Here is a 115,343-nt window from a genome sequence, read left to right on the forward strand (position 1 = left end):
CAAATACTCCTCCATATATAAGAAACGTTTAAGTATTTCCTGTAAACATATAAGCCGTTGCTACAAACGCTTAATGCTTTGCAACAAATACTCCTTCATATATAAGAAACGTTTAAGTGATTGCAACAATTGTTGTAACGAACTTATAATCTGATTTGCTACCGGAAATTTTCAAATAATCTAAGTAAAATTAACTAAACTTTTGTGAATGCGATGTCTACGATGGTCACTGATACCATTTCAGACAAACCCTGATACATATTTCTCGTAGGGGCACAGCATTGCTGTGCCCCTACCAACGTATTTGTATCATTACGGTATGACTTGTGCCGAGCGCAGCCGAGGTAGCCCACACTTCGACCCTTGTTTTTTTAAACGCAGAGGAGCGCTGAGTTTTGCCAATTTTAATTCGCTATGAACTTATGAAATTCTGTACTAAGGAATAAGAGTTAAATAACATACAATTTATGTCCCTGGCTTACCTCACCCTCAATCCCTCTCCTTTATAAGGAGAGGGAGGCTAGAGACAAGATGAAGTTTTGCATTTTATTTAATCCACGTTCCTAAGTTACCAGACTGAAGAACAAACAGGCCAATAATAAACCCAAAAGTAACAGCAAAGCCTGATTCTGTTTTACCCAAATTTTCACAGTTACCGCAAAAGTGTTAGTGTAACGCTGCTGTTGCAACTCTAACTTTGTCTCTTCAATATTTTGGTAGAGGGTACAGTCTTTAGCATAGGGACGCTGGGGAAAATTGCAAGTATTATCAGCCTGATATGTGCAGGTGTCGCACAGATACCCGTCCCCAGTGGCGCGGTGCAGTGGAATACCGGGATGGCCGTAAGCTTTGAGTGTCGTCCGGCAATAGGGACAATTAATAGCTTGACTATTAACAAGTTGATGGCAGTGAGGACAAGATACAGTAGCCAAAACCTTTAGCGCAAATAGCTTAAGTAAACACTTTGATTCTAGCTATTTACAGGGGTAATGGAGAAATACATACATAGCCTGTTAATTTTGAATATGGCTAGCTATAAGAAGCGATTATTATATCAGCAAAAATACTAATTTAATGATGATTATTTATCTATTTCCAAGTGATTTATATCACTCCAAATAATTAAGGCTATGCCATAATCGAGCAAATATCAGGTTTTGTCCCAACTCCCAGAGTTATTTAGAGGTATAAAAATATTGCCTTTTAATCCTGAGCTATGCCGAATGAAAACGATTGTAATTTACCACAATAAAGGCGGCGTTGTTAAGACAACCACTGTAGTTAATCTAGCCTCTGCTAGTGGGAAAATTTTTACAAGGGATAAATTAGCGGATAGAATTGTAAAGTTAGATGCCTCTCGGTGCTAGTATGATTGCTGACTATGGCTCGACACTGCAAAATATTTTTCAAGCGATCGCTCCAAATAGTAACGAATCCGATGTAGAGCAAAAGGTAGTAGTTCCCCTCTTGCATATCCTTGGTTACAGCAATACTGATTGGCAGTCTCAAGTAGTAATTCTCCAATCTAAGCTTGACTTCCTAGTGGGTCAACCAGACTCCGCTTTAATAAAACCTGCCTATTTAATTATTGAAGTTAAAGCACCCAGTAAAAAAATTGCCCACAGCGTTTGGCAAATTAATAATTACATGCGCCACACTGGATCTGTTATCGGACTGTTAACCAACGGCTATGATTTTCGTATACTTTATAACTATAACGAAAAAATTACAACGATTGTAGAGTATTCCCAAGCCACACTTATTCATAAATATAGGTCATTTTACAAAATTTTATCCAAAAAAACTTATTTAAACTTTACTTCTACTCTGTATAAAAATCAACAAAATATTAGGTTACAGTTTTTAAATTTAATCTCAAAAGAGGTGCAACAAGAAGATATGTTTGGCTTATTCAACAAAGCTAAAACTTCTCCCATTCCAACACAGCAAACGAGTGAAGAAAAAAAAATAGTTTCAGAAACTAAGGAGGAACGCAAATCGATGATTATTACTGTATTTAATAACAAAGGTGGCGTAGGTAAAACTACAACGACTATCAACCTTGCTGCTGCTCTCAACAAGCTAGGTAAGCGAGTGTTGCTGATTGATATTGACGCTCAAGCTAATCTAACAATGGGATTAGGAATAGATCCTTTAGATGATCTTGAAAAACAAGGTAAAAAAGATATTACCCATCTACTGACTGAACCAAGAACTAAATTAGAGGACACAATCATTACAACTAATTGGGGAGATGTTCAATTAGACTTGGTTCCATCACATATACGCCTAAGTCGAATGGAAACTACGCTTAACCAAACAGTAGATAGTGATCGCCTACTTGCAAAAAAGCTGAAAAAGCATGATTACGATTTCGTATTTATTGATCCGCCTCCCTCTTTCGGCAAAGTTAACAGCATATCATTAATGGCATCATCAGCTATTCTTATTCCCACCCAGTTATCAGCCTACGCAATTCGAGCTTTAGAATATGTGCTAGATCGAACAAACGAAATAGAGCAATTAAAAGATGAACCTCTACCAATTTTGGGAATAGCCGTTAGTATGTACGACCAAAAATCGTCCAACTACAATAAGTCTATGGTTGTCAGACTTTTCGAGATTCTTGAGAAGAGTGGCGGGAGTAACAAAGTGGAACTTTTTCCTGAAAGCACTTGGATTCCACGTTTAAATATAGTTTCTATTTGTCAAGATAAAGGATATCCACTGTACCAAGGCGAATTTGACAACACGCTTGCTTCTCAAGAAAAAGAGGCTGCACAAAAAGTTCTAGAACGCTACACCAATCTAGCTCAACATTTGATTAAAATTACTACTGGAGATTCAAAAAATAATGGATAGTTCAGAACGTCGCGCCCGTATTCGCGCAAACTTGGGCATTGAACCAATTAGTCATGGTCAAGTTTATACTTTCCAGATTGCTATATCAGCGTCTGAACAGCAGAATATTTCCCTAGAAAGACGCCAGCTAATAGAAGAGACTCTGACTCAACACAAAAGTAATTTAATTCCTCTAATTGTGCGTCGTACTGAGGCGTATAGTGAAGAAGAGGAATACGAAGTTGTCTATGGCGTTGATTGGTGTCTTATTGCTAAAGAAATTGAGATTGAAAAGCTATGGGTTTGGGTATTTGATATGAATGATGAGCAAGCTGCTGCGGCTAAAGAAGAAATGCAGCAGTTACTTGGCTATTCAATTGATGGTGAAAATAGTGTAAAAGGAGAAACTGATATTAGTAGTTTAATTGATCAAAAGCTCAAACCAATTTATACCAAAATAAATCAATTAGTTTCAAATAGTTTAGGTAATACAGAAAAATCAGATTCTGAAGAAAAATTCAGAGGAATTGAAAGCCGACTTGAAAATATATCATCTGCATTGGAAACACTTACAGTAGTTATTAAAGAAGTGCTTCCTCCACCAAAGTTGAATTTGGTGATAGCAAATGAGGAAGAAATCAAGAGTGCCTTAGAGGAAGGTGGCGCAACTAAAAATCAAAGAAATGCTGCATGGGAAGCTATTAAATATTGGAAACAATCAGGCAAAGTTTTAACATGGCAAAATCTTAAGAAATCGTCTGAATCAGGCAGTGAACATAAGATTAAAAATTTTGCGAAAGCTACTTATGATAAGGTAAAAAATTTTACAGATATACGCAATAGCTAGTAGCTCTATTAAACCTCAGTTAATGCACCTTCGCCTTAGCAATACATGACAGTATAGGTAATCGTATACAGTCATGGAATAGTAAATTTACTAACTCCTGACTCTTGAATTCTGCTGTATTTTCTAACCCCGCACCTGTCGCAGTGCATTAAACGCCTTACCTCGCAACCCAACTGGTAACAGCGATAATCCTAAACCAATCCAAGCCTTAGCAGTTGAAAAAGACTTTCCTGCCAAAACTAGCTCTCTGCCTTTTTGCGTTTCACCCTTTTCAATTAAACGCAAACCTAATAATAATTGCGTTTCAGTTAGACGATTTTTCCTGATTGTCTCTATTTTTTCAGATTCAAACTTATAACTTTCTAAATAACGGAGTTTATCAAATAAATAAGGAATGGCTCGATTGATACCTTGCTGCTCTGCATGGTAGCGATATTCCATCAATAATTCTGGTAAATAATAGCCCTTTTTACCAGCCCAAGCTAGACGCACAAATAAATCATTATCCTCACAATTTTGCAGATTTGGCTGCATAAATCCCAATTCTTGCAATGTTTTACGGCGAAATAATGTCGCCCCAATTTGAAAGCTTTGGTGAATAAATACAACTTCCAATAAATTATCTACAACACCTGCTGGTAAATTATTCCTACCCCAGCGATGAGAATTTTCTTGAGTTTTTATCTCATCCCGCACATTATCAATATCAATTATCCAATGGTCTGTACCAACAAAATCAATGCTAGAATCTTGAGCAAGAATAGCTGCGGTACTTGCGAGAAAATCGGGTGTTAGCCGATCATCATCATCAAATTTAATAAAATATTCACCACTGGCAGCATCAAAGCCCGATCGCATATTATTACTTTTACCAATATTTTGCGGATGACGGACATATTTAATCCGGTGGTCTGTGTACTGTGATATTAACTCAGGTGTGCGATCGCTAGAACCGTCATCACAAACAATTAGCTCAAAGTCTTGCTCAGACTGATTTAGTACACTGGCGATCGCATAAGGCAGGAGACAGACACGATTAAAAGTAGGAATACAAACACTAATTTTTGGCATAATCTATACTAGAATTATTTTAGCGTATACTTCTTTGAAGTTTCTGCACTATTTTGTTGAAAACAATACTAGTTTTTGTAATCATACTAGCTGGTCTTAGTTGTTTTGGTCTTTGTTCTGGGTGTTTGAGAAAGCGATAGTATAAGAACTCATCTCTATAACAGATATTGATATCTTCTCCTTGACATAAACGGGCAAAGTCACGAGAATAATAGCTCATATAATGAATACGGTGAATTGGTTTTAAGCCATCTTGATTGTAAAGAACATTATTAATATTGACGAAGGGATCTGCATTAGCGCAGTTGCCTGTTCTATCTTGACCATTGGAGCTAAGTGTAAAGTTAAACAGGGGGCGATCGCAGCGCAAAGTCATATAATTAAACAAAAAAGCATCATCCCACCATCCATGTCTATTAATCCATTCAACTTCCCTATGAGTAATTAATCGCTCTTTGATTATTTCAATTTCTTCAACAGGAAATAACCCTCGTTTAGAGCCAAAAAAGCTGGAGCAATGCAGCTTACTACGTATATCTGCTTCTGTATATAGTCCAGTTTCTTCTATAACTGAAATATCTAACGCTGCAACAGACCTATCCTTAAGATGTTCCCAATCATCAAAAATAAAATCGGATGTTTCTAGCTTGTCAATTAGATTATTGAGTGGCTTCATTGCCAAGCTATCAGCGTCATAAAATACAAATTTATCAAAAATACCCTCAAAGGCAACAAATTTTCTTTGTAAATGACTTTTGTACCAACTAGGACGTGATACTTTTGTCTCTTTCTCTCTGGGATGAGCCGCCCAAACTTGGTGAGCAAATTTTTCCCAGCGTTGAATTACGTCCCAATTATCAAACAGGATTACATTCTTTCGAGAATTAATTTCTTGCCTAACTAGGTCTAGTCGCTCATCATAAGGAATAATACAAATCGGAATATCTGCGCTAACATTTGCCTCAATACTATTTAGCAAAGCTACTAGTTGGTCAAATACTACGTCATTAGCAAGGGTGTAAATACCGAAAGAATCCATTTTGAGAAATCCTTTTTATCTTGAAGTTACTAAGTAACGCAAATAATACAGTATATTTCAGGTAATTTTGGTTAGTTTGGATGATACTAACATTATGCGTTGTTTGTCTGCATTGGCAAAACCCGTACTGTGGTAAATTATCAATTACTAAGGAATTAGATAATCCGATGACAGGGAAATTAGAGGGAAAAGTAGCAATTATCACTGGCGCTTCCGCCGGAATTGGAGAAGCAACTGCGATCGCCTTGGCTTCAGTTGGAGCAACAGTAGTACTCGCTGCTAGACGTGGCGATCGCCTGAAGGCTTTAGCAGAACGCATAGAAGCTAGTGGTGGCAAGGCATTACCTATTATCACCGATGTGGCTGACGAAACCCAGGTAAATAACTTGGTGGCAAAGGCAAATGCAGAATTGGGAAGGGTCGATATCCTTGTGAATAATGCAGGGATTGCCTTACTCGGCACCATTGAAGCTGGGAATAGCTCAGACTGGCGGCGATCGTTTGACCTGAATGTACTAGGACTGCTATATGCTACTCATGCTGTTTTGCCTCTGTTGAAGGCGCAAAAATCTGGGCATATAGTCAATATTTCCTCGGTGGCTGGCCGGACAGCGCGGGCGGGTTTAGGTGTTTATAATGCTACCAAATGGGGTGTCAATGCCCTCTCTGAAGCATTGCGCCAAGAAGTCCACAAGGATAACATCCGCGTCACCATTATCGAACCAGGTTTGGTGGATACGGAAATTGACGACCAAATTACCGATCCCGTTGCCAAACAACGGATCGAAGAACGACGCAAGTCAATTCAACCTCTGCAAAGCGAAGACATTGCTGCTGCGATCGTTTACGCTCTCACTCAACCACCGCACGTTAATGTCAACGAAATCCTCATTCGACCAACGGGACAAGAACACTAATTAACAATTCAAAATTGTTCGCGTGGTCACTGACTTGTGCCGAGCGCAGTCGAGGTAGCCTTGCCGTTGGCGCAGCCTCTCGTAGAGAAGTCCAGCCTCTGCGTGTTTCGCGGATGAACACCTTTTCAAGAGAGAGAAGTGCCTGGCGCGGGTTCCCTACTTACAAAAAAGTGGCAGTGGACTTTGATGTTTTGAATTCTTTTTATCATGAACTTTAGGGATATTTGAATCGATTCTTATAAGCATTTTAGTGCTTACTAAAAACCCGCAAAACTAGCTAAAGAAAGTACTACTTTACGCTTAAGAAAGAAAATTTGCCATTGACGCCGTTTGGTTCCATCTTCAGTTGGGCAACGTAAAACTCTTTCTGAATGACATCACCTACTGGTGTAAAAGCAATTTCACCAAGAGGAGTTTGATACTTTCCTTTGAGTAACTCCTGATTTAATTGTGTACGCAATTGGGGCAGTGTCAATTTGTTAATTTTGCTTTTTTTATCCAAAGATTCTAGAGCTTCTACATATACTTGCAAGGCGGTAAAAGCTTGAGCGCTGACTTGGGGTGGTTCTCGACGATATTGTTCAATGTAGGCTTGACGAAATGCAGTGTTAATTTTACTGGGATATACAGGACTGTAGGCTTGAGCAATAATCACGCCATCACAAAGCTCTCTGCACACAGAAAATATATGAGATGTGTTAAAACCATTGCCACCAATAATTATTCCTTTATAACCAAGTTCCCGTAGTTGTTTAACTAAATTACCTCCATCTACCGCTAACCCGGATATAATCACTAAGTCTGGTTTTAAATTAATCGCATCGCTGGCTTGACTTTGAAAATCGGTATCTGTGGTTTGAAATTTTTGTACTGTTACTAAATTCAATCCTAAATCTTTAACTGTCTTCTGAAAAATTTCTGTTTCCGACTTATTAAAAGCATCATTTTGAGCGTAGAATACAGCTACTCTTTTGATTTGAGAATTTTGCTTGAGTGCAGCTTTCACCGAATAAGGAGCGACGACAGCAACAGATGAAGAAACACGAGCAACATAATCACCGATTTCGGGAATCCCTTTAGCGGTATTTGATGCTCCCATAACTGGAACTTGATTACGTTCTGCTATGGGGTCAGCGCTAAAAGCTTGTTGTGATAGGGTAGGGCCAACAATGGCAACAACTTTATCTTTATTAATTAAAGTTTGAAAGGCATTAATCGCTCCAACTTCATCGCCACCAGTATCTTGATATACTAATTTAATTGGTTTACCATTGATACCACCTTGATCATTAAAATACTTTTCGGCAATTTTGACTCCATCAGTTCCTTCTTGACCAAGTAATGCTATATTGCTTGTTTGGGCAAAAGCAATCCCGATAGGAATAGCATCAACTATACCTGTTGTTGCTGTTGGACTATTTGCAGAATTTGCACCAGTATTGCCACTTTTGCTACAGGCTATTAGTAGTATCGAGCATATAAATAATAATGCCGTTTGATGAGCGATACTAACGGAGAGCTTAAGAGCGATCGCATTTTTCATAGATGCAAGAGTATTATGTTTATTATGATCATACTAGCTATGTATGCAAAGAGCACTGTAGGCCGCTCGTACACAATTCATACTGAATTCTGACTCCTGAGTTCTGAATTCTTCTTATAAAACCCTTATTATTTCGTTACAATCGGCATGGGCATTAGGCATTCAAGAGTTATCAGCCATGAAATTGATTTCCGAGCCACCGATTCCTGTAAAAATTCAAAAGATGAAGGAACGGGTGCGGTGGATGCATCCAAGTTTTGTGCAACGGGGAATTGACCAAACCAGCATGGTGATTGACGATCGCAGGCAGGATAGTCCAGAATTTTCGTTTATGGTTATCGGTGATTCCGGCACCAAATCCCATTCTCGACACCACCCCCAACGAAAGGTTGCCGAACTTATGCTGCCTCACCGCGATGATTGCAGTTTTGTGTTACACACAGGGGATGTAATTTATGTGGTGGGTTCCCAAGAATATTACTCGACAAACTTTATTGAGCCTTACCGGGAATTTCTTGTCGGTGGCAACAATCCCAAAGGCATTTCCTACGATCGCATGGTGTTTAATCTGCCATTTTTGCCAGTACTTGGTAATCATGATTACTACGATGTGCCATTGATGTACCGTTGGCTGACTGGAACTACCTTACCACTGCGTCGCTTGTTGCGCTACAAAGATATTGAGATTGGCTGGCATGGATCGTATCAAGGCAATGCTTATGCACGGGCGTTTTTGGACTATACAGGGGCGATGTCTACCCCAGAATTAGAACGTCATTTAGATCAACACTATACTGCTAAGACTGACACAGGGCGCTGTTTGCGTTACGAACCTGGAGATTTTACCCGCTTACCGAATCGTTATTACACTTTCCGTTACGGCGGGATTGATTTTTTCGCACTGGATTCTAATACCTTTAATACACCATCACCTTTACCTGCAACTGAAGAAGGGGAAATTTACCGCCGGGAATTGCAAAAGCGTCGCCAGGAAATAGATCGAGAAGAATTGCAGATTTTGGGAATATGCGATCGCCTCAACCCAGATAAACCCACCGACGCGGAACAACTTGATGAGCTTAGTGCCAAATTAGACCAAATAAACGAGATCAAAATCGATATTGAAAAACAACTAGCATCTCATAAAATGCCTGCGATCGACTTTGAACAACTTGAATGGTTGCGAAGCAGACTAATCGAATCTTGGAACACCTCGGAGGTGCGAGGACGTGTAATCTTTTTCCACCATCCACCCTACGTCACAGAAGCTACCAAGTGGAATCAGGCACAAACTTTGGCGGTTCGCCACCGCTTGCGCTGGGTGTTTGAACAAGTGGCACAAAATCTTGGTTCTCTAATTAAAGAACGTCCTATAGTTGATTTGATTTTAAATGGCCACGCTCACTGTTTCGAGCATCTTTGCACAACTGATACCGGATTTGCTGACTCCCACATTAACTGCATTATCTCTGGTGGTAGTGGTCATCGTCCCCGCTATCAACGGCGAGGGGGGACTGAATTGATGGAGACTTTTACAGAAATTGCAGGTAAACCTATTCGGAAAGTTGCAGATTCAATGCTTTTTGTGGGTCGTCATGACTACAATTTTCAGAACCGACTGCCTTACTCATGTGTGCGGATTGATGTTTTGGATGGTCGCCCACCCAAGTTTATTATCAGACCACTGATTACTGAACGGGTTGAAGATGAGTGGTATAACCGCGAACTTGAACCATTTGTGATTTAAACAGGATGCGATCGCTGAGTGTCTACTTATAGGACTAGGGCGTGTTTTCAAACTATAACCACAAGAGAATGGAGGCGATCGTAATCATGGCTGTATAATTTGCAGCAAGTTTCTCATATCGGGTAGCGATGCGGCGAAATTGCTTGAGTTATGTTGATAGCGCGTTCAACAATATTGCGTTGACGGTAAATTTCACGGCTAAAAGAACCTCGGCGTGGTTCATTTGAGAGCCGTGGGATAGTAAGACGAATACCACGACGGCGTAAGTAATTACGTATTCGACGACCTGTATAGCCTTTGTCTCCAACCAATCTTACAGGGCGTAAACGTGGACGACCCCGACCAGAACGCTTAACAGCACCTTGTTCCATTAATTGTTCAAGAAAAATTGACTCGTTGCGTTGACCTGGACTCAGAAGAAAAGTTATCGGTTTACCTTTACCCTCACAACGTATGTGTATTTTCGTACTAAAACCACCGCGAGAACGACCTAGTTTCTCGTCTTCTGCGCCCCTTTTTTTCCACCACCTGCGTGTTGGTGGGCGCGGATCACAGGCTCTGTTTCATCATAGGAACTCCCTGTTAGCGCCAGTGTCAACCCGCAACGGTCGTCTGATTGCGCCCAGTTAAGAGCTTCACTCTACAAGAACCGAGCTTGTTCGGTGTGGGCAGATAAGGAGTCAATTCTGAGTCTGAATGGCAAGGCTTACACTTGCATCTGACCGAGAGTTCAGCCTTTAGTGACAGTAATCTGCTGTCGGGCTGGCTTAGTTATGTACGGACTGTTTGCCGTGATTCACTAAACAACGAATCGCACTGGTTTTCTCTATCCTTGTGATTTTTATTTTTTTGTGCAAACTATCAAACTGGACGACAACCAGACAAAATGCTGTGCATATTTACTACTTGTCCAATGACTGCGATCGCCGGCGCACCAAATCCAGTTTGCTCTACCTGCTTTACAATTGTTTCTAAAGTCCCAATCAATTCTTCTTGTTCTGGCCGCGTACCCCAGCGCACCAAAGCAATGGGCGTTTCTAAATTCAACCCAGCTGCACTTAATTGTTCCACAATATAAGGCAGATTGTGAATTCCCATATAAATTACAATAGTTTCGGAACCGTGAGCGATCGCACTCCAATTCACTATCGGTCTATACTTACCCACCGCTTCATGACCAGTAACAAATGTTACTGAAGAACTATATAGCCGATGAGTCAAAGGGATACCTGCATAGGCGGCGGCGGCAATCCCCGATGTGATACCGGGCACAACTTCCGTTGATATTCCAGCATTGACTAATTCTGCCATCTCTTCGCCACCGCGACCAAAAATAAACGGATCGCCACCCTTTAACCGCACCACAATTGCATGATCCTGCGCTTTATCAATCAGCAATTGAGTCGTTTCTGACTGGAACAGCGAATGTTTCCCCCTCCGCTTACCAGCATTAATTTGCTCTGCTTGGGGATTAATCATTGCCAGAATTGCTGGACTGACTAAGGCATCATAGATAACTACATCTGCACATTCCAATAAACCTTTCGCCTTCAGGGTAATTAGTCCTGGATCTCCTGGCCCCGCACCTACTAAATAAACCTTTCCCAAATACTTATTCTCCTGTTTTTCTGTGCGGTTCATCTATCTGTTAAATCCCAAATTAGCTCGGCTAATTCTGCACTTGCTCCCAAGGGCTGCGCCAATTGGAAATTTACCGCAGAAAATTGTAATTTTAGCTCCTCTATTGAGGCAGCGATCGCATCGGTTATTCCACCAGCGAATAAAAAGTATGGCAAAATTGCAATTTCTTTATAACCAGCAGCTACCAACTCTTTCACCCGTGATTCTAAACTAGGAGGTACAGACCAATAAGCATCCATTGCTCCCAAACTCGCCGCCATTGCTGACACAGTTTCTTGAGAACCTGGGCGACGGCTACCATGAGCTAATAGAATCCATACTTCTGCTTTTATAGCAGCTATTTGCTTTGACAGCAATTTCTCTAAATTGGGGTGAGAGCCTAAATATGGTTGCAACTCAATGATCATATCTTGACCAACAGCCTGTTGTGCTAGTGCTACTTCGGCGGGAATATCTGTCATGACATGCACTCCCGGCAGCAGAAATAGCGGTACAATTTTGAGACGATTCTCGTTTTGAGACAATCCGCGTAGGCATAGCCCGCCGCAGGTATCGCCAAAAGCGCTCTTGGCAAATTGTTGAATCTGCTCATGTAAAGGCTGAGGGCTCATTTCTAAAGCAGCTATGCCAACCAGATGTTCGCCATTTGATGAATTGGAGTTTTTTGGCAATTTGTGACATACCAGCCTTGCTAGTTGCTGCATAGCAATTTCTGGGCGGCGATCGCGACTTCCGTGAGATACTAACAGGTAGGCAGATGACATTGGTAAAGCTTGAACTCTTAGTTACTACTCTTATTTAAGATAAAGCTGGGAATAATTAACTACTCTGATAATTATTGAAATTATGATCAATTACTAACAATACCTTCACTAAAAAAAGAGGATAAAGAGAAGGCTGATGTAGTAGGGTTGTTGTCTTTTACAACGACAAATTAAAACTTACTTTCAACTTTTATGCATTATCCGTTGTTTCTTCATCAACAGCTTTAACTATTACATTTGCATACCTTTGAAGAATATAAGCCGCTTGGAATACATCTAAAACTGCACCTTGAAGCTGATTTATATTAATTTGTAAACCCTCTATATTAGAACCTCGAAAATCTGTGTTTTTAAATTTAGCATCAGTAAGGATAACATTATTCATTTGGCAATTTATAAATTTTACATTTATCAGAGAAGATTCTATAAATGTAGAATCTTCAAGGATACAATTGTCAAAAATAGCATGATCAAATTTACTTGAATTAAATTGTGATAATTGTCCTTGACAGCCTTTAAAAATAACATTTTTGAATCTGGACTTTATTGCTTGAAATCCCAGCAATCTACAGTTAATAAATTCAACTCTATTAAGTGAACCTTCTTCCCATTCAGTATTGGCAAAATCACTTTTAGCAATTCTAACATCTTGTAGAGTAAGTTTTTTAAAGTAAGTATTTATAGATTTAACATTATCAAAGTATGCATACTGAAAATCTACTCCTTTCGTTCCCTCAATCTGGCAATTTGATAAATGTACATTTTGATAGCTTTCTAATTCATATAATTGGTTATCTGGTATACCTTTATTCATTGTTTCATATAAAGGTAAATTAGGAGGATTAATAGCTCTATGCTTGCTAGACATATTTTTTACTTGAAATCATCTCATCTAAAAAATACGTTATGAATGCTCTAATAGTCAAGTAAAAAATACATTTCCTTATTTTTATTAAAATTAATACAAGTTTAGCAGAAATGCAACTCCTTCTAAAAAGCAGCTTACAACAAAGCATCAAGAATAAAATTAAAAGAAGTTACAATACCTTTATATTCTCCGCCTACTGCTTGTCTTATTGTTGTTCAGCAGTGTAAGTATAAAATTGATCAAAGGCTGCCACTGTTTCAAATTTGTATGAAGGCATCCAAGAATTTATTTTTAAATCTGTACGGTAAATGCTAAAAATAATGTAATTTTGTCTTTCTGTAGTCCTCGTAACAATTTCTTGGATTTGCGGGTTAGCCGAGTCAACCAACTTATCACAATTAAAACGGATTAAATTTTCTATAATATTCGTAGTTTTTTTACATACATCGGTTTTTAAGTATTTTGTCAGCCGTTGCACTGCATATTCTTCATATTCAACCTGACTAGGATTGGTCTTCGCCATTGCCACACCCAAAACGGCGAGTCCTGCTGCTGCTCCAGTATATGCAATGATGGTTAAGGGTTTCATGTTTGCCAAGTAAAATTCCTTGTAATCGTTAGATTCCAGAGACTCTAAATCAACTGAGTGCGTTCCTTAAACAAAAACACTTGATCGCTTGCCAAATTATTGCTATAATCGAAATTGTTGAATGGCGAGCGTAGCCAAGTGGTTAAGGCAGTGGTTTGTGGTACCACCATTCGTGGGTTCAATTCCCATCGTTCGCCCTACATAATTTCATACTGATCCATATATTCCTATAAAAGATGGGTTGTGGTTCTGAACATTCATAACCATTACTTTAGCAAGGATCTGCCATCTACGAGTTCATGGACTTGAAAGGATCGCAAACCCACGATGATTAATTAGCTTATCTTATCAAGAAGTTGATGTATATAAGCAAATCTACTTTCTAAATGAAAATTAGGTATGCGATGTCTTACGATAACCCACAACTGTTGGAGACGCTCCGCGTAGTTTGTTTCTTTGCAGGAGTAAGTGTCTACGCCATGTCATAGGGTAAAAATATTTACAAGTAATTCGGCAAAAATCAATCAAACTATGTTACGCAATGTAAATTTAATTAAATTAGCTCGTAGTAAGCGGCTCTAGCCGTGAAAATTGGGCTAAAGCCGCTGACTATAAACCTTAAATTATTTATGCCCTTTTTATATTAAGATTCCCGACTTCTCCAAGAAGTCGGGAATTTGAGCATCAGAACTTTTTGAACACACATTCAATTGTTAGAAAATGCCTAGAAGAATGAAAAAAGTCAGTCCACAGAAGGCAAGTAAAGATATAATCAGGATGTTGCCTATACTGTGGTCATAAGCTGTTAACTTATGTGTATTGGTAGCCATATAAATTGACCTAGTTTAAACAACCTTTGCTGAAATTATAACTAGGGCAAATAAGGATTAGTCTATACTAGAATAAAAATTGATTTTAATTCATTTAACTTCAAGTGAATAGTTTAGCTTAAAGCTTAATTATTAACTTTTGTTTCCCCCTTGGTAAATAGATAATAGCAAGTTTTTTCCTAACGTCTATCAAAAGAAATAAAAATTGTATTCCTTTAGTTAGATCCAAAAATAGTGAGTCATAGATACTTTAAAGAAAGTAGAACATGATTTAAGTGCCATCTGAAAAGTTGATACTTGTAGTACACAGATAAATATGATTTATCTGTGTTATTTCGTGTTTATATGTGGTTCAAGAAAAGGTGGAGGCTTATTTGTCTCGCCTTAAAAGTTAACAATGCAAACATCATCATCTAGTGGAGTTGCTATGTCTGAATTGCTTCAAGCAGTCTTAGATAGTGAAGAAAGAAGTGATTTGCGTTCCTTTATTAGTGAATTACGCCAACAAGAAAAGAAGTACTTGCTGCGGAACGACATACTGAATGTATATAGTGAGTATTGCTCAAAGTCCCAGAAACCAGAGGCTTTTTACACTTCCTCTGAGTTAGGTAAACTTATTTACTATACTCAGGAAATTATTCAGGAAGACTCAAACTTTTGTTTCATTATCCGTTCTAAGATTGCTAGCCAAGAAGTTTATTGGTTGACATCAGACTTGAGCATTGAGCCGATGACGGTGCAGGATCTGTTGGATTTGCGCGATCGCTTGGTGAATAAATCTCATCCTAACGACGGTGGCCTGCTAGAATTGGATTTCGGCCCGTTTTATGACTACACCCCAGTCATCCGCGACCCCAAAAATATTGGTAAGGGGGTACAGTTTCTCAACCGCTATCTATCCAGCCAACTATTTCAAGACTCCAAACAATTGCTGGACAGCTTATTTAATTTCTTGCGCCTGCACCACTACAACGGTGTTCAACTGCTGATCAACGATCGCATTCAATCACAGCAGCAACTTTCCGAGCAAGTTAAGAAAGCTATCGCTTTTGTTAATAATCGCCCTGATGATCAACCCTACGAACAATTGCGGCTCCAATTGCAAACAATGGGTTTTGAACCGGGTTGGGGTAACACCGCAGGGCGAGTGCGGGAAACCCTAAATATTCTTGATGAATTGATTGATTCTCCCGACCCTCAAACCTTAGAAGCCTTCATTTCTCGTGTTCCGATGATTTTTAAAATCGTCTTAGTGTCAGCTCACGGTTGGTTTGGGCAAGAGGGCGTTTTGGGGCGTCCCGATACTGGCGGTCAGGTAGTTTACGTCCTGGATCAAGCAAAGAGCCTAGAGAAGCAGCTACAAGAAGATGTCCTGCTTGCGGGTTTAGAGGGATTGAATGTCCAGCCAAAGGTAATTATTCTCACCCGCTTGATTCCCAATAGTGATGGCACCCTTTGTAATCAACGGCTAGAAAAAGTCCTCGGTAGCGAAAATGCCTGGATTTTGCGAGTGCCTTTACGGGAATTTAATCCCAACATGACTCAAAACTGGATTTCTCGGTTTGAGTTTTGGCCTTATCTAGAAACTTTCGCCATTGACTCAGAAAGAGAACTACGGGCAGAATTTCATGGCACACCTGACTTAATAGTTGGTAACTATTCTGATGGTAATTTAGTAGCGTTTTTGTTGGCGCGACGGTTGAAAGTTACCCAATGCAATGTTGCCCATGCTTTGGAAAAATCTAAATACTTATTCAGTAACCTCTACTGGCAAGATTTGGAAGATAAATATCATTTTTCCTTGCAATTCACTGCTGATTTAATTGCGATGAATGCTGCTAATTTTGTTATCAGCAGCACCTACCAAGAAATTGTCGGGACACCGGATAGTGTGGGACAGTACGAGTCTTACAAATGTTTCACCATGCCGGAGTTGTACCATGTAACGAATGGGATTGAATTATTTAGTCCCAAATTTAATGTCGTACCGCCGGGAGTGAACGAAAATTACTATTTCCCTTACTCGCAGACTCAAGACCGAGTGGAGAGCGATCGCCAACGCCTTGCAGAAACACTATTTACTCTGGAAGACCCCGCGCAAATCTTTGGCAAACTCGACGATCCTAACAAGCGTCCTCTCTTCTCAATGGCGCGTCTCGACCACATTAAAAACCTTACAGGTTTAGCTGAATGCTTTGGTCAAAGTCAAGAATTACAAGAGCATTGCAACTTAATTTTGGTTGCGGGTAAGTTACGTGTCGAAGAATCAGGCGACAACGAAGAACGCGACCAAATTATCAAACTCTACCAAGTAATTGACCAGTACAATCTCCACGGGAAGATTCGTTGGCTGGGTGTGCGCCTGTCTAAAACTGATTCTGGTGAAATTTACCGAGTGATTGCCGATCATCAGGGAATTTTTGTACAACCAGCTTTATTTGAAGCTTTTGGTTTGACAATTTTAGAGGCGATGGTTTCAGGATTACCCACTTTTGCCACACAGTTTGGTGGACCACTGGAGATTATTCAAGATAAGGTTAATGGCTTTTACATTAACCCAACAAATTTAGACGAAACAGCCGCAAAAATTGTGGACTTTATCACTAAATGCGAACATAATCCTAACTCTTGGAATGAAATCTCGCAGCGAGGAATTGAGCGAGTTTACACTTCCTATACTTGGAAAATTCACACTACCAAGCTGTTATCATTAGCACGGATTTATGGCTTCTGGAACTTTACCTCGAAGGAAAATCGGGAAGATTTGTTGCGTTATATTGAGGCTTTGTTCTATTTAATTTACAAGCCAAGAGCGCAACAGCTATTAGAGCAGCACAAGTATCGATAATAAGTTAGGAGTAGTGAAATAAGTTAGGAGTGAGGAGTGAAGAGTTAGGAGTTAGGAGTTATGAAAATAACAAATTTTCCTAACTCCTAATATTATGTCCGCTTGATTACTTATTAAACCCGAAGAACCCCACCCCCAACCCCTCCCTGCCAGCGGGGAGGGGAGCTAAAGCGCAGCTTTGGCGGGGTGGGGTTCCGGGTATTATGCTTAATAATTGCCCGGACATGATATAACTCCAAACTTCCTGTACAGACGCGATTAATCGCGTCTCTCCTAACTCCTGTACAGACGCGATTAATCGCGTCTCTCCTAACTCCTAACTAAATTGTCAACGCCTGCCAGGTTCGTTGACCAACTATTCCATCCACTCTTAAATTCCGCTGATTTTGAAAAGCTTTGACAGCAGTCTCTGTCAGTGCGCCAAAAACCCCATCCACTTTAACGGCATAACCGTTGGACACTAACAGCCGTTGTAAGGCACTGACAGCAACACCAGAGCCACCGAAATAAAGAGTCGGCATAGGTTGGCTACTAAACTTTTGGAAGCGCCCTGTAGCCTTTGCACGGACTTTACCTCCAGACTGAGAGTACTCTTTAGACTCACCTAAGTTAGACAAAGCTAGTCGCGGGTTCTTTTTGCTGATTTTCTGAAGTATATGTTCTTTTTCTACTGCGATCGCAGAGGGAGAAGCCTGGGAAATCCCATCTGTCTGCATGAATTCAGGTGGTGTGACTTTAGCAGTTATCTCTAACTGACTCTGTTTTGACTGGTTTACCTCATTTTCCATCTGAAATAATTGCTGCTGTGCCAAATTGGCCTCAGATGCTTGTCTTATTGTTAACACGCCCGTCATCATCAGGTCAATTTCAGTCATTGTGCTTCATTTTACTTCAACCAATATTTCTTTTAACCAACAACATTGCTGCTGTCTGAGATAGTGCATACTGAAAAATTTTTTACCTTTTCTCATCTCGCCACAAAGCAATACCGCCTAATAAACCAGTGATATTGGGGATAAGTTTGACATTTAACGGTAGCTGTAAATTCACTCTCACAGCTTCACCACCGCCAATATAAAGGTAATCATAATTGAATAGATGTTCCAAGGATGCGATCGCTTTTTCTAAACGCCTATTCCATCTTTTCTCACCAATTTTTTCTAACTCTGCACGCCCCAACTGCTGCTCGAAAGTCTGTCCTTTGCGAAACGGATGATGTCCCATTTCCATATTCGGCACTAGCTTACCATCCACAAATAAAGCTGAACCAAACCCTGTACCCAGAGTAATCACCAATTCTACACCTTTAAGAGCGATCGCACCAAACCCCTGCATATCTGCATCATTAATCACCCGTACAGGCTTGTTTAAGTGTTTTAATAATGCTGTTTCCAAATCGAATCCGATCCAATCTGGATGTAAGTTTACTGCTGTTTCGGTGATTCCAGACCGCACCACACCGGGAAAACCGACCGAAACGCGATGAAATTCACCTTGAGCAGTTGCTAACACAACAATTGCATTAATTACAACATCTGGTGTAGCAGGTTGGGGTGTATCTAAACGCGCCCTTTCGGTTACAGGATTCCCCGTAATATCCAAAACCATAGCCTTAACGCCACTACCGCCAATATCAACCGATAAGGTACGAATCGATCCATTTTCTTCAACCATTGAATTACATCCTTAGATTAGAAGATTAGAGTTACCGTTTGACAACTAAGATTATGAATGAGTCCATAGTATTAATTTATAAATTATTTTTTAGTTATTTTAAGTTTACGAGTAACCAAGACCTACAATCATTGTCTATCAACCATTCTGGGGATTTGAGTATCTTTAAATAGAGGTTTTCAGTCTTGAAATCTCTACCTCCTGCGCTGTCTAGATTTGCTAGTGTAGATTTAGCGCGAATTGTGTTGATGATGGCGTAGCTGTGTTACAGCTATCGGGCAAGGAATTATTAAAAATAACACTAAGAGATATTAGTTATGACGGAATTTGAACCTAAGAGCATCCGCTATTATAGCCAAGAAGATGTACAACAAATTCTACACTTAGCGATCGCACGTCAAGCTGATGACAAAGATACAGAATTTTCTTATGAGCAGATATTAGAGATTGCTGCTGAGTTAGAAATTTCACCTGAGTCTTTAAAATTAGCAGAAGGTGATTGGTTAGTACAACAAGGCCAAGTCCAACAGCGAAAAGCTTTTGACGCCTACCGCATCAGAAGATTTCAGAAGCGACTAGGCAATTATGCAATTTTCAATGGCTTTTTGATACTGGTCGATTTAATCGCTGGTGGCGGAATTTCTTGGTCACTGTACATTTTGCTATTCTGCGGATTACCTGTAGGGCTTGATGTCTGGAATACCTTTCAAACCAAAGGCGAAGAGTATGAAATGGCATTCCAGAAATGGAGCCGTAACCATCAGATTAAGAAAACCATCAGCACAGTTTTAAATAAGTGGTTTAAGGCATTACAGGCTTAGTCAATTGCTGGCGTAAGCAAAGCTGGTCGTAGACATCGCTAATTCAAAGAAAAACCCCGCAGGAGAAACGGGGTAATACTTGTGAGAACTAAGACCACTGAAAGAAAAATCTGAATAAACACATCAATTATAAGGATTAATATTGATGTTACCTGATTCGCTGAAGCATTCTTTCTATCTTTCTACGGATATCAGGGTCTATCAATAGTCTGAAAAATGATTTTATCTAAGGGACTGACAACAAATAAATTATCCAATCTTGTGGGGTGGGCATCTTGCCCGCCTTGGGCTACCGGTTCTCGTGTCGCCCACCCCACAGTCATATTGAAAAAAATATTAGTGCAAATTAAAGGCGCAACAGCTTATGATACCTGTGCGCCTCTACTTCTTGGTTTTATTTAAGTTTTTCGTGAGCAGCCAAAATAATTTTTTCAGTTTCTTCCCAGCCAATACATTTATCAGTTACAGAAACACCATATTTTAATTCTTCTTGTTTACCAGTAATTGGTTGACTACCTTCATACAAATGCGATTCCAGCATCATGCCAACTATTGATGTATTACCATCCACTATTTGCTGAACAATATGTTCTAAGACAGCACCTTGCAATTTGTAATCTTTATTGCTATTGCCGTGGCTACAGTCAATCACAATTCTCGGTGGTAAATTTGCCTGTTTTAATTTCTCTTCTACCAGTTTGACATTTGCTGGATCAAAGTTGGGCTGAGTCCCACCTCTTAAAATTACATGACCGTAGGCATTACCTTTAGTTTGAAAGACGCTAACCTGTCCGTTTTGATTAATTCCCAGAAAATTATGCGGGTTTCCTGCTGATTGTAGGGCATTCAAAGCTACTTGAATATTGCCGTCAGTACCATTTTTAAAACCTACAGGCATCGAAAGTCCACTTGCCATTTCGCGGTGAGTTTGTGATTCGGTTGTGCGCGCTCCAATCGCAGACCATGTAATGAGTTCACTAATGTATTGAGGTATGATTGGATCTAGTGCTTCTGTACCAGCAGGTAATCCCAACTCTGTAATTTTTAATAATAGCTCCCGTGCAATTAATAACCCATTCTCTACATGGAAAGAATCATCCATATCTGGATCGTTAATTAACCCTTTCCAACCGACGGTTGTTCTTGGTTTTTCAAAGTATACTCGCATAATTAGTAGCAGGTTATCCTGGACTCGCTCGGCCAATATTTTCAACCTCTCAGAATATTCGAGCGCTGCTTTTGGGTCGTGGATTGAGCATGGGCCAACTACTATAAATTTTCGGCGATCTTGAAAATCTAGGATATCTTCTATTTTCTGCCTATATGCTAAAACTCTTTGTTCGGCTAATTGTGTTAAAGGTAATTTTGATTTGACTTCATTAGGAGTTAACAAAACGCGATCATTCTCAATGTTAGCGTTGTCGATATTACTATTAAATAATTTGTTGTGCATGGGGATGCTCTGGCAATTTTATATCCGCACTTCAACTCAAAAGTGTAACACAAACCCATGAAATTTTAAAATAGCTTCTTTTTTACTTGACAAATTTCTAATTAAGCTGTATATGAGTAAGATATTAACTGAAAAAGGGGGAATATTTTCCCCTTTTTCTTTACTAACTATTAGACTACTGACTCATACCGTTTCACTTTAATAATGATACAAATACGTTGGTAGGGGCACAGCAATGCTCATTTGTGTCAACTTAAGCCTTGGCGAATAGAATAGAGCCTCCGGCACACTGACGCGAACGCGGCTACACAAACGAAGTCCACCTCCGTGGACTAATACAAAATCAAGGATTCTTAACCCACGTTCGCGTAGCGTTCCGCAAGGAAAGGTGGGTTTTGCCTCGTGTAGACGCGGTTTCTAACCGCCCTTTTAACTTTAAGTTGACACCAATGAGCTTTTGCTGTGCCCCGACGAGAAATCTATATGTATCAGGGTTTGTCTGAAATGGTATCAGTGGTAGTATATATCATTACTGCCATACAAAAACCTTAGCTTCGTATGGCCCCAAGTCAGTTATGATGCCATCATCACCAGCTTCGACATCATAATTGCCTATCCACTCGTGCCATGTACCAGGGCTAGGAAAGTTAGGAACATGATAGCCAGCTAGGAAGTTTTCTGAGAAATTTGCTATTACGACTACACGAGAACCTTCATCATTCCAACGAGTATAAGCTAATACTTTTGCCTCTGCATTTTCGTGGATAAAATCAATATTTTCAGTGTAGAGAGCATGATTATTCTTACGCAGGTTGGTTAAGCCTTTGTATGAATCAAATAAACTACGATTTAGATCATTACCTAACAGCGTCCAATCGATTTTGGCTGATTCAGGTTGTTTCGGTTTATACTCGCCAAATTCCTCTCCCATCCAAATCAAAGGTACGCCAACAGCAGTCATGAGGATGGCTACTCCTAATTTAGCCCGCCTAAAGGCTTCTTCGTCAAAAATCTCACGGTTTCCCAATTCAACCATGACATGGTTATGGTCATGGTTCGTGAGGTAATTTACTACATTGGTGGCACCCAAGAAGCCTTGGCGCTTGCAGTCAATGACATCTTTTAGACGCTCTAAATCAAATGTATCACCGCAGATATGTTCTAAAATGCAATGATAGAAACTATCATGCCAGCAACCATCCATTGGTCCATCTACATTGGTAATGCTGGTAGTTTCAGGAATGTGTTCGGCAACGTTGTAAAAAGGCTTCGTGCCAGCAGTTTTTTTCGCTTCTTGAACAATCCGGTGCATGAAGTCGTAGTTAGCAATTTGCCGCGCCGCATCATAGCGAATACCATCAAGATGATATTCTGATATCCAAAAACGGATTGTATCACCAATAAATTTCCACGCTGGATTAATATCTAATTTTTCGTCATAATGTTCATAATTAAATTCAGGCCCCCAGTTATTATCAGGGTCACGAGGTTCGTGATGATACCAATAATCGTGGTCAATTTGTGTTAAAGGAGCAGATGCTTCTGAATGGTTATAAATACCGTCAATAATTACGCGAATACCTCTGGCATGACACTCATCAATCAAATTTTTCAACTCAGCAGTTGAACCATAACTAGATTCTGTTGCAAAAAAGTGGCGGGGATTATAACCCCAACTATAATCACCCGGATATTCTTTAAGTGGCATCAACTCAATAGCGTTGATTCCTAGTTCGCACAAATAATCTAACTTTTCAACGACGTGTTTGTACTTGCCTCGTGCATAAGGGTCATCCTCGCCACCAGAAAAGTCACCGACGTGCAATTCATAAATTACTAATTCGCGGTCAGCAGGTAAAGGTTTATCATCATGTTGCCAAATATAAGTATCGGTAATCCTTTTGCCATCTTTGACTCGGATAACACCATCATCTTTTCCACTTTGTTCATCTATATCAGTTGCATAGGGGTCTGTAACATCAACCCATTGTTCTGGTTCAAAAAACCATGAATTTGACTGGACGCGGAATTTATATTTATAAACGCCGTCTTCTAGTTCAACACTTGTACGGAAATAACCATCATCACCTTTTTCCATTGGAATTTCTTGCCAATCAGAAAAAGAACCAATTAATGCGGCTCCTTTGTTGTAAGGTGCAAATAAATTAAATTCAATTGGCTTTGCCATAGAAGTATTTCTAATATCAAGGGTTGATAGAATTATTCTCTGATGTTCAATTGAATTTGCAAATCGCTCTAGAGAAATAATTAGATAATGAGTGCTTCTATCTTCAGGAAGAATTTATAAAGAATTTATAAAACTTAACCATATTTTTTTATTTTTGACTGTTTATAGCATTTATTAATTGACTAAAATACAGATTTACTGTATTACAGATTTTACCTATAAAACTACTAATTTTAAAATCTTATTACATCTAACTGCAAAAATTCAGTAAATAAATTAATAGTTTTTAATTAAATTCTAATACAGCAGATATTCGGGAAAAATAGGATATTATTTGCCAAATATATGCTGATCAGATTACTTAATTGAAAGCGGCGGGAAACTCAATTCCCTTGAGTGGGTGGTCGAGGTTGCTCAAAGCGCCGCTTGGGGCATAGGGCATAGGCCAAACAGGTAACTTCTTCCCCATGCCCAAAAACTCCATCCCCTTGTGGGTGGAGTTTTTTATTTTGTCGTTAGTTTGTTGCAGATAACTTAACAACCAATTGGCCGCCGTCGCTCTGCGAGTTTGCCGAGGCCCAAATTCACCAATTTTGTAACCTTTGAAACCGAGTTTTTCTTTTAGCATTTGTTTATTTTCCGCAGGAATGGAACGAGTCAACTTGACTGTTGCGGGGCGAGATTCAATGAAATCTGGTGGTTGTGGGTACTCATTCTGCCATTCTGGTGTAACTTGGCTAGTGTCCCATTGTGCAGTTGAGGAATCATAGCGATAGCCTAAATAATGCCATAGCAACTGGTTAACTGTGGCATCATCAAGTTTCTCGTCAAGAATTGCCCAAATTGTTTCTATATTGAGTGGTGGCAGGTTAGACATAAACAATTCAAAATTCCAAGTTGAAAAACTGACTACTGATTAAATTACAGCAGTTTTCAGGTATTTAGACTACGACTGATATGGAGAATGGCAAGTAACGATGTTTAGAAATATAATCGGTGGCAAGGAGAAACGACGCGATCAAGAGTGGGATAATAGCGATCGCTAGTACCGCTACAACAAACCGAGAGTATTCGGCATGATCTGGTGTGGTTCCTCCTGGTTGTATTAAGTACTCAAATAAACCTAAATGACCATGAGTATCAGCACCAACTGCTTTAAAGATTGCCTGTGTATTACCCATCGTCAAGTGATTACCTTCTCCCGGTGCCAATATAATTTCTTTAATAGGTAAAGTCATAATAATTAGCGTTTCTCTCTAGATGCCGCAGGTAAGCGAAGAGATTGATGGTATTTTTTTTTCATGACACCATCAGTCTCAAAAATCATAGTACAAGATATTGACCACTGTGGCATAGTGGCTGGGATAATCGACTCTATGTAGTTTGGTAGAGCAAATCAGCCAAATACTAAGGACGCATTTCTAGGATTATGCCTACTCCCCATTCCCCATAAATTGCTAGAGTGAATCGTAAAGATTAGACCAGTCTATGCAGAATTCCACAGCACTACCAAAGATTATCCGCGCCCATGTATTCATTTCTGGCCGAGTCCAAGGAGTGGGCTATCGCTACGCCACTGTGAATACAGCTAGCCAGTTGGGATTAACCGGTTGGGTGCGAAATCTCCCCGATAGTCGAGTAGAGGTAGTCTTTGAAGGGGCGCAAGAGGTTGTAAATGAAATGGTTCGCTGGTGTCACTCCGGGCCACCTGCTGCTGTGGTTAAAGATGTTGTGGTTGAGTATGAAGTACCGGAAGGGTTGCGGAGATTTGAAGTTAAGCGGGGTAAATAGTTTAGGAGTTAGGCATCGCAACACTGAATGGTGAATTAAAATGGAATGCCACTGAACCACAGCCAGGAAAATTTACCTTTGAATCAGCAGATGCGATCGCTGATTTCTGCCAAAAGCATAATATGGAATTGCACGGGCATACCCTTTTCTGGCACATGGGAAAACCAGACTGGGTTCCTTACCCCCCGACTCTTGAGATGATTGAACGCCATGTTACGGGAGTCATGGGGCATTATCGCAATAGCCCCGTTTTAAAGTCGGTGCAATCACTAGTTGAGAAATTGGGCACAGAAGTAGTTGCTAACCCTGTCAAAACTCATCCAGGCTCGTATGACCGAGAATCTCAGCTAAAAGCCTTGCATACGGTGAGTGCATGGGCTAGTCAACATCGATTGGTTTTAGGACAAACGAAGGTCAGTTGTAAATCAAATGAAATCACAGCAATTCCAGTACGTGCCATGTATGAATTGTTTGTAAAGTTATTCAATTAAGTCTTTTTACATAATATGATGTTGATAGATTACTAATCAATGATTTGCATCAGTAATAACACCAAAGTAAGTTAACCAAAAAATGGAAAGCCTCTAAACAAGGGATAAAATTGTGAGTAAGCGTGTTTTTGCTGTCAGGATAATATCAAGCAATCTCAGTTAATTTTGCGACTGATAAAACTATTAGTTTGCTTCAGATATTGAACAATCTCAACAAAAAGGCATTAGCTGCTGACAATTAACGCAAATATTACGATCCAAAAGTAGACTACAGCGCTACTGGCGGGAAAATACTGAGAAAAATCTGCTGTAAGTAAATAGTCTTTATTTATAAAATTTGTATATATTATGACGATGGAATCTTTACCCAACTTTGAAGAAGCAAATATTCAGAAATACTTAGAAGTTATTCAACGGCGTTGGCTACCTCTAGTCGGAATTTTTAGCATAGCTGTTACCCTTGGATGCTTGTATGCATTTTCACTAAAACCCTCATCCAAGGCAGAAGGAAGTTTGATGATTAAAACAAATCGCTCTTCCTCACTTACAGGCTTACCGCAAGACATAGGACGGCTAGAAGCTTTGAGTGTAAACGATAATCCCCTGGAAACTCAGGTCAGAATTGTTGGTTCAAATCCAGTGATTAAGAAAACAATTAATTCCCTCAACCTCAAAGATAGGAAAGGCAAACCGTTGTCGATTCCCGACTTGGCAAAACAACTAAAAATAGAAGGAATCAAAGGCACTGATATCGTACAACTTTCTTATAAAAGCAGTGATCGGGATCTGGCTGCCAAAATCGTCAATGAAGTTATCGACAGTTAAGTGGGTGCAAAAAAGTAAACAGATTGTGGGTGGCGATGGCGCGTAGCATCATCGTAATTTCTTCCTTAACCTTTGTTTACATAATCTCACTTATTTATTTCCACCCACTTAATACTGTTAAATAGCCCATTCCAAGTTCTGTGGAGTAAAATCTAATGCAGCAAAGATGTGATCTCAACCGGAAACGTTCAAAACGACGCAAAATCCACTGCTCAATCGATGGTTCCTATTTAGATAGCGTTAGCCAAAAATATCTCTTATTTGCCGATCTCTCGGTTCAGCTCCAACAACGTGGAGTTAGTCGCAAGACTGCTTTATTGTTGCTATCGAACAAGTCCACTGTCCCTCTGAAGGACGAGTGGTTAGAAGCTTTTTGGTGCAAAATATGTAATAAAACTCAATGGTATCATGTTCGCAAAACAGGAAAGGACACGTATGATCTTTCGATCGCACAGCAAGAACTGTGGCAACAGGTACAGGGTGTAGTGAATCCAGATGGTAATCAGTCAGTTAGTGAGTTTACCCGACGGCAGTCGCGGACATTGGGAAGTTCAGCAATAAAAGACTTTAATTTCATTAAATAGTAAACCACAACTGCTCAAAAACTGCTTAGGCCAATCAGAAAAATACAAATGGCATATTCAAGGTATTGGGTTGGATTAATTGGCATATTGATGGGAATTGTGGCCGGCCTTCTCATTGGAGTTAACCCTCTCTATGTCGGTCTAATTCTATTTGTTCCTGCATTTATTATCTTCTTTTTCAAAAACTTTGAGCTGACTGTTATTGGGCTTTTAATTCTACGAAGTACGCTTGATCCTTTTTCAGACCAAGGACTGACTGGTGCATTTGCGATTGGAATTTCAGCCTTGACGCTAATCTATGTGATTGTTCGCCTTTTATCCAAACAGACTGTACATATCGACAGTTTCTGGTGCTTTTTTGCAGGATGGTTAGTCGTTCAAGGAATATGGGTTGTTCTGCTTCCTTTAGGTGGCTTAGGATTGGGTAGCGAACATTTGTCAGATGCGGTTCGTGAGTGGGTGCGAGTTTTGTCTTGGTTGATGTCTTACCTATTGACACTTCAGTTGAAAGAAAGGTTGCATCCGGAGCAAATCGTTAACTGTCTCTTTCTCGCGCTGGTTATCCCACTCTCAACAGCCTTTCTGCAACTTGTCGTTCCTGGTCAGTTTCTGCCATCGTTTCTTGCGGTTAATCCTAATCAGCATGATTTTCGCATTAATGGAACATTAGGTTTAGCAAACACATTTGTAACCTTTTTAATTTTTTTCATCGGCTTAGTTTACTGGAAACTTAGCATTGCCCAAAAACGCCTTCCTTGGTTTCTTTTGCTTGGTATACTCGTGTTTTATTTGGTGACTACTAAGGTATTAGTAGGAATTGGGATGCTGGTAGTTTTGATTGCTACACTGGTCATTCCTCGCCTAAATTTTGCCAAAACCTTTGGAGGAATTTTATTGCTTGTTGTCATGGTTGGGTTATTTGCGAGTACCGATTACGGCAGAGAACGCCTAACTTCTATTACACAAACTCCATTGCTCAATCCAGATATTGATGTATCGCGTGCCGTTTTGCTCGCTGCGTCCGATGACAATAGCTTTAATTGGAGAATTGCTCAATGGACTTCACTCGTCGGGCACTGGCAACATTTTCCCCTGCTTGGCTATGGACTCCAAACAACAAATGCTTTTGGACCTATGTTTGCTTGGGCACATAATGATTATGTTCGGGCACTAGTTGAGGAAGGAATTGTAGGTCTGGTTTTATTTCTTTTGTTTTTGGGTGTACAACTACTGCGACTGCTGCAAATTATTCGCTCTCCCTTGAGCGATCCTTCACAAAAACAGTTTTGTTCAGTTTTATTCGCTTTTCTTTTAGCAGCAATGGTTGGAATGCTGACCGAAAACGTCTGGAGTCATACAGCACTTTTCTTCTACTGGTTTTCAATGTTAGCGATCGCTTCTTGGAATTGGAGCAAGTTTCCACTTAGATCAGATTCAAGCACAGCATTACGTTCAGCGCAGTTTCAGTAGAACTTTTACATAAATAGACATCTCCAGAATAGAAACGTTCTGTGGTAAAAGAGTATAAAATTAGCATTTTTACCAGAAGAACATCAGTGAAGTATTAAGTTACATTAAAAACCACCCTGAGCAAAGGCAGCAATCGCCTGTTTTCATGTAAGCAGGTAGCTTCTGGCATGATATATTCCTGCATTTGAGCGCGTACTACTGCTTCTATTTTTGCCAAATTTGTAATTTGCTCACCATTGGTGTTTTTGTGCAGTATTTTTGCTATTGCACGAGAATATTCTCTTACTTGTTGTTCTTCTTCGGGAGTCATGGATGCACCTGGTCTTGATAAGTTTATTATCTCTTTCTTGCTTCTCATTACTTCCATATCTCAGACTTCTGTCATAGTCCTTTGCTCTTATTTATTCTTAATGGGAGAATAAAAACTGGGATGTACCCAGAGCAAATAACTGGACAGATTGTTCGCGTGCGATCGCGGCAGTATCTAGTAAAAGAAGTTGTGTTTAAACTGTCTCCAGAGCAAGACACAAAAGTGAGTCTTTCTTGTTTAGAAGATGATGCATTAGGAGAATCGCTAGAGGTTCAATGTATGCAAATGGCGAATATCGATCCAAGATTTTGATTGACCTAGTAGTTTAAGCAGTTCATTATAAATGTGGGAGGTTTTTGCCATTGTCTGAATCATAACTGTGTGTGGTTAACAGTTAGAGTACGACACGGGATGCCCTTTGATAAAGGGTTACACCTCCCTTCTCTCTACTTTTGTCAGTCAACCAGTTCTGATCACAATACTGCACCCACCAAACCCACGAATTCAATCTACTATGCTCTGTCACCAATTTTGCACTTTATTTAATCTTCATTCCTCAGTAACTGACAAAGACTACTAAGCCGATGAAATATAAATATCTTTAACAACTTAAGTAAAGATACTGTGAAATATATGTATCGCCTAACCAGAGATGTTACATTATGGGAAAGCAAGGCTCATAAGTTAAATCGGGGTAAACACGAAATTATGTAAAGCTAGATAAACAGTATAGATTATATCTACCGAGGAATACTTAGATTCTAATTACCGAAGCTGCGTACAATATAGATGCTCGTTTAAGGTTGTTTCGCACTCGTGAGTAAGAAAAAACCCTAATCAAAGGTTATATCTGTTGATGTGTCGCAGAAATAATCAGATTAAACGTAGATGGCTGAATATTTGAAAAATAGCAGATCATTTCAATTGGATTGCACAAATAGTAAAAGAAAAAAGTTAGTTTAGCAGAGATATTAGGAACTAGCAAGGTGAGAGAAAAAACCAAGCTTTGTTGAAATTGGATTCACAAAGCCTCATTGTTGAAAAATTTATGAAAAATTAAGCATATCTTGATGCTTAGGAGTGAGCTTTGATGGTCATTTTGATCTCAGTTTCTCCAACGTAACCTTCAATTTTTGCGTTTTTGCTGAAAAAAGGAGGTCGAATGACAGAATTCGTGTAACAAAAATCATTGGTTATTTAAACTTATCTAAACAAGTATTTTGGTGTTTCCGGCACTAGGCAATTGAAAAACTTGAAATAAATTTGGACATGAGAAATACATATGAAAAACGAGAAGAAGTAGTTGCAAAGCAATTGCACATTTACTCGGATCGATGTTATTTGCCTGAGGGGATACAACATATTGCTATGTTGTATCCCTTTTGGGGTAAAAGCGATGAAGTCTTATTGAATCCCATGAGCCGTCGCTACAACACCTACATTGATGTTGCTTCTGATTTATTCAAGCTGACTCAGCTAGAAAACGCTCAAATAGCACTGCTGCCTTTTGATTGGTCAAAATTTACCACTCATCCTGAGTCTCTAAAGATTTTTCAACAAATGTCTCAAGAAACAATGAGCCGAGGTATTCCGCTCGTTGTTTTTTACTTGGACGATGCGACCACATCTGTTGAACTCGACAATGCTTTAGTCTTTCGCACATCTATCAATCGTTCAACTCGTCTGCACAACGAGTCCGTCATTCCCGCTTGGAGTGAAGATTTTGTAGAAAACTACTGTCAGGGAAAAATACCATTGCGGAGCAAGTCTAGTCAACCAATTGTGGGCTATTGCGGTTATGGCTCACTTGTGCAGCCGAGAAATCAGCTCACAAATCAGCTACGTTTGCAACTTGGCGCAACTCCTAAAGCAGCTGACATTGTATCGAAATTTGGAATTGAACTTGTAAAACACGACTTACCCTGGCTATATGGTTCGAGGATTAGGGAGCAAGCATTGTTCATTCTTTCTAAGAGTCGAGGCTTGCAATGCAACTTTAGAATTCACGATGTGCTTCATCACACCGAAAAACTGACTCTGCCTCAACGTGAGCAATTCGTGGATAACATGCTCAACAGTGACTATATTCTCTGTACTAGAGGCGGCGGCAATTTTTCCTATCGTTTCTACGAGACCCTTAGTTGTGGTCGAATTCCGGTGTTCATCAATACTGACTGCGAACTACCATTTGAGCAGTATATTGATTGGAAGCGTTATTGCATATGGGTTGAAGAAGCAGATTTGCCTTATCTAGGCGATCGCATCCGCGAGTTTCATGCTCAACTAACACCACAACAATTTCAAGACCTTCAAATTGAATGTCGGAAACTCTGGTTAGAGTGGCTTTCCCCCGAAGGCTTTTTCGCTAATTTCCATCGTTACTTTTAGAACATAATCGAACGGCTGTTACAGAACATTTATTATGACACGCATCCATGCTATCTGTTTAGCTAAAAACGAAGGCGACGTGATCGCTGAGACTTTGCAGTTTGCTAGCAACTTCTGCCATAAAATCTACGTTTTTGATACGGGCAGTATAGACAATACTTGGCAGCAAGTTCAAAAAGCTGCTAATAACGTAGTTGTTCCATTCCGACAAGAAAGTGTCCCGTTTTCTGATGGTCTACGCGCTCAAGTTTTTAATGCAGTGCGCGATAACTTTACGATCGGCGACTGGTTATATATTCTTGATGCTGATGAGTTTCTGGCAAAAGACCCACGTCAAGTAATTCGGATTGCAGAACAAGAAGGTGCCCAGCAAATTAATACGATTCAATACAACTTCCACTTTACTGAAGTAGATTGGCAAAGATATCAAAAAGGATTAGAGTCGCGGGAAACACCAATTACCCAGCGACGCCGATACTACCGCTTTACCAATATTGAGCAACGCTTGTTTAAGATCGACGCAGATTTAACGTGGCCTGAACAGAGCAATGCAGGCAATCCCCACGGCTATATGGCTCCGAAAGGACAGAAGAAACTTAAAAAGTGTTCTTATAAAATTCCTAATTGCCACTATCAATATCGCGATCCGGAGCAAATACAATTGCGGTTGAAGACACGCCGATCTGCCAGGGATGTTAACCCTCATAATTTCATCCACTATTTATCACTTGATATGGATATGAAGTGGGAGCGCTACATCGCTCCTAGTAAGGAGTTGAACTACTACAACAACGATCGTATCTTCCAGATTCGCCTTGATGAGCGAATTGCCATTTTCAAAGAAAGATTTGGCACCCGCGACTTTTTTCGCTTTGATTTTCTAGCAGGTTGAGGCAACAACAAGATTCTATGTTTACTTGGCTTCGTCAGCAAAAAAATACGCTTGTAACTCGATGGGCATTACGAGGTTGTAGTTCGGTTGGTACTGCGCCAAAATCTTGGGGGATTCCCCTAATCCAAAATGCTGGACAGCTAATCATTGGTGATGACTTCAGTCTCTGGTCACATTTGAGTCGTAGTCAACTGGAGGTTGGTGCTGATGGTGTGTTGCAAATTGGCAATCACGTTTTTATCAACACCGGCACCACGATTTCAGCCAAAGTTGAGGTCATAATTGGCGATCGCGTCCAAATTGCCAATGGCGTATCGATTCTAGACAGCGACTTTCATGGATTAGAAGATCGGCATAGTCCTTCCCCGGCGGAACCGATTCGGATTGAAGACGATGTGTGGATTGCGACAAGAGCGATCGTGCTTAAAGGTGTCACAATTGGACGCGGAGCCGTAGTTGCAGCAGGTGCAGTGGTAACTTGCAATGTCGCGCCCTACACCTTGGTAGGTGGAGTGCCTGCTCGTTTGATTCGCCCTTTACAAAAGCCAGCCTATCAGCCTTTGTCTTTGTAGTCATGCCTAATTTTAGTATTATCATCCCGGTTTACAATGCCAGCGCTTATATTGAGCAGTCTTTGGCTTCAGTTTTTGCTCAAAGCTATGGTGATTTTGAAGTAATTGTTGTTGATGATGGTTCAACCGACGATACAGTTGATCGAGTCCACAAGTTCTCCGATCATCAGTCGCTGCGTTATGTCTATCAAACCAATGCAGGACCGGCTGCGGCTCGCAATACAGGCTTACAACTAGCAAAAGGAGAGTTGATTGCCTTTTTAGATGCAGATGATCTATGGCATCCTCGCAAACTTGAAGCTCATTTTGAGCGAATGCAGACGAATGGCAAAATTGGCCTGAGTTTCAACTGGTTTGAAGTTTTGTATGATCGTCCCGAAGGCGATCGCTTGACGCCTTGGTTTGCACCACCTACTAAATCTACCCTGCAATGGCAAGATTTTCTCATCCGTAACTGGACAGGAACTAGCAGCACAGTTGTAATTCGTGCCGATTGTCTCAAAGGTAGACGGGGTTTTGATGCTCGGTTTCGCACAGGTGAAGATTATCAACTCTGGTTAGAAATTGCTCAAGATGGATGGGAAGTCAGTTTTATTCCTGATGCTCTCACCACTTACCGCAAGCGTCCGAGTAGTCTCACCGTCGATTATCTCCAGATTGCCCTCGATGAACTCTTGGTCATGAAACAAGGCGTTCAAAGTGACAATCCCAGCGCTAAGGCGGCTATCAATCTAGCGATCGCTCGTCGCCAAGTAGATGTGGCTTGGGCTTACTTCCGCTCAGGTAAAAAGCAACTGGCTTGGGAATCGCTCAAACAAGGCTACCGAGCAATTCCGCAATTTATTGTTGAACGTCTGACGCGCAAATGGTTACATCGTCCCCGCAATCCTGTGATTTCTGCCAAAGCGCTATGAATACTGACCTGCCTTTAATTTCTGTTGTTGTCCCGATTTATAACGAGGAACAAGAACTTACTAACCTGCTGGATTCGCTGATGGCGCTCAACTGGCCGGCCGATCGCTTAGAGATTTTGGGCGTTGATAACAATTCAAGCGATCAAAGTTTGAGTATTCTACACACTTATCCAATTACAGTGCTGCAAGAGCCAGTACCTGGTCCCTATGCAGCCCGCAACACAGCTATCCGCCAAGCTAAAGGCGAGTTTATCGCCCTTACCGATGCCGATTGCATTGTCAGTCCTAATTGGTTACTAGAACTTTGGCAAGCATTTGATCAGCCCCAGGTTGGTGCTGTCGGGGGTAGTTTAGTACCACGCACGATTACCAACTACATCAATTACTTTGAAGGATGCGTTTTCAAAAGCCCAAATCATAGCCGAGGAACGGCTCGGATTCAGCCCTATGTTGTGACGGCTAATGTTATGTACCGCAAAGCGGTTTTCGATGAACTCGGACTCTTTGATCAAGAAAATTTTTCTGGGCCAGATGTTGAGATGAGTTGGCGGGTAGTGCAATCAGGACACTATACGCTAAAGATTTGCGAAGAAGGTCAGGCAGTCGTGGAGCACTCCTACCGCACACAACTGAAAGATTTTACTTACGTTTTAGAACGAGATGCCTATGGCTGGTTTTTTCTAACTGCAAATCATCCCCAAATGGCTCCAGTTCCACAACCACTAAAGTACTTCATCAAGTTTTTAATTGGTTTAGCCGTTTATCCTTGGACAACGATCGCTCGCGTGATTGTCGCTCCGATTAAGCGATCGCCCAGATGGGAATTACCCCAAGATTTGCTCCGCCTGGCTGTGTTGTGGCATCACTTTGTGGGCACCTGGACAGCAAAACTAGCTTATCAAGGACGACAAGCTCCACGCCTACTTCGTTAATTAATCATGTTGAGATTACCACCAGATATAGAAAACGCCGAACATTAGATAGTTATAGAAATCAGGGAAATAAGTATCTTATGAATCCTGTCATTAGTATCGTGATTTGCAGTCACAATCCCCAGCCTGCCTATCTCGACCGAGTTATGGAAGCGCTCAAAGTTCAGACACTTCCTCGAACACAATGGGAGCTGCTCTTAGTTGATAACGCAAGTCTTTTGCCCTTGGCAGACTCCATCGACCTCAGTTGGCATCCCCATGCTAGACACATTCTTGAACCCCAGTTAGGGACAGTATTTGCTCGTTTCCGGGGTTTACAAGAAAGTCAAGGAGCCATTTCAATATTTGTGGATGATGACAATGTTTTAGACCCAAATTACTTGCACCATGCGCTCAAAATTTCCGAGAATCATCCATATTTAGGTGTTTGGGGCGGACAATCAACTGCCGATTTTCAAGGTGGAACACCAGAAGACTGGACTCGTCCAATGTGGCCCTTACTGGCAATCATTCAGTTTGACAAAGACGCTTGGTCAAACCTAGATTTATCCCAAACTATGCCTGTAGGGGCGGGTATGTGCATTCGTAAGCCGGTGGCGCAAAAGTACATTGATTTAGTACAGTCAGATCCGCGTCGCTTGAGTTTAGGGCAACGCGGTGAATTATTACTGCGCTGCGAAGATTTTGATATTGCTTTAGCCGCGCTAGATGTGGAGCTAGGATTAGGTCGGTTTTCACGCTTAAAACTCGTCCACATCATGCCGATCGAGCGTCTGAGTGAGGGCTATTTGCTCAAGTTGGTCAAAGGAATCGTTTATTCTAGAGCGATCATGGATTTTTTAAGAAACAGACCGCAAGATCAACTTTCTTGGCGCACAAAAGTCCGCTATTTTCTCTCGTCTTGGCTGATGAGTCCACGCGATCGCAGGTTTTTGAAAGCAACCAAACAAGCTCAACACCTGGCGGCGAAGCAAATTCAAAAAATGCAGGTCGATCCAGATGATTCCACTGTGGCTCTACCCGTTTATCAACACGTAAAAATTTAGCGATCGCTAAATTTTTAGGATTCAATCATCGATAAAATACCAGTTTTGATTTGATCTCACCTTTTCGCATTACTCCGATCGCGATCGCAAAATCGCCTTCATTAGAATGGAACCTACGCCCAAAGTTTCAGTTATCATTCCTGCTTACAATGCGATGAGTTTTCTGCCCCAGGCGTTAGATACTCTCTTCAATCAAACTTTTCAAGATTTTGAAGTTCTAATTATTGATGATGGAAGTTCAGACCATATTGCAACTTGGGCTGCTGAAATCACACATCCAAACGTTAAGCTCATATCTCAAGCTAATCAAGGACAGTCAGCAGCACGCAATAATGGAATTCGATTGAGTCAGAGCGAGTACATCGCCTTTCTAGATGCCGATGATTTATGGGAACCCACTAAACTCGAAAAACAAGTATCTGCTTTTATTAATAATCCTGAACTCGGATTAGTTGATACTTGGGTATTTGTAGTTGATGAGCAAGATAACATTCTCTCCAAACCCGAAATTTATTATGACGAAGGTAATGTTTGGCTACAAATGCTGGAATTGAATTTGGTAATGTGTGGTAGTTCTCCGATGGTTCGCCGTGAATGCTTTGAAACTGTTGGATACTTTGATCAAACCATTAAAGGGCCTGAAGACTGGCATATGTGGACGCGGATTGCGGCTGACTATCCATTTAAGATAATTTGCGAACCCTTAGTTCACTATAGACAGCATCCTCACAGTACCAGCCGCAATCTGGAGTTAATGGTTTCAAACATAATTAAAGCGATCGAAGATCTGTTTGAATCTGTGCCACTACAATTCCAGTGGAAAAAACGCCGAGCCTATGGTCGGGGATATCTTTACATTGCTTCCCTAGCTCAAAAAAGTAATAACTATCGTCAAGCGAGTTACTTTTTCTGGCGCGCGCTTTTGACCTATCCTCAGTTTTGTTTTTCCAAAGATAAACTTTATTTCATCATTAACAATCTGATTCATTGGGGGCTAGAGCATCAGAGCAATCACAAGGTCAATAGATTGATTCAACGGATTCGAGATTATCGTTCTAAAAACAGTTTGAAAAACTTAGTTAACTATTAGGACTTCACGCTTAATTGGGTTGTTATAGCTATGGGAAAGCAAAAAGTTTATGATGCTATCGTCATTGGTGCAGGAGCCAGTGGTGGTTGGGCTGCGAAACAACTTACTGAAGGCGGAATGCAGGTTTGCTTGCTCGATGCAGGTGAAACACCCCGCCAAAAAGAATGGTTGATTTTCAAGCAAGATATTTTACGTAAATTGAAGTATCGAGGCAAAGTCGATCAGCGATCGCTCTCGCTCCAACGCCAACCAATTCAATCCAAAACGTTTGCTTGGGAATGGAATTATGAAAATTTTGTAGATGATATCGAAAATCCCTACACTACCCCAGACAATCAACCGTTTATCTGGCTCCGCAGCCGACAAGTTGGTGGACGCATGATTGTTAAAGCTCATGGGCGACAACTTTATCGGCTCTCAGACTACGACTTTAAAGCAGCCAATCACGATGGATATGGAGAAAATTGGCCAATCAGTCATCAAGACCTCGCTCCTTACTATGCTCGCGTCGAACGCTGGGTGGGTGTGCGAGGAACTGTCGAAGGAATTCCCCACCTTCCTGATTCAGTCGTTCTTCCCCATAGAGTATTGAGCGATGGCGAAGAACTTTTCAAAGTTGCTGTCGAAAGTCGATGGAGCGATCGCCGAGTTATTCCTGGGCGCTTTGCACCGCCACCATCTACTGTCCCAATCGCTCAAAAAACCGGGCGACTGAAGCTGCGCTCAAACAGTATTGCCAGCCATATCATAGTCGATTCTGATACAGGTAAAGCCAAGGGAGTGGCAGTCATTGATCGTTATACTCACAAGAGTTACGAAATCTATGCCAAAGTCGTGATTCTATGTGCCTCATCGATTGAATCGACCCGTCTGCTGCTCAATTCTACAACTCGTCAGCATCCAAACGGCTTAGGCAATTCTTCAGGTGTGCTGGGTCATTATCTGATGGATCATCTCAATTCCATAGTAGTCAAAGGCATCATTCCCAACCCAGAATCCTTTGCACGCAACCAGCCGACAGGTGGGTTTTACATTCCCCAGTTTCGCAACATTTGCGATCGACATCCTAACTTTATTCGCGGTTACGGAATACAAGGTTCGGCTGCGCGCGAAGTTCCTGAAGACTCTGATCGAGTCCCCTTCACTATGACTGCTTTTGGCGAAATGCTACCCCGATTTGAAAACTATGTCACACTAGACCCTGATCACAAAGATGCTTGGGGAATTCCTGTTGCTCATATTTCTTGTGCCTTTTCAGACAACGAAGTTGCAATGGCTCAAGACCAGCTACAAACCCTCAAAGAAATGGCAGAGGCGACTGGGTTTTTAGTGGAATCAGAAAGCCGTACATTAGCTCCTCCTGGCACCGCTTTTCATGAAGTTGGAACGGCACGCATGGGAAATGACCCAAAGACCTCTGTGCTGAATCGCTTTAATCAAAGCTGGGATGTACCAAATTTATTTATCACCGATGGTTCTTGCTTTCCATCTCAAGGCTGTCAGAATCCAACGTTAACGATTATGGCTTTGACAGTTCGTGCCTGCGATTACATTTTAGACCAATCCCATAAAGGGAATCTGTAAGTTCAAACTACGTTCTGAAGGTAGACGTGGTTTAGTCAAATTCTCAGAGTCCAGACTTGTACTTTACTTAAGAGATATCAGTTATGCTTTCTTTGCTTAACACAAATCAGCATTCCTTACCTTCTTCGTTATCTTTCCAATTCAAAAAGTCTCAAGAGTTTGAGCAATTTGTGGCAGAGATTCTCCATCATTCAAAAAACAGACTATTCCGAGAGCCTTCTCCCAATCCCTATGCATTATTACCGGAAGCATTAGCTTTCTTAGATGAACTCTTAGAAAAGACTTTACCTTCCTGTATCGTGGAATTTGGGAGTGGTGAGTCTACTATATTGTTCTGCACATGGGCATCGATTCACCAAAAATCTGTTACCACCGTCGAAAATGAAAGAAATTGGCTAAACCAAATAAAACTTAAAATCAGTCCTAAAATAGCTTCTATATGGGATGTCATACATGCTCCTCTTCGGTTGCAACTGTCAAACCTAAGATTATTTTTTACGTATAGTCTTGCAAACGATTACATCACAAAAATTAAGCAAGCAGATATCATCTTTATTGATGGTCCGCATATTCCTGGGCGTGAAATAGTTCTATTCACAGCTCTAAATAACTGTAAACCAGGAGCAATTATTATTATGGATGACTTCGATATTGCTCCAATTAGAAAAATGTTAGCTATAGTTCCTGCAAATTTGGCTATTTACTTTGCAGGAGTTCCTGTTGAAACATGTGGTCGCGGCTTTTATATATTGCGATGCTCTGAAAGTGTACCGCAACATATAATGCCTTCCTCAATTAGTTTTCTTGAGATCGCTCTTTCTTACTGGCGTACTATCCGAGATTATCTAAGATTTGGAACAGGCGACTCATGATTAATCATTCGTGACAGTTTAAAATAGAATTATTTTGTCAATAGTAGTTACACATAAAATTAGCAAAAAAGCTGGATATCGGATTAAATTTTGTACGTACTTTTTGGGGCAAGAATAAGTGATGCTTTTTAAGATGACGCAATCGCTATCCAAAAAATTGTGTTTCTTACCTCGATTTCCGCAAAATGTCACTGATCAATTCTGAAGTTCTCTTATAAAGACAGGAAATTGCTAGCTCCCTTATCCTAGTTTGCAACCATTTTTCGTATGAAATCTCAAACCTACAATCTACTTGCAGTATCGCCTAGCGAAAAAGTTCCCTGTATTTCGGTTGCGATTTGCACTTATAACCGCGCCGATCGGCTGCAACTCGCCCTAGAAGCCTTATGCCATCAGACCTTAGAAGCATCCCGATTTGAGATTTTGGTAATAGATAATGCCTCAACGGATAGCACCCACAGCGTGTGTCAAGCCTTTGAGACGGCTCTGCCCCAGTTACGCTATGTCTTTGAGCCGGTTCAAGGGTTATCAAAAGCGCGGAACACTGCACTACAGGAAGTGAAGAGTTCATACATTGCTTTTCTTGATGATGATGCCATTCCTTGTCCTAGTTGGCTGGCTTCGTTACTACACACATTCCAAACTGTGCGGCCTGAGCCTGTTTGTGTGGGTGGATTGATCCGCCCGCTTTGGGAGCTACCTAAACCGGATTGGGTTCATCCCACGATGGAGAGTCTGTTTACGATCCTTGATGGCGGCGATCAGCCTCGCTGGTTCCGTCCCAATGAGTTTCCTTGGGGCGCAAACGTAGCTTACCAGCGTGATGCGCTCTTGAAAATCGGCGGCTTTCACGAGAAGCTAGGGCGCAGAGGGAATAGTCTACTTTCCGGCGAAGAATATTTACTCAATGCTACTCTCCAAAGTCAGGGAGGGGGTTTTTATTACCATCCTGAAGCTGCGATCGAGCATTGGATTCCTAAAGAACGCATTGATCCCGAATGGTTAGTGCGGCGCAACTTTTGGCAAGGGCGTTCAGTTGCATTGATTGAACATATGTTGGGTAAATCGAGAATTCGACAGCAAATCAGTAGTTTGTGGAGACTCCTGCTAGCGTTGCTTGATTCTTGGAAACTTATCAACCCGTTTGAGTCAGCTTTGCAAATCCGTATTCCGTTGCAGATGGAGTTATCCCTGCGTTGGGGATATTTTGTAGAAACTTGGTTGCCTCCTTCTATTTGAGCGATCGCTGATTAAATTGTTTAGCGTTCATTGTCAGGGATGATTTTGACTGCTTACTGACTAAGCAACTATTGTCAGTTTAACCATTCATACAGTTTAAGAATTTATTGTGAAAATTAGAAGCCTTCGATTGGGTCGCCGCCAAAACCGCAAAAAACTCGACTGGAATTTCCCATTGAATTCCCACTGGCAAAGTATGGAACGCCTGGTGCGTATGGGCATGAAAGTTCCTCGCCAACGTCTTTATCTGGGAATGATCGCAATGATCTTAGCGGCGCTGCTAGACGGCGTAGGCATCGGTCTGACCATTCCCTTTTTGCGGCTGCTGCTCAATGAGGGAAATGGCATTCACCTGCCTGCGGGGATTTTGCCAGGTGTTGATCTCTGGGTAAGTCAACAGCCTAAAGCAACGCTGATCGGACTTTTGGTGTTGACGATGCTAGTATCGCTTGCCCTAAAAAGCTACTTTAGCTACATGGCTGAGGTTTTAACTAGCTTTTATCGCGAGAAACTCATCGCTTTATTTAGAACGCGCCTTTACGAGAAATATATCAACGCGCCGATCGCATTCTTTGATAACCAAAAGTTAGGCACGTTGTCAAGCACCCTAGGAGAAGTGATTAGCATTAACATTATGCTGTCATTTCTGATTTCATTGATCACTGCTGGTTTTATTTTAATGGCCTATCTCGGAACCATGCTCTTGGTTTCGTGGCAACTAACGCTGCTGATTGTCCTGCTAATTGGCAGTGTGGGCTTAGGGTTAAACCAACTCTTGCGTCGAATTAGAAAGTTTGGCAAAGCTGTAGTCGATGCTCGATACGATCTCAACATTCGCATTCTCGATACCTTGGCGGGCATCCGCGTTGTAAAATCTTATGCAGCAGAACGCTACGAGTTAGATCGCTTTGAACGCATCTCCAATGAAGTCACAGACACTAGCATACTAGTTGCTAAAAAAGTTGGACTAGTCGAGCCGTTGACTGAATTTTCCACTATGGCAGTAGCTATGGTGATTTTAATGGTCAGCTATGTGCTACTGATTTCACGCGGGTTGCTGTCAACCTCAGAACTAATGGCATTTATGCTGACGCTGATCAAAGTTGTGCCAGTTACAAAACGGATTAATACCGCGCGTGGCGCAATTCATCAATATCTGCCTTCGGTGAGTGTTGTGTGTGACGCACTGTTTTCTACGCAATCTGAGCCACCTCAGTCTGGCTCACGCAATTTTTCTCATTTACGTGAGGGAGTTCACTTTCGCAAAGTCAGCTTTGGTTACAACGATCGCACAACAATTCTCAAAGATATTGATTTAAACATTCCCTGCGGTCAGACTATCGCGTTGGTTGGCTCGTCTGGAGCCGGTAAGTCAACGGTGGCAGCACTTTTACCACGTTTTTATGACGTGACAAGAGGTACGATTTATATTGATGGCGAAGATATTCGGAATTATGATGTCGCGTCGTTACGGCGTCAATTCGGAATCGTCAGCCAAGACACATACATTTTCAATGCTTCGATTCGCGATAACATTGCCTATGGTCTCGAAACGGTAAGCGATGATGCGATCCTCAAGGCTGCTTCTTTAGCCAATGCGGATGAATTCATTCAGCAATTACCGCGTGGTTATGATACGCTAATAGGCGATCGCGGTGTGCAGCTTTCGGGTGGTCAGCGTCAACGTCTCTCAATCGCACGCGCAATTCTGCGAGACCCAGAAATTCTCATTCTTGATGAAGCAACCAGCGCACTAGATTCTCATTCTGAACGGCTTGTGCAAGAAGCCATTGAGCGCTTACGCCAAAATCGAACCGTCATTGTCATTGCCCACCGCTTGTCTACAATCCGCAATGCAGATTGGATCATCGTCATGCATAACGGTGAAATCGTTGAGGCAGGGACTCACGATCAACTGCTCAACAATCGCGGCATTTACTGGTCTTATCACAACGTGCAATCTATAACTCTTTCTTCATGAAGGAATACGATTAGCGACCTGTTATGACTTAGCTTGGAGCAAATTATGCACTCACTTATGAATAAAAGAATACAATCTACGATTTCCTACATTGCGTTGTTTGCTTTAGTCATTCTAATGAGCAGTTGTTTCACTCACAACTCGCCCTCGCTCACGGCTAATGCAGCAGATGTCTCCAACCTTGCCTTTAGTAACGAACTCAGTCAGTATCAGCCGCATCTCACAGCCCGCTCACGTACAGTTGAGCAAATCTATGACCAAACTGCAACACCAGGGATTGCCCTAGAATCGGGTTACGCCGAGAAGCGCAAAGAAATCATTCGTATGTATCAATCAGTCGGGATTGATATTTCGTTGGATAAAAACGAACTTCGTAAACTTAAGCCTCAGAACTGGTCTAAGCAAACACCCCAACCTTTAGATGGAAGTTATCCTCAGCCTTACTCAATTGATGCTCCTTTTTATCAAAAAATTCCGACTAATTTTCCCCGTGTGCTACTTCCGACTGGTTATGTTCAAAGTGGTCACATCTCAACTTTAGGACTATCTGGTGATGGCTCTGATGAATTTGGCATCGGAGTTGTCATTGGCAGTGCTAGCGATCCAATCCGCACGATTCATTTGGAGCAAGCAAATCAATATGCGAAAATTGGCACTTGTCCCCAGCTCAATCCTTGGACTGGATTAAACGTCAAATGGCATATTCCTGACAGCGCTAATACCAAACTCGGCAGTACTGCCAATGGAGTACCTCGCAATCAATCGGATCGGACAGTGGTTTGGCTTGATCGCGCCACAAACAAAACTATAGCTACTTGGGGAACCATCGAAAACTGTCAACCGTTGCTTGGTGACTGGTCGGCAATGCATATTCAACAGCCCGATCAACTGCCAAGTCTAGGAGATGCAGGCGGAATTAACGCTGCAAATAAATCAGATATCGTAACGCTGATTCGTCCTGGAGAAGCGATTAATCCTCAACAACCAATTCCTCACGCCCTATCGGGTCCGGTTCGCAATGCCTGGAAAGCGATTGTCTATCCAGCTAGTAACTATGACCAATCTATCGACCAAAACAATCGGGGCTTGCTTGGATATGGGTTCTTGGTGCAGCTAGATCCCAATCTCAATTTAGCCAGTTTAAATCTTTCACTCCCCGCCCGGCGCATTTTAGAAGCGATTCAAACCTACGGTTGGTACATGGATGATACTGGCGTTAGGGACTTTGACATCAAAGGTAACTTCAGTGCAGCAGAGTTCGCTCCCTACGGAGGGGTGAATGCGGTTGATGCTCAAGTGTTATCTGTTCTCAAAAATCAGAAACTCTATGTAGTTCCTCCTCTTGTTAAAAGGTAGGCAGGACTTTGCTCAATTATTTTACATTGCTAAACATACTTGGGAGCATCTCAGTTTTGCAAATATACCAGATGAGAAACAAGATTCTTACTCCCTCTCCTTACCAAGGAGAGGGTTGGGGTGAGGTTTAACAAGGCTTTTTACGAAAGTAAGATGCTCCCAACATACTTTGATTTATTCTTGTCTACCAACTTAGGCTTAATTTTTTCATGCAGTTAACCCGGAAAAAAATGGAAAAAAAAATTGTTTTTGCTGGAACAGTTCGTAACTGTGAAAAAGGTTTACATAAAACATTTAAAACATTAGAAAAAATTTCTGTATTATTCGATGAATCCCAGTTTATTTTTATTGAAAGTGATTCTAATGATAAAACTCTAGATATATTAGAACATTATCAAAGAAAAATTCCAAATGTCATGATAGTTTCTCTAGGCTCTTTGTTGCCTAATTTACCATTAAGAACACATAGAATTGCCTACTGTAGAAATAAGTTTTTGGAAATAATCGAGAGTTGCCATAAATTAAGAGCTTTTGATTACCTGGGCGTTTTTGATATGGACGGTATTAATAACCTTCTTAGCCCTGAAAGTGTTTTCAGTTGCTTTGAATATGATAATTGGGATGTTATGACTGCAAACCAGCTCATAAAGTATTATGATATTTGGGCTTTGAGACATCCACAATGGTGCCCAGGAGATTGCTGGAGTGAAATTAACACTTGCAAAGATATCTTTGAACATATTCCTTCTGAAAAATTATTTATTAAAAACCGACAAATATTTATATCTAAAAAGACACCGCCTATCGAAGTAGAATCTGCATTTGGTGGATTTGCACTTTATAAGATGAATTCAATTTTAGGTTGTAGATATAGTGGTGTAAATGACAATCATGAAGTTTGCGAACACATTGAATTTCATAGACAAATTAGAGCAAATGGAGGAAGAATTTATATCAATCCCAAACTAATTAATTCTTATGGGAACACACCATATGATTCCTGGACAGATTTAATTCGCTTGAGAACTTTAACCTATTTAATAAAGTCTGAGTTCATTAATTTTTTAAAGAAAGCAGGAGGTAAAAAACAGGGATTAAAAATATCAAGAATAGTAGTTAATTGATATATGGCTAAATATCATTGTTTAACCATAAACAAAGCTAGCTTTTTCGCATATTAAAATAATTCATCGAAAACTCATGCGTAGACCTGTTTTAACTATTTTTTACCAATTCGATCCGTGGAGCAAGAGTTTAGGCGGTATTCAGACTGTGATTCGCTCTTTGTTCAAGTATGCACCTGACACTTTTGAGTTGCGCCTAGTCGGAACCCAGGTAGAGAAGCGGGTTGAACCAGGAATCTGGCAGGAAATGAATTTGGCGGGTCGAAAAATTCATTTTCTACCTCTATTTACACAGCCAAAAGAGAATGGCAAAAGTTTGATTCCAGACTCGGTTCGCTACACTGCTGCATTATTTCGTCGTTCCCTCGCGTCGGATTTTATGCACTTTCATCGGCTAGAACCGACGTTAGCAACGCGGCACTGGGTAGGAGACAAAACCCTGTTTATTCACACCGACATTCAACAACAGATCCAACCCTCTGCCCAGAAAGGCAGTATCCTTTGGCAGTATTTTCCATCTGCTTATTTTGCGATTGAACGTCAAGTTGTGCCTCAGTTTACCGAAATTTTTTCTTGCAATACTGCTTCGGCAGCCTTTTACAAAGAGCGCTATCCGATGTATGCCGATCGCGTGCAATATCTGCGAAATACGGTTGATGATGATGTGTTCTTTGCATTGTCTGCGACCGAGCGTGTACAAGCTCAACGAGCGCTTGCGCGATCGCTTGGTCTTAAAGAGCAGACTCGATTCATTCTGTTTGCGGGTAGACTGCACGCCCAGAAAGATCCTTTGTTACTAATCCAAGCAATAGCAATACTTGCCGATGCCAACGCTCACTTACTGATTGCTGGAGAAGGCGATCTGGAAAACCCGATTCGCGCCGAAATTGCCCGCCTCAACTTGAGCGATCGCATCACGATGCTAGGAGCACTACCACACAGCGAATTAGCAAAACTACAACGTGTTGCCAGTGTCTTTGTACTGTCAAGCGTCTATGAAGGTTTACCAGTCGTAGTATTAGAAGCGCTCTCCAGTGGTACACCCATCGTCACAACTCATTGCGGTGAAACGCCCAACTTGCTCACGCCTCAATCTGGCGTAGTTTGCAAAGAGCGAACATCTGAAGCGCTGGCTGCTGCTATCGAGCAAGTGCTTGCCTGCCCGCAAAATTTTCCAGTAGAAGCCTGTACTGATGCGGCTAAACCTTTTCACGCCAGCGCAATCGTCAAAGACGTTTGTGCCAGAATGATGCAGCGTTGGCAGGCACGCCAAGTACACGAACGATTGTCTGCCTAAAACTGCTGATTTAACTCAGGCTTGAGTAGCATTGCCTGGCGTTGCTAAATCATCGGATGATTTCGCCAAGTTTGTCACGAATTTTCAATGGTTTCAACCGCAAATTCATCCCGCATTTATGCAAAGCCGCATTGCCTCTATTCAATAGATTTTCTTTTTACTATTCTCTAAGAGTCTTTCATCGCCATGCAAGTTCAGCTCACAGCCAAGCTAGAAAAGTTAGCTCATGCTATTCAAAAGCGTAAGGTTTTAGGATTGTCTGCCAGCGACAAGCAAAAACGAGGAATTGAAGTCACAGTTCGCTTGATTTCTAACTTTCCAACACTTTGGGAAAGAATCACCGATCAAACTCCCAAAGGATCTTGTCAGTGGGGAAACACATTGTTTTTGGCAGAAGGAGAGGCAGATCTATACGTAATCTTAAATACGAGTACGCACGATTATGCCGGAAACCCTTTACCTGCGATCGACTTACCTACGCCAGATAAAGTGTGGGGCTTACACATGGAACCACCGGACTATGTCAAACTGTTTCGCTTGGATCAACCGAATGAACATCACAAAATTTCCCGTTTTTATACCAACTGCCCAGATCTATACGAACGATACCCAAATAAATATGTGCCTTCCCCACCCTACGTTTTGATGCATGTTGATCGTAGTTGGGACTTTCTTGCGAAAGCTTCCTTACCTCAAAAGACGGAAACGCTGTGTATGATTTCTTCGGGTCTCAAAACTCTAGAAGGGCATAAAGCGCGGTTGGACTTTATTGAGCGCTTAGTTTCTAGCAATTTAGAGTTTTCCCTTTGGGGAAGAAGCAATCAATTCAATAAATATTCAAATTATCGGGGAATTGCACCAACAAAATGGGAAGTCCTTTCTCCTTGTAAATACTCGATTGTTGTCGAAAACAGTATTGTTCCTTTTTACTGGACTGAAAAAATTGCAGACTGTCTGCTTTCTTTCTCTCTACCGCTATATTATGGCAGCCCAAATGTAAACAAGTATTTACCCGAAGAGTGCTATATTCCAATTGATATTCACGATCCAAACTGCTCGGAAAAAATTAAAGAGATTATTGAATCTGGTGAATATGAAAAACGCCTTCCTGCTATCTTAGAAGCTCGCAATAAGATTCTTTATGAGCAAAATTTATTTGCTTTTTTAGATCGAGAAATAAAAGCATATTTCTAAGATATATAGAATCAATAATTTATCCCATAATACTTTTTTGAGTCCAATTTATTTTTTGAATTGGTCTAATTGAAGTGCGGATTAGTATTATTTTCCAAAAGTTTCATTTACCTGAATAGAACATGAAGATTGCAGTTATCGGTGCAAAAGGGTTGCCCCCAGAAGAAGGCGGTATCGAACATCATTGTGCAGAAATTTATCCACGCATGGTTGCTCAGGGTCACTCGGTAGACCTCTTTGCTCGCTCTTTTTACACAAGAATGCCTGCATTTAGACAATATGATTTCAAAGGAGTTCGAGTGATTTCTCTACCGTGTCCCAAAGTGGGCGGTTCAGATGTAATCATTAGCTCAGCATTAGGCGCTATGCTAACAGCTGGAGATTATGACATTGTTCACTTTCATGCTTTAGGACCATCGTTATTCAGTTGGTTAACGCGCATGATCTCACCAGCTAAGGTTGTGGTCACTTGCCACGGTTTAGACTGGCAACGTGCAAAATGGGGAAAACTGGCGCGGTTGTCTATCTTGCTGGGTGAAAAAATTGCTGTTTCCAGTGCCCATGAAATGGTTGTAGTGTCTGGTGCATTGCAATCATACTTTATTAACAACTACAGTCGAGACTCTGCCTATATTCCTAACGCCCCAGCCAGCTATCCTGCTTCTGATACTAAATTTACTTGGACTTCCTCGTTGGGTTTGGAGCGAGGACGGTACATGGTGTTCTTAGGGCGGCTGGTTCCTGAAAAGTGTCCTGATCTGTTGATAAAAGCATTTCAATCACTTCAAAAATCAGGTTGGAAACTGGTTTTAGTCGGAGGAGATGATTCTCCCACCTTTAAAGCAAAGTTACTCAGTTTAGCTAACAACAATCCAAATATTCTTTTTACTGGTCAACTCTTGGGTGCTCGCCTGGCGGAAATTGTCAGAGGATCGGGGTTGTTTGTGCTACCTTCAGATATTGAAGGATTACCGATGGCAATGCTAGAAGCTATGGCAGAGGGTGTTCCAATTCTTGCCAGCGATATTTTGCCTCATAGGCAACTTCTCGGACAAAATCGAGGCGTACTTTTCCGGAAAGGAGATGTTAATTCATGTATTGAGAAGCTAGATTGGGCAATCCATAACACTCAAGAAATTCAAAAATTCGCTGAACAAGCAAAAATTTATGTAAGCGCGAACTATAACTGGGAGCAAATTACAAACAAGTTTATTGATCTGTACAATAGAATCTCAACAAAACCACTTACTGTTCCTACTTCGACACTAACCTCACTATATGCAGATCAGGTCAAATCTGCTACACTAAGGGAGTCAGCACTCGGTACTAAGTATTTGGAAGCAGACAGCTAATCTAAATTAGTGAAGATATCCACATTCGGTTAAGTCAACACAGCATCAAAAATAGACACTCTTCTACAATTTATAGCCTTGACTATTTTTCTCAAAAGCTATGAATATTGGAGAATAAAAGCTGGAAGCGACAACAATGGAATCCTCAATCCAGCCTATTAATAGCTTCGATAGCACAAAAAATATTTCTCATAACAGGAAAGATTTCATGAAAAGTATGCCAGCGTTAGCGTTCTCACTAAAACGCAATTTTTGGGGTGCGCTTGCTTCCTTTGCCTCGGTGCTCGTCGTATCATATTTGTACTTAAAAACGACCCCACCAGTTTACGAAGGTTCAGCTCGGTTGACTCTTGATGATCGAAGAGTTAGCGTTTCTGATCTGGGCCAAGCGTTAGCGGCAAATACAACCTCAGGAAATGCAAACCCGATTGCAACTCAAGCGGAATTAGTTTCCTCGGAGCGCGTTTTAAAACGAGCATTGGAGATCCTATCTCATAAAAAATTATCTCATAAAATCACCTCAATTGATAAAATTGGTTCTAGACTCAGAGTCAAAATTGTGCCGGCTACCAATATTCTGGAATTGCGATACAAGGATTCAGATCCAGAGTTAGTTGCAGCTATGCTAAACGCGATATCTAACGCAATGGTGCAAGAAAATGGAGAGTCCATTCGTCAACAAGCTTCATCAGTTCGGAAGTTTATTGAGGGGCGAATCCCGGAGCAGCAAGAAAAGCTAGCGCGTGCGGAAACGGCTGAAAGTCGGTTCAAACAAGCTAACAGCATTGTTTCTCTGGAAACTCAAGATACCAGTTTGACTAACAGCTTAACCGCTTTGGAAGATCAAGAACGCACATTGATGGCACAACTTCAAGAAGCACAACGAAAAAGTGAACAACTTCAAAAAGTTATTGGCAGCAAAAATATTCAAAGTGCTTATACAGCATCACGTGCTGGTCAAGATGACGAACTTAAAGGTTTGCGAGCTAGGCTTATTGAACTAGACTCGCAAATTATTGAGGCTCGGGGTCGTTTCTCCGATCAACATCCATCAGTGATTAACTTGCTTCAAAAGCGAGATGAGACACGCGCTCTATATAATCAAAGTCTGAGGCGGATTGTTCCTGTTGAATCATCGATTCCTGCAAACGAAGTTGCATCTGATGACTTGAGCCGTAGCTTGATATCTACGTACATTACGGGTCAAATTGAGTACAACGCATTAATAGATAAGCTAAAAGTTATCAGAAGCCAAAAAGCTGCTTTGCAATCGCGCGTGACTGAGTTACCTACTAAACAACGAATTCTCTCTGCTTTAGTCCGTAGGCACGAACAGGAAGCCACAACTCTTAAGTTACTACAAAATAAGTTAGAAGAAGCACGGATCGCGGAAGCGCAACTCGTCAGTAATGTTCATATTGTCGGGCTGGCTTCCGTTCCGACTTTGCCTGCAAACCCGAAGCCAATGGTTATTTTGCTGTTAGGAACAACAGCAGGTTTAGTGTTAGCGATCGGTGTAATTCTTTTGGGTGAAATGCTAAATACAAAGATTGGCAGCGCAGAGGAAGTAGAAGATCAGATTAAGCTACCAGTGTTGGGAAATCTTACCGAGCGATTACGAATACAACCGGGTCAGTTAAACCGCTTTTTGAACAATCCAAAAGCAGTTGAACCTTATCGTCGGTTGCTCAAAAAGTTACAACTCAATAACAAAAACCAGCTGAAGTCTATTCTCATCAGTAGTAGTATCAGTGGCGAGGGAAAATCGAGTGTCTGTGTCTATTTAGCAAGTGTAGCAACAATGTTGTCTAAAAGAACACTGCTGATTGATGCTGATTTGACTAATCCATTACAGCACTACTTTTTTAACTTGTCGGCTCAGCCTGGTTTGACTGATGCTGTATGTGAAGAAGCATCGCTGCTGTCTGTGGTACAACACACTGAGATCGAAGGTCTTGATGTATTGACATATGGCGGATTCCCCAATCGTCATGCCCAAGTTATAGAAGCGACGGCGATGAAAAAATTGATTGCAACTGCAATGACCCTTTATGATTTGGTAATTATTTGCACTTCTCCTTTGCTTGAATACACTGATGCGATGACCTTAAGTGGTGAGACGGATGGAGTTGTGTTAGTTGTGCGCCCTGACTTTACGCCGAAAGCGATCGCACAGCAAATGATTGATGATTTACAACGCAGTGGTGCTTCGATTTTAGGAACAGTAGTGAATGTGAATCCTGACCCCATAAACCTCTTGCGTGCATCAAACAAAGAGGGTAAGCTCATGATGGAAGAAACGCCAAAACATGAGATTAAAGCAAACAAAGGCGATCGCTTCCAACATACTGAAGGATAAAGGTTTTTCTAAACATATACAATATAGTATAAATACTATATTGTATAGACAATAAAATCTGGACAAATCAGTGATTTGATTATTAATCGGAAGAATCTTCAATCATTCATACTTGATAAATCGTAATTCGTAATTAAAGCCAGTTACTAATACCTCTGCCAATTTACAGGCTGAAGCAAAAACCACGTACAGACGAGGGTAATTAAACCCAAAAATTAAGCAAATGTAAGAATTTTAAATTGTTAACATTCTTACGCAGATTTATTTCTCTAATTAAATCTATTAGCAACATAGACTCACTTTAGTTTGTCAAGAATGATGTACCCCAAACAATTACGCAGCATTATTCAAAGTGCTACAACTAGAGAATTACAATTTACTCCACATATCTCAGTAAAGTGTAAATTTAAGCGTTGTTTAGACATTATAGGTAGCTTACTAGGATTACTAGTTCTAGCCATTGTATTTGTACCTGTAGCGATCGCGATTAAAATTGATAGTCCCGGCCCTATTTTCTTCACTCAAGAACGCTATGGACTTCAAGGTTGCTCGTTTGTGATTCGCAAATTCCGTTCGATGGTGAGCAATGCAGAGCAATTAAAGTCTTTAGTTAACAATGAAGCTAACGGATTGATATTCAAAAACAAAAATGATTTCCGAGTAACCAAGGTGGGTCAGTTTTTGAGGCGTTCTAGTCTTGATGAACTACCTCAGTTTTGGAATGTTCTAGTAGGTGAAATGAGTTTGGTAGGAACACGTCCGCCCACACCTGATGAAGTTATCCATTATACTAAACGCCACTGGCAACGTTTAAATGTCAAGCCTGGTTTAACTGGCGAATGGCAAATAAATGGTCGGTCTCAAGTCACAGATTTTGAACAAATAGTTGACTTAGACTTGCAATACCAAAGAAATTGGCACCGCTTATATGACTTATGGTTAATTAGCAAAACTTTTTACGTAATTTTTCACCGAATTGGCGCTTTCTAGAGTCACAACTAACAATTATGAGTTTGTAATTACTAATTCATATGGGCGTGGCTCTTTTAAAAGTAGGACTTACGCAAAAACCCTCTCAAACTCTCATTCCTCCGTGACCTCTGCGTCCTCTGTGGTTCGTTTTCCGTTCCCTTTGCGTAAGTCCTAAAAAGGACAAAGCTTTGGTTAGACAACTATTGGTAGTGAGGGTGGAGTTATAGAACAACCAGGGTTAGCGCGTCTCAAACCCTATTGACAAGCGGACTTGCCTGATCGGCAATCAGGTTGGAAACAAAGTGGCACTATCCGAGCTAGGGTAAGATTTAATCCATCTAGGTGCAAGATAAAAGTAATGCCAATAGGATTTGAGAACAGGAATTGCAAAACCAACGCATCTTTAGTACCCAGCATAGATAGCTTTGACATTACCAGTAAATTTCAGGAATACTTCACAGAAATAAAAGACCCCAGAGTAGAAAGGACGAGATGGCATTTGCTCACTGATATCATCACTATAGCTATTTTGGCAGTAATAGCAGCTGCACAAGGTTGGGAAGAGATTGAGGAATATGGAGTAAATAAACAAGAGTGTTTGGAGACATTTTTAGAATTGCCAGAAGGAATACCCAGCCCAGATACGTTTAGAAGAGTATTCGAGAGAATAAACCAGAAAGAATTTGAGCAATGTTTTCGTTCGTGGGTGCAATCACTAGTTGAGAAATTAATTGGGCGTAGAAGTAGTTGCTAACCAGGGCAAAACTCATCGAGGCTCGTATGACCGAGAATCTCAGCTAAAAGCCTTGCATATGGTGAGTGCATAGGCTAGTCAACATCGATTGGTTTTAAGACAAACGAAGGTCAGTTGTAAATCAAATGAAATCACAGCAATTCCAGCACTGTTAGAAACTCTGGATTTATCCGGCTGCATTATCACTATTGATGCTTTTGCGTTCACAAAAATCAATTGCCGAGGGTTTAAGACGCGCTAACTCTGTGCCTTGTATGAAGGCTTTAGTGAAAATGCATACAAGCATCCAAGGGTAACAGCTATGCTAAAAATTCCGACTAGAGGTAGCCAACGCCGTTAACTCATCCCCCGGCTTGAAGCCGGGGGGAAATCGAAGTCATTAGTCATTGGTCATTGGTCATTAGTACCAATGACCAATGACTTTTGACTAATGACTAAATCGGCGGGCGGCTATCCCTCCCACCCCACAAGAGGGGTGGGAGGGATAGCCGATTTTTGTTGAATAACCAATACCTTCGCCAATTTACGAGGGAGGCTGAGTTGATGGCGCTTTCACTAAGTAGTCGGACAAAATTAATTACACAAAAATTTGGTCTTAAATCCTTGGCTGGCAAAGGATTGGCAAATAACTAATATGTAATTAATTCTGTCCAGGTACTTATTAACTCGCTGTTCTCGCTCGGTTTGGCAAAAACAATAAGTCCTAAAAATTCCTTTCAGGTTGACCACAAGGTTTTTTTTAACGTATTGCCCGCAGTATAAAGGTTCTGGCAGTCTAAGCCACCTTGTACGCTAAATGCTTATGTATGGGGAATTTTGCCAGTTTTTGCCAAAATTGTTGTAGGCTCTTATTTTGGCAAAGGTATTGATAACTTCAAAGTATTTCTGAATATTTAGTTCTTTAAAGTTGGGTAAAGATTCCATCGTCATAATATATACAAGTTTTATAAAGAAAGATGATTTACTTACAGCAGATTTTTCTCAGTATTTTCTCGGCAGTAGCGCTGTAGTCTACTTTTGGATCGTAATATTTGCGTTAATTGTCAGCAGCTAATGCCTTTTTGTTGAGGTTGTTCAATATCTGAAGCAAACTAATAGTTTTATCAGTCGCAATCTCAACTGATATTGCTTGATATTATCCTGATAGGAAAAACAGGATTACTTACAAATTTCTCCCTTATTTAGAGGCTTTCCATTTTTTTTGGTTAACTTACTTTGCTCTTATTACTGATGCAACTACTGATTATTAATCTAATACTGAACATCATATTATGTAAAAAGACTTAATTGAATAGCTTTACAAACAATTCATACATGACAGTATATTCGCTGATTGTGAAAACACAAGAAAAATTAATGGTTCAAGGGTAAGTAATAGAGCGATTGTGCCAGACTACAAGCGCTGTAACCATTTCAGAGGTAGGGTTTGGCTAGTTAAAAGAAATACTTGGAAAGACTGGATGGATATTTATGTAAGCTGTTTAAAAAGCTTTCAGCAACAATTAATTATTGCTCTGAAATAATAGTCAATTTTGAGAACGATCCGGGACTGGCAATACTAAGATTGTGTGATTTTAATATGAAATTTGTAAAGACTTGCGATCGGTATATATATATTGTCTGATCTGTCTAACCGGATGGGAACACGCATGAGAGATAAACAGCTACTAAGGGGGCATCTCACTTTCGTAGAAAGCCTAAACTTCACCCCAGCCCTCTCCTTACTAAGGAGAGGGAGCAGGAATCTTGTTTCTCTATGGTCTGCAAAACTGAGATGCTCCCGCTAGTAAGTAAGTTGGCACAATAAAACGAAACTGCCCCAAGAAAGATAAACTAGGCTACAACCCTCTTCCCTCCTGCCTCCTCCCAGACAAAAGCTTACATCTGGCTAGACTTCACTATATTTTTAATGAAGTTTACCTATACTTATTACTAGCTGTGTTAATCTGAGGTACTCAAACTAGGCTGCTATTTTTTGGTTTTTGTATCTAGCTAGTTGTAATTATTAAACTGACATTAGATGTTAAGAGATTGAATTATGAAATCCTCTTCTATCACCTTAGTCGTTGTGATTAGCGCACTCGCTCTCCCCCAGAGTGCCTATGCCAACCCAGAGAATGTTCCCATGACAACAGCCGATCGCAATCAGCAGGCTGGAGTTTTATTGACGGAACCAGCCACAATTAACACGACATGGAGTAACTTTATCGGACAGACTAATAATTCAAAACACACTGCTGAATCAATTTCGCTAGTGCGGGAGCGAGGTTGCCAAAATATTAACCCGCTTGAGTTCATCAAGAACCCAGACGCTTTTTTTAAGCAATGTCAAAAGCCAACAAATACCCAAAGTTCTGAGCCAATTGAGTATCTCAAGGTTCCTAAACTGGATTCTGGTATTAGTGTGACAGTTACTAAGTTTTGATATAGGAACTTTTTTAACAAAAGATAATTAATTCTAGGTAGTGTAATTTATCTAGATAATTTACGTTAAAATATGGATGAAATATTTATGCTGGCTGCTTTAGCTCAAAGCAGAAAAGCTTTGCCGGAATGTTTGCCGAACCCACCAGTAGGCTGTGTAATCATAGATGCCCAAGAGATAGTAGCTCAAGGATACACACGGGTACCAGGAAAACACCATGCTGAAGCTGACGCACTCAACCAAATTCAAGGCAAAGCTTTCGACTCCTTGAAAATGTATGTAACTCTTGAACCTTGTTCTTTTCATGGACGCACACCTGCATGTGCTTTAGCGATCGCTGAAGATCCTCGTATACATGAAATATATGTATCTATAGTTGATCCAGACCCCCGTAATAATGGTCAAGGATTGGACATTCTTAGAAAATTAGGAAAGACAGTTAATGTTGGGTTATGTGCCAATGAGGTAAATGCTTTTCTTAACCAATATCTAATAAAGTGATGGTTGAATAGTTAGGCTAAAATTGCAACGTTGTACTATTTTCCCAAAAATCTTTGCAACAAGTCAATCATCTATATAGATTCACAACTGTGTAATTGTGTCAACTTACGGCAGAAATCATGTATTTGAACCACATCTGTCGTAGGGGCACAGCATTGCTCATTGGTGTCAACTTAAGAAGATTTTGCCCAAATTTGTTGGGTGTAAGCGTCAATCTCTCGATGGCGCTTACGCCTGGTTTTGACTAATCCAAACAGCTTTTGATGTTCCACAAGATTTCTTGTGATAATACTCTTTATACTTCTCTTAACCCAGGAATCTGCCGATATACTAAACTCACAACGATCGCCATCATCACTCTTTAGCTCAATATTCTATCTCGGAATTTCTTCTTGTCTTCGTTTTTATACAACTTTAACGGTTTAAAGTTGCGCGGAGATAGTAATGAAAATATTTCTTGCTCGATTTCCCCAATTGGTGGCGCTGGTATATGCTTTTGCTGCCGCAAATCTGGGTTTCCTGTTCGCGCTGGAGGTTTTCTACCCATGATGTATAACTAAGAAGATCAATTCCGATGTTTTTAGATTACATCTTATGCTGACTTTTTGCTTAAGTTGACACCAATGAGCATTGCTGTACCCCTACTGCGTGGTCTATTTACCTGAAAATAGCTGGAAGGTGAAAACTAGTAAGCAAGAAAGCTGTTAGATGTTGCTTAGTTAAGGGTCTGAGATCATTTCCGACTTATTGGAGAAGTGGGGAGTCTGGTCGTATCAACTACCCACCTCTAAATGTCAATCTTTTGGCTTCAATTAGGATATTAGTGGGGATGCCCAACTCTTGGAGACGCTACGCGTAGCAAGATCCCGTTCGCCCCTGGCGTCCCGTAGGGAAGGGTACGGCGCAGGCTCAGGGTAAGACCTACGGCGGCAAGCTACGGGGGTGTTGCTGTCTTGCCAAGTATTATCGTTGGTGCTAATGTTACCACTGTTACTACTTTTAGTCTCGGAAATGTCTCTAGAAATAATTATATTGATAATACCGCATTCAATGCAGATATCTGCGTGCATTATGACACAAGTGCAATTGTCACAGATACCCGCGTCTTTGTCATCCTAAATCCCTAATTACAAGTATTTGACCGGACTCCTAAAGAAAGCTATTCTTGAGCAGGGGGAGCAGGAAAAGTGCTTGATTTCATGGTTAGCGATCGCCCGCTACGTACCCAGCTTGATATAATTGGATTATTCCGCAATAAATTAGAGGTAAAAAATTGACATTTTATATTTAATTAATTCCATTTAATCAGAATTATATGGAAGGATAATCAGACCATTAACACTTAAAAAATCTGTGATTTAATAATTCGGAATTATGTTGGTATTTGCTGTTAGGAATTTGTCTCTTAGGTAATGAAATCGTTACTCGGTCAATTATTCATTTTTTCCAGGAACTATATTGAATAATTAAACTAAATATCAGAATTGTGTTTGAAAATATGCAAAAATCAATAACAAAGGAGGTGTAATTAGTTGAAAAGATATGCTGATGATACTTGGGTAATTGATTTGTAACTGGTAAAGATGTTATTATTAATGGGTGGGTTGATTTTGGGTTTATTATCTCCAACAATTGACTTGTAATGTATCATAGACCAGAATTCATCATTATTGCCAAATTGATTGATTAGCAGTGTGAAATGGCTAAGGGTCTGAATATCTAGACTTGATACCAATAAATTGATGAGGTTACAGAGAGCAAATAACCATGAGCAACTTAACATCTCCACCTACCGAAGTTCAAAAAACGAAGAAAAAAAGTTTAGCCGCAGATAAAAAACCTCGAGGTACAGATGATATTGTACGTAGTTATCTGCAAGAGATCGGGCGTGTAGATTTGTTGACTCGCGAACAAGAGGTTATTTTTGCCCAACAAGTGCAGCAAATGATGAATTTACTAGCTGCTAAGGAAGAATTGGCTGTAAAATTAAATCACCAACCCACGCTGCAAGAATGGGCAGATCAAGTGGAGTTAAGTGTTGAGGTGTTAGAGCAACAGCTAAGTAAAGGACACCAAGCCAAGCAGAAAATGATTCAGGCTAATCTCCGGTTAGTGGTAGCTGTGGCGAAGAAATACCAGCACCGCAACCTGGAATTTATGGATCTAATTCAAGAAGGTACTTTGGGTTTAGAGCGAGGGGTGGATAAATTTGATCCCGCTCTTGGTTATAAGTTTTCTACCTACGCTTACTGGTGGATTCGTCAAGGAATCACCCGCGCGATCGCTCAACAAGGACGTACAATTCGTTTACCTATCCACGTCTTTGAGAAACTGAATAAAATTAAACGGGTGCAACGAGAATTGTCTCAACAGTTGGGTCGCGTTCCCACTACTGCTGAAATTGCCAGTGCGTTATCTTTGACACCTACCCAAGTTCGAGAGTGTTTGTATTTGGCCCGTCAACCCTTCTCCTTAGAGGCGCGAGTTGGTGAACAACAGGATACAGAATTGCAGGACATACTGGAGGATGATGGCCCTTCTCCTGAAGACTATGCTGTTGAAGAATCTCTCCACCAAGACTTACAAGACTTGTTAGCAAAGCTGTCTCCCCAGCAGCGAGAAATATTAACCTTGCGTTTTGGTCTGACTGATGGCTATGAACTTTCTTTAGCACAGATAGGCGATCGCATGGGTATTAGTCGAGAACGAGTGCGTCAGATAGAGCAAAAAGCTCTCAGTCTCCTCCGACGGCAAAAGGAACAAGTACGTAGTTATCTAGCTAGCTGAGATCATTTTTTCACAATTTAGGGTATTTAAAGTTAGGAATTCATCATAATGGCTGTATAAAATTCAGTTATTTTGGGGGAAAATAAACCTAAGTAATCTCTCTCAAAGATTTGATATGAGTACATCAAAAACAGTGCAACAATTGCAGGCACAATGGGTGACTTCTGAAAACTTTCGGGGTTATGGACAGGTGATTTTTGCAAGTGTTGATGGCAAAGCTTACGATGTGGAAGATGCCCAGTTAAACCTGCAAAACGGGATTCCACGATTTTATATTATGCGGTTGGAGAAGAGAGGGCGAAAGTTTCACAAAATTACTCGCCATGTGCAATGCACTCAATGTCTGGGTTCTTTGTCAGGGAAGGATTGGTTAATTGCAGTTTGTCCTCCTAATAATGATCTGAATCAACCAGCATTAGAAGAGATTGCTGCTTTCCGCATTCCGGGGAATTGTTTTATCAAGCTACATGGGGGTACTTGGCACGCTGGCCCCTATTTTGACCATGAAGCTGTGGATTTTTATAATTTGGAACTAGCTGATACAAATGTGGTGGATCATTTCACCCATGATTTTCTCAATAGTCATCAATTAGAATTTGAGATGGTTTAGCTAAATCTCAGATGCCCAGAGGCAGATTACCAAGTTGAGCAAACAGCTGCATAAACCGTTCAGTATCCACATCTAAACAAGCTTCAACATTGGGGGGATTAGCTTTGTGATCTCTGCGATCGCGTCGATCTGCTAATGACATTCCAGTAGTAAATCGTCCTTGGGTTTCTACGCTTATATAGAGTGACTCTGTTTTGACTAGACTCGGATCAATAGCAACTGCAATAGCTAAGGGATCGTGTAGATAACATCCGTAAAAGCCTTCATTGTCACGATGGAAAGCCATATAAATTCCAGCGCAATCGGCAATAAACTGGGTAACTTTTGAAGGATGACGCTGTAAATTCTCTTCAACAACTTGGCGGGCTAGGGGAGCTTTCATCGTCACATCTAAACCAACTAAGGTCAGGGGAATTCCCGATTCCATCACGATTTGAGCCGCATCGGGATCTACAAAAAAGTTAAATTCCGCCCCTGCTGTAATATTTCCGGGTACAGTCACAGCCCCACCCATGATCACAATTCGCCCAATTTTTTTCATCGTTGCGCCATCTTTCTGAATCGCTGTTGCTACATTGGTAAGTGGCCCTAAAGCAATAATAGTCAGACTATCGCCGTATTCTTGAGCTGCCTTAAGAAGCAGATTAACAGCATTCTCTGTAGATGGCTCAATAGTAAGTTTGGGATAGCGAGGTGTACCATCAGTTTCCTTAAAGCGATCGAGTTCACCAAGACCATCTGCACCATGAATCCCAGCTGCATTGAAGGTCGGTTTTACCAGTGGTTTTTCACAGCCTTTAGCAAGGATGGGCGAAGTATTGGGTTTGACAATACTCACTACGCGCAACACATTATTAGCAGCCTGATCTACGTTAATATTGCCAGCTACAACGGTGACTGCTTTCAGGTCTAATTGAGGTGAATTCAATGCCATAATCAGAGCCAAGGCATCATCAACACCACCATCTGTATCTACTATCACTGGGACGGGCTGATTTTGAAGGTTTATCATGGTGATTGCGACTCGATAGAAAAGACAAGGGGCTTAAGACTAGTGGTCTGTCCCATTAATTTTGATGGATAAGAGAAGGAACCGCAAAGAGCATGTTCGCGCAGCGTCTCGCAGAGAAGTTAGGGATTTCCAAGAAATAAATTATCCAAGAAAACGAACCACAGAGGCGCAGAGGGCACAGAGAGATGAAGAAGAGAGAGGATTGTTGTATCAGATTTTTGAATGTTTTTTAACAGGACTTACGCACTCAAAACCTGAAACCTAGATCCCCCCTAACCCCCCGATAAATTGGGGGGAACCTTAAAGAGCAAACTTTTTAAGGGGGTTGGGGGATCTCTTGTGCGTAAGTCCTATTTAATTTGGAAGTCCCTTAAGAGGTAAAGAAGATAAATTTAAAACTGATTCACCTATCAAGATTTTTAGGACTTGTGTGTACACCGTAGCTCGTTGAACCAGAAAATGGTTAACCCAACGCGGACTTTAACTCACTTTGTGCTTGTGCCAACGCTTCTGGTAATTTACTCGCATCGCGTCCGCCGGCTTGGGCTAAGTTCGGTCTTCCACCGCCACCGCCACCACAGATTTTAGCGATCGCACCTACAAATTTACCAGCTTGCAAACCTTTTTTGTTCACTTCAGAACTAAAAGCTGCAACTATACTAACTTTCCCTGCTTCGGGAACAGAACCCAGCACCACTGCACCATTACCGATTTTTTGCAGTAAGCGTTCGGCGGCGGTTTTCAAAGATTCTGGATCAACATCTTCTAATTGAGCGACGATAATTTTATAATCGCCTACAGTTTCGGCTGTTTGCAGCAAGCTGTCAGATTTGGCGATCGCTAACTGTACCTTTAAGGTTTCTAGTTCCTTCTGGCTAGTTCTGAGTTCGCTTTGCAGACTTGTGATTCTGTCTGGTAATTCTTCGGGTTTAACTTTAAAGCGATCGCTCAAATCCTTAACTATTTTATCCCGAAGCTCGAGATAATCCAGTATTGCTGGCCCCGAAACAGCTTCAATACGCCGCACCCCAGAAGCCACACCAGCTTCGGAAATAATTTTGAATACGCCAATTTCAGCAGTATTACTAACATGAGTCCCACCGCATAGTTCCATTGACACACTAGGAAAGTCAATCACGCGCACTTCTTCACCGTATTTTTCGCCGAACATGGCAACAGCACCCCTAGCTTTCGCCTCTGCTAAAGGTAATACTTCCACTTTCGCAGCATGTGCTTCGGCAATCCAAGTATTCACCTGTTCTTCAATTTGTTGGACTTCCTCGGCTGTCAACGCGCGCGGACAGTTAAAGTCAAAGCGCAACCTGTCAAAGGAAACCAGAGAACCAGCTTGAGATATGCTATCATCAACAATTTTCTTCAACGCCGCTTGCAATAGGTGCGTTGCGGTATGATTAGCTTGGGCGCGACGCCGACAAGCCGGATCAATTTGGGCTGTAATATTATCGCCTACGCGCAGTGTACCGCGTTCGATGCGTCCGAAGTGAACAAAGAAATCAGATTCTTTTTTAACGTCTTCCACTCGAACAACGATACCATCACCAGAAATATAACCGCGATCGCCGATTTGTCCCCCAGATTCAGCATAAAATGGCGTTTTGTCAAGGACAATTTGCACCTCTGTCCCCGCCTCTGCTTCCTCTTGGGAAACACCTTCTACTAATATCGCTTCGACTTTCGCCGTCGCCGCAGGTTGGGTATAGCCTAAAAACTCGGTGACTTGGATGTGTTCTGCTAGTTTGTCGAGAGAACCTTGCACAGTTAAATCGATGGTTTCATGTGCTGCTTTGGCACGTTCCACCTGCTTTTGCATTTCGGTATTAAATCCCGCTTCATCGACTGTAAGATGATTTTCTTCGGCGATTTCTTGTGTAAGTTCTAGGGGGAAACCGTAGGTGTCATATAAAGTAAAGGCGCTTTCACCGCTAATAGAAGTTTTCCCTTGCTGCTTCACCTCTTGGATGATTTCTTCTAGGAGTTTTTCACCTCTATCCAGAGTTCTGAGGAAATTGGATTCTTCGCGTTGCAACTCAGCTTTAATTGCTGCTTCCCGTTGGCGCACATTGGGGTAAGCTGATTCTGAAAGTGCGATCGCAGTTTCAGCAACTTGGGTGGTAAATTCGTCAGAAATCCCAATTAATCGCCCATGACGCACCACCCGCCGAATTAATCGCCGCAGCACATAACCCCGTCCCACATTTGAAGCGCGAATTTCATCAGCGATCATGTGGATGACAGAACGAACGTGATCACCAATAACTTTTAGGGAAGTTTTGGTTTTTTCATCACTTTTGTGGTAATCAATGCCAGCAATTTGGGCGGCTGTTTGGATGATAGGGAAAATCAGGTCAGTTTCGTAGTTATTGGGTACTTTTTGGAGAATTTGCGCCATTCTATCCAAACCCATGCCGGTGTCGATGTTCTTGTTTTGCAGAGGCGTTAAATTGCCTGACGCATCCCGGTTATATTGCATGAACACGAGGTTGTAAAACTCGATGAACCGGGAATCGTCTTCTAAATCTATATTTTCGTCACCGCGTTCTGGGTGGAAGTCGTAATATATTTCTGAACAAGGGCCACAAGGGCCAGTTGGGCCAGATACCCAAAAGTTATCATCTTCGCCCAAGCGTTTAATTCTCGCTACCGCCACACCGATTTGATCCCGCCAAATTCCAAAGGCTTCATCATCATCTTCAAAAACGCTGACGACGAGATTTTTTGGGGAGAAGCCAAAGACTTCTGTAGAGATTTCCCAACCCCAAGCGATCGCTTGTTCTTTAAAATAATCACCAAAGCTGAAGTTTCCCAGCATCTCAAAAAACGTGTGATGCCGTTTGGTGCGTCCGACATTTTCGATGTCGTTAGTGCGGATACACTTTTGCGAAGTCGTAGCCCGCTTAAATTCTGGTGTGCGCTGCCCCAAGAATATCGGCTTAAATGGTAACATCCCCGCGATCGTCAGCAGCACGGTTGGATCTTCTGGCACGAGGGAGGCACTTGGGAGAATTTGGTGATCCCGTTCGGCAAAGAAGTCGAGAAATATGTTGCGAATTTCGTTACCGCTTAGGTAGTGGGGATTTGAAGACATAGGTTTTTAACTTTTGACTTTAAGATTTCCGCGTAGCGGCACTAGATAGGATATTTTCATAAATAGCTTTATATATTCTTGCATTTTGTTTCATATTACTGCTAGCGAATTGTGCCAGTCGGTGAGCTATATGCAGTGATTAGGATGCTTTTACACCATTACATTACTCTGGCAGGATGCGCGATCGCATTTTGATGATTAAGATTAATCCTGAAGAAATAATTGAAAATTTCCATATTGGGGTAACAAATGGCACTAAAACTAAAAGTATCAAATATTGCTTGTGAGAAATGTGCAGAAACAATTACTGAGTCTATCCACGTTATGGAACCTGATGCCAAGGTGGATGTCGATGTTAATGCTAAAACTGTCACCGTAGAATCCGCAGCTTCTGAAGAGTCAATCAAACAGGTAATTGTTGCTGCTGGTTACACTGTTGAAGGTTATTGATCTATTCCCCACTCTCCACTCCTAACGCAGCATGACAATCTTCTACAGAAGTGCGTTCTCTCATGGCATTAACTAAAGCCTCGTAGCTAGACCAATTTTCTTGCAGTAGGGTTTTTGCCTGGAGGGTATGAAACCGCAGTTTCTGCTGATAAACTGATTCAGAAAAACCCAAAATTGTCAAGATTCCTATCAGCTTATTTTTATCATCAAATCCACCCTCAGCATTATTAAAAACCAGGGTTTCAGCAGCAATACCCGCCATCCAAACAGTGCAGTAGCGGTCTAGCATTTGGGCACTGATTTTACCCACTTCTAGTTGAGATGCTAATTCGCGATCATCAAAGCTAACGCCGCCTTGCCCAGGTTGCCCCTGTTTCCAGGCTTCCCAAGCGCTGAGTGTGTAGCCAGTAACGGGAATACCCAACAGGTAAGCAACCAAGAAATGGCCTGCTTCGTGGTGGACGATGCGATCGCGGTGTTCACTTGAAAAACCAGCAATCCAATCTACAAAGATAGTACCACCCTTGCCTTGCAAGCTGAAACTATCTAATGTAGCTATGCCTAAGATGGTGAAAGTAGCGATCGCTGGTACTACCGGTGATATGTTTAAGAATGGCCCCAACAATACCGATAGGGTCATGAGAAAGATAGATATTGCAACTAAATTTAGGTTAGTTTGGCTCATTGAGAGTTTTCTGAGTGCAGCTTAATCTTTTTTCATTATGAGGCAAAGTCCATGACAGGGGTTAATGTGACAACTATTAACAGGTAAAAAACTAGTCAAACTAGATTAGCCCTTTACCCTAAAAGTAAAATAAAATTATCCTCCACTTAAACCCGATAATGGCTATCCCAGAACTCGAACAACAACTCCTTCAGCTTTCCCCCAACGATAAACTGTATATTATCCAACTCCTTGCCCAAAGCCTGACCACACACAACACGCACCCAGACCAATCCACCAAACTCTCAGAATTCTTCCGTCAATCTCCCCTGGCTGAACTCACCGAAGAACTCGACTTTAGCCGAGGCTGGACATTGCTAAAAACCCTAATTGAGTCCCTACAACCAGAAACCCAAACCGAAACCCCAGAATATCCTCTGACTCAATTCTATGGATGTATCCAAGATGAAACATTCTTTCGCCATCCCCAAGGACAACAAGCAGAACGCGAACCAATCCTGTGAAATTTCTGCTAGATACTAACACTTGTATTATCTATATGCGTGGTAAAAATTCTACCTTAAAGCAGAAACTAGAAACCACTGCTACTAAAGATATTGCCGTTTGCTCAACCGTCAAAGCTGAACTATTTTATGGCGCGATGAAAAGTGCTAACCCAGAACGTAATCTTACCTTACAGCAAGAATTTTTAGCTCAATTTATATCACTAACCTTTGACGATCGCGCAGCAATGACATTTGGAATGATTCGCTCTCAGCTAGAAGCATTAGGCACTCCAATTGGAGCTTATGATTTACAAATTGCTGCCATCGCACTGACAAATAACTTAACCCTTGTTACCCATAACACCAGAGAATTTAAGCGAGTTAATAACTTGCTGATTGAAGATTGGGAGATAGATAATTAACAAACGACTGGCTAGAAAACATCATCTCACAACTTCCTGCGTAGGCGTAGCCCAACCTAGGCATCGCTCTCTTGCAAAAGAAACGATCCTGATAAATTTGCCGATTAAACAATGGCGCATTTACTGAGAATGACTTCCAGCCGATTCTGTACTTGCTCAAGTTCTTGGCGCTTTTGATAAATCCACATCTTTTCAGCCTCACGTTGTTCCAGAGTTTCGTTGTGAGCTTTTTCCTGCTGTTCTAGGAGATTTTCGTAAAGTGCGATCGCTTCTGCGATGACTCGACTAGCTGATTCAACTCGGTTTTCAAAGACTGATCCAACAATTTCATCTAACTTATCCGATAATTTATCCATTGATTCATCAAATTTTTGAAATCCTAGTTCAAAAACTTTCCCCTTTATTTTGTCTTTTAGTCCATCAAAATCTAGCATTCCAAAACCAAACGAACCAGCAATTGCAGCAGCTACACTTGCAACAATTACGGCAATAAATCCAAGCCCTGTAAATACCATTAATCCAGCAGCTAAAGCACCAATTCCAAGACCACCACTAATTCCTCCGAAACCCGTAAAGTCATCATGTATAGCGTTAATAGACAGTTTAAGCTGTTCGCTAAAATTAGTTTGGATGTTCTGATCTAGGCTATTAAATTCGCCTTGAATAGCATCTAGTTCATAAGCAATACTAGTGTCTAAATACTTAAGATTTTCTTGTAAAATTACGTCCTTAAGTTTCGTATTTCCCCATTCATCTATTTCTGTTGACAAATCTCTGATAAATTTATTTGTGTAATCTCTAATGAGTTGATCTTGGCTAAAAACCGGATTGTGTTCAGAATTCCAATATTGGCTCCTTTGAGCTATGCGATCGCCCAATCCTTCACGCCATTCATGCCAAGATTTAGCAATTTGCTCAAATACTAGGTGTATCAGTTGATCTGCCAATAGACGGATTCTGACATCGCGCCCACTGGCTTCTCCTATTTTTTCTAAAATTTTCTGCTTTTCTACTTCAGAAATTTGAATTTTACCCTTTAAAATATCTTCAAATTGATATAGTCCATCTAAACTTTTTTGTACCATCCTATTCATTTGAGTAACAAAGCACTTGATTTTTAGTTTTCTACTGTCAGAAGTCAGAAATTTATCAATTATCACTGCCAGCAGCACCGTGACTAAATTTGCCAGAAATATCACGAGCGGCGTGAGACTTTTTGGAATCAGCTTTAGTCCGGTAATCAGCGACAATAGCTCAACAGTCTTAGAGCGAACCAGTGAAATATCCATGAAGTATATGAGGCAATAGAGTTTTTCAAGCTTAGTATGCCCAGATTTAGACAAAATTAATTAATATACCGAATAAATACGGTTATCTTTGCTTTTTTATACAAGTTAGGCTCAAGAAAATTAGCTTTTAGCAACCTAAAAATATGCTGTTCCAATTTGCTCCTGCAATTCAAGCTGGTATTCAAGCTGGTAAATATCTACAGGTCTTGAGCAATGGAGTACCCTTAAGCATGGCTAGAGATGCAGTTAGCGGGCAGTTTATTGCCCATGCTATTGGTGCTACAGTTAACAACAGCCCTTTATCTCCACTGATAGCAGTTTCTAATCTACTGATGAGTGGGGCGCAGATGTATCAAACTCAGCAAGGCTTCACATCTGTATTAAATGGCTTGCAAACTATACAGACTAGCTTGGGTGTGCTACAAGCAACTACAGCCTTAATTGGTGTGGGAACAGTAGCAGGTGTAGCACTGACAGCAGTGAACCTGCACCAAACACTTAAACTCAGAAAAGAAGTAGAGCAAATGAGGCTGGAAGTCCAAAACGGTTTTATTGACTTGAAACAAGCCTTAAAAGACCAAGGAGTAGAAATTAGACAAATAATCGAACAAGTAGCCCAAGATATCAAATTTGAACAACATCGCATAGCTTTAGTGAGGGCGTATGGAGTGTTTATCCAGGCGATGAACCGCTTCCGTTCAGCTATACAGTTGCAAGATTTCAACCGGAGAAACGCTGAGATTGATGGTGTCAGGGGAATGTTATTTGCGGCTTTAGCAGATTACAGCAATCCGCATCTACTCGAAGAAACCTGTGCAGATGGCCAACTACGTAGACTCGAATGCGCTTGGGCAATTGAACAGGTGATTGTTGCAACTTATCAAGTGCAGAATGAGGTTTCAGCAGTGAGCGATCGCCTGTCTCATCTCCAAGATAAAATCTGTGAAGATGCTCTCACTGTGATTAATCGCTGTGAATCACATGATGAGCTTGATTTTCTCTTTCCCGAAATTATCCGCATTAAAAATCATGATTTAGCAGTATTATATTCATGGCAAAATCATGTTGATTGGATGCGCTCGCTTCCTTCATCAGAATTAAAACTTTTAAGTAGCGCTGATTTTAATAGTCCAGAGACTCACAACTCTACAATCAATTCAGCAGAACCACCAGAACAATTAGTATATGAGAATTTAGCCGAAAAGTCTCATTTCTATTCGCTTCGTGACCAGTTGTTATTTATATTCAAGCCTGAACTACGTCGAGAATACGAATTTTATATTAGTGAACAAGCTGTAATTACTGGTCATAAAACATTAGTTACATCTAATTTGCAACAGGCATCAGACCTAACTGTTGCTAATCTTTACTACTACTTTAACATTAGAGATGAATCGAAAGATAAGACAGAGGTAGTTTTAGCTAACTAAAAGAGCTAAGTCTTAGTTTTGCTACCTTCGGGATCTTGCTACGTGCAGCGTCTCGCTGACGTAGCCTCATTTACATGATCGAGTTTTACAAGTTATTTTGAAATAGTTCTAGAACATTTTGCCAAGCATCAGGAGCAGCTTCAGGATTGTAAATTGGATTCTGGGTGATAAATGGGTACTGGTCTTTGAAGAATCCAGCGAAGAATCCGTGTCCTGCGTCGTATCGAAATACACGATGATTTATTTGATGTTTCTTTAATTCTGCCTCAATTTGCTCGTTTTCCTCTTGCGAAACGAATGCATCTCTTGTACCAAAAAATGCATAAATAGTACCTTTAATTTCCGAGGTGCGATTGATGGTTGGAGTTTCTTCACCATAACTAGAAGTGGTAATTCCACCACCGTAAAACGAAGCTGTTGCTTTGATATCGGGTAAAGTTGCAGCCATATAAGCAACATGACCGCCAAAACAGAAACCAATGACACCAATTGCATTATCTTTGACATTGGGTAAAGTTTTTAGGTAAGCGATCGCAGCTTGAATATCGCTTAAAATTTCTTGGTACTTTACTTGTTGATAATATTGCAAACCCAGCCGATATGCTTCTGGGCTATAGCCAACATCTTCTGCGCTAAAGTCAGCCTCAAAATCAGGAGCAATACGTTGATACATCGCCGGGGCTATTGCTATATAACCTTGTTTAGCGATTAATTCGGTGATATCTCTAATGTTCCTGTTGATTCCAAAAATTTCTGGGAAAACTATAACCGCACCAAAGGTTCCGTTTTGTGCTGGTTGAGCTAAATAAGCATCGATTTCTAAGTCATTGTTAGGTACTTTGATTTTTGTAGTATTAATTTCGATATTTGTTGTTTCTAACATCTTTGTTTGGGCTGATTTTATTAGAAGAATTCAGAACTCAGGAGTCAGAATTCAGAATTGAATTCTCTACGAGTGGATGATGAATATTGGTTAAAATCTCGCCCCTCGTGGGCGAAAAAAATTAAAATATTCTCGCCTTAAAACTCTATCCCTTTTTGGGTAGAGTATTCTGAATTCTGAATTCTGTATTCTGACTCCTGTTTTATCGTTTTGCCAAATCTGGAGTCCGCCCCTTCAAGCCAATCATTAACTTCAGCATAAACACCTTTAATACAGGTACTCGCTGCAAAAACCATAAACCCAGGCGACGCACCACTACTACAGGTAAGAAATTATTAGAAAACATCCGATCTAACAAATCGGTGAAACCTAAAATCGTCAGGTTTTCCAGTTGGCGCCAGCGTTCATAACCTTTAAGAATCTGAATGTCGCCAATATCTTTACCCGCCTTGTGCGCTGCTTGAATTACTTGCGCTAAAGCTGCTGCATCCCGAATACCCAGATTTAAACCTTGTCCGCCGACAGGGTGGCAATTGTGCGCCGCATCACCAATTAATGCTAGTCGGGGAAGAACATAGCGATCGCTTTGCATGAGTTGTACTTGGAATACAAAGCGATCGCCTAATAATTCCAATTTCCCCATCTGATTGCCATAGCGACGGGTTAATTCTGTCAAAAATTGCTGATCATCTAAAGCACACAAAGCTTTTGCTTCTTCGTGGGGGGCTGTCCAGACAATGCGGCAACGGTTCCCTGGTAAAGGTAAAATTGCAAAGGGACCGCTAGACCAAAATCTTTCGTAAGCGGTGTTATTGTGCGGTTTTTCTGGTTTGACAAATGCAACTATGCAAGATTGCCAATATTTCCAGCCGAGAGTTTTGATTCCAGCAGCTTGACGAATTGGCGATCGCGCCCCATCTGCTGCGATCAGTAATTTGCTCCGAACTGTCCGTAACTGATCGGCAACTTTAATATCTATCGCTACTACATCCTTCTGATATTGCGTATTTACCACTTCCGCCGGACACAGATAAGTCACATTTGGACAATTTTGGACAAACTCCTGCAACGGTTGCAACAACGCTTGGTGTTCCGCCACATAACCCAACTCTGATGTATTTAGATCATCTGTGGTAAATTCCACCACATTGGGAGAATCGGCATCAGAAAGACGAACCCGGCAATATTTGGCCATTTGAGGCAACATTTTGTCCCAAACTCCAATTCCTTGATAAATTAGTGACGAAAGCTGATGAACTGCATAGGCTTGCCCCTTCGCTACCGCCGTTGAAATTACTTTCGCCTCAATCAGCAAGACACTCAAGCCAGAATCTTTTAAAGCAGAGGCTAAAGTTAACCCAATAATCCCACCGCCGACAATTACCAAATCATATTCATTGAAAGCGGAGGGAAACTCCATCCCCTTGTGGGTGGAGAGGGATAGTCGCCCCAACCCTTGGGGCATTGGGCATTGGGCATTGGTAACTTCTTCCCCATGCCCCATGCCCCATTCCCCATGCCCAAAAACTCCATCCCCTTGTGGGTGGAGTTTTTCATATCCCCGCTCATTTGGCGGTGTTGGTTGGGGGGAAAGAGTTTGCTCAAGCTGCGTTAAGGCCATTGTTAAGTTAGGTTACAGCGTCTTCACTCTTATTTTGACGCGATCGCGCCCTTTAGGGCAAGTTAATAGCAGCAAATATTGAAAAACCCCACTGATGACTGAGGACAACAGCGAGGTTACACAGCTTTACTTATTTTGCAGATAAATAAAGTATAAATTTTGTTACAGAGCTACTATTAACTATCACTAGTAAGAGTAACTTATGATTAAATATGCTGTGTTTTACAGCAAGAGATTATTGATGATGTCTGCGAATGTAATGGTGATGTATTGCTCTGTGATGAAGTCTATGATGCCTAATAGCAGCTGAAGCCGGTGTAGCTTGAAAGATTGGTGCAGCAATGGCTATAGGGGTAGCAATTGCTAGAGCTAGAATTAAACCTTTAGCAAACTTGTTCATGTGATTTCCTTGATTCTATTTATTCAGTGAATCTATGAATTGAATATGACAAAGACATATGTCGATATCTTGTTATTTATATGAACTTTTCGTGGAGATTTTTGCCGACATTAGCATCTATAATAAACCTGAGAATTTATTAGTCTTGAGAGAAAAAACTACGGAGTTTTTTGGTAAGTAGCCAGAGTTAATTCTTGGACTATAGCCTTTCTTAATTTAGTGACGTACAGCTTAACCTCATCCCGACAAAGCTGTGCTTTATCTCCCCTTTCCTTAGCAAGGAGACGGGTTGGCGGTGAGGTTTTGATCTGATGTACTTCATGCACCTGACAACCGCTATAAATAAAGGGAATTCTATTGTTTTAAAGAAATTTACCAACTTCAAAAAAAACCTGCTGTTGATCACGGCAGGTCTAAATGGTATATAGTTTGAGAGTATTCAGAAGGCAGAAGTACGAAGGCAGAAGGCAGAAGGGAACCCACGTTTAAAAACGTGGGATTGAAGCAATGACGCTTTGTATCTCGCGCTACGCGTCTCGATACAATTCTTTTTTTAAACTGGGCTTTAGACCCAGAACTAAAGTTTTTATTAATACTCCTTTCCTTCTGCCTTCTGCCTCCTGCCCTCTGCCTTTCTTGTAAAAAATAAACTTGTTATATATCTACTACAAAATATGAAAGCTAACAGTAACTATAGGAATCATATTTGAGCAGTAAGACATTCATGAATAACCGTCTATAGTCTACCTTCGCTACCAGCTTAACCATTAAACCTCTTGCAAAAATACTTGAACCGCCAGGGACTCAAGTCCCTCTCTTATAGCAAAAATCCGTTTCAACGGACTAAAAATACTGTCATTAGTCGGTTAAAACCGACTTGAGCTATTAGCCCAGAAATTTATTTCTGGGCGGGTGTTCGACTTTTGCAAGAGGTCTATTATTAAATAGATATCAAGGAAACGTCTGGCAGGTTTGGAAAAGATGGGATAAACAGTTATCTACTTTCATCAACAATTAGTTATTTGGGGTGGTTGGTGTAGTTACCGGTAGCGTACTTGCAGCTGGTGGAGTAACGGGTTTTTTAACTGCGGATTGTTTAACTACGGATTTACTTTTAACAGCTTTGCTGGAGTTGTGGTGTTTGTGTTTATGATGTTTCCGTTTTGCAGTCTTGGATTTGGCAACTTTAGCAGTTGCGTAAGTTGTTGTCGGGGTAGAAGTAGTTTTGGCTTGAACACTAGATGCAGAAACGGCTACAGGGGCAGCAAACACTATAGCCAAAAGTAAGACTTTAGCGAACTTATTCATTTGAAACTCCTCATCAAATAACCAATTGCCTAACTATCTACTAGTCGTATGTCATTAGTTTGTAATTTGTGTGAATCTTACGTGTGATTTTTTAATTATCTCTATTCAAAGATAGATGACTTTAAGTGAATACCTTGCTATATAATGATCGTCGCCATCAGATGATCTTGGCATTTCAAAGTTAGATGTAACATTTGGCACATGATCTAGGTTTTTTTGGGTGTCGATTCACTTAAGGTGCGATGTCTACGATGGTCACTGAGCGCGGCCGTTGTGCGGGCTGTTCGGTGACGCGCCTAAATAGCTTGATAGGTTATGATGGCTGTGTTAATTTTGATGTCTTCAAGCCGCACACTCGTTACTTCCGGTCATGAGTTAGGCGCTCTATATTAAGCGTGACTTTGTGTTAAAATTGAAGCGTATTCAACAAATTTAAGAAATTGTCATCCATCCAAAAAGCATTTAAAGTTACTCTCATCCCCACAGACAATCAAGAAGTCTTAATCAATAAGACTTCTTGGTTGTGAAAGGTTTGTGTATGTGCGATTCCTTTAGCCTAAATGAGTATAAATAAATAAAATACTCAAGGACGGTTAGCTGGTTTTTTTCATTTTTTAAAAACCAAATAACTGAATGAATTTGTAGGTGAAAATCCTACCACCCAGGTGCAGAGTTGAAAGCATCACTCCCAGGTTTGCGACTAGCCATCAAAGCTTGAAGCGGGGTGAAAAGGTGGCAATACTAGAAGCCTAATCTGGTATCCATCGAGCAAAGTATTCATGAGTAACGAAAGTGAAGATGCGCTTAAATCGTCATGAACCTTAACCAGCGAAATAAGGCTGAACGCGCTGGAGCCAAAAGGCAATGGATAAGGAGTTGGCAATTGTACACTTGACCAATAAGCACTTCCAATAAACCTGGCGAATAGCATCACTTCTATTGGTATATATATAGCATGGTCATTCGGAACGGATTAACCTCTCGACTGCTCTCAAGTAATGAGAAGGTGCTAACCGTATGCAGCGAGTAGGAAAGATTGAGAAAGAGTATAGACAAACATGATAATAAATGCTAGCTGAAAACTTGATTGCAATTGAACCAAGATTACAAATTAATTGGGTTTGGCTAAATGCCAGCTTACAGTTTGCTAGTTGGGGACTTATTTCACTCTTACTCGCTGAGATATTGAGAGACAGCTACCATGCTTTATGTCACCAAGTCAATTGGCTTGCTAAATGGCACAACAAGCATCACATGGCCTATCGCCGGGATTTATCGATAGTTTCCCTGAAAGTTTATCAAGAATCCCAGCTCTATCACGACATTTTAGAGTCGAGTCTACTGCTGGTGGTATTGGTAGTCATTGCCTTAATTGTCCAACAAATGGGGTTATGGCTGGGAGTAGCTTATGCTTGCACCTTCTTGTATGGCGCATCTATACGATATTTTCAGGGAAAAATTGATACAGACTATAACCACCTACCCGGCCCTTTAGAGACAATTCCATCCATTTGGTGGGTGAATCGGTCTTATCATTGGCGGCATCATTTTGATGATGTCAACGCTTACTACAGTGGTGTCTTTCCCTTAGTGGATAAAATTCTTGGCACAGGACTATCTCTCAAGGGTAAAACCATCGCTTTAACCGGAGCATCAGGAGCGTTGGGACAAGCGTTAGCGGCTGAACTTGTAAAAAATAATGCTAAAGTTGTCGCATTAACTACTAATCCAGAAAAATTAGTCGAACAAGTTGGCGTGAAGGTGGTTCCCTGGCAGTTGGGCAATGAAGCCAATCTGAGGGATAGTTTAGAGAAAGTAGATATTTTAATTATCAACCACGGAGTGAATGTCTACACCAGGCGCACACTAGAGGCTATCAACTCCTCCTATGAGGTGAATACCTTTTCAGCATTGCGGTTAATGGATATATTTTTGACAACTGTAACCGGGCCACAAGCAAAAGCAACTAAGGAAATTTGGGTGAATACTTCTGAGGCTGAGGTGTCTCCCGCGCTGAGTCCACTTTATGAACTCAGCAAACGAGCGCTAGGAGATATTGTGACGCTGAAACGATTGGACGGGGATTGTGTAATTCGTAAGTTAATTCTTGGCCCATTTAAGAGTCAACTGAATCCCTATGGAGTGATGTCTGCACAGCAAGTTGCTCGTGGTATCTTATTTTTGGCACGGCGAGACTTCCGAAATATTATTGTGACGATAAATCCTCTTACCTATCTGCTGTTTCCCTTAAAGGAAACTAGTACATGGCTATACTATCGAGTTTTTAGCCGAACAGCGAAAAGATAAAGTGCGTTATGGTACTGGTTTGGGGCTAGCGATGCCCAACTCTTGGAGACGCTACGCGAAGGGCGCAGGCTCAGGGTAAGACCTGCGGCGGGCTGTTCGGTGACGCATATCAGATTGTGATAGAAAAACATCAGAGTAAATTTACTTGCTAATGTGAGTTAAATCGAGTAGGTTTTGGTAAGCTTTTTGAGAATAAAGAGAGAAACAAACTTATGGGACTTTTCGATCAAATTCTTGGTGCGATCGCTAATCCTAATCAACAGGGCAGCTTAGGTCAACTAGGAAGTATTGTTAACACTGTACAGCAGTTGAGCGATCGTACAGGCACAGACCCGTCTACCATCCAATCAGTTTTGTCAATTGTAGGTGGTCAAGTGCGTTCTGCTTTACAAGACAAGCAAGCTACAGATGGTAATGAAGCTACACAAACTCTAGTGAATCAATATGCTGGTACTTCACCTAACCCCGAAGCCGTCGATTCGCTGTTTTCTCCTGACACACAACAGCAGGTAGCTGAAGTTGCTGCCCAGCGCACTGGATTGGATGCTGGTATAGTTCAACAATTGCTGCCTTTAGCAGTACCTTTGGTGCTGAATTTTTTACAATCAGGTGCAAATGCTCAGAATCCCCAAGCTGGCACAAATCCAGTACTGAATTCCTTTTTGGATGCTGATGGCGATGGTGATGTCGATATCGCTGATGCCATCCAGATGGCTAGTCGGTATATAAGATAGTAACAGTTCCTAACTCCTAACTGCCCACTCCCCACTCCCCACATAAATCAGACAGTCTATGTCTAAATTTTTTGACTGTATTACTGAGGAACTGCAAGACTTCATTGCAGCCCAACACCTTTTCTTTGTTGGCTCTGCACCCTTGAGTTCTACGGGTCATGTTAACGTGTCTCCTAAAGGTTTAGGCTGCTTTCGCATCCTTTCTCCCCACCGAGTAGGTTACGTAGACCTTACAGGCAGTGGTAACGAAACATCAGCCCATTTGCAAGAAAATCGGCGGATAACCTTCATGTTTTGCGCCTTTGAGGAACCCGCGTGTATCCTGCGTCTTTACGGTCAAGGAACCACGATTTTACCGAGTTCTCCAGACTGGAACTCCCTGTACTCTCTGTTTTTGCCGATACCTGGAACTCGTCAAATTATCATCGCTGACATTGAAAAAATACAGACTTCCTGCGGTTTTGGCGTACCACTCTATGAATATCGAGGTCAGCGCCAGACTCTAGTAAACTGGGCTAGTAAAAAAGGCGAAGAGGGAGTTCGAGAATATCAACAGCAGAAAAATCTCGTCAGCATTGACGGTTTAGCGACACCACTGAGCAAATTACCTTAAATTTGACTCATGGATTATTTTATTCGTCCACTCACACAAGAAGATGAGCCTTTTCTTTGGCAAATGCTTTACGAAGCAGCCCATCTGGTAGAAGAAGGTAATTTGACAGTGCAGGATGCAATGAATAATCCTGATTTGGCAAAATATGTTAGCAATTGGGGATGTAAAGATGATAGCGGCTTCGTCGCTATTCTAGAAAGTAGTAATCAGCCAGTAGGAGCCTCGTGGCTGCGTCTATTGACAGGTGAAAATAAAGGATATGGCTATGTTGATGATCGCACTCCTGAACTAGCGATGTCTACGACGGGCTACGCCTACGCAATTCTACCCCAACATATAAATAAAGGCATAGGAACGCAGTTACTCACACATTTGTTAGCATCTGCCAAAACATCTTATCCATCAATATCACTTAGTACCAGAGCGACAAATCCAGCCGTGGGTTTATATAAATGCTTTGGCTGGGAAGTTGTTGGTGACAGTGAAATAATCAATCGAGTTGGTGGCATCTCTTTCAAGATGAAAATTAATTTTTAAGCTCAAAGCTCGTCGCTTGTAGGGTGTATTATGGTGTTATATCATGTCCGCCAAATTACCCATAATAAAAGAACCCCACCCCCAACCCCTAAGAGCAGGCGGGGAGGGGTTCCAGGCATTATGCTTAATTGCCCGAACATGCTATTAAGCCTAACCCACTGCCTAAGAGTTAACAATTCAAAATTCAATTTTGAATTTTGAATTTTGAATTGTTAAGACCCTTTCGAGTTGGTGTCACCACCAATTATTGCTTGGAACAAGTTTCCTACTAAAAAGAAAAACGCCGAAACTAACACTACCAGCATTAAACCAGCAAGGGCAGCAAAGGGAGAGATGATGAATAAGAGTAAGAGGGCAAACATCAAAATCGTTATTAATGTCTTATTCATCTTTTTTACCTTTAATAGTTGCTATACTGAAGCTTACTAACTAAGTCATGAACTTAACCAGAGTCAATAGAAGGAATTAGTCTTAGTTCTCTGGTTATAAGTTTAATTTTTGAAGAAGAATTCAGAAGTCAGAATCAATCGTCAGTCGCACAGGATTCAATTCTGAATTCTGGCGACTGGCGCCTTTATTCTTTTTTGCTAAATCAACAATCTGTAACCTGCCCTCTGTTAGACTTAACTTGTCCGCGCTTACTTTTGTAGTCAAGGCGCTTTTTTTGAGAACTACGAGTCGGTTTAGTGGGTTTGCGTTTTCTCGTCACTACAACTGCGCTTTGAATCAGTTCTTGAAGTCGTCTCAATGCTGACTCCCGATTGTTCTCTTGGCTTCGGTGTTCCTGCGCTTTGATTACGACAACTCCTTCTTGGGTGATGCGTCGATCATTCAGCTTTAAAAGCTGTTGTTTATAATAATCTGGTAATGATGAAGCCACAATATTGAAACGCAAGTGAATCGCAGTGGAAACCTTATTCACATTTTGGCCTCCCGCTCCTTGCGAACGAATCGCACTAATTTCAATATCACTCTGTGGGATAATAACTTTGTTGGAAATTTGCAGCATTACTCACAAGGCAAAAGAGGAACTTTTCAATTTCAGATAAAAATCCTTTACTCGGTTTGTTCGGGAAAATCTACTACTACATCTTGGTCTTCATTGTTGTTTAAATTCACCTCTAAAGTCTGTCCTTCAATTGTCACTTTATCACCCGGTACTAGTCGCCGCCCTCGTCGGGTTTCCAGCATACCGTTTACTTGGACATCACCACCTTGAATCATCAGCTTGGCTTGGCCTCCAGTTGGCACTATACCCATCAACTTTAAAAATTGATTTAACTTAATTGTGTTGTCTCTGATTTTCTTCATAATAAATAAAGGCACATATTCTTAATTGTATCGTGGCGTTATCCAGGCAAAGCCAAAACTCGTTTAAAACCTCGTTTTCAGCGTTTGGCTGGAAATGCTGCTCATTGCGACTATACCGCGAGTAAGGAAGGCAGAGCCTCAATCAGGGACATTCCCAGTCGGAGGCTCTTAACGAAACAAAGCCACAACTAGAAGGCATGAGTTGCTGAGGTAAACTTTTAGTACATCACAACGAAAATCAACGTTTGGGCTGATTTTACTAATTGGCGGTGGTGGAGCTTAGGCGTAGCCCGCACTTCGGCGTTTCAACGCAGGCTCAGGGCAAGTGTTACCCTGAGCAGTTCGGCAAGCTACCTGTAACACCTGCCGAAGGGTAAGCTCAGTGACCGTCGTAGACATCGCTATAACAAAAACTGTAATACCAGTTTATTATCTATAATGTTGATCTACAAAATTGCCAGATATGGATTAACAAACTAGTCTGGAAGGTTCTTTTAGTGTGTTCAGGTGACTGGATCTATGATTAAGCTTGGTTTATTGGTACAGTCCCAGAATAACTATTTGGGTATCGGAAAAGTTACAGAAATATCTGATACCGATGCAAACGTTGAGTATTTCTGCTCAATCGGGCAACGTCTCCAAAAAACTTTACCTTTAAATTCGCTCTCTCAAGTCAGGCTTGAACCACAAGCTCGATGCTATATCAAGTCCCAAACTCAGGATAAATGGCTAGTTGGCAGAATTTTCATCTGGGATGAAGATACAGAAATGTATCAAATTGATTTACCAGATAAGAAAACTGCAATTGTTACTGAAGAAGAAATTTACGTTCGTTGCAATTTACCCAACACTGACCCCATCCAAACTCTGGCGATGAAGGGTCACGAAACGCCCTACTTCCACGACAAAAGATTGGCTTTCGTGAAATCCTTGATTCAGCAACGCGCTGTCAGTCGCGGGATGACGGGACTGATTTCGGCAAATATTAATCTTTATCCTCACCAAGTTGAAGTAGTGCGGCGGGTACTGGAAGACCCAATTCAACGCTACTTGCTAGCAGACGAGGTGGGACTGGGAAAAACCATCGAAGCGGGTGCGATTCTGCGTCAATTCCTCCTCGATGAACCAAAAAAAGGTGCGGTGGTCATAGTTCCGCAATATTTGCTCAAACAATGGCGGACTGAGTTAGAAAACAAGTTTTACATTTCCCATTTTCCCAAACGGGTAGCGGTGCTGGCGGTTGAAGATATCCATAAAATCAACCTGAAAGCGAAAATAGGCTGCTTAATTTTAGATGAAGCCCATCACATCGCAGCAATGGCAACCTCTAAAGATGCAGCAGTTCGCCAGCGTTTTGAGACTTGCAAAAATATTGCCCATAAGAGCGATCGCTTACTTTTATTATCCGCCACTCCTGTTCTCAATCATGAGCAAGATTTTCTGGCCATGTTGCACTTGCTCGACCCAACAACCTATAAACTTGATGATTTAGCAGGTTTTCGCACCAAAGTTGAAAGCCGTCAGGAAATTGGTAAACTTCTGCTTTCTTTTAAAGAAGGTGCAGAGCCTCTGGTTCTCAAAAGCAACTTGCAGCAACTACGAAACCTTTTTGCTGAGGATAAGTATTTACTGAAGCTGGCGGATGATTTAGAAAATTGTTTACAAACAAATTCGACTGAGCAAGAGCAAATCGTCCAGGCGATTCGCGTCCACGTCAGCGATACTTATCGATTACATCGGCGAATGCTTCGCAACCGTCGCGCTGCGGTGGAAGATGTGATATTTGACCGCAATTTTACGCCGAAAGAAGAGTATGATTTAGACGAGCGATCGCCTGATATTCACGAACTGATCAATCAATGGCGTAGTGTCGCTCCTCATGAAAAGCAATATCAGCGAATTTTTCTCTTGTTATTCTTAGCTTCTGGTACTTGGTTAGGCATTTTAGAGCAGGTAATTGCCGCCCGTTTAACTGGTAAACCTGATTCTAAACTCATCCAGGAGTTTAAAGAAGATGATGTTCGCATTTTAACTACAACCCCCAAATTCTCAGGGGAAGAAGAGATTCTGCAATCCTTACTGAAAGTTATTCGTCAACCTCAAGAGGACGGAGAACGGACGGAAAATTTGAAAAGTCTGCTGCTGAATCAGCTAGGTACTTATTTCAAAATTCCCGCAAACATTCGGAAGAATCAAAACGAATTCCTCACGAGAATACAGCAGAGAATTCGCAGGCCAATTACTGGCGATATTCTACCCAAATTTATTGTATTTACGAGTTTTGGGCAAAGTTGTGCCGAAATTGTCCGGTATTTGTCTAATATCTTTGGTGTAGAGACAATAGCCAGTCATCAATTTGGAGAATCACCAGACAAGGTTGAAGAAGGCATAAATAGGTTCAAGAATAACCCAAACTGCTTTATTCTAGTATGCGATCGCTCTGGAGAAGAAGGACGTAACCTCCAGTTTGCCGATTGGTTAATTCATTTTGACCTTCCTTGGTCGCCTAATCAATTAGAACAGAGAATTGGCAGACTTGACCGCATTGGCAGCAAAATTGGCATCCAATCCTGTGCCTTGATTGGTCTATATATGGAAGATAGCCCTCACAATGCTTGGTATAAAGTATTAAAAGATGGGTTTGGTATTTTCCAACAATCAATTGCCAGTCTACAGTTTTATGTGGATGAAAAACTTGCAGAATTAGAAACAGTTTTGTTTGAATCAGGTGCGGCTGGATTGTTAGAGATGATTGAGCCAATTCAGTCACAAATTGAAGCGGAAATCGTGAAAATTAGCGAACAAAATACTCTAGATGAAATTGACGCTAACGATGAAATTGCAACCCAGTATTTTCAAGATTTAGATAATTACGATGCTTGCCATCTAGAAATTAAGCGAGCAATTGAAGGCTGGATTTGTGACGCGCTGGGATTCAGGGGACAAAATAACCCAGATTCATCAGAGATGCGACGTTACCAACCGACAACGCGTACTTTGGTGCCCATAAATGAGTTAAAAAACCGTTTTGCTGATAGTTCTTTAGACCAATTTGGTACATATAATCGCCGGGTAGCAAATCAGAATTCTGGTATTAAACTTTTTCGGATTGGGGAAGGATTTGTAGAAGCGCTCTTGAACTATATAAACTGGGATGACCGAGGTGAAGCCTTTGCGATGTGGCGCACTGATGCATCTTGGGATGCTAAAGAAGGGAAGGAGTGGTTCGGTTTCCAATGCAATTATGTAGTCGAAACAAATTTAAAAAATGTCAAACAAGTTTTAATCGATTACAAACTAGATAATTCTCAATTCAAAATCTTGCAGCGACGTGTTGATGCTCTATTTCCGCCAATTATAGAAACTATCTATGTTGATGGTCGCAACGAGCAAATACGCGTTGTTGAGGATAAAGCCCTCTTAAGTATTCTGCAACGTTCATATAAAGATAAAAACAATAATCAAGGACGAGATTACAATCTGGCAAAAGAACGCTTAGGAATTATTGACGATTTTGTTGACCCTAGTAAATGGCAAAATTTTTGCTATCAAGTGCGGAACACTTCTTCGGAATTGCTCTCCAATCGTCCCGATTTTATTGACTTATGCCAAAGTTGTGCTGAGGTTGCCCAAAAGAAATTAGACAATCGAGTAGAACAATTACGCCTACGCTTGAACCAGCAAAGTTGGGATAATGCATTAGCTGAAGAATTGAAGATAGAAACTGCTTTAAATGCAGCCATTCTAGAGGGAATTCGTCAGCCGCTTCTGAGGCTTGATTCTGTCGGTTTCATTATTGTATCGGGGCGATCGCTTGTACAATTTGAGTGAGATTATCTGCGGATAATTTCCTTTGCCTTTCGCAATGTGTTAGCGATCGCCAGGGTTTACAATAGATTTGTACTAGTGTGAAGCAGTCGCTTCAGAATGCTTATGCTAATCCAGTTTCGGTTTCATCCTGAGAAAGCCGTTGAAGCCGCAGCAGTACTCTTAAAGCTACATGGTAAGCCTATGAAGTACTTAGGCTTACTTAAGATGCTTTACATTGCTGACCGTGTTGCATTGAAACGCATGGAACAACCGATTACTGGTGATCATTATGTGTCGATGGATTACGGCCCTGTACTGAGCGGCGTTTATGACTTAATCAAGGGGAAACCCGTTGATGATGCCTTACCTCTCTGGTCTAAGTTCATTTCTCCTCGTAATGAAAATCATGTTTCCTTGTTGCATGATCCTGGAGATGAAGACCTTTGTGAAGAGGAAGAGGAAATCATTGAGCAGGTTTATCAAGCTTTTGGGCATCTTGACCCTTTTGATGTTGCTGAGTGGACTCATGATCTTCCAGAGTGGAAAAACCCTCATGGCTCTGCCATTCCGATTTCGGTAGAGGATATTCTCAAAAATGTCGGCAAGAGTGACGAGGAAATCGGGTATATTCAGCAAGTAGCTATTCGAGAAGCATATCTAGATGGGGTTTTGAATGGCTAGCATCACCATTAATTTGGGAGATGCATTTTTGCTGGATACGCCTCCCAACAATGAACACCTCTACATCGCAATTGCACAAACTTCTGGAAGCAACTATTTGTTTGTCAATGTCACTACCCGCAGACCTAATTCTGAAACTTCCTGTGTACTCCTACCGGGTTCAGGTACACCAAGCTTTATAGTCCATGAGTCGGTAATAGCTTATCAGTTTGCTCGTGAGATAGATGCTACTCAACTAGCTCTTTTGATTACCAGTGGTAGCCCTATTCCGAAAGGGACTTGTTCGATGGCTGTTATTGCACGGATTCAGCAAGGTGGTTTAGTCTCCAAGCGGTTGGAGAAGAGGTATAAAACTGCTCTGAAAGCTTTCTTGGGAATACCACCGTAAGATGTCATATATAGAGCAATACAGTTGAGTTAAGCATTTCTTCCTTCTCTTCCTTTGCGTCCTTTGCGTCCTTTGCGGTTCGTTAAAAAATAGACTTTGATAAAAAGTTAAGCCTTAACTGAACCGTATTGATATATAGAGCGCGTAGTGCTGGAAAATGAGATAAAACTAATTATATTTTTGACTTTACCTGAAAAATAAGTAAGTATTAACACTAGTGATACTGCAACGAAGTGATGATAGTGAAAGTCAAAAATGAAACGTTCAAATCGCCTTGCTTGGATCGGAGCGATCGCACTCGCTGCGATCGTTTTACTTAGTTTGTTTGCGGCTCCCAATAATACTAAAATTAACACTGGCTCTACTTATAACCGCGCCCCCGATGGCTATGGTGCTTGGTATGCTTTTATGCAACAGCAGGGAATTCCTATCAAGCGCTGGCAAAAGCCTTTTAGTGAGATTCAGCCAGAGAACAGCCCAATTACCATCCTACAGGTAGGCGGCTATCCAAGGGAGACTATACTCGATAGTCAAGAGCGTGAATGGATAGAAAAAGGGAATACTTTGGTAATTTTGGGTGCAGGGGCGCAAGTTACAGAAGCGCAGTTTAGCACTGTGCAAAAATCCCCCCAAGGTGATATCAAAATTGATACACGTAGACGATATAAGAAAGCTAACTCTAAGCAAGTTAATTTAGGCGATCGCTTTGGTGCTATTGTCTGGAAAGAAAATTACAAAAAGGGAAAGGTGATTTTTTCTACCACTCCTTATTTAGCCGCCAACGCCTACCAAGATAATTTAAGTAATTTCAAGTATCTAGCCAATTTGGTTACTGAAAAAGGTAACACAATATTTGTCGATGAATACATCCACGGCTATAAAGATGCCGATGTCAGGAAGAAAGAAAGCGAAGGAGATTTATCTAGTTTTTTTGCTAAAACTCCCTTATTTCCAATATTAGTGCAAGTAGGTATTTTGCTATTGGTGCTAATTTGGGCGCAGAATCGCCGTTTTGGTAAGCCAGTACCTTTAGATACACCAGTTGTAGATAACAGCGAGGCATACATCCAAGCTTTAGCGGGAGTTTTGCAGAAAGCTGAAACCGCCGACTTTGTTGTACAGATGGTGGGTAAACAAGAACAACTACAACTCCAAAAAGCCTTGGGATTAGGGCAAGTACTTTTAGAACATCAAGCCTTAATCAATTTCTGGATAGAAAAAACAGGCGCAAGTGCAGCAGAACTAGATACAGTTTTAAAGCTACAATCTGGCAAACAACCCATCAGTGAACAAGACCTGTTAAGCTGGTTGGTTAAATGGCGAACCATTAGATTAATTCGTAATTCGTAATTCGTAATTCGTAATTCGTAATTAATTTTTTGGAATTATGCATAATATTTGTGCGTTGGTTATTTAGGGACTTCTAAATAAAAAAATATCCCAAAGCTGACGCAAAGAATCCTCTCTATTTCTCCTCTCTCTGTGTTCTCTGCGTCTCTGTGGTTCGTTTATTTGGAAATCCCTTATCAATAAAAAATATGAGCGAAACCCATCCTATCTTAATTCGCCTTGGTCAAGGTCTTAATCAAGTAGTTGTCGGACAATCTAGCCTAATACAACAAGTCTTAGTGGCATTGCTAGCGGGTGGACACGTAATTTTGGAAGGAGTACCGGGAACTGGTAAAACCCTTTTAGTAAAAGTGTTGGCGCAGTTAATCCAAGGGGAGTTTCGCCGGATTCAACTAACACCAGATGTCTTACCTTCAGATATTACTGGTACAAATATTTTTGACTTGAATAGCCGCAATTTCACTTTGAAAAAAGGGCCAATATTTACCGAAGTGCTGCTAGCAGACGAAATTAACCGTACTCCTCCCAAGACACAAGCGGCGCTATTGGAAGCGATGGAAGAGATGCAGGTAACGCTGGATGGTGAAAGTTTACCCTTACCAGATTTATTTTGGGTGATTGCAACCCAAAATCCCCTGGAATTTGAGGGGACTTATCCCTTACCAGAGGCGCAGTTGGACAGATTTTTATTTAAGCTGGTGGTAGATTATCCCGATCAAGCTGCCGAAAAGCAAATGTTACTTAATCGTCAGGCGGGTTTTGCAGCACGGCGTTTGGATATTAACCGGTTGAAACCAATCGCAACAGTAGCCGACATTTTACAAGCCCGACAAGCAGTCAAAGAAGTTAAAGTATCAGAAGCGATCGTTGATTATTTGTTAGCGTTGGTGAGAACATCGCGTCAATATCCTGATTTAACTTTGGGCGCATCGCCTCGCGCCGCCGGTGCTTGGTTGCAGACATCTCAAGCCCTAGCGTGGTTAGCTGCAAGAGATTTTGTCACACCAGATGATGTTAAAGCAGTTGCATCGCCACTGCTACGTCATCGCCTGATTTTGAAACCAGAAGCGATGCTGGATGGTTTACAAATTGATGCGGTAATTGCGTCGGTAATTAATCAAGTACCAGTTCCAAGGTAAAAAAATTCTTTGTAAGGGTTTAATACATAACTTAACATCGCCACAACTCTTACTCCGTAGCTACTTGGGTTTACGTCGTCGGGCAATTTTCCACAAGTATTCTTACCGCATTGCCCATAGATAAATTGCTGCAAGCGATGTTCAATCACGATCAGTTCAATTGAGAGTTATGGTATTGCGCTATAACTTTATCGGACGCAATCAAGCCACATAAAAATATTAATGTAAAGAATGTGGTTTTAACTACGCTATTCGATTAAGTTAGTAAGATAAACTTGCCTTATGTATGTCATCAAACTACTGACTTTCATTTAGGAACAAAAAAGGGATTACCAATGAGTAAAGAAGTAGTCAAAGTAATATTATGGGAAGAAAACCAAAAAGATTTTCTAAAAAAGTTCTATGATCTCCAATTTACTCCCAGAATAGGAGAGGAAGTTTACCTCAAAAAGGAGAAATGGAGAGTAACCAGAGTTGAGCATGATTTAGAAATTAGTGAGATTAATGTCTACATGGAATTAATCAAAAAAGCCAAGCAGGAGAAATCATCTAATTCCTAAATATAAGTAAATACACTCAAGTTTCATAAAAAGGAGGTTATAGCGGTTCCCAGGTGCATGAAGTACATCAGATCAAAACCTCACCCCCAACCCCTCTCCGTGAGTTCGGAGAGGGGAGATGAAGCACAGCTTTATCGGGGTGAGGTTAAGCTGTACCAGGAAACGCTATATTAGCCTCCCGGAATTCTGAGAATAGATATATTGTCAAGTGTAATTTGTAAATCTTTATGCAAGCCGCGATCGCTACGACGGGCGTAGATACAGCACTGCGAAGATATTGCATCAACCATTTCGATACACTATAAAAGTAAAGAAATATAAATTAAATTTTGCAACCGTGGAAACCATCACATTGGGGCAAAATGGCCCAGCAGTTACACCCTTGTGCATAGGCACTTGGGCTTGGGGTGATAAATTCTTTTGGAATTATGGCGATCGCTACGGCCCAGAACAGTTACAAGAAGCCTTTACAGCAGCCTTAGAAGCTGGTGTTACCTTCTTCGATACTGCGGAAGTCTACGGAATGGGAAAAAGCGAGAAATTTTTGGGGCAATTTCTGCAACAGACACAACAATCTGTGCAAATTGCCACAAAATTTGGCCCACTACTGTGGCGATTTACAGCCCAATCCGTCTCTGATGCTTTAACAGCCAGCCTCAAACGCTTACAATTACAACAAATCGCCCTGTACCAAGTGCATTGGCCTTTTGCCTTCTTTTTAAGTCAAAAAACCTTGATGAATGCTCTAGCGGATGAAGTGAAGCTCGGTAGAATTGCCGCAGTTGGTGTGAGTAATTACTCAGCAGAGCAAATGCGAGACGTGCATCAAATATTGGCGGCGCGTGGAGTACCTTTGGCTGTGAACCAAGTACGCTATTCTTTACTCAGTCGCCAAGTTGAAAGCCAAGGTATTATTACAACTGCCCGTGATTTGGGTGTGACTATTTTAGCTTATAGTCCTTTAGCACAAGGATTACTCACTGGCAAGTACACTATTGATGGTGCTGAAACCCCCAGTGGCGCGAGGAAAATAGACGCGCGATTTAAGAAAGAAGGTCTGCAAAAAATTGCCCCAGTCATATCTTTGCTACGCAACTTCGGGGAAAAATACGATCGCACTCCTGCTCAAGTTGCTCTCAACTGGTTAATTGCTCAGGGTAACGTTATTCCGATTGCTGGGGTGAAGACAGCCGAACAAGTGCGGCAGAATGCTGGTGCTTTGGGCTGGAGATTGAGCGATGATGAAATTGGAGAATTAGAACAAGTTAGTCGTCCTTGGCTATAGTATTTTTAAACTACTCAAACACAGGCGGCCAAATTTCTGACACTACTAGCTCCCAACCTGGTAGTAAGTCTGGTAGTGTCAGTTTGTCGTTGTCTTGCAAAAGTATTGGTTCTTGGTTGAGCCGATAAACTGTAAGCGTCAATTTGTCAGGATCAATCAAGATACCAACTGTACATCCAAGTTGTAGGAATAGCTGAATTTTTTCTACCAGTGGTTTGATCCGGTCTGACTTAGATTTTATCTCTACCATCAAATCAGGCACCAGTTCCACAAAGTCGCGCTTGCTTGTTTTAAGTCTATCAGCACGAACAAAAGATACATCGGGAGCGCGGAGATTTCGTTTTTCGTTATCAGCTTCTTTGCCGTTTTCAGTTTCTAATGTAGGCAAAATAAAACCAGCGCTAGAACCAGTTACCCGTCCTAGTCTCTGTAGACGCACCCAATTAGCCAATTGCCGCGCAAACTCTATGCCTATTTCATCTGACTCATAATCTGATGGGCCCATAAGAAGTATATTTCCGTCTACTAGCTCCATCTGCCATTCTGGATGCTCTGCTTGTAGTTGCTCTAAGTCTGGAATAGTGAACATAAGACCACGAAGAATGCATCTTTAATTTATCTTCCTACAAATTGGTAGAAAAAGTTACCAAAAAAGCCAAAAAGTCAAGAGTCCCAAGTCAAAATCTTAACTCTTGACTCTTAACTCTCAACTCTTAACTTTGCGAATTTTAGATTTAGATTTTGGATTGAAGAAAAAAGCGTTCGACTGAGCGCTCACGCCGAAGTCTAAAATCCAAAATTGATTAACTCCTAACTTTTGACTAAGAAGCTGATTCCCTAGCTGTAGGTGAACCTAGCTTTTTACTAGGGGATGCAGAAGATTCACGACCACTTCCACTTGTCCGCAGTTTGGGCTTGGGAGAAGAATGTCTTTCTTCATCTCCATTGTTGCTATCTGATTTCCACGCAGAACGAGGGCGATCGCTGGAAGATTCACGACGCTTGCCCAGTCTGGGTTTAGGAGCAGAAGATTCCTCTTGGGGAATTTCCACGTCTGAGTTCAACCAAGCGGGACGAGTTTGATCGTAAGCGATTTGCAGTGCAGCTGCGGCGATCGCCTGAGCATCGTATTCTTCAATCAGTTCGCTGACAATTGGCAAGAATGAAGCCAAACGCTCACCTGTCAAAGCTTCTCGCACCAGTTCTTGCAATTTCAGAATGTGTTTTGCTTCAATCTGGGCGCGTGTGGGAATCGTCAGCACTTGCCAATTTTGGCGGTTATGACGTTCAAATGTTTGCTGCTTGCGCCGCTCAAATGGTTGTACTAAAGAAATTGCCGTTCCTTCTTTACCAGCACGACCAGTACGACCAATGCGATGGACGTAAGTTTCTGCACTATCGGGTAAGTCGTAGTTGATCACATGGGAGAGTTGATCGACATCTAACCCTCGTGCAGCAATATCAGTTGCTACCACCCAACGAACTTGACGGTTACGGAATCTGAGTAATAAGCGTTCCCGCGCTTGTTGGGACAAGTCACCGTGATATTCATCGACACTATGCCCAGCTGATTGCAACTGACTGGTGAGTTCGGCGGCTGTGCGTCTGGTGCGGACAAAGATTAAAGCTGTTTCTGGATCTTCCATTTCCAGAATCGGCTGTAAAGCTTTGGCTTTTGTCCAGTGGCGGGGGATCAGATAAGCTACCTGATTAATCTTGTTGGGAGAGGCTTTTGGCTGCTCAACGGTGACAGTTGCAGGCGATCGCAAAAACTTATTCACCAACATCCGAATCGATGGTGGCATTGTTGCCGAGAATAAAGCTGTTTGGCGATCTACGGGCGCTTGAGAGAGGATTTTCACCACATCATCAATAAAGCCCATGCTCAACATTTCATCAGCTTCATCTAACACAAACCACTTCACTTGATCGAGCTTTAAACAGCCGCGATCGAGCAAATCGATCACCCGTCCTGGGGTGCCCACTACCATGTGAACGCCACGTCTGAGTTGTAACATTTGGCGGTCAATTGATTGACCACCGTAGATTGCTAACACCCGCAATCCTTCATCGCCGATGAACTGAGCGATCGCATCGTGAACTTGCATTGCTAATTCACGAGTTGGTGTTAAAACTATGGCTTGCACGGCTTTTTGATTAATATCCAGCCGCTCTATGATTGGCAGTGAAAATGCTGCGGTTTTGCCTGTTCCAGTTTGAGATTGGCCTACCACATCACGACCAGCTAGCAATTGGGGAATTGCTTGCACTTGAATGTTAGTCGGTTCAGTAAAACCGATTTTTTCTAGTTGTTCGACACGTTCTTGGGAAATGCCTAATTCTTGAAATGAAAGAGTCATTAATTCTCCTAAATTTTTTGTAAGGATTTTTGGATTAGTCATTAGTCATTAATTATTAGTCATTAGTCAGCCAGCAGAGTCTTTGGGGAAACCCTCGATGAGGAACTCTCTCACGAGAAGGGCAAACCCGTAAGGGTCATTTAACAAAAGACAAATGACAATTTAGTTATTGACTACTTGACCATAGAGGTCGTATGTATCAGCGTGGTGAATCGCTATTGGCACGATGGTTCCTAACTTTGCCTGACCTTTGACATACACCAGACCATCAACCTCTGGGGAAAATCTACCTGAACGACCGATTAATTCACCACTTTCAGGGTTTTCTTGCTCAATCAGGACATCAACGATTTTGCCTACTTCCTGTTGATTTTTCTTTTGAGAAATCGGTTGCTGGATTTCCATAAGTTGGTATCGGCGCTCATCCATCACCAATTCGGGCAAGTGATTTGGCAACTTGTAAGCTGGGGTTCCTTCCTCAGAGGAAAAGGTGAAGACACCAACATGATCAAATTCATGCCGTTGAACAAACTCTAGTAGATGCTCAAAATGCTCGCTTGTTTCTCCTGGGAAACCAACAATAAATGTTGTCCGCAATACGGCTGTTGGTAGCGCCGTTTTGATGCGATCTATAATCCCATCATTTACGCGTCCTTGCCAAGGACGATTCATCGCGCGCAGAACATCTGGATGAGAATGCTGCAAGGGCAAATCCAGGTAAGGCAAGACGTTAGGTGTTTCTTGAATCGCCGCGATCACATCTGGGGTCAGTCCCGTGGGATAAGCGTAATGCATTCTGATCCACGGTATATCTACTTTCCCCAAAGCGCGAAGTAATTCGGCTAATTTTGGCTGGCCGTAAATATCTAGACCGTAATTAGTGGTGATTTGGGAAATTAGAATAATTTCCTTTACCCCTTGACTAACTAACTGCTCCGCTTCGGCGACTATAGATTCAATAGTACGCGATCGCTGGTTGCCTCGAAGATGAGGAATTATACAAAATGCACAACGATAATCACAACCTTCGGCAACCCGCAGGTAAGCTACGCCCTCGGTTGTCGTGCGATAGCGCGGTGTAGTTTCGTCGGCAATGTAGGTTGGTTCAATACTAACCTGTTTGACCCGTTCGCCTTGTTCTACACGCTCAATTACATTTACAATTTTGTGATAATCGCCAGTACCCACAACGGCGACTGCTTCGGGTAACTCCTCCAAAAGTTGTTCTTGGAAGTGTTGCGCCATACAGCCAGTGATTACGATTTTTTTGTTTGCCTCTGCCAGTTCTACCAAAGTTCTGACAGATTCAAGTCTCGCTGCTTCAATAAAACTACATGTATTAACAATAACGTAATCTGCTAACTCTTCGTTTGTATCTACACCGTAGCCTGCTTCTACCAGCAGTCCTAGCATATGTTCTGTATCAATTCGATTTTTCTCGCAGCCCAAGTGAGAAATGGCAATTGTTGGCTTGTCACCCATATTTGGAAAATATCTTCATTTTTTTCTTGTAGTCAAACATTCTGGCGCTAACTTTTGCTTTTTTGCTATCAGCATCCTCGTGAAAACAGTACAGTGGCAAATTCCCACTGTCAGTAACTGTCCGTGGATTTATGACCCTATCAATAATAAAAATAGAGGTCATGTTATGATATTTTTATCAATCTGTTCCCCAGGGTAAATTGAAGTGTCTTTGGGTACATTTGACACTTGTAATGTTTTTTAACAGTTCGCCTATTGGTATTTTACATTACCGCAGCGTGTGCGTTGTTAACCTACCCATCGGGAAGCCGCCCAAAGGGCTTGTTGTGAGAAGTCGCTACCCTCAGGGAAATCGACGAAAGCGACTACGCCTATAAAGCAGTAATGCTACCCTGGCGATTGGCAAGTCCTACGACTGTGCGCGGACAAGACGCCTAAACCACGGAAAACTGCCTTGCGTCTAGTGAGTGGCAAACTCCTCTTGTAGCCAAGTTTTATCTTAACATATCTTATGGGAGGTTTCATGCCAATTTCCATCTGAGGAAGGAGGCAGTAGACCAACTATCATAAAACACATTTGACTAATTAATGAAAAGTCAAGAGTCAAGGGTTAAGAGGAGCCAGTCGTGTGCGTATTTTCCCGACCTGAGGGGGAGTAGCGTTGAACTGGCGTTCAATAGTCAAAAAATTCTGGACTCTGGACTCCGCGAGGCGGATTAAAGAAGTGGACTTATATCAGATATTTAAAACTCGCTCACCGGTTATTGGCGTGGTTCACCTGCTACCACTGCCTACCTCACCCCGTTGGGGAGGTAGCCTAAAAGCGGTGATTGACCGTGCCGAACAAGAAGCCGCAGCCCTAGCAAGTGGAGGCGTTGACGGGCTGATTGTGGAGAATTTTTTCGACGCGCCGTTTACCAAAAACCAAGTCGATCCAGTGGTTGTGAGTGCCATGACCATTGTGGTGCAACGGATACAAAATTTGGTGACTTTGCCCATAGGCTTAAATGTTTTGCGAAATGATGCCAAAAGTGCAATGGCGATCGCTAGCTGTGTGCAGGCGCAATTTATCCGCGTCAACGTTCTCACAGGAGTGATGGCAACCGACCAAGGATTAATTGAGGGAGAAGCCCATCAACTACTCCGTTATCGACGGGAGTTAGGCTGCGATGTTAGAATCCTCGCCGATGTATTAGTGAAACACGCCCGTCCTTTGAGTTCTCCAAATCTCACAGTCGCCGTCAAAGACACCATTGAAAGGGGTTTAGCAGACGGAGTTATTTTATCCGGCTGGGCTACTGGTAGTCCTCCTAACTTAGAAGATTTGGAACTAGCTTGTGGCGCAGCAAATGGCACACCAGTGTTCATTGGTAGTGGGGCCAATTGGGAAAATATTGATACATTGATGCAAGCAGCAGATGGTGTAATAGTTTCCAGTTCCCTGAAACGTCACGGACGGATAGAGCAACCAATTGACCCAATTCGCGTCAGTCAATTTGTGGAAGCCGCCCGTCGCAATTGGAACTCCAAAAATGAACGCAAATCAGCAGAACAAGTGAAGTTACATTCTTAAATGGGGCATGGGGCATGGGGCATGGGGCATGGGGCATGGGGCATGGGGCATGGGAAGAAATAACCAATACCTAATACCTAATACTCAATGCCTAATACTCAATGCCCAATACTCAATGCCTAATACTCAATGCCCAATACTCAATGCCCAATGCCCAATGCCCAATGCCCAATGCCCAATGCCCATTCCCTAATAAATATTTATGATTCGCCGCCGTTCTACTCCTTGGATTCATAAATGGTCACGTCCATTGATTGCCGCGATCGCTGGATGTGGTGCGCTGATCACAGGTTATCTCACCATAGAAAAGTTAACAGGAGGCAATGCAGCTTGTGTGGCACAGGCTGGTGTCAAGGGCTGTAATGATGTGCTTTCCAGCCCTTGGGCAACGGTTTTTGGCCAGCCATTAGCCTTGTTTGGGTTTTTGGCATACACCAGTATGGTGATATTTGCTTTGGCTCCCTTGGTATTCAACTCAGGGGAAAACAATCGCCGCAAACAATTGGAAAATTGGACGTGGTGGCTGCTGCTGGCGGGTGCGATCGCTATGTCTGTCTTTAGCGGCTACTTAATCTATGTGCTGGCATCTCAAATTAAAGCTATTTGTCCTTACTGTATCGGTTCAGCTTTGTTCTCTCTGAGTCTTTTGGTACTGACGATTATCGGTCGGACTTGGGAGGATATTGGACAAATCTTTTTTACCGCCATTATTGTCGGGATGGTGACGCTGATTGGTACTTTAGGTATCTATGCTGGCGTGAATAAATCAGATGTTACAGCTGGAACTCCTGGACAACCCGTACAGATTAACTTTACTCCCAAGGTAGATCCTAACCCAGCATTCGGTTGGGAAGTTACCACTACTTCTGGTGAGGCAGAAATAGCTCTAGCACGCCAGCTAGCGAAGGTAGGCGCTAAGGAATATACTGCTTACTGGTGTCCTCACTGCCATGAACAAAAGCTGCTTTTTGGTAAAGAAGCCGAGGAAATAATCAACAATGATATTAGGGTAGAGTGCGCTCCCGATGGACTCAAAGCTCAACCAGAACTGTGTAAAGCCGCAAAAATTGAAGGCTTCCCCACTTGGATCATCAATGGTAAAAGCTATAGCGGAGTCCAAAGCTTAGAGGAACTAGCGAAAGTTTCTGGTTACACTGGCCCTCGTAACTTCAAGTATTTCAAGTAATTGACTACGAAAAATCATCACAAACAATATTGTTGGTAAAACCACTGGAGAAACTAATACCAATTTGAAAAATGATTGCGACAGATGGATTGCCCAAAATGCAATCAACAGAAAACAGACAACATTGATACCCAAGTTCCGGCGACATTTTTAGCTTTAGGCTAAGATCGATTATTAGTTTTTCACCTCTACTATGTCTCAAAACCACAACAGCAATTCCCGAAGATTGCCCAAGATTAGAACCACGATTTTCTACATCTTCGCTGTCATCGCTGTTTTAGTAGTAGCCTTTCCTTGGCTGTACGAAATTAAAACCAAGGCTGGGATCGACATATTACCTGAACGACACGCTGGAACCTTTTTTGAAAAACATACCCACGGACTTTTCAAGTGTAAGTGGCTTTATCCTTACCATTGCGATCGCCCCCAAGGTTGAGTAGGGGAGATCAAAAATATGCGAGTTTAAGAGAGTAAGCTTTACCAGACAAGTCCTTGGGCGTTAAATTAGCTGAACTGACTTTCAAGAATATTTATACTTAATTTGTGCTGATAGCCACAAAAGTCCCAGTTGCCGTTTGGTCAGATAATTGGCCTGAATATATGGTAATACATCACAAATACCACGATGTCTTGAAGAATCTTGCTGAGTTGAAAAAACTATTAGAAACTCTATTTAGCTCCCGCTTGAGCTATTTTAGTCCGATAGTTAATAGCTATAGGAAATAGAGAATGAATCAGCAGCTAGGCAAGCGTTTTGTGAAGTTAATCTTTAGACTGAAACAATCGCTTAGTCGAGGACACAGAGAATTGATTACTGCCGCCAGCGTTGCAGTCTGCGTCCTGTTTTTGCGCTGCATCGGATTATTGCAATCTTTGGAATTGGCAGCTTTGGATCAATTTTTTCACTTACGTCCAGATGAACCGCCAGAAGAGCGTATTATGCTCGTAGTGATTGATGAAACCTATTTAAACGAAGTAGGTTTATGGCCGATTTCAGATACGAAGATTGCCCAGTTGTTGCAAAAATTAAACGTCCACAAACCTCGTGCTATTGGCTTAGATATCTACAGAAATTTCCCAGTAAAGACTGGTAATCAAGAACTGCGTAATGCTTATAAGTCAATGCCCAACTTGATTGGTATTGAACTCCTAACAAATGACAAAAACAAAAACGTTAGTGTTTCGCCTCCACCGGGACTGAATCAGGATCAAGTGGGCTTTAACAACGTGGTATTTGATCTTGATGGTAAAGTACGTCGCAGTTTGTTGTATTGGTACGTTGATGATCAGGTACACGAAAGTTTTTCCATGAAGTTGGCTTTATTGTATTTAAAGTCAAAGGGAATTATTCCCACCAAAGCAAAAAGCAACCCTGAGTATTTGCAATTAGGTAAGGCAACATTTACTCGTTTTGAGACTAATGATGGTGCCTATGTGCGAGCTGATGCTGGAGGCTACCAAACTTTGACCAATTTTCCCAAACCCAAATATCAAAGTTCATCGGGAGAATTTTATCGTTTTCGCCAGGTATCTATAAGAGATGTACTGGCTGATAAAGTCAAAGAAAACTTAATCAAAGATCGGATTATACTCATTGGCTCCACCGCATCCAGTCTCCAGGATTTCCTATTCATTCCCTATTCCAGCAGTCTAATAGGTACGGCAAAGCCTGTACCTGGTATTCAACTGCAAGCTTATTTTATTAGTGAGTTAATCTCCGCGGCTCTGCAAGGACGACCATTACTCAAAGTCTGGCCTGATTTAGTGGAATACTTGTGGATTTTTATCTGGTCTTATCTGGGAGCCGTTACTACATGGCAGATACGACACGCAACTATAAGCCTGCTCAGTATCCTAGTTTCTTGTTTTGTATTAACCCTGAGTGCGTACCTTGCTTTCTTGTATGGTTGGTGGATACCGCTCATTCCCCCACTGTTTAGCTTTGGCAGTTCAGCTATTTGGATGACCAGTCATATTGCCCACATACAACAAGAGTGGAAACGCTCTAAAGAATTTTTGCATCACGTCATCAACACGATTCCTGATCCAATTTTTGTGAAAAATGAAAAACACCAGTGGATTGTTTTAAATGAGGCGTATTGTCGATTTATTGGTTATCCGAATAAGTTATTAATTGAAAAGTCAGATTATGACTTTTTCCCTAAACATGAAGCCGATGTGTTTCGACAACAGGATGAGATTGTTTTGCAGACTCAGCAACCCCAGGAAAATGAAGAAGAATTTACAAATGCCGATGGTCAGACTTATCAAATTGCCACTAAGCGATCGCTCCACAAAGACGCAGCTGGCAATTTCTTTTTAGTTGGAGTCATCCGAGATATTACTCAGCGCAAGCTCACAGAGGAATATCTCAAACGTACTGCTACTGAACTATTCCGCTCTAACAATGAATTAAAACTCAAAGAAGATCACTTGCGTTATTTAGCCTATCACGATCCCCTCACAGGTCTATCCAATCGCAAATTTTTTGCTGAACAACTTTACGAGTCGTTACATTGGGCGCAACACAACAACTTGTTGCTGGGGCTGCTGTTTATTGATCTAGATGGCTTTAAGCAAGTCAATGATACTCTAGGGCACGAGACGGGCGATCGCTTGCTAATGACTATTGCTGGACGACTCAGCAACTCTTTACGCGCTAGTGATACAGTTTTTCGTTTGGGTGGCGATGAATTTACTGTGATTTTACGGGGAATTCCTAATGTTCAAATAGCTGCGAAAGTCGCCGAAAAAATTTTAAGCAGCATTAACAAGCCAATTGTTTTGGACGGCGATACAATCCGAGTCTCTGCCAGTATTGGCATTAGTATCTACCCAGACAACAGTCAAGACAGTGAAACTTTGATGAAACAAGCCGATGCAGCAATGTACCGTGCCAAACGCCTGGGTAAAAATCGCTATGAGTTTGCTTAATTAGTCAAGAGTCAAGCCTCTAGATTGTTTTCACTTTAGTCAATATTTTTACCTTCAAATTAGGAATGTGGACTTGCAACACGTCCAAGGCGCTGTCTTGAAAAAGCATTGCGTATATGCATCAGAGGTGGCTTTTTAGGCAAGATGGAGAACTAGTAAGGCTTTTTTATCTCATACCATTTCAGACAAACCCTGATACATATAGATTTCTCGTAGGGGCACAGCATTGCTGTGCCCCTACCAACGTATTTGTATCATTATTAAAGTGAAATGGTATCAGGACTAAACCTAAAAACATAGGTAGGAAAATAATTAGTCATCAGAGATAATTATAAAACTAACTTAAGCTAGTAAGTATTTTTACTTTCCAAAAATCTACTTATACTTACTAGTCTGATTACGGTATTTCATAGTTATATACTTTTTAAAATCCTTATAATATCGCAATTTCGTTGTTTTTTATTTATGTATTTTTACTATAATTAAATCTTAACTAGACAACAAAATAAGTATTATTTGATATTTTTCTCAGCATCATTATTCACTGAATATAGTGTTTATACTTACGGCAATTAAAATATTATAAGATACTATTAATAAATCATGAAGTAAGCGCGATGCTCACAGTAATTTATCAACATATCTAACTTTAGACTGATGTGAAAATAGCATATTTAAGAATATTACTTAAGTATAAAAAGTGTTTAATGCCAGCAAATTAACGTTAATCTAGAAGTACATACCACTATTACTTGTAGACTAGCAGCAAAGATTTAATAAAGTTGAAATCTATTTTCCGAAAAAGCCAGGAAATATACGTTAGTAAATCAAAAATACACTTTTAAATTAAAAATTAGTAAATTTACTGAAATCTATGAAAAGTAACTTCCGAATCACAAAGTTTATGATATTCTGCATAATTGCTTACATCCTAATGCCGCAAATTGCCGCTTGCACGGGTATATTCAGTAGTGCAAGTGCTAATGCTTTTGGCGATACTAGCAGTAACACTTTAATCGCTCGTAAAGTCAATTCTCAAAATTTAAAAGACGACATATATATTCCACCAAATTATGGTGGTCCCGACAGTCATCATGGTAGCGGCACTCGCTGATCGCAATTTTGAATTTTAGATTTTGATGAAGCAGCGTAGTGAGCGGCCTTTACTAGAACCTGTGGAGGAAATTTGAATCAAGACAATAGTGGAGATTTCCACCAATGATCTGTTTGTATAAGTGTGTGGACTTGCCAATTTGGGTCTGGTTGAGGATAATCTAAACGGTAGTGGCCGCCTCGACTTTCGGTTCTAAAAGCAGCACTTTTGAGAATTAAATCAGCCACATCTAATAAATTGCGGGTTTCTGCCCAAAGTCCCAATTGCTGTTCAACATCTGGTAGGTCAAAACTAGCTGGTTCTGCGGGACGTAAAGCAAGCAAGAATTGACTTAAAGGCAAGGCAGCGAAATCTTGCTGCCAAGATTCAATAGTAGCGATCGCAGTTTCCAACCCTGATTGTTCCCGACAAATACCAGCACTTTCCCACACTAGACGCGGTAACTTCTCCCTGAGTGCTTCTAGCTGTGCTTGCTGGATGTGCCACTCACTGGCATCAACACTAAATTTTCGTAATGGCAGCACTGGTGTTTCTGATGACAGCCCAATACTTTCCAACTCAATATTAGCCATCTGGGCGCCAAACACAATACATTCCAGCAGGGAATTACTGGCAAGGCGATTTGCCCCATGTACACCAGTACTAGCGGTTTCACCCACCGCGTACAAACTCTTGATATTTGTGCGATTCATCAAATCCGCGACAATTCCACCCATCCAGTAATGGGCAGCTGGCGCTACAGGAATTGGTTCATGGAAGACATCAACGCCCCAATGCTGACAAACTTTGATGATGTTGGGAAAGCGGTGACGAATCTTGTCGGCGGGGATGGGGCGCATATCCAACCACACATGGGCAGTCGCCAAATCAAGGGCGGTACGTTGTAAATGGCTGAAAATTGCTCTACTGACCACATCTCTAGGTGCAAGTTCACCCGCCGGGTGGTAGTCAAAGGCAAAACGCCGCCCTTCGTTATCGACAAGGTGCGCCCCCTCGCCGCGAACAGCTTCGCTAATCAGAAAGCGATCGGCACCAGGTTTAGTCAGGGCAGTGGGGTGAAATTGCACAAATTCCAAATCGCGGAGGATCGCCCCAGCACGAGCTGCGATCGCTACCCCATCACCCGTACTCACAGCCGGGTTAGTGGTTTGGGCAAATACCTGACCGCCGCCGCCAGTTGCCAATACCACAGCACCAGCTCTTACCCAGGTGATTTTACCTTGATAAAACAGGCTTATTCCCTGACAACGACCAATTTCGGGTTCAATCCACAAACTCAAAGCCAAAGCTTGCTGAATGACTTGAATATTCGGGCGACGTAATACTTGGTTGGTGAGGGTGGTGGTAACTTCCCTCCCTGTGGTGTCGGCGGCGTGGAGAACGCGGTTGCGAGAATGGGCAGCTTCTAAAGTTAAAGCCAAGGCTTGACCATGACGGTCAAAAGCAACGCCCAAGTTAACTAGCGATTGAATGCAGTTAGGGGCAAGTTGGGCGAGAAATTCTACGGCGGTGCGATCGCATAAACCTGCACCAGCCCGGATCGTATCTTCAATGTGCAACCTGGGAGAATCTTCCGGGTCAACAGCTGCGGCAATGCCACCTTGCGCCCAATCACTGGCGGACAAAGCAACAGTTTCTTTGGTAATCAAGCCGACTCGCAAGGACTCTGGTAGACACAACGCTGTGTATAGTCCAGCAGCACCAGCGCCGACTACTAAGACATCAAATTGGCTAGGAATATCTATCTGAGGCAAGGTAAAAGCACAGGGGAGAGTGAGAAGTGAGGAGTTAGAAGGAGGAGTTAGGAGTTTTGAATTTTTAACTCATAACTCCTAACTCATAATCGTATCCCACTCCTTAGAATCAGGAGTGGGCTGCTATTTGCTACATTAACTGCAATACAGTTATCTGTAGATGCCGTTGTTAAAGCGATCGTCTCCCTCATTGAAGGCAGGCTCTACTTCTGTCACGGTGAATTTATCGAAGTTGGCTTGCAGGGTTTGTTTTTGGGTATCGCTCAATCCGGGAAGATCCAATACATCCTCTACATTTTTGTAGGGAGCATTGGTGATAATTTTCTTAGCTAGGTTGGGATAAAGCCCTGGATACTGTTGAAAAGCTCGGACGTTGGTATTATTCAAATCAATTTTTTTACCAAATTCCGTTCCTAGTTTCGCGTCTGCCCGATTCTGCCGCTCAATTGCCAGAACTGGGACTTGGGGAAAAGCAAAACTGTTGAAACTAGCAGCTTGGGCTATTTGAGTTGTTCCCAACCATCCCCAGCAGCTAAGTAACAAACTAAACACTGTTAATAAACGCGCTAATCTTTTCACGATTTTCTACCTCTTTCCATCAAACAGAAATAAAAGTTTTAAGCTAACAGCCGTCAGCAGTCATTAGTCATTTGTCAGAGCGCCAAAGACAATTGGACTTTGGACAAAACCTGATAGCTTAATCAACACAGCAGTCATCAAAAACTAATATACAGCGTATTAATATCCACAATATTTGCCGTTACTGGGTTTGATTGTAGTTTTGCCAAAAATTTTCATCGTGGTAAGAGTGCCTGCATAACTGCAATAGCGTTGGATCAATGATCCTGCTAGCATTTCCAGTTAAACGAAACCTTTTCGGGGTGGTTGATTCTGGCGATGTCTAATACCGAAAACCCTACCAAAAAAGACTTGATGCTGATGGACTGTTATGTAATATTTCTTAACTAATTAATCATCTACAGCATCATTTTTGATGTGCCGTAGATTGGGCTGGGAAAAGTTTCAGTAAGAGATGTAACATAAGTGCCTTCTTCACGCTGCGATCGCAGCTAACAAAAATAGGCTGTCTACCAAAATTGTGCTTAAAACTGCGCCACTAAAGGCATACCAGTGTTTTTGATTTCGACCTAAAGGTAAAATCCCGATTGTTAACAGCACTAAGGCAAGAATTATTGCCCAAGTTTGTCCCCAAGGCGTTTGTACTTGCGTTAAGGCATTTTGTAAGATTTGTGGTGCTAAATCTGCATCTACTCTCATGATTTGCCGCCAATAAGGTATCAAATCTACTATATAAAAATATACATCTGTTAAAACTGTACCGAGTAAAGAACCTAAATAAAACCAGTTACCCACCTTCCCCCAATTCTTCGCCAAACACCAGCAAGCAAACGGTAAACCGATAAACTCGATTGGCAGATGCCATAAAGGTTCCCAACGTAACCAGCCCCAGTAAATCGCTCCTGCTAACCAACTCCAGCTAAACCCGAAGAGCAAATCTCCCCAGACATAAGTTGCAGGACGTGACATTAAGCTAAAACTTAGCCACACCCAAAATCCTGTCAGCGCTAAACTTAGACTTGGTAGCGATCGCACTATTGGCGCTTCTACAAATACTGGCACTGTTACCAAAAACACCGCCGCCGCAAACACTAACCAAGTTTGTCTCTTAGAAATAGATAAGGGCAGAGAGAGAGAAGAGGAAAGTGTAGATTCCAATTCCCTCATACCCTTCTGCCCAATATCAGCTAAATCCAACTCGGTATCAATAGAAGGGGTAGAAGCAGTGTACGAGGATAGTGTATTATTAATCAAAGTTTTTAATATTTGTTACTAAACTTCATCTTATTTAAGATATCACATTTTAAAATCCCCCCCAGGGGCATTGTAATTATACTGAAATTTCGGGGATCGTTGGTGCAAACTAAACTAAACATTCTGCGCCAGACTAAATCCCTTAAAACCTCGTTTACAGCCTCTGGCTGGAAATGCACTTCATCGCGGCTCTGCCGCAAGTCTTGAGGCGGAGCCTCTCGGAATGCATTCCCAGTCTCCGACTGGGAACGAGATAATCTCTAAAAGCTGCTTCTAGACTAACTTTCACGTTAAGTTGACACGTATGACTCCTCTGTAGTCCCTTGTAAATGGGGTACTACAGAGACGTGAAGGTAAAAATTTAAAGTTAAAAAGTGAACTGGCATCAGTCCGCTAAATATTAAAGTTTGATGAATTGCCAAAATTGCGTTGACTTATTGAGGTGGGTGTAAGAACATGGTCAGCGTCTTCGATGATGTTATTGATCAGTAAAATTGAATTTTCTACAAGATTGGGTGCAGCAAAGAGTATATAAAGTAACATCATCAGCTAAACAATGTTCATAATCATGTCCAGAACCGGAAAAAGGTATTAATTGCATATGGAGTTTATTCAAGCTTTTATTTTGGGTATTGTTCAAGGTATTACAGAGTTTTTGCCAATCAGCAGCACTGCACATCTTCTGATTGTGACAAAGGTATTTGGTTGGAAAGAACTAGGTTCTAAAGATTTTGTTGATGCAATTCAATTTGGCAGCGTGATCGCAATTTTGGGGTATTTTTGGTCACTAATTTACAGTATTGTCAAGGGTGGAATCGAAGCAATAAAAGACAAAGACTGGCAACGTGAGGAGTGGAAAATTCTTGTTGGTATTGTAGTAGGAACAATGCCTGCCTTAATTTTCGGCTTTCTTTTGAAAGACATTCTACCGGAGAGTGCATTAATTATTGCCATCATGTCGATCATCATGGCACTTGTATTAGCTTTGGCAGAAAAAATTGGCACTCGCAAGCGAGGTTTTGACTCATTGCAGATTCGGGATGGTATTTTAGTTGGATTGGGACAAACACTTGCTTTGATTCCGGGCGTTTCTCGTTCTGGTTCGACGTTGACCACTGCCTTATTTTTAGGATTAGAACGCGATACAGCAGCGAAATTCTCATTTTTGTTAGGGTTTCCAACTCTTACCATTGCGACGCTGTATAAAAGTCTGAAAATATTCAAGTTGTTTCAAGCCCACCAGTTGCCAGATAACATTGTTGGACTGTTAATTGTCGGGATTATTTCAACCTTTATCTTTTCCTACCTATCAATTGCATTTTTGATCAAATACTTAGCAACCAAAAACACTTTAGTTTTTGTTTGGTATAGATTAGCATTCGGTAGTGCCATTTTACTGGCGATCGCAGCAGGTTGGAAAGGATAATAGTCATTAGTCATTAGTCATTAGTCCAAAGCCAATGACTAATGCCCAATGCCCCATGCCCAATGCCCCATGCCCCATGCCCCATGCCCCATGCCCCCATGACTATTCATCCTGCCCGAATTACTAAGGTTCTCCCAGACTCAATAGCCGCAGAGATTGGCTTTGAATCCGGGGATGCGATCGTTGCGATCAATGGTACACGTCCCCGCGATTTAATTGATTATCAGTTTTTGTGTGCTGATGAAGTTTTGGAACTAGAAGTTTTAGACGCTACTGGTAAAACTCATAGCCTGGAAATCGAAAAAGATTACGACCAAGACTTGGGGCTAGAATTTGAAACTGCCCTATTTGATGGCTTAATTCAGTGCAATAACCGTTGCCCATTTTGTTTTATCGACCAACAGCCACCAGGTAAGCGCACCAGCTTGTATTTAAAAGACGACGATTACCGTCTGAGCTTTTTGTACGGCTCTTATCTTACCCTGACGAATTTACCAGAAAGAGAATGGCAGCGCATTGAACAAATGCGCTTGTCTCCGTTGTATGTTTCTGTTCACGCCACCGAACCCGAAGTGAGAATTAGACTGCTAAAAAATCCGCGTGCGGGACAAATCTTGCAACAAATCAAGTGGTTTCAAGAAAGGCGACTACAAATTCATGCTCAAGTAGTTGTTTGTCCTGGTATAAATGATGGCAAACATCTGGAACAAACTCTCAAAGATTTAGCGTCCTTTCATACTAGTGAAGTGCCTGCGGTGGCATCGGTGGCAGTTGTGCCAGTTGGGTTGACACGGTTTCGGCCTCAAGAAGATGAACTCACACCTGTAACCAGGGAAAAAGCCCAAGAAGTGATTTCTCAAGTGCGATCGCTTTCGCAGCAATTTCGCCAACAATTCGATTCTAGCGTTGTTTGGTTAGCCGATGAGTGGTTTTTGATTGCAGGTGAGGAATTACCCAGCGAATCTGAATATGAAGAATATCCCCAAATTGATAACGGAGTTGGTTCGATTCAATTATTTATCAAGCAATTTGCCACCGTTGCGGCAGAATTACTACCGCCAAAAGTTTATCCTCAGAGAAGATTAACTTGGGTAGTAGGTAACGCCGTAGAAAAAGCATTTCAACCAATTTTGAAACGCTTAAATTGTGTTGAAGGTTTAGAAGTAAATATGCGGGCTTTATCTAGTGATTATTGGGGACAAACTATCAGTGTAACCGGATTATTAACTGGTCATGATTTGCTTTTAAATTTAGAAGGGCAAGATTTAGGTGATGGGATTTTGCTACCGAATGTCATGTTAAAAAATGGTGAATTAGTGTTTTTAGATGATATGAGTATTGAGGAATTAGCTGGCAGACTAAATACAAAAATTTTGCCAGTAGCAGGAGTTGAAGATTTAATCAAAACATGTCTTTTAAATTCTGTTCAGTTTTAGATATCAAAGTTCAGTTGTTTCTCGGAGGTAATTTATGGTGATGCTGGATGATAAATAAGAAGTAATGCTTAATAAATAATCCACTGAGGAGTCAGGAGTGAAGTATCAGGAAGAGTATCAGAAAAACGCAAAATTACAAATAAAAAAAGCTGGATTATTCATTTTAAGTTTTAATTTTTTAATTTTAAATAGTTTTAGTATTTTGCCAGGCAGGGCAGCGACTGAAGAACCTGTATTGAGCGTAGTGTATGGCCAAGAAAACGCGAATCAATGGACAGGGATAAGCGATCGCTTACAGGCAATCGGGGTGAAATATTGTGTAATTCCCCTAAATGATGTCAAGAGTGCGGCAGATTGGGGCGATCGCCGGGTATTATTTTTGCCAAATGTCGAGACATTAACGCCAACCCAAGCGATCGCCCTAGAAGAATGGATGAGTAATGGAGGGCGCTTGATTGCCAGTGGGCCTGTAGGTAATCTGTCATCGCCAGGAGTGCGCCAGTTATTGCGATCGCTTTTGGGAGGTTATTGGGGATTCAGCCTCAGTGATACAGAACAGATTAAACCCCCAAAAACCGATATCCCAGAATGGGCAAATCAAACTGAACTCTTTGGCAAAGTGCGCGGCGGCGTGATGATTCCTAATGATATGGGCACTGAAGCTCCTGCTGTTTGGAATTCCAAAGATAATCCTGCCGCAGTAGTCACAACTGAGCGTTCCACCCTTTTGGGTTGGCGCTGGGGAACAAATACAGCCTCCGCAGCCGAGTTAGATAATGCCTGGTTAAAAGCTGCTCTCAATCACTATTTGACAGCACCAGCGCCATCAAATCGCATGAAAAAAGTAGCAGGAGGTTCCCAAAACTGCTCGACAACGGTGGCAGCAGCACCAAGGGCAGAGGAGCAGAGAGGCAGTTTATCCCCCTCATCCCCCTCATCCCCCTCATCCCCTCCTAAAACTGCCACCACTCCCATACCTAGAGCGCTAACTACAGTCAAACCCCCAACTTCTCAGGAGGCTATTGACCAATTAGAACAAGCGGTGCGTCTAGATGTTGCACCTAACTCCAATGATCCCATTGACAACAACGAAGCGATCGCTCTTCAGCAAGAGCTAGAAAATCTAATTGGTCGGGTGGAAAGTGCTAATTTAGCGGTATTAGCTGATGCGGCTAATGAAGGTGTTGGGATATCTGAGCAAAAGCAGTCCTCTAGGAATCTGGGCACCGACACCCCCCAATCTGTCAAAGAGCAGCCGACGCAATTGGCCTCAACTAAATTGGGAGGGCTAGTCAGAAGTAAAGACCAAACCTTGGCACAGGTAAGGGTAATTGCTAAAAACTTACCCATATTGATTGCCCAAAAAAACTACGCTCTAGCCCGTCAGCAGTGGCTAGTAGCGAAGACAATTTTGTGGCAGCAGTTTCCTGTTAATCGGAGGCAGGCTCAACCAGAAATTCGGGCAATTTGGTTAGATCGTGGGACGATTGTTCGTGCTGGTAGCAAGGCGGGACTGGCAGAGATTTTTGATCGCCTAGCCCAAGCTGGGATTAATACCGTCTTCTTTGAAACTGTTAATGCTGGCTATACCATTTATCCGAGCCAAGTCGCCAAAGAGCAAAACCCATTAATTCGTGGATGGGACCCACTGGCAGAAGCAGTGAAATTAGCCCATGAGCGAGACATGGAATTACACGCTTGGGTTTGGACTTTTGCTGCTGGGAACCAACGGCACAATGAAATTATCAACGTTAATCCTAATTATCCAGGGCCAGTACTGGCGGCTCATCCCGATTGGGCAAACTACGATAACCTTGGCAACATGATTCCCGTTGGGCAGACTAAGCCATTCTTCGACCCAGCCAACCCCGAAGTACGGCAATACTTGCTGAAGCTGTATGAGGAAATCGTCACTCACTATAACGTCGATGGTCTACAGCTAGACTACATTCGCTACCCCTTTCAAGACCCATCAGCAGGTCGAACCTATGGCTATGGCAAAGCTGCAAGAGCGCAGTTTCAGCAACTTACTGGTGTAGATCCGATAAATATTTCCCCCAGTCAACCAGAACTGTGGCAAAAGTGGACGATATTTCGCACCGCGCAAGTTGATAGCTTTGTTGCCCAAGTATCACAGGAGTTGCGACAAAAACGACCAAATTTGATTTTGTCGGTTGCAGTATTCCCTCTGCCAGAACTAGAGCGGATTCAAAAAATTCAACAAAATTGGGAAACTTGGGCTAGGCGGGGGGATGTAGATTTAATCGTTCCCATGACTTATGCTCTGGATACTTCTCGCTTTCAACGACTAGCCCAACCCTGGATTACCTCTAAACAATTGGGAGCTACATTGTTGGTACCGGGAATTCGCTTACTTTCTTTGCCAACAATTGGGGCATTCGATCAACTCCAGTTGGTAAGGGATTTGCCAGTTAGTGGTTATGCACTCTTTGCCGCAGATAATTTTAACAACGAGCTACAAAAACTCTTTAGTAGCACCCAAGGTAGGGTTCAATCCACAAAAAGTGAACCGATTCCTCATCGCCAGCCTTTTCAAACTGCCGCCATCCGTTACACCGCGCTGCAACGGGAATGGAAATTTGTTTTCCAAAATGACCAACTACAAAGACCTGCTCAGACAATATCAGATTTTAACAACCAGGCAGAAATTTTAGGCAGTGCTTTAAATCAGCTTGCTGCTTCCCCTTCTGGGAGTAAGTTAATAGTGGCGAGAGCCTCTCTAACTCGGTTCCAGTCTCAATTTCGGGTATTGATGAGCCAAGAGCTTAAGTCAAATTCCTATCAAGTCAAAGTTTGGGAAAATCGGCTTGTAACTATAGAAAGGCTATTACGTTACGGCGAACGGCGGGGGCAGTTGCGTCCTTAGTACAGAACACCACAAAAAGGGTATGGAATTTAATCATTCGTAGGTTGGGTAGAACGAAGTGGAACCCAACATCAAGTGTGAATATTTGCGAACCCTTTTTACGGTGACGTGTACTTAGTGAGGGAGCAAGGGAGCAGGGGGATAAGGGAGAATTATTGAACAAGTTTCTTCCTTGTCTGTTCCCCATGCCCCATGCCGAATTTTCAACTAGCTGGATATAAGCTAGTTTGTAATTCTTAACACACTTTTTTAATATTTTTTATAATCCCAATATTACTACTTGTTTGGTATCAAAATATGGAAAAATACTTAAGTAAGAAGCTTTAGATAAGTATTTTTTATTATAAATATAGTCAAAATCTATACAACTCTTACCTCAACTTATAAAGCACAAAGCTTAGAGTGAATAATTGACCGTTCGCTGCGGATGGTTGTGCCGGAAACACTACTAATACTACTATTAGATGGGATATCTACGATGGGCTACACCTACGCACTGATGACAGTACGAGGTAAGAGTATCTTAATTTCTTCCTATTTGCAGGTAGTGGCGTGTTTTACCAAGTATGATATGGTACTGCTTGTAGCTTCAGGAGCTAGCTTGCAAACAGCCAATATTTCTGAAGTTATGCATACCTCGGTGATGACATTAAAAGTATGAGAGTTTCTAAGTATAACCTCAGTATTATCACCGTTGTAGTAGCAGCAGTTATATGTATGGACAGTTGTAGATAACCAAGATCAAGTTATTGGTCTTGTCATCTGGTAGTGACAGACAGGACAAACCAAGTTGCCTCATTGGAGTTTGTGTGGATAGTACATTTTAAAAAAGTGTATAGATATCTACCAAGGTGAAGCATTTATCACAACTACATTGGGATTTCATACAAAGTTTGTTGTCATTTTGTCATTAAGTAATAAAACATAAATTGAGGTAAATTATGCCGAAAATTCTAATAATAGAAGATGAAGAAGCAGTTCGTGAAAACATTTTAGACTTACTAGAAGCTGAGGATTTTGAAACTCTTGCTGCGGCTAATGGCAGAATCGGGATACATTTGGCGATCTCCGAACTTCCCGATTTAATTCTTTGTGATATTATGATGCCAGAACTTGACGGTTATGGTGTGCTAAGAGCATTACGCGAAGATACTTCAACGGCAACAATTCCCTTCATTTTTCTTACTGCAAAATCTGCCAAATCTGACTTCCGTCAAGGTATGGATATGGGTGCCGATGACTATATAACTAAGCCATTCACTCGGTCTGAGTTATTAAGTGCCATCATGAATAGGTTGGAAAAGTACGCTACTTTAAAAAGGTATTTATCTCCTCAGACTGTAATTAATAATTTATCTCCAAAAATGCAGTTATTAGAAATTAGCTTACACCGGGCTATAAAACAACATAAATTTCAAGAATTTGAAATTTATTATCAACCAATAGTCGATATTGATTCTGGTAAAATAGTAGCTGCTGAAAGTTTATTGCGCTGGAAAAATCCAGAATTTGGGACGATTTATCCAACAGAATTTATTCCGTTAGCAGAGTCTACAGGTTTAATTGTTCCCATTGGTAAATGGGTATTAAAAAGTGTCTGTCAACAAATAAAAGGCTGGCGTGATGCCGGATTTTACTCATTTATTGTTGCTGTAAATCTGTCAGTAATTGAATTTAATCAACCAGATTTGATTGATAAAATAGTCCATTTAATAGCTATCAATGATTTGCAACCAGATTACTTAGAGATAGAACTGACTGAAAGTATGATTATGCAAGATGTAAATAGTGCGATCGCTACTATGAGCAAATTGCAATCCTTGGGTGTAAAAATTGCGATCGATGATTTTGGGACTGGCTACTCTTCTTTAACTTATCTGAAAAACTTTCCAATTAACACATTAAAAATAGACCGTTATTTTATCCATAATGTTGCTAACGATCCCCAGAAATCAGCCATTACCAAGGCATTAATTCAAATGGCTCACAATCTCAATCTAGATGTAGTTGCTGAAGGTGTAGAGACGGAAGAAGAACTGGCTTTTTTGCGGCAATACAATTGTAATTCTATGCAAGGCTTTCTATTTAGTCGTCCATTGCCAGTAGCAGAATTTCAAAATATTTTATTAACTAACTAATGCTTATATTATGTGTAAATATTTTACTAGATGGGGTATTGGGTATTGGGCATTGGGCATTGGGCATTGGGCATTGGGCATTGGGCATTGGGAAGAGAATTTAGTCCCCAGTACCTTATTAGGTTGACTAACCAAGAAAAATCAAACTTTCGACTGGCGACAATTATTAAGTCTTAAGTCTAGAGTAGGAAAAATGTGTAATGTGTATAGTGTCTACCGCCATGAAAGTCCCTGCGCGTTTCTTGCTGCCAGTTTTGTTACTGACGTTGACAGCAGCCTGTAACCAGAGTCGTGCTTTCTCAGATAATCCTACACCACAAACATCTGTACCTTCTGCTCAATATGCACAGAATCGTACACAGCCAAAAAATATTGTGCGTACTGAAGCACTTTCACCTAAACCCATACGGATAAATCTGAATAGTTTACCAGCACCCTTCGCAACAAAAAGTGCCTCTAAGCAACCAGAGGTTGTGCCCATTCCGCAAAACCCGGTGCTGCGCGTACCACCAGGCTTTACAGTTAACGTCTTTGCCGAAGGTTTAGATGCCCCACGCTGGCTAGCTTTAACCCCCAGTGGTGATGTTCTGGTTACTGAAACTAAGGAAAATCGGATTCGTCTGTTGCGTGACAGCAATGCTGACGGCATAGCCGACGTTCGAGAAACTTTTGCAAGTGGCGACAACGGACTCAATATTCCTTTTGGGATGGCGTTTGCAGGTAATTCTTTTTTCTTGGGTAATACTAATGCGGTTTTACGGTTTCCTTACACCAAAGGTCAACGGCGACTAACTGGCACCGGTGAAAAAATTGCTGACCTTCCTGGTGGTGGCTATAACCAGCACTGGACGCGTAACGTAGTGGTATCACCCGATAGTAACAAGCTATACGTTTCTGTTGGTTCACAATCTAATGTGAATGAAGAACCCCTACCACGGGCTTCCATACAGGTGATGAATTTAGATGGTTCTCAGCAGCAAACTTTCGCTTCCGGGTTGCGTAACCCTATTGGTTTAGACTTTCATCCTGTAACTAAGGAACTTTATGCCACTGTTAACGAACGGGATGGAATTGGCGATGACTTGGTGCCAGACTATCTGACACACGTTAAACAGGGGGCATTTTACGGGTGGCCTTATGCTTATCTAACACCAAACAACCTCGATCCCCGCCAAAAGACGGATGGCAAAAGTAAACGCCCCGACTTAGTAGCCCGTACCGAAACGCCAGATGTGTTGTTCCAGGCGCACTCAGCAGCATTGGGTTTGCAGTTTTATGATGGTAAAACGTTTCCACAAAAATACCGTAACGGTGCTTTTGCTGCTTTTCGTGGTTCTTGGAACCGCGATCGCGGCACTGGTTATAAAATTGTATTTGTTCCCTTCGATGCTAAAGGGCGATCGCTTGGCTACTACGAAGACTTTCTCACAGGATTTTTGCTAAACCCTTCTGTACCAACCACTTGGGGACGGCCTGTTGGTTTACTTGTGTTGCCAGATGGCAGTCTACTACTAACAGAAGAAGCCAATAATCGTATTTATAGGATTCAGTATAGGGGGAATTAAGCAATTCAAAATTTAAAATTTAGAAATTCAGGTAACGCATCATTAATTTATGGAGATGTCTACTAGAAATGTTGTTACCATTCCCATTCCCAGGTTTATTGTGTTTAATTAAAAATACTGATAATCATTTGGTTGAAAAATTAGTTATGTCTCAGAATGACAATAATAATCAGTCAAATATCAACGAATTGTCTCCACATTCCGGTACACGATATTGGGGTGAGGTAGAGGTGATTGAGGAGGGAGAAACCTATAGAATTAGTCGTGTTGAAATCAAGCCCAGGCACGGCATTAAACCACAAATTCATTATCACCGCAATGAACATTGGGTTGTAGTTTCTGGTGTGGCGAAGGTGACTTGTGGCGATGTGGAAACATTACTGAATCGAAACGAATCAACTTATGTCCCCGCAGCAACCCTACATAAGGTAGAAAATCCTGGACATATTCCGCTAGTTATTCTGGAAATTCAAAATGGTGAATATTTAGGTGAGGATGATACTGAGCGTCCTTATGACTTAAATTTGGTCAAACCTCTAGCTGAAGGTCAGTAAGGGATGAGGAGGATGAGGGGGATGAGGGGGATGAGGGAGATATAACCAATGCCCAATGCCCAATGCCCAATGCCCAATTAAAACCACCCTTCTTGTTCCAAGGTTTCAATCAACTGCAAGCCACGGGGATCACCTACTCCTAACAGTGAGGCTTTGGCGTCTTCCCGTACTCCCAAATCTTGGTCTTCGGCAAAGGCTTGAATTAAGGCGTCGATCGCTGTGGCATAAACTACATTAGAAGGCAGTTCGCGGCACAGTTGACCAATTGCCCAAGCACTGTTACTCCGCACTGCTGCCACAGGATCTTGAACTAAGGCTTCAATTAATGGTGGTATTGCCCCTATGACTGCTTCATAACCCACTTCTGCCATCTGTGCTAAGGCGCTAGCAGCCCACAAACGCACTGCGGAAATATCGGTTCTTAAGGCATCTGCCAAGGGTGGTAAAGAACGGCGATCGCGACAGTTTCCTAAAGCCCAAACAACACCTTTACGCACATAGCCATTCCAATCATTATTTAGTTGAGCAATTAACGGACTCACTGCCTCTGAACTGGGATTGCGTCCGATGCCATAGGCTGCACTCACCCGCACTAAGGGACAGGTATCAGTTAATAGGCGAATCAGATGGGGGGTAGCACGCGGATCTTCTATATCACAAAAAGCACGCGCTGCTAACATTCTTTGCTGGGGCTGGGGATTTTCCAGCAAGGCTAGCATCAGTTCTGGATCAGGCTTTGCCACAACTGAATCGGCAGTTAGCGGCTCTATTTTATCTAAGGGGCTTTCTAGCTCCTCCTCAACATCAAGTAGGCTTAGATCGTCTTCGTCATACATAATTTCATTTCAATCCCGAACAGGGATTAACACATAACGGAATGTGCCAATAAGTTAAAGCTTTATATTTATATATATTAGTTGCGTTATTATACACTTTCCGTTCTCCCTCGTTGAGTTTTATCCAAAAGAGAACCTCCATAACTCAGACGCTACAGTATGTTATCGCTATCCTTTAGTTTATTGTTCTGCACTCAGGAATTTTACCATCCAGAGGGATTGGGTTTGATAACCTAACTGATTGTAAAGATTTAATGCGGGTTTGTTGGATTGAAACACTTGTAATCCAATCTGGCGATCGCCTCTTTGAATAGCCCAATTTTCCACATATCGCATCAACGCTCTACCAATACCCCGTCGCCGATGTTCTGGTAGAACGTAGAGGATAAAGATATGAGCATGACGGTTCCCATGTACTTGATCTATAGCGTTGCCCACCCAGAGGCAGGCGATGGGGCATTGGGCATGGGGCATTGGGCATGGGGCATTGGGCATGAGGCATTGGTTATTTTCCGCCTGCTCCTCTACTCCCCTAATCCCCTGATCTCCCTCACCCGAAAACTCTACCCACCACAAGGGCGTATCGCTGGAAAAATATTGCTTAACTGTTTGTTCTAGGTGAGAAAAATCCTCATTGGGAAAAAGATCCTCGTAAGTTCGCTGCATGAATTTAAGCAGCAGCGATCGATCCAAAGCGGAGCCACGGCGAATAATATACCCAGGTAGTAGTTGCTCAGACACTTAAATACGTTTATTGACTTAGCTAGCTGAGTGATCTGCTGCTGGTGGTAAATCAGCAGCAGTAGGTTGATAACTTACCTGTACCTCTTCAATTGGTGCGGGTGCTGCCATATCGGAAGGTAAAAAGATGCGGGCGCTGACTGCCACTAGCGCAAACAGAAATACCAATACCGCAAGCAGGGGAGCGATGTACTGACGAAATATAGCCATATCTTAGATTGCAAATATCTAGGAACTTTTATGAAAACTAGGACTTACGCATTGACAGACATAACCAAATGTGAATTACCTCTCGTTACAAGGCTCTGCCTTGTAATGCTCTTGTGGGAGGCTCTGCCTCCTGTCAAACTGGGAGGCAGAGCTTCCGAGTGATCACATTCCCAGGCAGAGCCTGGGAACGAGGCAGGGCAAGACTTTTATCTGAATAAGCTTGATATGCACATAATACTCAATTTGTAAAGTGCGTAAGTCCTAAAAACCTAGCTGAAGATTTGTGAAGTATTCTTAATTGATTTTAGCGATTTTCTAGGGATGGGGAATGGGGCATTGGGAATTGGGCATTGGGCATTGGGAATTGTAAAAATTCTCCCTCATCTCCCTCATTCCCCCACTCCCCACTCCCTACTCCCTACTCCCCACTTCCGCTTATGGGCGATCGCGCTCTAAGTCATCAAGCACTCTCTCGCAATACCAATTCTCCGGCATCCCAGGATAAGTTTCCTTTGCCTGTTCAATTAACTGTTCGGCCGCGGCAGCGTCACCGGATAATTTAGCGATTAGCCTGTTTTTGAGATAGCTATCAGATAGATCCTGTTCTACCTGGTTTGGTATCCCTTCATTTATAGTTGATGGCCGGGATTGTTCTCTTCGCAACTGCCAAAATAAAACGTAATAAAGTGTACCAAAAATTAAAATTAGGCTGAGTGTTCCGAAAAAAGTTAGGAGGTTAAATGCTAGAAATCCCAGAACTAACTGCGAGAGAACATAGCCAAGTAATAAACCAGTGAGTAAGAGAATGAATGTGCCGACAGCAATAACTACTTGATTCCCCATATATCCTCTTCTTCGTCCTCAAGTCCTGGTCTGGATACTGCCACTGGCTGAGGGTTCCAGGGGGCAAATAATGGCAATAGGAGTAGTCCTGGGATAGCGGCGGCGATGGTAATTAAGAAAAATATCGGCCAACCCGTGCTTTGGGCGATCGCGCCTCCAGGGGAAGCTAAAATATCGCGGCTGACAGCCATTAAGCTGGAGAGCAAAGCATATTGGGTTGCGGAAAATCGCTGGTTACAAAGACTCATCAAAAAGGCAACAAAGGCTGCTGTCCCCAATCCACCACAAAATTGTTCTACGTTGATGGCAAGTACCATAGCTTGGTAGTTTTTACCGATGTATGCTAGAAAAAAGTAAGCTAAATTACTTACTGCTTGTAGAATACCAAAAACCCAAAGTGATCGATTGAGGCCAATAGCACTCAAAATTGAACCACCTACTAAAGCGCCAACAATCGTAGCAATTAACCCCATTCCCACCTGAATTGCCCCAATGTCGATTTTGGTAAAACCAGTTTGCAGCAAAAAAGGCGTGGTCATATTGCTTAACAAAGCATCACCTAGCTTATATAGGGTAATGAATGCAAGCATTAGAATAGCTTGGATAATACTTTGACGCTGAAAAAATTCCCGAAAGGGCAAGATCACAGCATCAGCTAGAGAAGCTGGAGGGCTAATTTCCTTGGGTTCTGGTGCAAACAAGGTGGCAAGAATACCAATTACCATCGTCCCTGCCATAAACAAGTAAACCGATGACCAAGGCAGTTTTTCAGCAAGTATCAAGGCTAAAGCACCTGCGGCTAATAGGGCTATTCGATAACCTAAGATAAAAACTGCTGCACCAGCCCCCATTTCTAGTTTTTCTAAAACGTCGGTACGGTAAGCATCAACGGCAATATCTTGAGTTGCACTGATCAAAGCAATGACTATGGCGTTGATGGCTAGCAGCTGTAATGCTTGTTTGGGTTGTTGAAAAGCCATGATAGCGATCGCTATAATCAAAGCAATCTGCGTCAAAATTAACCAACCCCGTCGCCGCCCCAAAACTGGCAAAGTGAACCTGTCCACCAACGGTGCCCACAAAAACTTCAAGGAATAAGGCAAACTAGCGAGGCTAAACCAACCAATAGCAGCTAAATTTACCTTCTCCTCGGTCATCCAAGCTTTTAAGGTATTACCGATTAACAATAACGGTAAACCCGATGAAAAACCTAAAAATAATAAAGCCGCCATCTTGCGACTACCGAAAACTCCCAGTAGCGATTTAATTTTC

General features: G+C 41.6%; 100 protein-coding genes, 1 tRNA gene and 6 pseudogenes (1 of these 107 running past the window's edge). 67 read left to right on the forward strand and 40 right to left on the reverse strand.

Going from position 1 to position 115,343, the window contains the following annotated elements; genetic code table 11:
• Nucleotides 1-563: 563 nt before the first annotated feature.
• A complete protein-coding gene (locus tag V7L05_RS06220; RefSeq protein WP_335162806.1) occupies nt 564-932 on the reverse strand; it encodes a zinc ribbon domain-containing protein in 369 nt (122 codons plus the stop codon).
• Between the two features lie 291 nt (nt 933-1,223).
• Between V7L05_RS06220 and V7L05_RS34625 the strand changes: the two genes are divergently transcribed.
• Genes V7L05_RS34625 through V7L05_RS06235 form a run of 3 tightly spaced genes read left to right on the forward strand, consistent with a single transcriptional unit; the run spans nt 1,224 to nt 3,688 of the window.
• A complete protein-coding gene (locus V7L05_RS34625; RefSeq protein ID WP_442937129.1) occupies nt 1,224-1,367 on the forward strand; it encodes an AAA family ATPase in 144 nt (47 codons plus the stop codon).
• Between the two features lies 1 nt (nt 1,368).
• Entirely contained in the window at nt 1,369-2,862 is a 1,494-nt protein-coding gene (locus tag V7L05_RS06230) for an AAA family ATPase (RefSeq protein WP_335162808.1), read from the forward strand.
• Entirely contained in the window at nt 2,855-3,688 is an 834-nt protein-coding gene (locus tag V7L05_RS06235) for a hypothetical protein (RefSeq protein ID WP_335162810.1), read from the forward strand. Before V7L05_RS06230 ends, V7L05_RS06235 begins: the two co-directional genes overlap by 8 nt.
• A 123-nt stretch (nt 3,689-3,811) precedes the next feature.
• Here the strand turns inward: V7L05_RS06235 and V7L05_RS06240 are convergent, their stop codons facing one another.
• Together V7L05_RS06240 and V7L05_RS06245 are read right to left on the reverse strand one after the other, a co-directional pair.
• Nucleotides 3,812-4,759 carry a glycosyltransferase family 2 protein gene (locus tag V7L05_RS06240; RefSeq protein ID WP_335162812.1) on the reverse strand — a complete coding sequence of 316 codons (948 nt, stop codon included), beginning with the start codon at nt 4,757-4,759 and terminating at the stop codon, nt 3,812-3,814.
• Nucleotides 4,760-4,778: 19 nt separating this feature from the next.
• Nucleotides 4,779-5,798, reverse strand: a complete 1,020-nt coding sequence (locus V7L05_RS06245) for an Npun_R2821/Npun_R2822 family protein (RefSeq protein ID WP_335162814.1) — start codon at nt 5,796-5,798, stop codon at nt 4,779-4,781.
• Nucleotides 5,799-5,878: 80 nt separating this feature from the next.
• On the opposite strand from V7L05_RS06245, the gene V7L05_RS06250 reads away from it, so the two are divergent.
• Nucleotides 5,879-6,715, forward strand: coding sequence for an SDR family oxidoreductase (locus V7L05_RS06250; protein ID WP_335162816.1), 837 nt, complete (start codon nt 5,879-5,881; stop codon nt 6,713-6,715).
• Between the two features lie 289 nt (nt 6,716-7,004).
• On the opposite strand, the gene V7L05_RS06255 is transcribed toward V7L05_RS06250, so the two are convergent.
• Nucleotides 7,005-8,258, reverse strand: coding sequence for an ABC transporter substrate-binding protein (locus V7L05_RS06255; RefSeq protein ID WP_335162818.1), 1,254 nt, complete (start codon nt 8,256-8,258; stop codon nt 7,005-7,007).
• 178 nt (nt 8,259-8,436) lie between these two features.
• Here V7L05_RS06255 and V7L05_RS06260 point away from each other — a divergent pair, with 178 nt between their 5' ends.
• A complete protein-coding gene (locus V7L05_RS06260; protein WP_335162820.1) occupies nt 8,437-10,005 on the forward strand; it encodes a metallophosphoesterase family protein in 1,569 nt (522 codons plus the stop codon).
• A 113-nt stretch (nt 10,006-10,118) separates the two neighbouring features.
• Here the strand turns inward: V7L05_RS06260 and V7L05_RS06265 are convergent.
• The 5 genes and pseudogenes from V7L05_RS06265 to V7L05_RS06285 all read right to left on the reverse strand — a co-directional run.
• Nucleotides 10,119-10,490, reverse strand: a pseudogene (locus V7L05_RS06265) (transposase); the annotation flags it as partial.
• 376 nt (nt 10,491-10,866) lie between these two features.
• The gene (cobA, locus tag V7L05_RS06270; protein WP_335162822.1) at nt 10,867-11,646 is read right to left on the reverse strand and encodes a uroporphyrinogen-III C-methyltransferase; all 780 of its coding nucleotides are present in this window, start codon (nt 11,644-11,646) and stop codon (nt 10,867-10,869) included.
• Nucleotides 11,643-12,410, reverse strand: a complete 768-nt coding sequence (locus tag V7L05_RS06275; protein ID WP_335162824.1) for a sirohydrochlorin chelatase — start codon at nt 12,408-12,410, stop codon at nt 11,643-11,645. The genes cobA and V7L05_RS06275 overlap by 4 nt, the downstream gene beginning before the upstream one ends.
• 190 nt (nt 12,411-12,600) lie before the next feature.
• The gene (locus tag V7L05_RS06280) at nt 12,601-13,278 is read right to left on the reverse strand and encodes a pentapeptide repeat-containing protein (protein ID WP_335162826.1); all 678 of its coding nucleotides are present in this window, start codon (nt 13,276-13,278) and stop codon (nt 12,601-12,603) included.
• 205 nt (nt 13,279-13,483) lie between these two features.
• Nucleotides 13,484-13,867 carry a DUF4359 domain-containing protein gene (locus V7L05_RS06285; RefSeq protein WP_335162828.1) on the reverse strand — a complete coding sequence of 128 codons (384 nt, stop codon included), beginning with the start codon at nt 13,865-13,867 and terminating at the stop codon, nt 13,484-13,486.
• Between the two features lie 124 nt (nt 13,868-13,991).
• Between V7L05_RS06285 and V7L05_RS06290 the strand changes: the two genes are divergently transcribed.
• Together V7L05_RS06290 and V7L05_RS06295 are read left to right on the forward strand one after the other, a co-directional pair.
• A tRNA-His gene (locus tag V7L05_RS06290) sits at nt 13,992-14,064 on the forward strand.
• Between the two features lie 1,060 nt (nt 14,065-15,124).
• Nucleotides 15,125-17,545, forward strand: a complete 2,421-nt coding sequence (locus tag V7L05_RS06295; protein ID WP_335163063.1) for a sucrose synthase — start codon at nt 15,125-15,127, stop codon at nt 17,543-17,545.
• A 320-nt stretch (nt 17,546-17,865) separates the two neighbouring features.
• On the opposite strand, the gene V7L05_RS06300 is transcribed toward V7L05_RS06295, so the two are convergent.
• Nucleotides 17,866-18,420 carry a peptidoglycan-binding domain-containing protein gene (locus tag V7L05_RS06300; RefSeq protein ID WP_335162830.1) on the reverse strand — a complete coding sequence of 185 codons (555 nt, stop codon included), beginning with the start codon at nt 18,418-18,420 and terminating at the stop codon, nt 17,866-17,868.
• An 82-nt stretch (nt 18,421-18,502) separates the two neighbouring features.
• Nucleotides 18,503-19,219: an ROK family protein gene (locus tag V7L05_RS06305; RefSeq protein WP_335162832.1), complete on the reverse strand. Its 717-nt coding sequence runs from the start codon at nt 19,217-19,219 to the stop codon at nt 18,503-18,505.
• Between the two features lie 317 nt (nt 19,220-19,536).
• On the opposite strand from V7L05_RS06305, the gene V7L05_RS06310 reads away from it, so the two are divergent.
• Nucleotides 19,537-20,040 (forward strand): 2TM domain-containing protein, encoded by a 504-nt coding sequence (locus V7L05_RS06310; protein WP_335162834.1) that lies wholly within the window; start codon nt 19,537-19,539, stop codon nt 20,038-20,040.
• 394 nt (nt 20,041-20,434) lie between these two features.
• On the opposite strand, the gene V7L05_RS06315 is transcribed toward V7L05_RS06310, so the two are convergent.
• The 4 genes and pseudogenes from V7L05_RS06315 to V7L05_RS06330 all read right to left on the reverse strand — a co-directional run bounded on the left by V7L05_RS06315 (nt 20,435) and on the right by V7L05_RS06330 (nt 24,919).
• On the reverse strand, nt 20,435-21,493 hold the full coding sequence (locus tag V7L05_RS06315) for a 3-deoxy-7-phosphoheptulonate synthase (protein ID WP_335162836.1): 1,059 nt from the start codon (nt 21,491-21,493) through the stop codon (nt 20,435-20,437).
• Between the two features lie 529 nt (nt 21,494-22,022).
• Nucleotides 22,023-23,681 (reverse strand): alpha-amylase family glycosyl hydrolase, encoded by a 1,659-nt coding sequence (locus V7L05_RS06320; RefSeq protein WP_335162838.1) that lies wholly within the window; start codon nt 23,679-23,681, stop codon nt 22,023-22,025.
• Nucleotides 23,682-24,201: 520 nt separating this feature from the next.
• Nucleotides 24,202-24,558: pseudogene (locus V7L05_RS06325) on the reverse strand (DUF1823 family protein); the annotation flags it as partial.
• Between the two features lie 64 nt (nt 24,559-24,622).
• Nucleotides 24,623-24,919 (reverse strand): hypothetical protein, encoded by a 297-nt coding sequence (locus tag V7L05_RS06330; protein WP_335162841.1) that lies wholly within the window; start codon nt 24,917-24,919, stop codon nt 24,623-24,625.
• 250 nt (nt 24,920-25,169) lie between these two features.
• Here V7L05_RS06330 and V7L05_RS06335 point away from each other — a divergent pair, with 250 nt between their 5' ends.
• From V7L05_RS06335 to V7L05_RS06355, 5 genes and pseudogenes are all read left to right on the forward strand, one after another.
• Nucleotides 25,170-25,472 (forward strand): acylphosphatase, encoded by a 303-nt coding sequence (locus tag V7L05_RS06335; protein ID WP_335162843.1) that lies wholly within the window; start codon nt 25,170-25,172, stop codon nt 25,470-25,472.
• A 14-nt stretch (nt 25,473-25,486) separates the two neighbouring features.
• Nucleotides 25,487-25,924 (forward strand): annotated as a pseudogene (locus tag V7L05_RS06340) (endo-1,4-beta-xylanase); the annotation flags it as partial.
• A gap of 387 nt (nt 25,925-26,311) precedes the next feature.
• The gene (locus V7L05_RS06345; protein WP_335162845.1) at nt 26,312-26,788 is read left to right on the forward strand and encodes a hypothetical protein; all 477 of its coding nucleotides are present in this window, start codon (nt 26,312-26,314) and stop codon (nt 26,786-26,788) included.
• 155 nt (nt 26,789-26,943) lie between these two features.
• Nucleotides 26,944-27,372, forward strand: a complete 429-nt coding sequence (locus V7L05_RS06350) for a hypothetical protein (protein WP_335162847.1) — start codon at nt 26,944-26,946, stop codon at nt 27,370-27,372.
• Between the two features lie 48 nt (nt 27,373-27,420).
• Nucleotides 27,421-28,842 carry an O-antigen ligase family protein gene (locus V7L05_RS06355; protein ID WP_335162849.1) on the forward strand — a complete coding sequence of 474 codons (1,422 nt, stop codon included), beginning with the start codon at nt 27,421-27,423 and terminating at the stop codon, nt 28,840-28,842.
• A gap of 139 nt (nt 28,843-28,981) precedes the next feature.
• On the opposite strand, the pseudogene V7L05_RS06360 reads toward V7L05_RS06355, so the two are convergent.
• A pseudogene (locus tag V7L05_RS06360) lies at nt 28,982-29,152 on the reverse strand (ISKra4 family transposase); the annotation flags it as partial.
• Between the two features lie 120 nt (nt 29,153-29,272).
• Here V7L05_RS06360 and V7L05_RS06365 point away from each other — a divergent pair.
• From V7L05_RS06365 to V7L05_RS06470, 22 genes are all read left to right on the forward strand, one after another.
• On the forward strand, nt 29,273-29,464 hold the full coding sequence (locus V7L05_RS06365) for a hypothetical protein (RefSeq protein WP_335162851.1): 192 nt from the start codon (nt 29,273-29,275) through the stop codon (nt 29,462-29,464).
• A gap of 957 nt (nt 29,465-30,421) precedes the next feature.
• On the forward strand, nt 30,422-31,540 hold the full coding sequence (locus V7L05_RS06370) for an exostosin domain-containing protein (RefSeq protein ID WP_335162853.1): 1,119 nt from the start codon (nt 30,422-30,424) through the stop codon (nt 31,538-31,540).
• Between the two features lie 34 nt (nt 31,541-31,574).
• Nucleotides 31,575-32,432 carry a glycosyltransferase family 2 protein gene (locus V7L05_RS06375; protein WP_335162855.1) on the forward strand — a complete coding sequence of 286 codons (858 nt, stop codon included), beginning with the start codon at nt 31,575-31,577 and terminating at the stop codon, nt 32,430-32,432.
• 17 nt (nt 32,433-32,449) lie between these two features.
• The gene (locus V7L05_RS06380; RefSeq protein ID WP_334953398.1) at nt 32,450-33,004 is read left to right on the forward strand and encodes an acyltransferase; all 555 of its coding nucleotides are present in this window, start codon (nt 32,450-32,452) and stop codon (nt 33,002-33,004) included.
• A 2-nt stretch (nt 33,005-33,006) separates the two neighbouring features.
• The gene (locus V7L05_RS06385; RefSeq protein WP_335162857.1) at nt 33,007-33,918 is read left to right on the forward strand and encodes a glycosyltransferase family 2 protein; all 912 of its coding nucleotides are present in this window, start codon (nt 33,007-33,009) and stop codon (nt 33,916-33,918) included.
• Complete coding sequence (locus V7L05_RS06390; RefSeq protein ID WP_335162859.1) at nt 33,915-34,850, forward strand: glycosyltransferase; 936 nt, start codon at nt 33,915-33,917, stop codon at nt 34,848-34,850. Before V7L05_RS06385 ends, V7L05_RS06390 begins: the two co-directional genes overlap by 4 nt.
• 80 nt (nt 34,851-34,930) lie before the next feature.
• Complete coding sequence (locus V7L05_RS06395) at nt 34,931-35,896, forward strand: glycosyltransferase (protein WP_335162861.1); 966 nt, start codon at nt 34,931-34,933, stop codon at nt 35,894-35,896.
• Nucleotides 35,897-36,002: 106 nt separating this feature from the next.
• Nucleotides 36,003-36,986: a glycosyltransferase family 2 protein gene (locus V7L05_RS06400; RefSeq protein ID WP_335162863.1), complete on the forward strand. Its 984-nt coding sequence runs from the start codon at nt 36,003-36,005 to the stop codon at nt 36,984-36,986.
• A gap of 30 nt (nt 36,987-37,016) precedes the next feature.
• On the forward strand, nt 37,017-38,570 hold the full coding sequence (locus V7L05_RS06405) for a GMC family oxidoreductase (RefSeq protein WP_335162865.1): 1,554 nt from the start codon (nt 37,017-37,019) through the stop codon (nt 38,568-38,570).
• An 83-nt stretch (nt 38,571-38,653) separates the two neighbouring features.
• The gene (locus V7L05_RS06410; RefSeq protein ID WP_335162867.1) at nt 38,654-39,442 is read left to right on the forward strand and encodes a class I SAM-dependent methyltransferase; all 789 of its coding nucleotides are present in this window, start codon (nt 38,654-38,656) and stop codon (nt 39,440-39,442) included.
• Between the two features lie 267 nt (nt 39,443-39,709).
• Nucleotides 39,710-40,681 (forward strand): glycosyltransferase, encoded by a 972-nt coding sequence (locus V7L05_RS06415; RefSeq protein ID WP_335162869.1) that lies wholly within the window; start codon nt 39,710-39,712, stop codon nt 40,679-40,681.
• 109 nt (nt 40,682-40,790) lie between these two features.
• Nucleotides 40,791-42,662 (forward strand): ABC transporter ATP-binding protein, encoded by a 1,872-nt coding sequence (locus V7L05_RS06420; RefSeq protein ID WP_335162871.1) that lies wholly within the window; start codon nt 40,791-40,793, stop codon nt 42,660-42,662.
• 57 nt (nt 42,663-42,719) lie between these two features.
• Nucleotides 42,720-44,018, forward strand: a complete 1,299-nt coding sequence (locus tag V7L05_RS06425) for a hypothetical protein (RefSeq protein WP_335162873.1) — start codon at nt 42,720-42,722, stop codon at nt 44,016-44,018.
• A 230-nt stretch (nt 44,019-44,248) separates the two neighbouring features.
• The gene (locus V7L05_RS06430) at nt 44,249-45,142 is read left to right on the forward strand and encodes a hypothetical protein (RefSeq protein ID WP_335162875.1); all 894 of its coding nucleotides are present in this window, start codon (nt 44,249-44,251) and stop codon (nt 45,140-45,142) included.
• A gap of 76 nt (nt 45,143-45,218) precedes the next feature.
• Nucleotides 45,219-46,439 carry a glycosyltransferase family 4 protein gene (locus tag V7L05_RS06435; protein WP_335162877.1) on the forward strand — a complete coding sequence of 407 codons (1,221 nt, stop codon included), beginning with the start codon at nt 45,219-45,221 and terminating at the stop codon, nt 46,437-46,439.
• Nucleotides 46,440-46,694: 255 nt separating this feature from the next.
• On the forward strand, nt 46,695-47,633 hold the full coding sequence (locus V7L05_RS06440; protein WP_335162879.1) for a glycosyltransferase family 10 domain-containing protein: 939 nt from the start codon (nt 46,695-46,697) through the stop codon (nt 47,631-47,633).
• Nucleotides 47,634-47,755: 122 nt separating this feature from the next.
• On the forward strand, nt 47,756-48,985 hold the full coding sequence (locus tag V7L05_RS06445) for a glycosyltransferase family 4 protein (RefSeq protein WP_335162881.1): 1,230 nt from the start codon (nt 47,756-47,758) through the stop codon (nt 48,983-48,985).
• Nucleotides 48,986-49,544: 559 nt separating this feature from the next.
• A complete protein-coding gene (locus V7L05_RS06450) occupies nt 49,545-51,344 on the forward strand; it encodes a GumC family protein (protein ID WP_335162883.1) in 1,800 nt (599 codons plus the stop codon).
• 318 nt (nt 51,345-51,662) lie between these two features.
• The gene (locus V7L05_RS06455; RefSeq protein WP_335163065.1) at nt 51,663-52,334 is read left to right on the forward strand and encodes a sugar transferase; all 672 of its coding nucleotides are present in this window, start codon (nt 51,663-51,665) and stop codon (nt 52,332-52,334) included.
• A 340-nt stretch (nt 52,335-52,674) separates the two neighbouring features.
• Nucleotides 52,675-53,070 (forward strand): ISAs1 family transposase, encoded by a 396-nt coding sequence (locus tag V7L05_RS06460; protein ID WP_442937130.1) that lies wholly within the window; start codon nt 52,675-52,677, stop codon nt 53,068-53,070.
• A 2,038-nt stretch (nt 53,071-55,108) separates the two neighbouring features.
• Complete coding sequence (locus V7L05_RS06465; protein ID WP_335162885.1) at nt 55,109-55,495, forward strand: hypothetical protein; 387 nt, start codon at nt 55,109-55,111, stop codon at nt 55,493-55,495.
• Between the two features lie 72 nt (nt 55,496-55,567).
• Nucleotides 55,568-55,996 (forward strand): bifunctional diaminohydroxyphosphoribosylaminopyrimidine deaminase/5-amino-6-(5-phosphoribosylamino)uracil reductase RibD, encoded by a 429-nt coding sequence (locus tag V7L05_RS06470; RefSeq protein ID WP_335162887.1) that lies wholly within the window; start codon nt 55,568-55,570, stop codon nt 55,994-55,996.
• A 298-nt stretch (nt 55,997-56,294) separates the two neighbouring features.
• Here V7L05_RS06470 and V7L05_RS06475 read toward each other — a convergent pair.
• Nucleotides 56,295-56,543: pseudogene (locus V7L05_RS06475) on the reverse strand (IS4 family transposase); the annotation flags it as partial.
• Nucleotides 56,544-56,943: 400 nt separating this feature from the next.
• On the opposite strand from V7L05_RS06475, the pseudogene V7L05_RS06480 reads away from it, so the two are divergent.
• The 3 genes and pseudogenes from V7L05_RS06480 to V7L05_RS06490 all read left to right on the forward strand — a co-directional run.
• Nucleotides 56,944-57,123: pseudogene (locus V7L05_RS06480) on the forward strand (DUF3172 domain-containing protein); the annotation flags it as partial.
• A 640-nt stretch (nt 57,124-57,763) separates the two neighbouring features.
• The gene (locus tag V7L05_RS06485) at nt 57,764-58,783 is read left to right on the forward strand and encodes an RpoD/SigA family RNA polymerase sigma factor (RefSeq protein WP_334953424.1); all 1,020 of its coding nucleotides are present in this window, start codon (nt 57,764-57,766) and stop codon (nt 58,781-58,783) included.
• Nucleotides 58,784-58,898: 115 nt separating this feature from the next.
• A complete protein-coding gene (locus V7L05_RS06490; protein ID WP_335162889.1) occupies nt 58,899-59,393 on the forward strand; it encodes an ureidoglycolate lyase in 495 nt (164 codons plus the stop codon).
• Between the two features lie 7 nt (nt 59,394-59,400).
• Here V7L05_RS06490 and V7L05_RS06495 read toward each other — a convergent pair whose 3' ends face one another.
• Both V7L05_RS06495 and alaS read right to left on the reverse strand, forming a co-directional pair.
• Nucleotides 59,401-60,405 carry a nucleoside hydrolase gene (locus V7L05_RS06495; protein WP_335162891.1) on the reverse strand — a complete coding sequence of 335 codons (1,005 nt, stop codon included), beginning with the start codon at nt 60,403-60,405 and terminating at the stop codon, nt 59,401-59,403.
• A gap of 463 nt (nt 60,406-60,868) precedes the next feature.
• On the reverse strand, nt 60,869-63,511 hold the full coding sequence (gene alaS, locus V7L05_RS06500) for an alanine--tRNA ligase (protein ID WP_335162893.1): 2,643 nt from the start codon (nt 63,509-63,511) through the stop codon (nt 60,869-60,871).
• A gap of 249 nt (nt 63,512-63,760) precedes the next feature.
• Between alaS and V7L05_RS06505 the strand changes: the two genes are divergently transcribed.
• Nucleotides 63,761-63,961 (forward strand): heavy-metal-associated domain-containing protein, encoded by a 201-nt coding sequence (locus tag V7L05_RS06505; RefSeq protein ID WP_335162894.1) that lies wholly within the window; start codon nt 63,761-63,763, stop codon nt 63,959-63,961.
• Nucleotide 63,962: 1 nt separating this feature from the next.
• On the opposite strand, the gene V7L05_RS06510 is transcribed toward V7L05_RS06505, so the two are convergent.
• Nucleotides 63,963-64,646, reverse strand: a complete 684-nt coding sequence (locus V7L05_RS06510; protein ID WP_335162895.1) for an ATP-dependent Zn protease — start codon at nt 64,644-64,646, stop codon at nt 63,963-63,965.
• A gap of 158 nt (nt 64,647-64,804) precedes the next feature.
• Here V7L05_RS06510 and V7L05_RS06515 point away from each other — a divergent pair, with 158 nt between their 5' ends.
• Nucleotides 64,805-65,149 carry a hypothetical protein gene (locus tag V7L05_RS06515; protein WP_335162896.1) on the forward strand — a complete coding sequence of 115 codons (345 nt, stop codon included), beginning with the start codon at nt 64,805-64,807 and terminating at the stop codon, nt 65,147-65,149.
• Entirely contained in the window at nt 65,146-65,553 is a 408-nt protein-coding gene (vapC, locus tag V7L05_RS06520) for a type II toxin-antitoxin system tRNA(fMet)-specific endonuclease VapC (protein WP_334953430.1), read from the forward strand. The genes V7L05_RS06515 and vapC overlap by 4 nt, the downstream gene beginning before the upstream one ends.
• 104 nt (nt 65,554-65,657) lie before the next feature.
• Here vapC and V7L05_RS06525 read toward each other — a convergent pair whose 3' ends face one another.
• Nucleotides 65,658-66,842 (reverse strand): hypothetical protein, encoded by a 1,185-nt coding sequence (locus V7L05_RS06525; RefSeq protein ID WP_335162897.1) that lies wholly within the window; start codon nt 66,840-66,842, stop codon nt 65,658-65,660.
• A gap of 143 nt (nt 66,843-66,985) precedes the next feature.
• Between V7L05_RS06525 and V7L05_RS06530 the strand changes: the two genes are divergently transcribed.
• Entirely contained in the window at nt 66,986-68,272 is a 1,287-nt protein-coding gene (locus V7L05_RS06530) for a hypothetical protein (RefSeq protein ID WP_335162898.1), read from the forward strand.
• An 85-nt stretch (nt 68,273-68,357) separates the two neighbouring features.
• Here the strand turns inward: V7L05_RS06530 and V7L05_RS06535 are convergent, their stop codons facing one another.
• The 4 genes from V7L05_RS06535 to V7L05_RS06550 form a co-directional block, all read right to left on the reverse strand.
• The gene (locus V7L05_RS06535; protein ID WP_335162899.1) at nt 68,358-69,155 is read right to left on the reverse strand and encodes a dienelactone hydrolase family protein; all 798 of its coding nucleotides are present in this window, start codon (nt 69,153-69,155) and stop codon (nt 68,358-68,360) included.
• 202 nt (nt 69,156-69,357) lie between these two features.
• Entirely contained in the window at nt 69,358-70,575 is a 1,218-nt protein-coding gene (locus tag V7L05_RS06540; protein WP_335163067.1) for an FAD-dependent hydroxylase, read from the reverse strand.
• 436 nt (nt 70,576-71,011) lie between these two features.
• On the reverse strand, nt 71,012-71,176 hold the full coding sequence (locus tag V7L05_RS06545; RefSeq protein WP_335162900.1) for a hypothetical protein: 165 nt from the start codon (nt 71,174-71,176) through the stop codon (nt 71,012-71,014).
• Nucleotides 71,177-72,190: 1,014 nt separating this feature from the next.
• Entirely contained in the window at nt 72,191-72,484 is a 294-nt protein-coding gene (locus V7L05_RS06550) for a hypothetical protein (protein ID WP_335162901.1), read from the reverse strand.
• A gap of 440 nt (nt 72,485-72,924) precedes the next feature.
• Between V7L05_RS06550 and V7L05_RS06555 the strand changes: the two genes are divergently transcribed.
• The 5 genes from V7L05_RS06555 to V7L05_RS06575 all read left to right on the forward strand — a co-directional run bounded on the left by V7L05_RS06555 (nt 72,925) and on the right by V7L05_RS06575 (nt 76,675).
• Nucleotides 72,925-73,011, forward strand: a complete 87-nt coding sequence (locus V7L05_RS06555) for a helix-turn-helix domain-containing protein (protein WP_335163069.1) — start codon at nt 72,925-72,927, stop codon at nt 73,009-73,011.
• A 541-nt stretch (nt 73,012-73,552) separates the two neighbouring features.
• Nucleotides 73,553-74,791, forward strand: a complete 1,239-nt coding sequence (locus V7L05_RS06560; protein ID WP_335162902.1) for a bifunctional sterol desaturase/short chain dehydrogenase — start codon at nt 73,553-73,555, stop codon at nt 74,789-74,791.
• Between the two features lie 212 nt (nt 74,792-75,003).
• Nucleotides 75,004-75,525, forward strand: a complete 522-nt coding sequence (locus tag V7L05_RS06565; RefSeq protein WP_335162903.1) for a DUF937 domain-containing protein — start codon at nt 75,004-75,006, stop codon at nt 75,523-75,525.
• Nucleotides 75,526-75,583: 58 nt separating this feature from the next.
• Complete coding sequence (locus tag V7L05_RS06570) at nt 75,584-76,138, forward strand: pyridoxamine 5'-phosphate oxidase family protein (RefSeq protein ID WP_335162904.1); 555 nt, start codon at nt 75,584-75,586, stop codon at nt 76,136-76,138.
• A gap of 9 nt (nt 76,139-76,147) precedes the next feature.
• Nucleotides 76,148-76,675 carry a GNAT family N-acetyltransferase gene (locus tag V7L05_RS06575; RefSeq protein ID WP_335162928.1) on the forward strand — a complete coding sequence of 176 codons (528 nt, stop codon included), beginning with the start codon at nt 76,148-76,150 and terminating at the stop codon, nt 76,673-76,675.
• 212 nt (nt 76,676-76,887) lie between these two features.
• On the opposite strand, the gene V7L05_RS06580 is transcribed toward V7L05_RS06575, so the two are convergent.
• The 3 genes from V7L05_RS06580 to V7L05_RS06590 form a co-directional block, all read right to left on the reverse strand.
• A complete protein-coding gene (locus V7L05_RS06580) occupies nt 76,888-77,064 on the reverse strand; it encodes a hypothetical protein (protein WP_335162930.1) in 177 nt (58 codons plus the stop codon).
• Between the two features lie 203 nt (nt 77,065-77,267).
• Nucleotides 77,268-77,684, reverse strand: coding sequence for an alternative ribosome rescue aminoacyl-tRNA hydrolase ArfB (gene arfB, locus V7L05_RS06585; RefSeq protein ID WP_335162932.1), 417 nt, complete (start codon nt 77,682-77,684; stop codon nt 77,268-77,270).
• Between the two features lie 47 nt (nt 77,685-77,731).
• Nucleotides 77,732-77,986: an RNA-binding S4 domain-containing protein gene (locus V7L05_RS06590; protein WP_335162935.1), complete on the reverse strand. Its 255-nt coding sequence runs from the start codon at nt 77,984-77,986 to the stop codon at nt 77,732-77,734.
• Nucleotides 77,987-78,505: 519 nt separating this feature from the next.
• Here V7L05_RS06590 and dpdE point away from each other — a divergent pair.
• From dpdE to V7L05_RS06625, 7 genes are all read left to right on the forward strand, one after another.
• A complete protein-coding gene (gene dpdE / locus V7L05_RS06595) occupies nt 78,506-81,817 on the forward strand; it encodes a protein DpdE (RefSeq protein ID WP_335162937.1) in 3,312 nt (1,103 codons plus the stop codon).
• A 102-nt stretch (nt 81,818-81,919) separates the two neighbouring features.
• Complete coding sequence (locus tag V7L05_RS06600; RefSeq protein WP_335162939.1) at nt 81,920-82,477, forward strand: Panacea domain-containing protein; 558 nt, start codon at nt 81,920-81,922, stop codon at nt 82,475-82,477.
• A complete protein-coding gene (locus V7L05_RS06605; protein WP_335162941.1) occupies nt 82,470-82,865 on the forward strand; it encodes a hypothetical protein in 396 nt (131 codons plus the stop codon). Before V7L05_RS06600 ends, V7L05_RS06605 begins: the two co-directional genes overlap by 8 nt.
• Before the next feature lie 255 nt (nt 82,866-83,120).
• Nucleotides 83,121-84,215 carry a DUF4350 domain-containing protein gene (locus V7L05_RS06610; RefSeq protein WP_335162943.1) on the forward strand — a complete coding sequence of 365 codons (1,095 nt, stop codon included), beginning with the start codon at nt 83,121-83,123 and terminating at the stop codon, nt 84,213-84,215.
• Nucleotides 84,216-84,403: 188 nt separating this feature from the next.
• Nucleotides 84,404-85,354, forward strand: a complete 951-nt coding sequence (locus V7L05_RS06615; RefSeq protein WP_335162945.1) for an AAA family ATPase — start codon at nt 84,404-84,406, stop codon at nt 85,352-85,354.
• A 335-nt stretch (nt 85,355-85,689) separates the two neighbouring features.
• Complete coding sequence (locus V7L05_RS06620) at nt 85,690-85,914, forward strand: hypothetical protein (protein ID WP_334949367.1); 225 nt, start codon at nt 85,690-85,692, stop codon at nt 85,912-85,914.
• Nucleotides 85,915-86,251: 337 nt separating this feature from the next.
• Nucleotides 86,252-87,199, forward strand: coding sequence for an aldo/keto reductase (locus V7L05_RS06625; RefSeq protein ID WP_335162947.1), 948 nt, complete (start codon nt 86,252-86,254; stop codon nt 87,197-87,199).
• Between the two features lie 10 nt (nt 87,200-87,209).
• Here V7L05_RS06625 and V7L05_RS06630 read toward each other — a convergent pair whose 3' ends face one another.
• From V7L05_RS06630 to rimO, 3 genes are all read right to left on the reverse strand, one after another.
• Nucleotides 87,210-87,788 (reverse strand): Uma2 family endonuclease, encoded by a 579-nt coding sequence (locus V7L05_RS06630; protein ID WP_335162949.1) that lies wholly within the window; start codon nt 87,786-87,788, stop codon nt 87,210-87,212.
• Between the two features lie 232 nt (nt 87,789-88,020).
• Complete coding sequence (locus V7L05_RS06635; protein ID WP_335162951.1) at nt 88,021-89,559, reverse strand: DEAD/DEAH box helicase; 1,539 nt, start codon at nt 89,557-89,559, stop codon at nt 88,021-88,023.
• Nucleotides 89,560-89,721: 162 nt separating this feature from the next.
• Nucleotides 89,722-91,041: a 30S ribosomal protein S12 methylthiotransferase RimO gene (gene rimO, locus V7L05_RS06640; RefSeq protein ID WP_335162953.1), complete on the reverse strand. Its 1,320-nt coding sequence runs from the start codon at nt 91,039-91,041 to the stop codon at nt 89,722-89,724.
• 724 nt (nt 91,042-91,765) lie between these two features.
• Between rimO and btpA the strand changes: the two genes are divergently transcribed.
• The 6 genes from btpA (at nt 91,766) to V7L05_RS06670 (ending at nt 97,848) form a co-directional block, all read left to right on the forward strand.
• Nucleotides 91,766-92,614, forward strand: a complete 849-nt coding sequence (gene btpA / locus V7L05_RS06645) for a photosystem I biogenesis protein BtpA (protein ID WP_335163071.1) — start codon at nt 91,766-91,768, stop codon at nt 92,612-92,614.
• 7 nt (nt 92,615-92,621) lie between these two features.
• Entirely contained in the window at nt 92,622-92,807 is a 186-nt protein-coding gene (locus V7L05_RS06650) for a hypothetical protein (RefSeq protein WP_335162955.1), read from the forward strand.
• A 9-nt stretch (nt 92,808-92,816) separates the two neighbouring features.
• Entirely contained in the window at nt 92,817-93,800 is a 984-nt protein-coding gene (locus V7L05_RS06655; RefSeq protein WP_335162957.1) for a vitamin K epoxide reductase family protein, read from the forward strand.
• 193 nt (nt 93,801-93,993) lie between these two features.
• A complete protein-coding gene (locus V7L05_RS06660) occupies nt 93,994-94,236 on the forward strand; it encodes a hypothetical protein (protein WP_335162958.1) in 243 nt (80 codons plus the stop codon).
• A 293-nt stretch (nt 94,237-94,529) separates the two neighbouring features.
• The gene (locus V7L05_RS06665; protein WP_335162959.1) at nt 94,530-96,734 is read left to right on the forward strand and encodes a CHASE2 domain-containing protein; all 2,205 of its coding nucleotides are present in this window, start codon (nt 94,530-94,532) and stop codon (nt 96,732-96,734) included.
• A gap of 904 nt (nt 96,735-97,638) precedes the next feature.
• Nucleotides 97,639-97,848: a hypothetical protein gene (locus V7L05_RS06670; protein ID WP_335162961.1), complete on the forward strand. Its 210-nt coding sequence runs from the start codon at nt 97,639-97,641 to the stop codon at nt 97,846-97,848.
• A gap of 77 nt (nt 97,849-97,925) precedes the next feature.
• Here the strand turns inward: V7L05_RS06670 and nadB are convergent, their stop codons facing one another.
• From nadB to V7L05_RS06685, 3 genes are all read right to left on the reverse strand, one after another.
• A complete protein-coding gene (gene nadB / locus V7L05_RS06675; protein WP_335162963.1) occupies nt 97,926-99,602 on the reverse strand; it encodes an L-aspartate oxidase in 1,677 nt (558 codons plus the stop codon).
• A 150-nt stretch (nt 99,603-99,752) separates the two neighbouring features.
• The gene (gene psbU / locus V7L05_RS06680) at nt 99,753-100,181 is read right to left on the reverse strand and encodes a photosystem II complex extrinsic protein PsbU (RefSeq protein WP_335162965.1); all 429 of its coding nucleotides are present in this window, start codon (nt 100,179-100,181) and stop codon (nt 99,753-99,755) included.
• A 474-nt stretch (nt 100,182-100,655) separates the two neighbouring features.
• A complete protein-coding gene (locus V7L05_RS06685; RefSeq protein WP_335162967.1) occupies nt 100,656-101,435 on the reverse strand; it encodes a DUF3120 domain-containing protein in 780 nt (259 codons plus the stop codon).
• A gap of 601 nt (nt 101,436-102,036) precedes the next feature.
• On the opposite strand from V7L05_RS06685, the gene V7L05_RS06690 reads away from it, so the two are divergent.
• From V7L05_RS06690 to V7L05_RS06710, 5 genes are all read left to right on the forward strand, one after another.
• A complete protein-coding gene (locus tag V7L05_RS06690) occupies nt 102,037-102,861 on the forward strand; it encodes an undecaprenyl-diphosphate phosphatase (RefSeq protein ID WP_335162969.1) in 825 nt (274 codons plus the stop codon).
• A 98-nt stretch (nt 102,862-102,959) separates the two neighbouring features.
• Nucleotides 102,960-104,297 carry a TIGR03279 family radical SAM protein gene (locus V7L05_RS06695; protein WP_335163073.1) on the forward strand — a complete coding sequence of 446 codons (1,338 nt, stop codon included), beginning with the start codon at nt 102,960-102,962 and terminating at the stop codon, nt 104,295-104,297.
• Between the two features lie 97 nt (nt 104,298-104,394).
• Nucleotides 104,395-107,184 (forward strand): family 10 glycosylhydrolase, encoded by a 2,790-nt coding sequence (locus V7L05_RS06700; RefSeq protein WP_335162970.1) that lies wholly within the window; start codon nt 104,395-104,397, stop codon nt 107,182-107,184.
• Nucleotides 107,185-107,617: 433 nt separating this feature from the next.
• Nucleotides 107,618-107,845 carry a hypothetical protein gene (locus V7L05_RS06705; RefSeq protein ID WP_335162971.1) on the forward strand — a complete coding sequence of 76 codons (228 nt, stop codon included), beginning with the start codon at nt 107,618-107,620 and terminating at the stop codon, nt 107,843-107,845.
• A gap of 280 nt (nt 107,846-108,125) precedes the next feature.
• Nucleotides 108,126-109,322, forward strand: a complete 1,197-nt coding sequence (locus V7L05_RS06710) for an EAL domain-containing response regulator (RefSeq protein ID WP_335162973.1) — start codon at nt 108,126-108,128, stop codon at nt 109,320-109,322.
• A gap of 3 nt (nt 109,323-109,325) precedes the next feature.
• Here the strand turns inward: V7L05_RS06710 and V7L05_RS06715 are convergent, their stop codons facing one another.
• Nucleotides 109,326-109,457: a hypothetical protein gene (locus tag V7L05_RS06715; protein WP_335162975.1), complete on the reverse strand. Its 132-nt coding sequence runs from the start codon at nt 109,455-109,457 to the stop codon at nt 109,326-109,328.
• A gap of 86 nt (nt 109,458-109,543) precedes the next feature.
• Here V7L05_RS06715 and V7L05_RS06720 point away from each other — a divergent pair, with 86 nt between their 5' ends.
• Both V7L05_RS06720 and V7L05_RS06725 read left to right on the forward strand, forming a co-directional pair.
• The gene (locus V7L05_RS06720) at nt 109,544-110,887 is read left to right on the forward strand and encodes a PQQ-dependent sugar dehydrogenase (RefSeq protein WP_335163075.1); all 1,344 of its coding nucleotides are present in this window, start codon (nt 109,544-109,546) and stop codon (nt 110,885-110,887) included.
• A 146-nt stretch (nt 110,888-111,033) separates the two neighbouring features.
• On the forward strand, nt 111,034-111,441 hold the full coding sequence (locus V7L05_RS06725) for a phosphomannose isomerase type II C-terminal cupin domain (protein ID WP_335162977.1): 408 nt from the start codon (nt 111,034-111,036) through the stop codon (nt 111,439-111,441).
• Between the two features lie 77 nt (nt 111,442-111,518).
• On the opposite strand, the gene V7L05_RS06730 is transcribed toward V7L05_RS06725, so the two are convergent.
• From V7L05_RS06730 to V7L05_RS06750, 5 genes are all read right to left on the reverse strand, one after another.
• A complete protein-coding gene (locus V7L05_RS06730) occupies nt 111,519-112,277 on the reverse strand; it encodes a HEAT repeat domain-containing protein (protein WP_335162978.1) in 759 nt (252 codons plus the stop codon).
• Nucleotides 112,278-112,457: 180 nt separating this feature from the next.
• Nucleotides 112,458-113,018 (reverse strand): GNAT family N-acetyltransferase, encoded by a 561-nt coding sequence (locus tag V7L05_RS06735; RefSeq protein ID WP_335162980.1) that lies wholly within the window; start codon nt 113,016-113,018, stop codon nt 112,458-112,460.
• A gap of 18 nt (nt 113,019-113,036) precedes the next feature.
• Nucleotides 113,037-113,228: a hypothetical protein gene (locus tag V7L05_RS06740; protein WP_335162982.1), complete on the reverse strand. Its 192-nt coding sequence runs from the start codon at nt 113,226-113,228 to the stop codon at nt 113,037-113,039.
• Nucleotides 113,229-113,663: 435 nt separating this feature from the next.
• Nucleotides 113,664-114,071 carry an ABC transporter permease gene (locus tag V7L05_RS06745; protein ID WP_335162984.1) on the reverse strand — a complete coding sequence of 136 codons (408 nt, stop codon included), beginning with the start codon at nt 114,069-114,071 and terminating at the stop codon, nt 113,664-113,666.
• Nucleotides 114,056-115,343, reverse strand: partial view of an AmpG family muropeptide MFS transporter gene (locus V7L05_RS06750; RefSeq protein ID WP_335162986.1) — the 3' portion only. The gene runs 5 nt beyond the window's last position; 1,288 of the gene's 1,293 nt are visible here — the last part of the coding sequence; the start codon falls outside the window, past its right edge — the gene reads right to left on this strand; its stop codon occupies nt 114,056-114,058. Before V7L05_RS06750 ends, V7L05_RS06745 begins: the two co-directional genes overlap by 16 nt.

This window comes from Nostoc sp., from assembly GCF_036917755.1.
Classification (GTDB): Bacteria; Cyanobacteriota; Cyanobacteriia; order Cyanobacteriales; family Nostocaceae; genus Nostoc.

Coding starts and splice junctions, on each gene's coding strand:
- dpdE (WP_335162937.1), top strand. CDS start 78,506: ATGATTAAGCTTGGTTTATTGGTACAGTCCCAGAATAACTATTTGGGT.
- V7L05_RS06505 (WP_335162894.1), top strand. CDS start 63,761: ATGGCACTAAAACTAAAAGTATCAAATATTGCTTGTGAGAAATGTGCA.
- V7L05_RS06530 (WP_335162898.1), top strand. CDS start 66,986: ATGCTGTTCCAATTTGCTCCTGCAATTCAAGCTGGTATTCAAGCTGGT.
- V7L05_RS06670 (WP_335162961.1), top strand. CDS start 97,639: ATGATATTCTGCATAATTGCTTACATCCTAATGCCGCAAATTGCCGCT.
- V7L05_RS06580 (WP_335162930.1), bottom strand. CDS start 77,064: ATGAATAAGACATTAATAACGATTTTGATGTTTGCCCTCTTACTCTTA.
- V7L05_RS06725 (WP_335162977.1), top strand. CDS start 111,034: ATGTCTCAGAATGACAATAATAATCAGTCAAATATCAACGAATTGTCT.
- V7L05_RS06570 (WP_335162904.1), top strand. CDS start 75,584: ATGTCTAAATTTTTTGACTGTATTACTGAGGAACTGCAAGACTTCATT.
- V7L05_RS06430 (WP_335162875.1), top strand. CDS start 44,249: ATGGAAAAAAAAATTGTTTTTGCTGGAACAGTTCGTAACTGTGAAAAA.
- V7L05_RS06630 (WP_335162949.1), bottom strand. CDS start 87,788: ATGTTCACTATTCCAGACTTAGAGCAACTACAAGCAGAGCATCCAGAA.
- V7L05_RS06740 (WP_335162982.1), bottom strand. CDS start 113,228: ATGGCTATATTTCGTCAGTACATCGCTCCCCTGCTTGCGGTATTGGTA.
- V7L05_RS06660 (WP_335162958.1), top strand. CDS start 93,994: ATGTCTCAAAACCACAACAGCAATTCCCGAAGATTGCCCAAGATTAGA.
- V7L05_RS06460 (WP_442937130.1), top strand. CDS start 52,675: ATGCCAATAGGATTTGAGAACAGGAATTGCAAAACCAACGCATCTTTA.
- V7L05_RS06295 (WP_335163063.1), top strand. CDS start 15,125: ATGTCTGAATTGCTTCAAGCAGTCTTAGATAGTGAAGAAAGAAGTGAT.
- V7L05_RS06390 (WP_335162859.1), top strand. CDS start 33,915: ATGAATACTGACCTGCCTTTAATTTCTGTTGTTGTCCCGATTTATAAC.
- V7L05_RS06695 (WP_335163073.1), top strand. CDS start 102,960: ATGACTATTCATCCTGCCCGAATTACTAAGGTTCTCCCAGACTCAATA.
- V7L05_RS06455 (WP_335163065.1), top strand. CDS start 51,663: ATGTACCCCAAACAATTACGCAGCATTATTCAAAGTGCTACAACTAGA.
- V7L05_RS06655 (WP_335162957.1), top strand. CDS start 92,817: ATGATTCGCCGCCGTTCTACTCCTTGGATTCATAAATGGTCACGTCCA.
- V7L05_RS06600 (WP_335162939.1), top strand. CDS start 81,920: ATGCTAATCCAGTTTCGGTTTCATCCTGAGAAAGCCGTTGAAGCCGCA.
- V7L05_RS06560 (WP_335162902.1), top strand. CDS start 73,553: ATGCTAGCTGAAAACTTGATTGCAATTGAACCAAGATTACAAATTAAT.
- V7L05_RS06315 (WP_335162836.1), bottom strand. CDS start 21,493: ATGCACAACAAATTATTTAATAGTAATATCGACAACGCTAACATTGAG.
- V7L05_RS06495 (WP_335162891.1), bottom strand. CDS start 60,405: ATGATAAACCTTCAAAATCAGCCCGTCCCAGTGATAGTAGATACAGAT.
- V7L05_RS34625 (WP_442937129.1), top strand. CDS start 1,224: ATGAAAACGATTGTAATTTACCACAATAAAGGCGGCGTTGTTAAGACA.
- V7L05_RS06385 (WP_335162857.1), top strand. CDS start 33,007: ATGCCTAATTTTAGTATTATCATCCCGGTTTACAATGCCAGCGCTTAT.
- V7L05_RS06550 (WP_335162901.1), bottom strand. CDS start 72,484: ATGAATAAGTTCGCTAAAGTCTTACTTTTGGCTATAGTGTTTGCTGCC.
- V7L05_RS06565 (WP_335162903.1), top strand. CDS start 75,004: ATGGGACTTTTCGATCAAATTCTTGGTGCGATCGCTAATCCTAATCAA.
- V7L05_RS06470 (WP_335162887.1), top strand. CDS start 55,568: ATGGATGAAATATTTATGCTGGCTGCTTTAGCTCAAAGCAGAAAAGCT.
- V7L05_RS06235 (WP_335162810.1), top strand. CDS start 2,855: ATGGATAGTTCAGAACGTCGCGCCCGTATTCGCGCAAACTTGGGCATT.
- V7L05_RS06610 (WP_335162943.1), top strand. CDS start 83,121: ATGAAACGTTCAAATCGCCTTGCTTGGATCGGAGCGATCGCACTCGCT.
- V7L05_RS06250 (WP_335162816.1), top strand. CDS start 5,879: ATGATACTAACATTATGCGTTGTTTGTCTGCATTGGCAAAACCCGTAC.
- V7L05_RS06745 (WP_335162984.1), bottom strand. CDS start 114,071: ATGGGGAATCAAGTAGTTATTGCTGTCGGCACATTCATTCTCTTACTC.
- V7L05_RS06590 (WP_335162935.1), bottom strand. CDS start 77,986: ATGAAGAAAATCAGAGACAACACAATTAAGTTAAATCAATTTTTAAAG.
- V7L05_RS06690 (WP_335162969.1), top strand. CDS start 102,037: ATGGAGTTTATTCAAGCTTTTATTTTGGGTATTGTTCAAGGTATTACA.
- V7L05_RS06665 (WP_335162959.1), top strand. CDS start 94,530: ATGAATCAGCAGCTAGGCAAGCGTTTTGTGAAGTTAATCTTTAGACTG.
- V7L05_RS06465 (WP_335162885.1), top strand. CDS start 55,109: ATGAAATCCTCTTCTATCACCTTAGTCGTTGTGATTAGCGCACTCGCT.
- V7L05_RS06575 (WP_335162928.1), top strand. CDS start 76,148: ATGGATTATTTTATTCGTCCACTCACACAAGAAGATGAGCCTTTTCTT.
- V7L05_RS06380 (WP_334953398.1), top strand. CDS start 32,450: ATGTTTACTTGGCTTCGTCAGCAAAAAAATACGCTTGTAACTCGATGG.
- V7L05_RS06425 (WP_335162873.1), top strand. CDS start 42,720: ATGAATAAAAGAATACAATCTACGATTTCCTACATTGCGTTGTTTGCT.
- V7L05_RS06320 (WP_335162838.1), bottom strand. CDS start 23,681: ATGGCAAAGCCAATTGAATTTAATTTATTTGCACCTTACAACAAAGGA.
- V7L05_RS06335 (WP_335162843.1), top strand. CDS start 25,170: ATGCAGAATTCCACAGCACTACCAAAGATTATCCGCGCCCATGTATTC.
- V7L05_RS06400 (WP_335162863.1), top strand. CDS start 36,003: ATGGAACCTACGCCCAAAGTTTCAGTTATCATTCCTGCTTACAATGCG.
- V7L05_RS06375 (WP_335162855.1), top strand. CDS start 31,575: ATGACACGCATCCATGCTATCTGTTTAGCTAAAAACGAAGGCGACGTG.
- V7L05_RS06285 (WP_335162828.1), bottom strand. CDS start 13,867: ATGAAACCCTTAACCATCATTGCATATACTGGAGCAGCAGCAGGACTC.
- V7L05_RS06330 (WP_335162841.1), bottom strand. CDS start 24,919: ATGACTTTACCTATTAAAGAAATTATATTGGCACCGGGAGAAGGTAAT.
- arfB (WP_335162932.1), bottom strand. CDS start 77,684: ATGCTGCAAATTTCCAACAAAGTTATTATCCCACAGAGTGATATTGAA.
- V7L05_RS06635 (WP_335162951.1), bottom strand. CDS start 89,559: ATGACTCTTTCATTTCAAGAATTAGGCATTTCCCAAGAACGTGTCGAA.
- V7L05_RS06345 (WP_335162845.1), top strand. CDS start 26,312: ATGACGATGGAATCTTTACCCAACTTTGAAGAAGCAAATATTCAGAAA.
- V7L05_RS06260 (WP_335162820.1), top strand. CDS start 8,437: ATGAAATTGATTTCCGAGCCACCGATTCCTGTAAAAATTCAAAAGATG.
- V7L05_RS06615 (WP_335162945.1), top strand. CDS start 84,404: ATGAGCGAAACCCATCCTATCTTAATTCGCCTTGGTCAAGGTCTTAAT.
- V7L05_RS06485 (WP_334953424.1), top strand. CDS start 57,764: ATGAGCAACTTAACATCTCCACCTACCGAAGTTCAAAAAACGAAGAAA.
- V7L05_RS06525 (WP_335162897.1), bottom strand. CDS start 66,842: ATGGATATTTCACTGGTTCGCTCTAAGACTGTTGAGCTATTGTCGCTG.
- V7L05_RS06350 (WP_335162847.1), top strand. CDS start 26,944: ATGCAGCAAAGATGTGATCTCAACCGGAAACGTTCAAAACGACGCAAA.
- V7L05_RS06545 (WP_335162900.1), bottom strand. CDS start 71,176: ATGAACAAGTTTGCTAAAGGTTTAATTCTAGCTCTAGCAATTGCTACC.
- V7L05_RS06730 (WP_335162978.1), bottom strand. CDS start 112,277: ATGTATGACGAAGACGATCTAAGCCTACTTGATGTTGAGGAGGAGCTA.
- V7L05_RS06605 (WP_335162941.1), top strand. CDS start 82,470: ATGGCTAGCATCACCATTAATTTGGGAGATGCATTTTTGCTGGATACG.
- V7L05_RS06275 (WP_335162824.1), bottom strand. CDS start 12,410: ATGTCATCTGCCTACCTGTTAGTATCTCACGGAAGTCGCGATCGCCGC.
- V7L05_RS06445 (WP_335162881.1), top strand. CDS start 47,756: ATGAAGATTGCAGTTATCGGTGCAAAAGGGTTGCCCCCAGAAGAAGGC.
- V7L05_RS06490 (WP_335162889.1), top strand. CDS start 58,899: ATGAGTACATCAAAAACAGTGCAACAATTGCAGGCACAATGGGTGACT.
- alaS (WP_335162893.1), bottom strand. CDS start 63,511: ATGTCTTCAAATCCCCACTACCTAAGCGGTAACGAAATTCGCAACATA.
- V7L05_RS06245 (WP_335162814.1), bottom strand. CDS start 5,798: ATGGATTCTTTCGGTATTTACACCCTTGCTAATGACGTAGTATTTGAC.
- V7L05_RS06650 (WP_335162955.1), top strand. CDS start 92,622: ATGGGGCATGGGGCATGGGGCATGGGGCATGGGGCATGGGGCATGGGA.
- V7L05_RS06720 (WP_335163075.1), top strand. CDS start 109,544: ATGAAAGTCCCTGCGCGTTTCTTGCTGCCAGTTTTGTTACTGACGTTG.
- V7L05_RS06415 (WP_335162869.1), top strand. CDS start 39,710: ATGAAATCTCAAACCTACAATCTACTTGCAGTATCGCCTAGCGAAAAA.
- cobA (WP_335162822.1), bottom strand. CDS start 11,646: ATGAACCGCACAGAAAAACAGGAGAATAAGTATTTGGGAAAGGTTTAT.
- V7L05_RS06405 (WP_335162865.1), top strand. CDS start 37,017: ATGGGAAAGCAAAAAGTTTATGATGCTATCGTCATTGGTGCAGGAGCC.
- V7L05_RS06280 (WP_335162826.1), bottom strand. CDS start 13,278: ATGTCTAGCAAGCATAGAGCTATTAATCCTCCTAATTTACCTTTATAT.
- V7L05_RS06365 (WP_335162851.1), top strand. CDS start 29,273: ATGTACCCAGAGCAAATAACTGGACAGATTGTTCGCGTGCGATCGCGG.
- V7L05_RS06535 (WP_335162899.1), bottom strand. CDS start 69,155: ATGTTAGAAACAACAAATATCGAAATTAATACTACAAAAATCAAAGTA.
- V7L05_RS06395 (WP_335162861.1), top strand. CDS start 34,931: ATGAATCCTGTCATTAGTATCGTGATTTGCAGTCACAATCCCCAGCCT.
- V7L05_RS06435 (WP_335162877.1), top strand. CDS start 45,219: ATGCGTAGACCTGTTTTAACTATTTTTTACCAATTCGATCCGTGGAGC.
- V7L05_RS06355 (WP_335162849.1), top strand. CDS start 27,421: ATGGCATATTCAAGGTATTGGGTTGGATTAATTGGCATATTGATGGGA.
- V7L05_RS06310 (WP_335162834.1), top strand. CDS start 19,537: ATGACGGAATTTGAACCTAAGAGCATCCGCTATTATAGCCAAGAAGAT.
- V7L05_RS06300 (WP_335162830.1), bottom strand. CDS start 18,420: ATGACTGAAATTGACCTGATGATGACGGGCGTGTTAACAATAAGACAA.
- V7L05_RS06510 (WP_335162895.1), bottom strand. CDS start 64,646: ATGAGCCAAACTAACCTAAATTTAGTTGCAATATCTATCTTTCTCATG.
- V7L05_RS06620 (WP_334949367.1), top strand. CDS start 85,690: ATGAGTAAAGAAGTAGTCAAAGTAATATTATGGGAAGAAAACCAAAAA.
- V7L05_RS06240 (WP_335162812.1), bottom strand. CDS start 4,759: ATGCCAAAAATTAGTGTTTGTATTCCTACTTTTAATCGTGTCTGTCTC.
- V7L05_RS06370 (WP_335162853.1), top strand. CDS start 30,422: ATGAGAAATACATATGAAAAACGAGAAGAAGTAGTTGCAAAGCAATTG.
- V7L05_RS06230 (WP_335162808.1), top strand. CDS start 1,369: ATGATTGCTGACTATGGCTCGACACTGCAAAATATTTTTCAAGCGATC.
- rimO (WP_335162953.1), bottom strand. CDS start 91,041: ATGGGTGACAAGCCAACAATTGCCATTTCTCACTTGGGCTGCGAGAAA.
- V7L05_RS06255 (WP_335162818.1), bottom strand. CDS start 8,258: ATGAAAAATGCGATCGCTCTTAAGCTCTCCGTTAGTATCGCTCATCAA.
- V7L05_RS06410 (WP_335162867.1), top strand. CDS start 38,654: ATGCTTTCTTTGCTTAACACAAATCAGCATTCCTTACCTTCTTCGTTA.
- V7L05_RS06515 (WP_335162896.1), top strand. CDS start 64,805: ATGGCTATCCCAGAACTCGAACAACAACTCCTTCAGCTTTCCCCCAAC.
- V7L05_RS06540 (WP_335163067.1), bottom strand. CDS start 70,575: ATGGAGTTTCCCTCCGCTTTCAATGAATATGATTTGGTAATTGTCGGC.
- V7L05_RS06305 (WP_335162832.1), bottom strand. CDS start 19,219: ATGGTTGAAGAAAATGGATCGATTCGTACCTTATCGGTTGATATTGGC.
- V7L05_RS06710 (WP_335162973.1), top strand. CDS start 108,126: ATGCCGAAAATTCTAATAATAGAAGATGAAGAAGCAGTTCGTGAAAAC.